102 protein-coding genes, 1 tRNA gene and 1 other RNA gene (2 of these 104 only partly in view) are annotated in these 114,177 nt (G+C 59.3%); 51 read left to right on the forward strand and 53 right to left on the reverse strand.

Features of this window, described 5'->3' with window-relative positions:
• Positions 1-418: the final stretch of an MgtC/SapB family protein gene (locus AC22G1_RS02400; RefSeq protein WP_487315357.1), read on the forward strand. Its footprint begins 833 nt before the window's first position; the window shows 418 of its 1,251 coding nt (coding positions 834-1,251); the start codon falls outside the window, past its left edge; its stop codon occupies positions 416-418.
• A 1-nt stretch (position 419) separates the two neighbouring features.
• Here AC22G1_RS02400 and poxB read toward each other — a convergent pair whose 3' ends face one another.
• The 6 genes from poxB to AC22G1_RS02430 form a co-directional block, all read right to left on the reverse strand.
• Positions 420-2,144 (reverse strand): ubiquinone-dependent pyruvate dehydrogenase, encoded by a 1,725-nt coding sequence (gene poxB, locus AC22G1_RS02405; protein ID WP_487315358.1) that lies wholly within the window; start codon positions 2,142-2,144, stop codon positions 420-422.
• Between the two features lie 213 nt (positions 2,145-2,357).
• A complete protein-coding gene (locus AC22G1_RS02410; RefSeq protein WP_487315359.1) occupies positions 2,358-3,191 on the reverse strand; it encodes a pirin family protein in 834 nt (277 codons plus the stop codon).
• Between the two features lie 95 nt (positions 3,192-3,286).
• On the reverse strand, positions 3,287-4,219 hold the full coding sequence (locus AC22G1_RS02415; RefSeq protein ID WP_487315360.1) for a pirin family protein: 933 nt from the start codon (positions 4,217-4,219) through the stop codon (positions 3,287-3,289).
• A 41-nt stretch (positions 4,220-4,260) separates the two neighbouring features.
• The gene (locus AC22G1_RS02420; RefSeq protein WP_487315361.1) at positions 4,261-4,671 is read right to left on the reverse strand and encodes a DUF4399 domain-containing protein; all 411 of its coding nucleotides are present in this window, start codon (positions 4,669-4,671) and stop codon (positions 4,261-4,263) included.
• 74 nt (positions 4,672-4,745) lie between these two features.
• A complete protein-coding gene (locus AC22G1_RS02425; protein ID WP_487315362.1) occupies positions 4,746-5,354 on the reverse strand; it encodes a DUF924 family protein in 609 nt (202 codons plus the stop codon).
• A 354-nt stretch (positions 5,355-5,708) separates the two neighbouring features.
• A complete protein-coding gene (locus tag AC22G1_RS02430; protein WP_487315363.1) occupies positions 5,709-7,154 on the reverse strand; it encodes a catalase in 1,446 nt (481 codons plus the stop codon).
• Positions 7,155-7,296: 142 nt separating this feature from the next.
• Here AC22G1_RS02430 and AC22G1_RS02435 point away from each other — a divergent pair, with 142 nt between their 5' ends.
• Positions 7,297-7,494: a DUF3185 family protein gene (locus tag AC22G1_RS02435; protein WP_487315364.1), complete on the forward strand. Its 198-nt coding sequence runs from the start codon at positions 7,297-7,299 to the stop codon at positions 7,492-7,494.
• A 26-nt stretch (positions 7,495-7,520) separates the two neighbouring features.
• Here the strand turns inward: AC22G1_RS02435 and AC22G1_RS02440 are convergent, their stop codons facing one another.
• Positions 7,521-7,937 carry a hypothetical protein gene (locus AC22G1_RS02440; RefSeq protein ID WP_487315365.1) on the reverse strand — a complete coding sequence of 139 codons (417 nt, stop codon included), beginning with the start codon at positions 7,935-7,937 and terminating at the stop codon, positions 7,521-7,523.
• Positions 7,938-8,095: 158 nt separating this feature from the next.
• Between AC22G1_RS02440 and AC22G1_RS02445 the strand changes: the two genes are divergently transcribed.
• A complete protein-coding gene (locus AC22G1_RS02445; protein WP_487315366.1) occupies positions 8,096-9,700 on the forward strand; it encodes an acyl-CoA dehydrogenase family protein in 1,605 nt (534 codons plus the stop codon).
• Positions 9,701-9,725: 25 nt separating this feature from the next.
• Here the strand turns inward: AC22G1_RS02445 and AC22G1_RS02450 are convergent, their stop codons facing one another.
• Both AC22G1_RS02450 and asnB read right to left on the reverse strand, forming a co-directional pair.
• Positions 9,726-10,451: a dienelactone hydrolase family protein gene (locus AC22G1_RS02450; protein WP_487315367.1), complete on the reverse strand. Its 726-nt coding sequence runs from the start codon at positions 10,449-10,451 to the stop codon at positions 9,726-9,728.
• An 18-nt stretch (positions 10,452-10,469) separates the two neighbouring features.
• Positions 10,470-12,137, reverse strand: a complete 1,668-nt coding sequence (gene asnB, locus AC22G1_RS02455; protein WP_487315368.1) for an asparagine synthase B — start codon at positions 12,135-12,137, stop codon at positions 10,470-10,472.
• A gap of 267 nt (positions 12,138-12,404) precedes the next feature.
• On the opposite strand from asnB, the gene AC22G1_RS02460 reads away from it, so the two are divergent.
• A complete protein-coding gene (locus tag AC22G1_RS02460; protein WP_050659334.1) occupies positions 12,405-12,785 on the forward strand; it encodes a hypothetical protein in 381 nt (126 codons plus the stop codon).
• Here the strand turns inward: AC22G1_RS02460 and AC22G1_RS02465 are convergent.
• Entirely contained in the window at positions 12,744-13,235 is a 492-nt protein-coding gene (locus AC22G1_RS02465; protein ID WP_050659335.1) for a SprT family zinc-dependent metalloprotease, read from the reverse strand. The two genes, AC22G1_RS02460 and AC22G1_RS02465, sit on opposite strands and share 42 nt — an antisense overlap.
• Positions 13,236-13,314: 79 nt before the next feature.
• On the opposite strand from AC22G1_RS02465, the gene AC22G1_RS02470 reads away from it, so the two are divergent.
• Together AC22G1_RS02470 and AC22G1_RS02475 are read left to right on the forward strand one after the other, a co-directional pair.
• Complete coding sequence (locus tag AC22G1_RS02470) at positions 13,315-13,803, forward strand: hypothetical protein (protein WP_487315369.1); 489 nt, start codon at positions 13,315-13,317, stop codon at positions 13,801-13,803.
• Positions 13,804-13,868: 65 nt separating this feature from the next.
• Complete coding sequence (locus AC22G1_RS02475) at positions 13,869-14,375, forward strand: DUF4405 domain-containing protein (protein WP_487315370.1); 507 nt, start codon at positions 13,869-13,871, stop codon at positions 14,373-14,375.
• 48 nt (positions 14,376-14,423) lie between these two features.
• Here AC22G1_RS02475 and metK read toward each other — a convergent pair whose 3' ends face one another.
• Positions 14,424-15,578, reverse strand: a complete 1,155-nt coding sequence (metK, locus tag AC22G1_RS02480) for a methionine adenosyltransferase (protein WP_050659338.1) — start codon at positions 15,576-15,578, stop codon at positions 14,424-14,426.
• A gap of 267 nt (positions 15,579-15,845) precedes the next feature.
• Here metK and tkt point away from each other — a divergent pair, with 267 nt between their 5' ends.
• From tkt to AC22G1_RS02545, 13 genes are all read left to right on the forward strand, one after another.
• A complete protein-coding gene (gene tkt / locus AC22G1_RS02485; protein WP_487315371.1) occupies positions 15,846-17,837 on the forward strand; it encodes a transketolase in 1,992 nt (663 codons plus the stop codon).
• A gap of 45 nt (positions 17,838-17,882) precedes the next feature.
• Positions 17,883-18,896 carry a glyceraldehyde 3-phosphate dehydrogenase NAD-binding domain-containing protein gene (locus AC22G1_RS02490; protein ID WP_487315372.1) on the forward strand — a complete coding sequence of 338 codons (1,014 nt, stop codon included), beginning with the start codon at positions 17,883-17,885 and terminating at the stop codon, positions 18,894-18,896.
• 23 nt (positions 18,897-18,919) lie between these two features.
• Positions 18,920-20,077, forward strand: coding sequence for a phosphoglycerate kinase (locus AC22G1_RS02495; protein ID WP_487315373.1), 1,158 nt, complete (start codon positions 18,920-18,922; stop codon positions 20,075-20,077).
• Between the two features lie 120 nt (positions 20,078-20,197).
• Positions 20,198-21,262, forward strand: a complete 1,065-nt coding sequence (fba, locus tag AC22G1_RS02500) for a class II fructose-bisphosphate aldolase (RefSeq protein ID WP_050659342.1) — start codon at positions 20,198-20,200, stop codon at positions 21,260-21,262.
• A gap of 305 nt (positions 21,263-21,567) precedes the next feature.
• Positions 21,568-22,329 carry a DUF481 domain-containing protein gene (locus AC22G1_RS02505; RefSeq protein ID WP_487315374.1) on the forward strand — a complete coding sequence of 254 codons (762 nt, stop codon included), beginning with the start codon at positions 21,568-21,570 and terminating at the stop codon, positions 22,327-22,329.
• A 171-nt stretch (positions 22,330-22,500) separates the two neighbouring features.
• Complete coding sequence (locus tag AC22G1_RS02510) at positions 22,501-31,734, forward strand: retention module-containing protein (RefSeq protein WP_487315375.1); 9,234 nt, start codon at positions 22,501-22,503, stop codon at positions 31,732-31,734.
• A gap of 11 nt (positions 31,735-31,745) precedes the next feature.
• Positions 31,746-33,884, forward strand: coding sequence for a type I secretion system permease/ATPase (locus AC22G1_RS02515; RefSeq protein WP_487315376.1), 2,139 nt, complete (start codon positions 31,746-31,748; stop codon positions 33,882-33,884).
• A complete protein-coding gene (locus AC22G1_RS02520) occupies positions 33,877-35,229 on the forward strand; it encodes an HlyD family type I secretion periplasmic adaptor subunit (RefSeq protein ID WP_487315377.1) in 1,353 nt (450 codons plus the stop codon). Before AC22G1_RS02515 ends, AC22G1_RS02520 begins: the two co-directional genes overlap by 8 nt.
• Positions 35,230-35,314: 85 nt before the next feature.
• Positions 35,315-36,574: a TolC family outer membrane protein gene (locus AC22G1_RS02525; protein WP_487315378.1), complete on the forward strand. Its 1,260-nt coding sequence runs from the start codon at positions 35,315-35,317 to the stop codon at positions 36,572-36,574.
• Positions 36,575-36,583: 9 nt separating this feature from the next.
• Positions 36,584-37,183 carry an OmpA family protein gene (locus AC22G1_RS02530; protein WP_487315379.1) on the forward strand — a complete coding sequence of 200 codons (600 nt, stop codon included), beginning with the start codon at positions 36,584-36,586 and terminating at the stop codon, positions 37,181-37,183.
• A gap of 16 nt (positions 37,184-37,199) precedes the next feature.
• Positions 37,200-37,862 carry a transglutaminase-like cysteine peptidase gene (locus AC22G1_RS02535; RefSeq protein ID WP_487315380.1) on the forward strand — a complete coding sequence of 221 codons (663 nt, stop codon included), beginning with the start codon at positions 37,200-37,202 and terminating at the stop codon, positions 37,860-37,862.
• A gap of 9 nt (positions 37,863-37,871) precedes the next feature.
• A complete protein-coding gene (locus AC22G1_RS02540) occupies positions 37,872-39,779 on the forward strand; it encodes a bifunctional diguanylate cyclase/phosphodiesterase (RefSeq protein ID WP_487315381.1) in 1,908 nt (635 codons plus the stop codon).
• Positions 39,780-39,876: 97 nt separating this feature from the next.
• Positions 39,877-40,845 (forward strand): LpxL/LpxP family acyltransferase, encoded by a 969-nt coding sequence (locus tag AC22G1_RS02545; RefSeq protein WP_487315382.1) that lies wholly within the window; start codon positions 39,877-39,879, stop codon positions 40,843-40,845.
• Positions 40,846-40,942: 97 nt separating this feature from the next.
• Here the strand turns inward: AC22G1_RS02545 and serA are convergent, their stop codons facing one another.
• The 5 genes from serA to AC22G1_RS02570 form a co-directional block, all read right to left on the reverse strand.
• Positions 40,943-42,169, reverse strand: a complete 1,227-nt coding sequence (gene serA / locus AC22G1_RS02550; RefSeq protein WP_487315383.1) for a phosphoglycerate dehydrogenase — start codon at positions 42,167-42,169, stop codon at positions 40,943-40,945.
• Positions 42,170-42,273: 104 nt separating this feature from the next.
• Complete coding sequence (gene rpiA, locus AC22G1_RS02555) at positions 42,274-42,927, reverse strand: ribose-5-phosphate isomerase RpiA (RefSeq protein WP_487315384.1); 654 nt, start codon at positions 42,925-42,927, stop codon at positions 42,274-42,276.
• 36 nt (positions 42,928-42,963) lie between these two features.
• Positions 42,964-43,536, reverse strand: coding sequence for a 5-formyltetrahydrofolate cyclo-ligase (locus AC22G1_RS02560; RefSeq protein WP_487315385.1), 573 nt, complete (start codon positions 43,534-43,536; stop codon positions 42,964-42,966).
• 7 nt (positions 43,537-43,543) lie between these two features.
• Positions 43,544-43,726, reverse strand: a non-coding RNA gene (gene ssrS / locus AC22G1_RS02565) — 6S RNA.
• The gene (locus AC22G1_RS02570) at positions 43,725-44,039 is read right to left on the reverse strand and encodes a cell division protein ZapA (RefSeq protein WP_083446022.1); all 315 of its coding nucleotides are present in this window, start codon (positions 44,037-44,039) and stop codon (positions 43,725-43,727) included. The genes ssrS and AC22G1_RS02570 overlap by 2 nt, the downstream gene beginning before the upstream one ends.
• Before the next feature lie 152 nt (positions 44,040-44,191).
• Between AC22G1_RS02570 and AC22G1_RS02575 the strand changes: the two genes are divergently transcribed.
• The 6 genes from AC22G1_RS02575 (at position 44,192) to gcvP (ending at position 51,733) form a co-directional block, all read left to right on the forward strand.
• Positions 44,192-44,764 carry a UPF0149 family protein gene (locus AC22G1_RS02575; RefSeq protein ID WP_487315386.1) on the forward strand — a complete coding sequence of 191 codons (573 nt, stop codon included), beginning with the start codon at positions 44,192-44,194 and terminating at the stop codon, positions 44,762-44,764.
• Positions 44,765-44,768: 4 nt separating this feature from the next.
• Positions 44,769-45,920 carry a 2-octaprenyl-6-methoxyphenyl hydroxylase gene (gene ubiH / locus AC22G1_RS02580; RefSeq protein ID WP_487315387.1) on the forward strand — a complete coding sequence of 384 codons (1,152 nt, stop codon included), beginning with the start codon at positions 44,769-44,771 and terminating at the stop codon, positions 45,918-45,920.
• Positions 45,908-47,149 carry an FAD-dependent monooxygenase gene (locus tag AC22G1_RS02585; protein WP_487315388.1) on the forward strand — a complete coding sequence of 414 codons (1,242 nt, stop codon included), beginning with the start codon at positions 45,908-45,910 and terminating at the stop codon, positions 47,147-47,149. Before ubiH ends, AC22G1_RS02585 begins: the two co-directional genes overlap by 13 nt.
• Positions 47,150-47,260: 111 nt before the next feature.
• Entirely contained in the window at positions 47,261-48,340 is a 1,080-nt protein-coding gene (gene gcvT, locus AC22G1_RS02590) for a glycine cleavage system aminomethyltransferase GcvT (protein WP_487315389.1), read from the forward strand.
• Between the two features lie 46 nt (positions 48,341-48,386).
• On the forward strand, positions 48,387-48,776 hold the full coding sequence (gcvH, locus tag AC22G1_RS02595; protein ID WP_050660786.1) for a glycine cleavage system protein GcvH: 390 nt from the start codon (positions 48,387-48,389) through the stop codon (positions 48,774-48,776).
• A gap of 65 nt (positions 48,777-48,841) precedes the next feature.
• Positions 48,842-51,733: an aminomethyl-transferring glycine dehydrogenase gene (gcvP, locus tag AC22G1_RS02600; protein ID WP_487315390.1), complete on the forward strand. Its 2,892-nt coding sequence runs from the start codon at positions 48,842-48,844 to the stop codon at positions 51,731-51,733.
• 39 nt (positions 51,734-51,772) lie between these two features.
• On the opposite strand, the gene AC22G1_RS02605 is transcribed toward gcvP, so the two are convergent.
• Entirely contained in the window at positions 51,773-52,285 is a 513-nt protein-coding gene (locus AC22G1_RS02605; RefSeq protein WP_487315391.1) for a TlpA disulfide reductase family protein, read from the reverse strand.
• 67 nt (positions 52,286-52,352) lie between these two features.
• Between AC22G1_RS02605 and relB the strand changes: the two genes are divergently transcribed.
• Positions 52,353-52,583, forward strand: a complete 231-nt coding sequence (gene relB, locus AC22G1_RS02610) for a type II toxin-antitoxin system RelB family anti-toxin transcriptional regulator (RefSeq protein ID WP_417355554.1) — start codon at positions 52,353-52,355, stop codon at positions 52,581-52,583.
• Between the two features lie 3 nt (positions 52,584-52,586).
• Here the strand turns inward: relB and AC22G1_RS02615 are convergent, their stop codons facing one another.
• The 3 genes from AC22G1_RS02615 to AC22G1_RS02625 form a co-directional block, all read right to left on the reverse strand.
• Complete coding sequence (locus AC22G1_RS02615; protein ID WP_487315392.1) at positions 52,587-53,498, reverse strand: alpha/beta hydrolase; 912 nt, start codon at positions 53,496-53,498, stop codon at positions 52,587-52,589.
• Between the two features lie 41 nt (positions 53,499-53,539).
• The gene (locus tag AC22G1_RS02620) at positions 53,540-55,771 is read right to left on the reverse strand and encodes a FepA family TonB-dependent siderophore receptor (protein WP_487315393.1); all 2,232 of its coding nucleotides are present in this window, start codon (positions 55,769-55,771) and stop codon (positions 53,540-53,542) included.
• Positions 55,772-55,900: 129 nt separating this feature from the next.
• Positions 55,901-56,374, reverse strand: a complete 474-nt coding sequence (locus AC22G1_RS02625; protein WP_487315394.1) for a L,D-transpeptidase family protein — start codon at positions 56,372-56,374, stop codon at positions 55,901-55,903.
• A 339-nt stretch (positions 56,375-56,713) separates the two neighbouring features.
• Between AC22G1_RS02625 and AC22G1_RS02630 the strand changes: the two genes are divergently transcribed.
• On the forward strand, positions 56,714-57,028 hold the full coding sequence (locus AC22G1_RS02630; protein WP_487315395.1) for a hypothetical protein: 315 nt from the start codon (positions 56,714-56,716) through the stop codon (positions 57,026-57,028).
• A 24-nt stretch (positions 57,029-57,052) separates the two neighbouring features.
• Here AC22G1_RS02630 and AC22G1_RS02635 read toward each other — a convergent pair whose 3' ends face one another.
• Positions 57,053-59,365 carry a TonB-dependent receptor gene (locus tag AC22G1_RS02635; protein WP_487315396.1) on the reverse strand — a complete coding sequence of 771 codons (2,313 nt, stop codon included), beginning with the start codon at positions 59,363-59,365 and terminating at the stop codon, positions 57,053-57,055.
• 287 nt (positions 59,366-59,652) lie between these two features.
• Between AC22G1_RS02635 and AC22G1_RS02640 the strand changes: the two genes are divergently transcribed.
• Together AC22G1_RS02640 and AC22G1_RS02645 are read left to right on the forward strand one after the other, a co-directional pair.
• Positions 59,653-60,855: an AraC family transcriptional regulator gene (locus tag AC22G1_RS02640; protein ID WP_487315397.1), complete on the forward strand. Its 1,203-nt coding sequence runs from the start codon at positions 59,653-59,655 to the stop codon at positions 60,853-60,855.
• A gap of 103 nt (positions 60,856-60,958) precedes the next feature.
• Positions 60,959-62,425: a M20 family peptidase gene (locus AC22G1_RS02645; RefSeq protein WP_487315398.1), complete on the forward strand. Its 1,467-nt coding sequence runs from the start codon at positions 60,959-60,961 to the stop codon at positions 62,423-62,425.
• 9 nt (positions 62,426-62,434) lie between these two features.
• Here the strand turns inward: AC22G1_RS02645 and AC22G1_RS02650 are convergent, their stop codons facing one another.
• Positions 62,435-63,037 carry a LysE family translocator gene (locus AC22G1_RS02650; RefSeq protein ID WP_487315399.1) on the reverse strand — a complete coding sequence of 201 codons (603 nt, stop codon included), beginning with the start codon at positions 63,035-63,037 and terminating at the stop codon, positions 62,435-62,437.
• Entirely contained in the window at positions 63,034-63,495 is a 462-nt protein-coding gene (locus AC22G1_RS02655; protein ID WP_487315400.1) for a GNAT family N-acetyltransferase, read from the reverse strand. Before AC22G1_RS02655 ends, AC22G1_RS02650 begins: the two co-directional genes overlap by 4 nt.
• An 83-nt stretch (positions 63,496-63,578) precedes the next feature.
• Between AC22G1_RS02655 and AC22G1_RS02660 the strand changes: the two genes are divergently transcribed.
• Complete coding sequence (locus AC22G1_RS02660) at positions 63,579-64,958, forward strand: aminotransferase-like domain-containing protein (protein WP_487315401.1); 1,380 nt, start codon at positions 63,579-63,581, stop codon at positions 64,956-64,958.
• On the opposite strand, the gene zapE is transcribed toward AC22G1_RS02660, so the two are convergent.
• The gene (gene zapE, locus AC22G1_RS02665; RefSeq protein WP_487315402.1) at positions 64,938-66,047 is read right to left on the reverse strand and encodes a cell division protein ZapE; all 1,110 of its coding nucleotides are present in this window, start codon (positions 66,045-66,047) and stop codon (positions 64,938-64,940) included. The genes AC22G1_RS02660 and zapE overlap by 21 nt on opposite strands.
• 94 nt (positions 66,048-66,141) lie before the next feature.
• Here zapE and AC22G1_RS02670 point away from each other — a divergent pair, with 94 nt between their 5' ends.
• The gene (locus AC22G1_RS02670; protein ID WP_487315403.1) at positions 66,142-66,573 is read left to right on the forward strand and encodes a hypothetical protein; all 432 of its coding nucleotides are present in this window, start codon (positions 66,142-66,144) and stop codon (positions 66,571-66,573) included.
• A 28-nt stretch (positions 66,574-66,601) separates the two neighbouring features.
• Here AC22G1_RS02670 and AC22G1_RS02675 read toward each other — a convergent pair whose 3' ends face one another.
• From AC22G1_RS02675 to AC22G1_RS02695, 5 genes are all read right to left on the reverse strand, one after another.
• Positions 66,602-69,022: a methyl-accepting chemotaxis protein gene (locus tag AC22G1_RS02675; protein ID WP_487315404.1), complete on the reverse strand. Its 2,421-nt coding sequence runs from the start codon at positions 69,020-69,022 to the stop codon at positions 66,602-66,604.
• A 197-nt stretch (positions 69,023-69,219) separates the two neighbouring features.
• Entirely contained in the window at positions 69,220-70,761 is a 1,542-nt protein-coding gene (ahpF, locus tag AC22G1_RS02680; protein ID WP_487315405.1) for an alkyl hydroperoxide reductase subunit F, read from the reverse strand.
• Between the two features lie 99 nt (positions 70,762-70,860).
• Positions 70,861-71,427: an alkyl hydroperoxide reductase subunit C gene (ahpC, locus tag AC22G1_RS02685; protein ID WP_050660804.1), complete on the reverse strand. Its 567-nt coding sequence runs from the start codon at positions 71,425-71,427 to the stop codon at positions 70,861-70,863.
• 230 nt (positions 71,428-71,657) lie between these two features.
• Positions 71,658-72,626, reverse strand: coding sequence for a 2-hydroxyacid dehydrogenase (locus AC22G1_RS02690; RefSeq protein ID WP_487315406.1), 969 nt, complete (start codon positions 72,624-72,626; stop codon positions 71,658-71,660).
• A gap of 79 nt (positions 72,627-72,705) precedes the next feature.
• The gene (locus AC22G1_RS02695; protein WP_487315407.1) at positions 72,706-74,223 is read right to left on the reverse strand and encodes a methyl-accepting chemotaxis protein; all 1,518 of its coding nucleotides are present in this window, start codon (positions 74,221-74,223) and stop codon (positions 72,706-72,708) included.
• Between the two features lie 419 nt (positions 74,224-74,642).
• Here AC22G1_RS02695 and AC22G1_RS02700 point away from each other — a divergent pair, with 419 nt between their 5' ends.
• A complete protein-coding gene (locus AC22G1_RS02700) occupies positions 74,643-75,656 on the forward strand; it encodes an isopenicillin N synthase family dioxygenase (RefSeq protein WP_487315408.1) in 1,014 nt (337 codons plus the stop codon).
• A gap of 15 nt (positions 75,657-75,671) precedes the next feature.
• Positions 75,672-76,829 (forward strand): trans-sulfuration enzyme family protein, encoded by a 1,158-nt coding sequence (locus AC22G1_RS02705; RefSeq protein ID WP_487315409.1) that lies wholly within the window; start codon positions 75,672-75,674, stop codon positions 76,827-76,829.
• A gap of 56 nt (positions 76,830-76,885) precedes the next feature.
• Here AC22G1_RS02705 and AC22G1_RS02710 read toward each other — a convergent pair whose 3' ends face one another.
• The 3 genes from AC22G1_RS02710 to AC22G1_RS02720 form a co-directional block, all read right to left on the reverse strand.
• On the reverse strand, positions 76,886-77,686 hold the full coding sequence (locus AC22G1_RS02710; protein WP_487315410.1) for a 5'-nucleotidase, lipoprotein e(P4) family: 801 nt from the start codon (positions 77,684-77,686) through the stop codon (positions 76,886-76,888).
• 136 nt (positions 77,687-77,822) lie between these two features.
• Entirely contained in the window at positions 77,823-78,242 is a 420-nt protein-coding gene (locus AC22G1_RS02715; RefSeq protein ID WP_050659920.1) for an organic hydroperoxide resistance protein, read from the reverse strand.
• Between the two features lie 191 nt (positions 78,243-78,433).
• Positions 78,434-78,880: a MarR family winged helix-turn-helix transcriptional regulator gene (locus AC22G1_RS02720; RefSeq protein ID WP_487315411.1), complete on the reverse strand. Its 447-nt coding sequence runs from the start codon at positions 78,878-78,880 to the stop codon at positions 78,434-78,436.
• A gap of 246 nt (positions 78,881-79,126) precedes the next feature.
• Here AC22G1_RS02720 and AC22G1_RS02725 point away from each other — a divergent pair, with 246 nt between their 5' ends.
• Together AC22G1_RS02725 and AC22G1_RS02730 are read left to right on the forward strand one after the other, a co-directional pair.
• Entirely contained in the window at positions 79,127-79,483 is a 357-nt protein-coding gene (locus AC22G1_RS02725) for a DUF3192 domain-containing protein (RefSeq protein WP_487315412.1), read from the forward strand.
• Positions 79,484-79,498: 15 nt separating this feature from the next.
• Positions 79,499-79,759, forward strand: coding sequence for a hypothetical protein (locus AC22G1_RS02730; protein WP_487315413.1), 261 nt, complete (start codon positions 79,499-79,501; stop codon positions 79,757-79,759).
• Positions 79,760-79,784: 25 nt separating this feature from the next.
• On the opposite strand, the gene AC22G1_RS02735 is transcribed toward AC22G1_RS02730, so the two are convergent.
• A complete protein-coding gene (locus AC22G1_RS02735) occupies positions 79,785-80,585 on the reverse strand; it encodes an SDR family oxidoreductase (RefSeq protein WP_487315414.1) in 801 nt (266 codons plus the stop codon).
• A gap of 115 nt (positions 80,586-80,700) precedes the next feature.
• Between AC22G1_RS02735 and AC22G1_RS02740 the strand changes: the two genes are divergently transcribed.
• Positions 80,701-80,774: transfer RNA gene (locus AC22G1_RS02740), tRNA-Gly, on the forward strand.
• 13 nt (positions 80,775-80,787) lie between these two features.
• Here the strand turns inward: AC22G1_RS02740 and AC22G1_RS02745 are convergent.
• Both AC22G1_RS02745 and AC22G1_RS02750 read right to left on the reverse strand, forming a co-directional pair.
• Entirely contained in the window at positions 80,788-81,039 is a 252-nt protein-coding gene (locus AC22G1_RS02745) for a hypothetical protein (RefSeq protein ID WP_487315415.1), read from the reverse strand.
• 206 nt (positions 81,040-81,245) lie between these two features.
• A complete protein-coding gene (locus AC22G1_RS02750; RefSeq protein ID WP_050659914.1) occupies positions 81,246-81,536 on the reverse strand; it encodes a PAAR domain-containing contractile injection system baseplate protein in 291 nt (96 codons plus the stop codon).
• 201 nt (positions 81,537-81,737) lie between these two features.
• Here AC22G1_RS02750 and zntR point away from each other — a divergent pair, with 201 nt between their 5' ends.
• Together zntR and AC22G1_RS02760 are read left to right on the forward strand one after the other, a co-directional pair.
• Entirely contained in the window at positions 81,738-82,145 is a 408-nt protein-coding gene (gene zntR, locus AC22G1_RS02755; protein WP_487315416.1) for a Zn(2+)-responsive transcriptional regulator, read from the forward strand.
• A 330-nt stretch (positions 82,146-82,475) separates the two neighbouring features.
• The gene (locus AC22G1_RS02760; RefSeq protein ID WP_487315417.1) at positions 82,476-83,300 is read left to right on the forward strand and encodes an HDOD domain-containing protein; all 825 of its coding nucleotides are present in this window, start codon (positions 82,476-82,478) and stop codon (positions 83,298-83,300) included.
• 43 nt (positions 83,301-83,343) lie between these two features.
• Here the strand turns inward: AC22G1_RS02760 and AC22G1_RS02765 are convergent, their stop codons facing one another.
• On the reverse strand, positions 83,344-85,104 hold the full coding sequence (locus AC22G1_RS02765; RefSeq protein WP_487315418.1) for a protein-disulfide reductase DsbD: 1,761 nt from the start codon (positions 85,102-85,104) through the stop codon (positions 83,344-83,346).
• Positions 85,097-85,417 carry a divalent-cation tolerance protein CutA gene (gene cutA, locus AC22G1_RS02770; protein WP_487315419.1) on the reverse strand — a complete coding sequence of 107 codons (321 nt, stop codon included), beginning with the start codon at positions 85,415-85,417 and terminating at the stop codon, positions 85,097-85,099. Before cutA ends, AC22G1_RS02765 begins: the two co-directional genes overlap by 8 nt.
• A 135-nt stretch (positions 85,418-85,552) precedes the next feature.
• Here cutA and AC22G1_RS02775 point away from each other — a divergent pair, with 135 nt between their 5' ends.
• The 9 genes from AC22G1_RS02775 to AC22G1_RS02815 all read left to right on the forward strand — a co-directional run bounded on the left by AC22G1_RS02775 (position 85,553) and on the right by AC22G1_RS02815 (position 93,179).
• The gene (locus tag AC22G1_RS02775) at positions 85,553-86,008 is read left to right on the forward strand and encodes an FxsA family protein (RefSeq protein WP_487315420.1); all 456 of its coding nucleotides are present in this window, start codon (positions 85,553-85,555) and stop codon (positions 86,006-86,008) included.
• Positions 86,009-86,131: 123 nt separating this feature from the next.
• Entirely contained in the window at positions 86,132-86,425 is a 294-nt protein-coding gene (locus AC22G1_RS02780; protein WP_487315421.1) for a co-chaperone GroES, read from the forward strand.
• A 28-nt stretch (positions 86,426-86,453) separates the two neighbouring features.
• Positions 86,454-88,091, forward strand: a complete 1,638-nt coding sequence (gene groL / locus AC22G1_RS02785) for a chaperonin GroEL (protein WP_487315422.1) — start codon at positions 86,454-86,456, stop codon at positions 88,089-88,091.
• 84 nt (positions 88,092-88,175) lie between these two features.
• The gene (locus AC22G1_RS02790; protein WP_487315423.1) at positions 88,176-89,693 is read left to right on the forward strand and encodes a hypothetical protein; all 1,518 of its coding nucleotides are present in this window, start codon (positions 88,176-88,178) and stop codon (positions 89,691-89,693) included.
• Between the two features lie 226 nt (positions 89,694-89,919).
• Positions 89,920-90,297 (forward strand): glutaredoxin family protein, encoded by a 378-nt coding sequence (locus AC22G1_RS02795; RefSeq protein ID WP_487315424.1) that lies wholly within the window; start codon positions 89,920-89,922, stop codon positions 90,295-90,297.
• An 84-nt stretch (positions 90,298-90,381) separates the two neighbouring features.
• A complete protein-coding gene (locus tag AC22G1_RS02800; protein ID WP_487315425.1) occupies positions 90,382-90,681 on the forward strand; it encodes a hypothetical protein in 300 nt (99 codons plus the stop codon).
• Positions 90,682-90,755: 74 nt separating this feature from the next.
• Positions 90,756-92,204, forward strand: coding sequence for a dGTPase (gene dgt / locus AC22G1_RS02805; protein WP_487315426.1), 1,449 nt, complete (start codon positions 90,756-90,758; stop codon positions 92,202-92,204).
• 30 nt (positions 92,205-92,234) lie between these two features.
• Positions 92,235-92,522: a YciI family protein gene (locus AC22G1_RS02810; RefSeq protein WP_487316679.1), complete on the forward strand. Its 288-nt coding sequence runs from the start codon at positions 92,235-92,237 to the stop codon at positions 92,520-92,522.
• Positions 92,523-92,642: 120 nt separating this feature from the next.
• Positions 92,643-93,179 (forward strand): YaeQ family protein, encoded by a 537-nt coding sequence (locus AC22G1_RS02815; protein WP_050659903.1) that lies wholly within the window; start codon positions 92,643-92,645, stop codon positions 93,177-93,179.
• 40 nt (positions 93,180-93,219) lie between these two features.
• On the opposite strand, the gene AC22G1_RS02820 is transcribed toward AC22G1_RS02815, so the two are convergent.
• The 4 genes from AC22G1_RS02820 to AC22G1_RS02835 all read right to left on the reverse strand — a co-directional run bounded on the left by AC22G1_RS02820 (position 93,220) and on the right by AC22G1_RS02835 (position 97,064).
• Positions 93,220-95,358 carry a TonB-dependent hemoglobin/transferrin/lactoferrin family receptor gene (locus AC22G1_RS02820; RefSeq protein ID WP_487315427.1) on the reverse strand — a complete coding sequence of 713 codons (2,139 nt, stop codon included), beginning with the start codon at positions 95,356-95,358 and terminating at the stop codon, positions 93,220-93,222.
• Positions 95,359-95,529: 171 nt separating this feature from the next.
• Entirely contained in the window at positions 95,530-95,721 is a 192-nt protein-coding gene (locus AC22G1_RS02825) for a hypothetical protein (RefSeq protein WP_487315428.1), read from the reverse strand.
• Positions 95,721-96,065 carry a DUF2750 domain-containing protein gene (locus AC22G1_RS02830; RefSeq protein ID WP_487315429.1) on the reverse strand — a complete coding sequence of 115 codons (345 nt, stop codon included), beginning with the start codon at positions 96,063-96,065 and terminating at the stop codon, positions 95,721-95,723. The genes AC22G1_RS02825 and AC22G1_RS02830 overlap by 1 nt, the downstream gene beginning before the upstream one ends.
• A gap of 93 nt (positions 96,066-96,158) precedes the next feature.
• Entirely contained in the window at positions 96,159-97,064 is a 906-nt protein-coding gene (locus AC22G1_RS02835; RefSeq protein WP_487315430.1) for a LysR family transcriptional regulator, read from the reverse strand.
• A 99-nt stretch (positions 97,065-97,163) separates the two neighbouring features.
• Here AC22G1_RS02835 and AC22G1_RS02840 point away from each other — a divergent pair, with 99 nt between their 5' ends.
• Both AC22G1_RS02840 and AC22G1_RS02845 read left to right on the forward strand, forming a co-directional pair.
• On the forward strand, positions 97,164-98,153 hold the full coding sequence (locus tag AC22G1_RS02840) for an aldo/keto reductase (RefSeq protein WP_487315431.1): 990 nt from the start codon (positions 97,164-97,166) through the stop codon (positions 98,151-98,153).
• Between the two features lie 64 nt (positions 98,154-98,217).
• The gene (locus AC22G1_RS02845) at positions 98,218-98,688 is read left to right on the forward strand and encodes a VOC family protein (protein ID WP_487315432.1); all 471 of its coding nucleotides are present in this window, start codon (positions 98,218-98,220) and stop codon (positions 98,686-98,688) included.
• Between the two features lie 44 nt (positions 98,689-98,732).
• Here AC22G1_RS02845 and AC22G1_RS02850 read toward each other — a convergent pair whose 3' ends face one another.
• The 6 genes from AC22G1_RS02850 to AC22G1_RS02875 all read right to left on the reverse strand — a co-directional run bounded on the left by AC22G1_RS02850 (position 98,733) and on the right by AC22G1_RS02875 (position 106,206).
• Positions 98,733-99,056: a carboxymuconolactone decarboxylase family protein gene (locus tag AC22G1_RS02850; RefSeq protein ID WP_487315433.1), complete on the reverse strand. Its 324-nt coding sequence runs from the start codon at positions 99,054-99,056 to the stop codon at positions 98,733-98,735.
• Between the two features lie 254 nt (positions 99,057-99,310).
• A complete protein-coding gene (locus tag AC22G1_RS02855; protein WP_487315434.1) occupies positions 99,311-100,801 on the reverse strand; it encodes a GGDEF domain-containing protein in 1,491 nt (496 codons plus the stop codon).
• Positions 100,802-100,878: 77 nt separating this feature from the next.
• The gene (locus AC22G1_RS02860) at positions 100,879-101,853 is read right to left on the reverse strand and encodes a Gfo/Idh/MocA family protein (RefSeq protein WP_487315435.1); all 975 of its coding nucleotides are present in this window, start codon (positions 101,851-101,853) and stop codon (positions 100,879-100,881) included.
• Positions 101,850-104,213 carry a GH36-type glycosyl hydrolase domain-containing protein gene (locus tag AC22G1_RS02865; protein WP_487315436.1) on the reverse strand — a complete coding sequence of 788 codons (2,364 nt, stop codon included), beginning with the start codon at positions 104,211-104,213 and terminating at the stop codon, positions 101,850-101,852. Before AC22G1_RS02865 ends, AC22G1_RS02860 begins: the two co-directional genes overlap by 4 nt.
• A 37-nt stretch (positions 104,214-104,250) precedes the next feature.
• Positions 104,251-105,657, reverse strand: a complete 1,407-nt coding sequence (locus tag AC22G1_RS02870; RefSeq protein WP_487315437.1) for an MFS transporter — start codon at positions 105,655-105,657, stop codon at positions 104,251-104,253.
• Between the two features lie 30 nt (positions 105,658-105,687).
• Positions 105,688-106,206, reverse strand: a complete 519-nt coding sequence (locus tag AC22G1_RS02875) for a gluconokinase (protein ID WP_487315438.1) — start codon at positions 106,204-106,206, stop codon at positions 105,688-105,690.
• Positions 106,207-106,597: 391 nt separating this feature from the next.
• On the opposite strand from AC22G1_RS02875, the gene AC22G1_RS02880 reads away from it, so the two are divergent.
• On the forward strand, positions 106,598-109,045 hold the full coding sequence (locus AC22G1_RS02880) for a TonB-dependent receptor (protein ID WP_487315439.1): 2,448 nt from the start codon (positions 106,598-106,600) through the stop codon (positions 109,043-109,045).
• Between the two features lie 63 nt (positions 109,046-109,108).
• Here AC22G1_RS02880 and gntR read toward each other — a convergent pair whose 3' ends face one another.
• The 3 genes from gntR to epmB form a co-directional block, all read right to left on the reverse strand.
• Positions 109,109-110,104, reverse strand: coding sequence for an HTH-type transcriptional regulator GntR (gene gntR, locus AC22G1_RS02885; RefSeq protein ID WP_487315440.1), 996 nt, complete (start codon positions 110,102-110,104; stop codon positions 109,109-109,111).
• Positions 110,105-110,165: 61 nt separating this feature from the next.
• A complete protein-coding gene (locus AC22G1_RS02890; RefSeq protein ID WP_487315441.1) occupies positions 110,166-110,483 on the reverse strand; it encodes a hypothetical protein in 318 nt (105 codons plus the stop codon).
• Positions 110,480-111,499, reverse strand: coding sequence for an EF-P beta-lysylation protein EpmB (gene epmB / locus AC22G1_RS02895; RefSeq protein WP_487315442.1), 1,020 nt, complete (start codon positions 111,497-111,499; stop codon positions 110,480-110,482). The genes AC22G1_RS02890 and epmB overlap by 4 nt, the downstream gene beginning before the upstream one ends.
• Positions 111,500-111,534: 35 nt before the next feature.
• Here epmB and efp point away from each other — a divergent pair, with 35 nt between their 5' ends.
• Positions 111,535-112,101: an elongation factor P gene (gene efp / locus AC22G1_RS02900; protein WP_050659887.1), complete on the forward strand. Its 567-nt coding sequence runs from the start codon at positions 111,535-111,537 to the stop codon at positions 112,099-112,101.
• 38 nt (positions 112,102-112,139) lie between these two features.
• On the opposite strand, the gene AC22G1_RS02905 is transcribed toward efp, so the two are convergent.
• The 3 genes in view from AC22G1_RS02905 to AC22G1_RS02915 are tightly spaced (each overlapping or abutting the next) and all read right to left on the reverse strand, a layout consistent with a single transcriptional unit that may run on beyond the window.
• Positions 112,140-112,871 (reverse strand): HugZ family pyridoxamine 5'-phosphate oxidase, encoded by a 732-nt coding sequence (locus AC22G1_RS02905; protein ID WP_487315443.1) that lies wholly within the window; start codon positions 112,869-112,871, stop codon positions 112,140-112,142.
• Positions 112,864-113,640, reverse strand: a complete 777-nt coding sequence (locus tag AC22G1_RS02910; protein ID WP_487315444.1) for an ATP-binding cassette domain-containing protein — start codon at positions 113,638-113,640, stop codon at positions 112,864-112,866. The genes AC22G1_RS02905 and AC22G1_RS02910 overlap by 8 nt, the downstream gene beginning before the upstream one ends.
• Positions 113,633-114,177, reverse strand: the 3' portion of a protein-coding gene (locus tag AC22G1_RS02915; protein ID WP_487315445.1) for a FecCD family ABC transporter permease. It continues 460 nt past the right edge of the window; the window shows 545 of its 1,005 coding nt (coding positions 461-1,005); the start codon falls outside the window, past its right edge; its stop codon occupies positions 113,633-113,635. Before AC22G1_RS02915 ends, AC22G1_RS02910 begins: the two co-directional genes overlap by 8 nt.

Below are 114,177 nucleotides of genomic sequence, written 5' to 3' on the forward strand. Positions count from 1 at the left end.
GGTGAGCGCTGTGGTGGCGATTTTATTGTGGCGGCGCAGCAGCGCCGTCAGCCAGGGCGCGGCCAGCCCGCAACCCTTTCAGCTGTGGCCGGCCGTGCAATTTGGTTTATTGATCGCCGGGATCTTGCTGCTCTCAAACGCCATCACCCATTGGTTTGGCGAAGACAAGCTGTGGCTGGTGGCGGTGGCGGCCGGCCTTGCCGATGTGGACGCCATCACCCTCAGCCTGGCGCGCATGGCCCATGGCGCCATCAGCGGTGATACCGCCGTGTTTGGCATTGTGCTGGCCGGTATCACCAACACCTTGGTTAAAGGATGCTTGGCGCTGTATGCCGGCGGCGTGGTGCTGGGGCGCTATGTGTGGCTGGGGTTGGGCGGCGCGGTAGCGGTTGCCGCCCTTGTTCTGATGCTCTTCTGAGTCAGCGCAGCCAGTTGGTTTTGCCCAGCTCTACCAGCTGGCTGGCATCGCCGTTCAGCACCGCTTTTAGCATGTACAGGCCAAAGCCCTTGGCGTGTTCGAGTTTCACCTTGGGCGGCATGGCCAGTTCTTGCTTGGCGGTGCGCACGCTCAAAAGATAAGGGCCGCTGCTGGCCAGCATCCTGGCGATGGCATCGGGCAGGGCCTTGGGGGCGGTAACCGATTCGGCATCGATATGGATGGCACGGGCCACCTCGGCAAAATCGGGATTCTCAAGATCTGTATGGTGAGAGAAGAACCCCGAGGCCTTCATCTCCATGGCCACAAAGCCTAAGGAACGGTTGTCAAAGACCACGATTTTGGCCGGCAGCTGCAACTGCTTGAGGCTTAGCAGATCCCCCATCAGCATGCTCAGCCCGCCGTCGCCGCACATCGCGATCACCTGGCGGCCACTGTCCAACGACTGGGCACCAATGGCCTGGGCCAGGGCGTTGGCCATGGAGCCGTGGTTAAAGGAGCCCAGCAGGCGCCGCTTGCCGTTCATCTTAAGGTAGCGGGCGGCCCACACCGTTGGCGTACCCACATCGCAGCTGAAAATGGCGTCTTCGCTGGCCATGTCGCTCAGGAGCCTTGCCAGGTATTGGGGGTGAATAATGCCCTGGCGCGACTCGCCCGATGCCAACTCGTCCAGCTCGCTGCGCGCTTGGTGGTAATGGCTCAGGGCCTGGTCCAGAAACTGGCGGTCCTGGTGGGGCGTTAGCAGCGGCAGCAGCGCTTCCAGGCTTTCCTTAACGTTGCCCACCAGGCCCATGTCCAGTTGGGTATGGGCTCCTAGGGCGCCGGGGTTTTGGTCCAGTTGGATAACGGTGGCGCCCTTGGGGTAAAAGGGCCGGTAGGGAAAGCTGCTCCCCAAAATGACCAGAGTGGAGGCGTTTTCCATGGCGTGGTAGCCGGAGGAAAAGCCGATAAGCCCGGTCATGCCCACGTCAAAGGGGTTGTCGTATTCCAGGTATTCCTTGCCGCGAAGGGCATGAACGATGGGCGCCTTGAGGGTATCGGCCAATGCCACCACCTGCTCATGGGCGCCTTTACAGCCGGCGCCGCACAGCAAAGTGATGCGCGAGGCACTGTTGAGGATACCAGCCAGTTTTTCCAGCTCTGGCTGCGCCGGGGTAATACGCGGCAGCTGCGGGGTTTGCCATTTGGCCTTGGCGCCTTCTGGCATGGCTTTAAGGGCAATGTCGCCGGGCAGCACGATCACCGCCACATCACGCTCCAAAATGGCCTTGCGCATGGCCAGCTCCAGCACATAGGGCATTTGCTCTGGGTTGCTGACCAGCTCGCAATAGACGCTGCATTCCTTGAACAGCTCTTGGGGATGGGTTTCTTGGAAGTAATTGGCGCCGATTTCGTTTGATGGAATATGGGCGGCAATGGCCAGGGTGGATACCCGGCTGCGATGGCAATCGAACAGGCCATTGATAAGGTGCATGTTGCCGGGGCCGCAGGAGCCGGCGCAGACGGTCAATTGCTGGCTTATCTGGCCCTCGGCGCCGCTGGCAAAGGCCGCGACTTCTTCATGGCGGGTGGCCATCCACTGAATATCGCCCCGCTGCTGCATGCTGTCGCTCAGGCCGTTCAGGGAATCACCGGTGACCCCCCAAATGCGTTTAACCCCGGCAAGGGACAGCACTTCGATGATGTAGTCGGCAATGGTCTGTGACATGGCGTCCCTCGTCAGTTTCAGCAAGCCAAGGGCCGGTCACGCGGCCTTGGTGAAAAAGTGGCTAGGCCCAGCATACTCCTTGCAACCGAGGCCGGGAGTTGGTGTAGCCGGCAACTGCCAGCCGGTTCAGAGGTTATTTAATAACTGACTGTTTTTGATGATGATTACTATTTCCAGACGACCATAAAAAACGCCGCATCAGCGGCGTTTTTGTTAGAAGAGACCGGCCTGGTAGTCCTGAACGGCTTGGGCGATTTCTTCGGAGCTGTTCATCACGAAGGGCCCGTAACGGACCACCGGCTCCAGCAGCGGCTGGCCGGCGATAAGCAAAAAGCGCCCCGGCTCGCTGCCACCTTCGAAGGTCACGGCGTCGCCGTCTTTAAGGACCGCCATATTGCCTTTGGCAATGGCGCTGCCGCCAATGCTGACTGCCCCTTCAAAGACGTTAACCAGGGCGTTGTGGCCCTTGGGTACCGGCACCGTCAACGGCTGGCCGGGAGCCAGGGTGATATCCAGATACAAAGGGTCCAGGGTCACGCCGTCTACCGGGCCTGTGGCTTCGCCATAACGGCCGGCAATCACCTTGACGCTGTTGCCGTTACTATCGCTGACCACCGGAATGTTGGCGCTGGCAATGTCCTGGTAGCGAGGAGCTTTCATCTTCTCGCGCCGGGGCAGGTTCACCCACAGCTGAAAACCGCGCATCAGCCCTTGCTCTTGCTCGGGCATTTCCGAGTGGATAAGGCCGGAGCCGGCGGTCATCCACTGCACGTCGCCGCTTTCCAACAGGCCTTCGTTGCCCTTGTTGTCGCGGTGGCGCATGCGGCCATTGAGCATGTAGGTCACGGTTTCAAAGCCGCGGTGCGGGTGGTTGGGAAAGCCGGCCAGGTAATCGTCAGGGCTGTCGGAGCTGAACTCGTCCAGCAGCAGGAACGGGTCCAGGTCCGGCAGCATTTGGGTGCCGATCAGCCTTTTCAGTTTTACACCGGCGCCGTCGCTGGTGTTTTGGCCCGGTACCAGGCCTTTGATGGTGCGTGGCTGAGTCATATTCAATCCTCCGAACAGGGTATGAGCTAAGGATAATGTTCGGATTTGCGGATTTAAATGGCGAAATTTAGGTTTAAATTGTCGTTTTTTTCGGATTAATGCCCCGCCTTGAGGTTGCCTTGCAACTCCGGCGCCGGGGTGGGGGAGCCCGGGTACTGGGGAATGTCGCCAAAGCCGCCGGCCTGCCAGCGGGCGCGGGCGTCGGCTATTTCTTGGGTGCTGCGACCCACGAAGTTCCACCACATCACGATGTCTTCGCCAAAAGGTTTGCCGCCCAGGCAGATGATCACCGCGTCGGTGAGTTCAAGGCGGGTCTGGTGGTGGCCGGTACCCAGGTAATAAAGCTGGTCGGTGCTCATCGCCTGGCCGTCGAGGCGGGCCTCGCCCTTGACCAGCAAAAAGCCGTATTCAAAGCCAGGCTCCAGCACCTGCTCGAACTCGCCACTGCCCTTGAGCTCGGCGCCAAACAGTGGCGTAAAGTACTTGGCCGGGGCGCTCTGGCTGGCGTAATCGCCAGCAAAAAGGGTCAGGGTGACCTTGCCTTCGGTATAGCGGGGCAGATCGGTAAAGTGCTCAAAAGCCGGGGGACAATTGGCCTGCTCCTTGGGCAGTGCCACCCAAAACTGCACCCCGAACAGCTGCTGGCCGATGGGGGTGAGCCCCTCTTCGCTGTGGGCAATGCCGGTGCCGGCGGTCATCAGGTTGAGCTGGCCCGGCTCAATAACCTGGTTGATGCCCAGGGTGTCGCGGTGGCGGATGGCGCCACTGATAAGCCAGGTCACGGTTTGCAAACCGATGTGGGGATGCGGGGCAACGTTAAGGCGATGGTCTTCGGTGACATCCAGCGGCCCCATGCGATCCAAAAAGCACCAGGCGCCAATCAGGCGGCGTTGGCGCTGGGGCAGGGCCCGCGCCACCATCAGCCCCGGGTTGAGCTCGCGCCCTTTCATGGGGTAGGCCTCGTGCTCGGGGCGGGCAGCCCCTGCCGGGCAAGGTTGCAACTCGGGGTGCTGGCTGAGATCGCTCATAAAAACTCCACTAAAAAAGGCGCCCGCTTGGCGCCTTTGCCTTATTTGACGGTAACGGTGATTTTCTTGGACTCCACCACCGGCTGGAACGGCACATGGGCGTAGTCTCCCAGTACCAGTTGCAGGGTGTGTTTGCCGGGGGGCAGGGTCATTTGGGTTTCGGTCTGGCCGCCGCCGTAGTGTTTGATGTGGTCGGTTGCCGGCAGGGGCAGGGCCATGTCGGGCAGTTTATCCACATCGATCAGCAGGTGATGGTGGCCAGTATTGGGCACATTGGTGCCGGCCGGGGCAACACCCATGCCTTTGAGGCCAAATTTCACGGTAAAGGTGGTGCCAACAGTGGCGCCATCTTTGGGAGAAATAATGTATTCCTTGGCCCCTTGCGGTGCGCTGGTGGCAAAAGCGCCGGTGCTGGCGGCCAGGAGGGTGGCAAAGGCAATCAGGTTTTTCATGGGCGGGTCCCTGTGCGTGGTTGTCAAATCACCTTACTCCCCCTGTTTACGCCGGGCAAGGCAGGGGCGGGCGCTCAGCCCTGGCCGAATCCGCCGGGGTTATCAGCCAGCCATTGTTGCTCTTCTGGCGACGAAGCTCTACCTAACACTTTGTTTCTATATGGGAAACGGCCGAACTGGTAAATGATGTCCCGGTGCAGGCAGGCAAAGCGCAGGTTGTCCTCAATACTGGGCTTGATGGCCGCGGGTACCAGGCGCAGCAGACGCGCAAAACACTCTACCCCCAAAGCCTGCCGGGCCCGGTCTTCGGCGTGCATCAGTGGCATGTAGAAGAAGATACGCTGGGCCGGAGCCAGGGCCTGGTCATGGCCGATGGCAAGGCCCTCTTCCACCAGTTGCTGGGCTTTGTGGTCCTGGGCGAAGGCCTGAGCGGTACCGCGGTGGATGTTGCGGCTGAACTGGTCCAACAGCAGTATTAGGGCCAACCGGCCTTCGGGAGTTTCCCGCCAGTCGAGATGGTGGCCTTTGGCCGCGGCGCTGAGATCGGCGCCAAACAGCTGGCGCAGCTCGTTATCAAGGCCGGGGTCGGTGGCAAACCAGCGCTTTTGATACAGCGGCGCCGACATGCCGTTGTCATCCAGCAGGCCAAACCAAAATGTGAGGATGTCGTCGTATTCTTCCATTGGCAGGGCGATCCGGTGGCGGTGGATTGAGCTTTGCAGGGGCTTTTATTAGCATGAAGCGGTCAACACAAACAGGATATGCCAGTGTTCACACTACTGCTGGTGTCGGCCTTGGCCGGTGGTACTTGTACCCCGGTTAACCATTTTGGCGAGCGCCCAGAAACCCGGCAATGCCAGCCCAAGGTTGAAAAGGCCGCGCCCCCTGCACCTAAGAACCCTGATAAGAAAACACAAAAATCCACGCAAAAAAAAGCCTCCTGACGGAGGCTTTTTCTTTTAGCCGTTGAAGGCCATGTCAGCCAGATAATCCCAAAGTGCACTCATATTGGTCTCCCCTCGACACGAGTTTTGAGCTTAGGCCAGTTTTGCCAGGGCAGCCTCTACCCGGGCCCGATAATCAGGATCGGCTTTTTCGAACTGGGCCAGCATCAGCGTCTGGATGTCGGGGCTGGCCTGGCTCAGGCCCCCGGCGATGTTGGCGGCCAGGCGGTCTTTGTGGGCGTCGTCAAAGAGCCGGAACAGGTCACCGGCCTGGCTGAAGTTGTCGCTGTCCTGGTCGTCGAACTGGCCAAGCCAGGCGTCGCTTTCCAGGGGCATGGGCGGCTCGGCGAGGGCCGGGGCGGCAACCGGCGCGTCGCTGCGATGGTTGGGCGAGAAGTTCACCCCAGCACCTTGATGCACCGGGCAACCCATGCCGGCCATTGCCCCGTCACGTTGGAAGTGGTTAACCGGGCAGCGCGGGCTGTTGACCGGCAACTGGTTGTGGTTGGTCCCCACCCGGTAGCGGTGAGCATCGGCGTAGGCAAAGAGGCGGCCTTGCAGCACTTTGTCGGGTGACACTCCGGTACCGGGCACCAGGTTGGCGGGGCTGAAGGTCACCTGTTCGGTCTCGGCAAAGTAGTTGTCCACGTTGCGGTTGAGCTCTAGGGTGCCGATGGTACGGAGCGGGAAGTCCTGGTGCGGCCAGACCTTGGTCAAGTCGAAGGGGTTGATGCGGTACTGGCGGGCTTCGGCCTCGCTCATCACTTGGATCTTCACGGTCCAGGACGGGAAATCGCCGTTATCGATGCTGCTGACCAAGTCCTGCTGGGCAGCGAAAGGCGCCTGGCGGGCCGCTTCTTCGCCGCTGAGGTTGGCAATGCCCTGGTTGGTTTTGAAATGCCATTTTACCCAGACGCGTTCGCCCTTGGCGTTGTAAAGGCTCAGGGTATGGGAGCCGTAGCCGTTGAGGTGGCGGTAGCTTTTGGGGATGCCCCGGTCAGACATCAAGATGGTGACTTGATGCAAGGACTGGGGGTGGTGCGCCCAGAACTCGAAATGGTGCGCCGGGTTGGGCAGGTTGGTACGGGGATCTTTTTTCTGGGAGTGGATGAAGTCCGGGAATTTGAGCGGGTCGCGGATAAAAAACACCGGGGTGTTGTTGCCGACGATGTCGTAGTTGCCCTGTTGGGTGTAAAAGCGCAGGGCAAAGCCGCGCACGTCTCGTACATGGTCGGCCGAATCCTGGCCGCCGGCGACGGTGGAAAAGCGCAGGAAGACCTGGGTTTGCTGGCCTTCTTGTTGCAGGAAATCAGCAATGGACAGATCCGACAGGCTCTGGGTCAGGGTAAAAGTGCCATGGGCGGCGCTGCCACGAGCGTGCACGACCCGTTCTGGGATCCGCTCGCGGTTAAAATGCGCTAGTTTTTCAAAGAGATGAATATTGTCGAATGTCAGCGGGCCACGGCGGCCGGCGGTGGTGGAGATCTCATCCTGGGTAACGGGTGCACCATTTTGTAATGTGTAGACGGGCTTGGTCATTGCTGTTCCTCCGAATTGACCAGGCCAGTCTACGGAAGGTATTCCATTGTTAAAAATGGGTGTTTCAGTTCGGTTTAATAGAATATTTAGATTAGGTGTGGGAAGCTGTCACCAGCAGCACCCTGATGAAAAGGAGATCGAAATGAATAAGCGGATCATAGGTTTGGTGTTACTGGTGGTGGGCGTGGCCTTGGCCTGGTGGGGTTACCAGGAAAGTCAGACCTTAAGTAAAACCCTGGAGTCGCAGCTCACCGGTGAGCTTGATAGCCGTACCATGACCTTCTACATCGCCGGGGCGGTGTGCATTGTGCTGGGATTGGTGGGAGTGTTGCGGCGCTGAGGCCAAGGCGCGGCTTGGCCGCGCCGTTATTCGCTCAGGAAGGCCATCAGCAGTAACCGGCCTTCCCTGCTGGACAGCAACTCGGCAGGCACCGAGTTCAGTTCCATCTGGTATTGGGTTAGCCACAGGTAGCGGTCCAGCTCGTTATCAAGGCGCTGATTGATAAGGGATATCAGCTTGGGCATTTCCTCAAATACCTCGCCGCCGGCCACCATAAACGCCGGGTAGCGCAGCTCGTCACCCCAAATCAGCTCCAATAAAAAGCCCTGCTCAGCCAGTTGCTGGCAGAGGGTGTCGGCGGCCATGGTCGGCACGCCTTTTAGGTGATCTACCACTTCGTTGGCATCCCAAAGCGGGAAGGTTCCCAACCTTTCCTTGAGGGCATCCCGCCACAGATGTTGCGTGCGAATACGCAAGGTACGCAGACGATCCCGATGTTCCATAGCACCTCCTGAGCACATGTTTATAGTCTAGTCCCCAAGGCCGGGGCTGGCGGTGGCAAAGGGCGGCCAATGGCAATTTTGCAAGGCTTCCTTCAGCAAGGTTTTTTTGACCTGCTGCCGGGGCGGTGCCATGGTGGTTGGACCATAAGGAGGTGATCATGTTTTCCACCCATGACGTCCAAAACCAGACGCCGCCTTTAGAGGATGTGGATGGTTTTGCCCTGGATACCGCCCTGGTCGAGGGGGTGCGCCGCGAAGGGGCGGCTGCCAGCATCGACGATCTGCACCGTTACGGCCGCCTGTTGACCCAGCCCGACATGCTGGCTCTGGGCTTTGCCGCTAACGCCCATCCCCCTGTCTTTGAAAGCCACGACCGCACTGGCCATCGTATCGATGTGGTGGAGTATCACCCCAGTTACCATCAGCTGATGGCCCTGGCGGTGGGGGAAGGGCTGCACGCCTCGCCCTGGCAAAGCCCAGTACCAGGCATGCATGTGACCCGCGCCGCCAAATATTACCTGCACTGCCAGTTGGAAGCGGGCCATGGTTGCCCCATCACCATGACCTTTGCCGCCGCCCCGGTACTCAAACGCTTCAAGCCCGATTGGCATCAAAAGCTGATGTCGCGCCAATACGACGGCACCAACCAGCCCTGGCAACAAAAGCCTGGCCTGACCCTTGGCATGGGCATGACCGAAAAACAGGGCGGCTCGGATGTACGGACCAACGAGACCCGCGCCCTGCCGTTGGGGGACGGCAGTTATGAGCTGGTGGGCCACAAATGGTTCTTATCGGCCCCCATGTCTGACGGTTTTTTGATGCTGGCCCAGGCGCCAGCGGGGCTGTCGTGCTTTTTGGTGCCGCGCTGGTGGCAGGGCCAAAAAAACGCCATCGAGGTACAACGCCTCAAAGACAAGCTCGGTAACCGCTCCAACGCCTCCAGCGAAGTGGAGCTCAAGGGTGCCTGCGGCTGGTTGCTGGGAGAAGAAGGTAAAGGCGTGCAGACCATTATCGAGATGGTGTCTTTGACCCGTTTTGACTGCATGCTGGGCTCCAGCGGTGGACAGCGCCAGGCGCTGTTGCAGGCGGTGCATCACGCTCGCCACCGCCAGGCCTTTGGCAAGCGCCTTGTCGAGCAACCGGTGATGGCGGCGGTGCTGGCCGATCTGCAACTGGAGGTAGAAGGGAGCCTGGCCATGAGCTTGCGTATGGCAAGGGCTTTGGATAACGCCAGTCACCCCTATGAGCAATTGCTGCTGCGCCTGGGCACGGCTGCGGGCAAGTATTGGATCTGTAAACGCACCCCCCAGCATGCCTATGAGGCCATGGAATGCCTGGGCGGCAATGGCGTGATGGAAAGCTTTATTACCGCCAGGCTTTACCGCGAGGCACCTATCAATGCCATTTGGGAGGGCTCTGGCAATATCCAGGCGCTGGATGTGCTGCGGGCCCTGCAAAAGGCGCCAGAGTGCCTGGATGCCTGGCAGCGCGAGCTGGACGGCACCTTTGGCGAGCATCCGCTGCTGGCCATGGCCTGGCGCCAGCTGCAGCATCTTTTAAAGGGCGACCCGTTAAGCCAGGCGCGGCGTATCACCGAGTTGTTGGCGCTGACCCTGCAAGGGGCGCTGCTGGCCAAGGGCGCGCCGGGGCCGGTGGCCGACGCCTTTATTCGCTCAAGATTGGGGGAAGGGGGGCACAGCTTTGGCACCCTGGCGGGCGGTACGGATTTGGAGCTGCTGTTAAGGCGGGCTTACGGGGAATAAAAAAGCGGCCAAAAGGCCGCTTTTTTTACGCCAGCACCTCGTCGAAGAGGTCGTGCATCATGGCAAAGGCCCGGCGGCTGACCTTGGCGTTGTATTGGTTTTCGCCCGGGCGGTCGGCCCCTTCGTCGGTGAAGGAGTGCACCGCGCCGCCGAAGTTAACCAGCTGCCAGTCGGCCTTGACGCTGTTCATCTCCTGCTCGAAACCGGCGATAGCCTCGCTGGGTACCAGCGGATCGGCGGCGCCGTTTAGCACCAGTACCGCCCCTTGCGGGGTTTTGGTGCTGGCTGGGTCTGGGGTTTGCAGCAGGCCGTGGAAAGAGGCCACTGCCTTGACCGGAGCGGCCTGGCGGGCCAGCTCCAGCACACAGGCACCGCCAAAGCAAAAGCCGAAGGCAGCCAGGTTATCGGCGGCCACACCCAGTTTGCCGGCTTCATCCTTGAGCACATCCAGGGCGGCGTTCATGCGCCGACGCAGCATGGCGTTGTCGGCACGTACCGGGCCCATAGCGGCCATGGCCTCTTCCGGGGTTTGAGGACGGGTGTCCACGCCGAAAGGGTCGGCCACGAAGATCACGCTGTTTTCACGCACCTGCCGTTTGGCCTGGGCAATGGCGGCGTCGCTGATACCGAAGAAATTCGGTGCCATCAGCAGGCCCCGGCTGGGGGCGCTGCCAGCTTGGTAGACAAGGTGGCCTTCAAAGGTGATGCCGTCTACTTGGTAGCGGACGGCTTTGACGCTGATTTGTGCCATGACGAATACGACTCCTGGTCAATAGGCGCTTTGGTGAACCCCTTTGGCCGCCCGCCCGGAGGGATCGGCGTTGTTCTGGAAACTGGCGTCCCAGGCCAACGCGGCCGGAGTGGAGCAGGCCACGGACTTGCCGTGGGGCACGGTGGTTACCACCGAATCGAGGTTACCGAAATGCTCCTCGAAGATCTGGCGGTAGTAATAGGCTTCTTTGGTGTCAGGGGTGTTGACCGGGAAACGGTACTGGGCCGTTTTCAGCTGGTGATCGCTCACCTCGGCTGCGGTCACCTCCTTGAGACTGTCTATCCAGCTGTAGCCGACCCCGTCTGAGAACTGCTCCTTCTGGCGCCAGGCCACTTTTTCGGGCAGCAGATCGGCGAAGGCTTCACGGACAATGTGCTTCTCAATCTTGCCGTTGCCGCACATTTTGTCCTGGGGGTTGAGGCGCATGGCCACATCCATGAATTCTTTATCCAAAAACGGCACCCGTGCTTCGACGCCCCAGGCCGCCATGGCCTTGTTGGCGCGCAGGCAGTCGAACAGGTAGAGCTTGTCGAGTTTGCGCAGGGTCTCTTCGTGGAACTCCTGGGCGTTGGGGGCCTTGTGGAAGTAGAGATAGCCGCCGAACAGTTCGTCAGAGCCTTCCCCTGAGAGCACCATCTTGATACCCATAGCCTTGATTTTACGGGCCATCAGATACATGGGGGTGGAGGCGCGGATGGTGGTTACATCGTAGGTTTCAAGGTGGTAGATAACGTCGCGCACCGCATCCAGACCTTCTTGCACCGTAAAGTGGATTTCATGGTGCACGGTGCCGATATGCTTGGCCACGTCTTGGGCTGCCAGCAAGTCTGGCGAGCCTTTGAGGCCAACGGCAAAGGAGTGCAGCCGGGGCCACCAGGCCTGGCTTTGGTCGTCGTCTTCGATGCGCCGCTCGGCGTGGCGCTGGGCCAGGGCCGAGATAACGGACGAGTCCAGGCCGCCTGAGAGCAGCACGCCGTAGGGCACGTCGGACATCAACTGGCGTTTGACGGCGGCGTCCAGGGCGTCGCGCAGCTCGGTGACGCTGCTCTGGTTACTCTCGACCGCCTCAAAGCTTTGCCAGTCGCGCTGGTAGTAGCGTTTTATCTCGCCGTCCTTGGACGACAGGTAATGGCCGGGAGGGAAGGTCTCCACCCGGTTGCACACCGGGGTCAGGGCCTTGAGCTCGGAGGCCACATAGAAGTTGCCGTCTTTGTCCCAGCCGATGTAAAGCGGGATGATGCCCATGTGGTCGCGGCCGATAAGATAGCTGTTGTCGGTGGCGTCATAGAGCACGAAGGCAAAGATGCCGTTGAGCTCATCCAGGAAGGCTTCGCCCTTTTCCTGATACAGTGCCAGGATCACTTCGCAGTCAGACTCGGTCTGGAACGGGTATTTGTCCTGGTACTGCTTGCGGATGGCCTTGTGGTTGTAAATCTCACCATTTACGGCCAACACATTATTCTTCTCGGCATTCAACAGCGGCTGGGCACCATTATTCATGTCGACAATGGCCAGGCGCTCGTGGGCAATGATGGCGTTATTGTCTGCATAGATACCGGACCAGTCGGGGCCACGGTGGCGCATGCGCTTGGACATCTCAAGGGCGGTTTTACGCAGCTCTTGAGGGTCGGTCTTAAGATCCAGAATACCGAAGATAGAACACATGTTAATTCCTGCTAGAAAAGAGTTATCTCATAGGGGGGTTGTGTACACCGTTGTTGATGACCTCTCGACCTTGCCATTGCCCATCAACCTTGGCAAGCGGGGAAAGTGGCCAAATGGCAATATTCCTTACCAAGAGCTGGGATCCGGTCGACTTTTACGGCGCAGAAAGGATGACAAGCGGCTGATATTCGGGTAATGATGAGCCTCGGCCAGTTCAGGCCTTTTGGTTCGGAGCAAACCGTGATCAATGCACCAGGACTCAAGCTAATGCTTATCGCTTCCAGCCCCTTGTGGTTGGCGTCCTGCAGTGACAAAAACGTCACCGCTACCGTAACCTCCCCCAATCAATTCTATAAAGCCGTGGTGATGGTGCGAACCTGTGGTGAGCAACCGGTCACCGAGGTGATGCTCGAGCCTCAGTCATTCTGGCATTTTGCCAACCACCAGCTGGTGTGGGCCGCCAAGGTGCCGCCGTCCGAGATCTCGGTCAGCTGGAAGGGTGATAAGCAGCTCAATGTCAGCTACCCCCAAGCCACCACCGTAACCCAGTCCAAGGCTTTGTCCATGGGGGTTGCCCTGGAATTCAATTCCCTTAACGGCGAAGGCTCAGGCCAGACCGCCGTCGCCACCGGCGCTGCCGGGGTTTAACGGTTCGCCGCAGCGCCGGCACAGATACCGCTCGCCTCTTAATACCTTGTTATGCCGCCTGATGGTCAGCTGATGCTGGCGACAGCCACAGTGGTAGCTAAAGGTTTGTTCCTGCACGTCAAAATCATGGGTGCGCTTAGCTGGCAGGCCAAAGAGCCCGGTCATTAGCCCCTGCCATTGGGGGCCGTGGGGTTGGATGCGGGGTCCATGGAGTTGCCAGGCCAGCCAGTGGGCTACTTCATGGGGCACCACTTCGTCGATAAAGGCCTGATGGTTGGCAAGGTACATGGCGCGGTTAAAACGCAGCAGGCCCTTACCCATATGGGCCTGGCCAGCGGCCCGGCCACGCAGATCCAAGGTGACCCGTGGGCGGCTAAAACGGCGGCCAAATTGCGCTTCGGCTTTTTGAAAACAGGCCTCTACGGCCCGGTCCAACACTTCTTTGCTCACCCTTTACCTTTCTTTGCGCTTTAGTTGCATCCTTGTGAGGTCAGATGGGGACAACCACTCCACCTGATAAGGAATTCCCATGCGACACCTGCTGCTCTCCTTTGCCGGCGTCATGGCGCTGACGGCCTGTTGCAGTTGCGACCGCCAGGGGCGCAACGACGGCCCCGATGATAATGGCCCCAGCACCTACTTTTCCACTTACATCACCAGTGATGGCTCCAAACGCTTTGTGTTCAGCCAGGAAATGGCCGGCGGCCATGGCCGTCAGGGTGGGCCTGGAGGCGGTATGGGAGGCCCTGGTGGTGGCCGTGGTGGCCCGCAAGACGGGGCGGGAGGCGGCGGTAAAAGAGGCGGCGATGACAGCGATCAGAGCGTGGATCTTAGTGACCAGGTGAACCAGAAATTGCTGGATACCGGTTATTGCCGCTCCGGCTATATGGAGTTGGATAACGCCCGGGCCGGGCGCTTTCAACGCCTGACCGGTGAATGCAACGAAACAGCCACCGACGCGGACCGCAAACAGTTCCCCAATGTGGGTAACAGCCGCCTCGAAGATCTGGGGCGTTAACACTATTTAACAATTGTTGGTGAAGGCTCAGGGCAAAATGGTTTTTATTTGCCTTTGAGTTAGTTATGTCTTTGAAAGCATGGGCGACTCCCCTGACTATCGGGGGTTTTGTCATTTCAGCGGTCACCGGTGTGGTGATCTTTTTCCACATCAATATCGGTTTGGTACGCCCGGCCCACGAGTGGCTGAGCTGGCTGATGATCCTGGGGGTGGTGTTCCACCTGGCGCTGCACTGGAAGGGCTTTAAAGGCTACTTCAGGAAGGGGCTGGCGCTGGGCATCATCCTGTTGTGCCTGGTACTGACCGGCGCCTCCATGGTGCCCATGGCCAAGCCGCAGGGCGGTGGCGGCCGCGGCGCCATATTCCAGGCCGTTGGGCTGCTGACCCAGGCGCCCCTTAGCACCCTGGCGCCGGTGTTGGGCCAATCGCTGGATGATGTCACTGCCACCTTGAAAAAGAGTGGTTTTGAGGTCGTAAGCCCGGCCCAGAATCTTGAGGGGCTGGCTCGCCAGCAGGGGAAGCGGGGGACCGATCTCTTGGTGCTGTTGATGCCTAAGGGCAAGGGCCGATAAGGCCAATAAAAAAGGCGCCCATCGGGCGCCTTTTTTGATGCTTGCAGCTTACTTGAGGCCGGCAGCCTGACGCAGGGCGTCGGCTTTGTCGGTGCGCTCCCAGGGGAACTCGTCGCGGCCAAAGTGGCCATAGGCGGCGGTCGGCTGGTAGATAGGCTTGTTGAGATCCAGCATCTGGATAAGGCCGTAAGGGCGCAGATCGAAGTGCTCGCGAACCAGGGCGTCGATCTTTTCCTCGGCAATTTTGCCGGTGCCGAAGGTTTCCACGGAGATGGAAGTGGGTTCGGCCACGCCGATGGCGTAGGAAACCTGGATCTCACAGCGGTCAGCCAGGCCGGCAGCCACGATGTTTTTGGCAACGTAGCGGGCAGCGTAGGCAGCGGAGCGGTCAACCTTGGACGGATCTTTACCGGAGAAGGCGCCGCCACCATGACGGGCCATGCCGCCGTAGGTATCAACGATGATCTTACGGCCGGTCAGGCCGCAGTCGCCCATGGGGCCGCCAATCACGAAGTTACCGGTGGGGTTGATGAAGTATTTGGTCTTGTCGGTCAGCCACTCTTCTGGCAGAACCGGCTTGATGATGTGCTCCATCACCGCTTCGCGCAGGGTAGGCTGGTCGATGTCGGGGCTGTGCTGGGTAGACAGTACCACGGCGTCGATGGCCACCGGCTTGCCGTCTTCGTAGACGAAGGTCACCTGAGACTTGGCGTCGGGGCGCAGCCAGGACAGTTCCTTGGACTTACGCACGTGGGCCTGGCGCTTAACCAGACGGTGGGCGTAAGTGATAGGGGCAGGCATCAGCACGTCGGTTTCGTTGGACGCGTAGCCGAACATCAGGCCTTGGTCGCCAGCACCCTGCTCGTAAGGGTCTTTGCGGTCAACGCCCATGGCGATGTCGGGGGATTGCTTGCCGATGGCATTCAGTACGGCACAGCTGTCACCGTCAAAGCCCATGTCTGAACTGGTGTAGCCGATCTCGCGAACGGTCTTACGGGCCAGGGCTTCGATGTCTACCCAGGCGGAGGTGGTGATCTCACCACCGACGATAACCATACCGGTTTTGACGTAGGTCTCACAGGCAACCCGGGCTTTCGGGTCCTGGGCCAGGATAGCGTCAAGGACGGCGTCGGAGATTTGGTCGGCGATCTTATCAGGATGGCCTTCAGAAACGGACTCGGAAGTAAACAGACGTCTGGTCATTTCCCACTCAACTCATTGAATGTCGGTAAGAAAAGCGCGGCCTCACGGTTAGTGGCGCCACGCCCCAAAATTAAGGCGGCGATATTACACAGATGGCCGTCTAGACTCCAGTACTTCTGTGCAAAAATTCCCCGGCCTGTGACCCTCACCATTAAAGCCCATCGCGCCGCAACATGAAAGGCGCAACTGATTTGCCCCCGGGGCTACAAATGGGCGAAACTAAGGCCGATTTTTTACCCTGTGTACGGACCCATCCAGGAGACATTGATGCCCTCCCGTCGCCAGCTCGCCAATGCCATCCGCGCCCTCTCTATGGACGCGGTCCAGAAAGCCAAATCCGGTCACCCCGGCGCCCCTATGGGGATGGCTGATATTGCTGAAGTGCTGTGGAACGATTACCTGAGCCACAACCCCCAGAACCCCCAGTGGTTTGACCGTGACCGCTTCGTGCTGTCCAACGGCCATGGCTCCATGCTTATCTATTCCCTGCTGCACCTCTCTGGCTACGATCTGGGTATCGACGACCTCAAACAGTTCCGCCAACTGCACAGCCGCACCCCGGGCCACCCCGAGTACGGCTACGCCCCCGGTGTAGAAACCACCACCGGCCCCCTGGGCCAGGGCATCACCAATGCCGTGGGCATGGCCATCGCCGAGAAGAGCCTGGCGGCCCAGTTCAACCGCCCCGGCCACGACATCGTCAACCACTTCACCTACGCCTTCTTGGGCGACGGCTGCTTGATGGAAGGTATCTCCCACGAAGCCTGCTCCCTGGCCGGCACCCTGGGCCTTGGCAAGCTGATTGCCTTCTATGACGACAACGGCATCTCCATCGACGGCCACGTTGAAGGCTGGTTTACCGACGACACCGCCAAGCGTTTTGAAGCCTACGGCTGGCAAGTGGTGCGGGACGTGGACGGCCACTCCTCTGACGCCATCAAGGCTGCTATTGAAGAAGCGCGCAGCGACTTGACCCGCCCAACCCTTATCATCACCAAAACCATCATCGGTTTCGGTAGCCCCAATAAGGCCGGCAGCCACGACTGCCACGGCGCCCCCCTGGGTGACGACGAAATTAAAGCCGCGCGCGAATTCCTCAAGTGGGACTATGCGCCTTTTGAAATTCCGGCCGACATCTACGCCGGTTGGGACGCCAAAGAAAAAGGCACCAAGGTCGAGAGCGACTGGAACGCCAAGTTCGACGCCTATGAAGCCGCCTTCCCTGAGCTGGCTGCTGAATTTGTTCGCCGCCAAAACGGTGAGTTGCCGGCCGATTTTGCCGCCAAGGCCGAGGCCTACATCCAGGCCTGCCAGGAAAAAGGCGAGAAGATTGCTACCCGTAAGGCGTCCCAGAACGCCATCGAAGCCTATGCCGCTTTGTTGCCAGAATTCATGGGCGGCTCTGCCGACTTGGCCGGTTCCAACCTGACCCTGTGGTCTGGCTCCAAACCGCTGACCAAAGACGATGCCTCCGGCAACTACATTTGGTACGGGGTGCGCGAGTTCGGCATGAGCGCCATCATGAACGGTATCGCCCTGCACGGCGGTTTCATTCCTTACGGCGCCACCTTCCTAATGTTTATGGAATACGCCCGTAACGCCGTGCGCATGGCTGCGCTAATGAAGCAGCGCAGCATCTTCGTTTACACCCACGATTCTATCGGCCTGGGTGAAGACGGCCCCACCCACCAGCCGGTGGAGCAAGTGGCCAGCCTGCGCCTGACCCCCAACATGAGCACCTGGCGCCCGGCCGACACCGTCGAAAGCGCCGTGGCTTGGTTGCACGCCGTTGAGCGCGCCGATGGCCCCACCGCCCTTATCTTCAGCCGCCAAAACCTGCCTTGCCTGCCCCGCAGCGCCCAGCAGATAGCCGATGTGCGTAAAGGCGGTTACATCATCAAGGACAGCGAAGGCACCCCGGAGATCATCCTCATTGCCACCGGCTCCGAAGTGGAGCTGGCACTGAACGCTGCCGAGGTATTGGCCGGTAAAGGCCGCGCCGTGCGCGTGGTGTCCATGCCTGCTACCGATGTCTTCGATGCCCAGAGCAAAGAATACAAAGAGTCGGTGCTGCCGGCGGCCGTTACCAAGCGGGTGGCTATCGAAGCCCTTATCGCCGACTACTGGTACAAGTACGTGGGCCTGAACGGCGCTGTGGTGGGCATGACCACCTTCGGTGAATCGGCCCCGGCCGGTGAGCTGTTCAAGCTGTTCGGCTTTACCGTCGAGAACGTCGTCAGCGTTGCTGAGGGCCTGTAAGGTAGCAAAGGCAGGCCGGTGGCCTGCCTTTTTTCAAGGAAGCACATGAGCTATTCGGTTGCCATCAATGGCTTTGGGCGCATCGGCCGTGCCGTGCTGCGCGCTCTTTTTGAACGCAACCTGCTGGGCGAGCTGAAGGTAGTGGCGGTGAACGACCTTGCCGAACCTGCTGCTATGGCCCACCTGTTCAAATACGACTCCACCCATGGCCGCCTGGATGCGCCCATGCGCCTGGAAGGTTCCACCTTTTATCTTGGCGAGCATGCCATCGAGTTGCTGAGCGAACCTGATCCGGAAAAACTGCCTCTGGCGGATGTGGACTTGGTTATCGATTGCACCGGTATGATTCGCCACCATCTCGACGCCGAGGCTTACTTGCTGGCTGGCGCCAAGAAGGTGCTGCTGTCAAACCCCGCTGACGAGGGCGTGGACGCCACCGTGGTGATGGGGGTTAACGACGGCGAGCTTAAAGCCAGCCATCGTATCGTCTCCAACGCCTCTTGCACCACCAACTGCCTGGTGCCGGTGGTACAGCTGCTGGATGAGGCCTTTGGCATAGAGCGGGGCCTGATCACCTCCATCCATGCCGCCATGAACGACCAGCAGGTGCTGGACAGCTACCAGCCCAACCTGCGCCTGAGCCGGGCCATGAGCCAGTCGATGGTGCCGGTGGATACCCAACTGGGCCGAGGTGTTGGCCGGGTACTGCCCAAGTTCAAAGACAAGTTCGAGGCGATCTCGGTGCGGGTGCCCACCATTAACGTGTCGGCCCTGGACTTGAGCCTGCAGATGGCTGGCGAAGTGACGGTGGACGCCGTCAACGCCCTGTTGCAGCAGGCCGCCCTTGGTCGCTTTAAGGGCATTTTGGAATTCACCACGGCGCCGCTGGTGTCGGTGGACCACAACCATAACCCCCATTCGGTGATCGTCGACGGCACCCAAACCCGGGTGACCGATGGCAGCCTGCTGAAGTTGCTGCTGTGGTTCGACAATGAATGGGGCTTTGCCAACCGGTTGGTGGACACCGCCCACTGCTGGCTCTCAAAACCTGTTAACTGATTATTCTCTGCGAGGATGCACTGATGGCCGTCATCAAGATGACAGACCTGGATCTGGCCGGTAAAAAGGTCCTGATCCGCGAAGATCTCAACGTGCCCGTCAAGGACGGCAAAGTCACTTCCGACGCCCGTATCCAGGCGGCGCTGCCCACCATTCAACTGGCCCTGGACCAAGGCGCCAAGGTGCTGGTGATGAGCCACCTGGGCCGCCCGGAAGAAGGCGTCTTTGACGAAGAAAGCTCTTTGCAGCCGGTGGCCGACTACCTGCAGGATCTGTTGGGTGTGCCGGTGCGCCTGGTGCGCGACTATCTCGGTGGCGTTGATGCCAAAGCCGGGGAAGTGGTGCTGCTGGAGAACGTGCGCTTTAACAAGGGCGAGAAGAAAGACGACGAGACCCTGGCCAAGCAATACGCTGCCCTTTGCGACGTATTCGTGATGGACGCCTTTGGCACCGCTCACCGCGCTCAGGCCTCCACCCACGGCGTGGGTAAGTTTGCCGCTGTGGCCTGCGCCGGTCCTTTGCTGGCTGCCGAACTGGACGCCCTTGGCAAGGCCCTGAAAGCCCCTCAGCGCCCGCTGGTGGCTATCGTTGCTGGCTCCAAGGTCTCAACCAAGCTGGATGTGCTGAACAGCCTTTCGACCATCTGCGACCAGATCATCGTCGGCGGCGGCATCGCCAATACCTTCCTGGCGGCAGCCGGCAAGCCCATGGGTAAATCCCTTTATGAGGCCGACCTGCTCGATACCGCCCGCGCCCTGATGGACAAAGTGGCCATTCCGCTGCCCACCGATGTGGTGGTGGCCAAGGCCTTTAGTGAGGACGCCGAAGCCACCATCAAGGCGGCTGAGGACGTTAGCGATGACGACATGATCCTCGACATTGGCCCCGACAGCGCCAAGGCCCTGGCTGAGCTTTTGAAATCTGCCAAAACCATCCTCTGGAATGGCCCGGTAGGGGTATTCGAGTTCGACCAGTTCGGTAAAGGCACCGAGGTGCTGGCCAAGGCCATTGCCGAGTCTGACGCCTTTTCCATTGCCGGTGGTGGCGACACCCTGGCCGCCATCGACAAGTACGGCATCAAGAGCCAGGTATCCTACATTTCTACCGGCGGCGGCGCCTTCCTCGAGTTTGTCGAGGGCAAGGTACTGCCGGCAGTGGCCATGCTGGAAAGTCGCGGCTGAGTAAAGGCTGACACAGCAGGATAAGGCGGCGCCTGGCGTCGCCTTGTTTTGTTAGACTCATTCAAACGATTACATAAGAGGGGAGCAGGCAGCTTCCCACACCATAAGGAGATTAGAAACATGGCCCTGATTTCACTACGTCAACTACTGGACCATGCAGCCGAGCACAGCTATGGCCTGCCTGCTTTCAACGTCAACAACCTCGAACAGATGCGCGCCATCATGGAAGCGGCCGATAAAATGGACGCCCCGGTGATCGTGCAGGCCTCTGCCGGTGCCCGCAAATACGCCGGCGCCCCCTTCCTGCGCCACCTCATTCTGGCGGCCATTGAAGAATTCCCGCATATCCCGGTGTGTATGCACCAGGACCACGGCACCAGCCCGGCTGTGTGCCAGCGCTCCATCCAACTGGGTTTCAGCTCGGTGATGATGGACGGCTCTTTGAAAGACGACGGTAAAACCCCGGCCGACTGGGATTACAACGTTGATGTCACCAAGCGCACCGTAGATATGGCCCACGCTTGCGGCGTGTCTGTGGAAGGTGAGCTGGGTGTGCTGGGCAGCCTGGAAACCGGCACCGCCGGTGAAGAAGACGGCATCGGCGCCGAAGGCGTGCTGGACCACAGCCAACTGCTGACCGACCCGGAAGAAGCGGCCCAGTTCGTGAAACTGACCCACGTTGATGCCTTGGCCATCGCCATCGGTACCAGCCACGGCGCCTACAAGTTCAGCCGCCCGCCGTCAGGAGATATCCTGGCCATCGAGCGCATCAAGGAAATTCACCGCCGCATCCCCAACACCCACCTGGTGATGCACGGCTCTTCCTCTGTGCCTCAAGAGTGGCTGAAGGTGATCAACGAGTTTGGCGGCGCCATCCCCGAAACCTACGGTGTGCCGGTTGAAGAAATCGTTGAAGGCATCAAGCACGGTGTGCGCAAGGTGAACATCGATACCGATCTGCGCCTGGCGTCCACCGGTGCCATGCGCCGCGCCATGGCTCAAAAGCCCAGCGAATTCGACCCCCGTAAATTCCTCAAAGCCAGCACCGATGCCATGCGCGATATCTGTATCGCCCGCTACGAGGCGTTCGGCGCGGCCGGCCAAGCCAGCAAGATTAAAGCGCTGTCTCTGGACGCCATGTCCGAGCGCTACGCCAAAGGCGAGCTGGACCCCAAGGTCAACTAAGTACGCAAAAGGCGGCCCAGGCCGCCTTTTTTAATGTCTGCTCTTCACCGCTTGCTCATGGGTTGGATTACGCCATCAAATACCGATAAAAAGCGGGTTTGAGGCCTCAATTTACCCAAAGACTCCTTAAATACCCCCATCAGCCTTGTTAAGCTGGCCGGCATGCTGCTTGATGCCTTGGTTTTGCTCATTCTTATCTTGTTGATCGAGCCGATAAATAACAGGGTTTTCGAATGTACACTCAGTTTTTGAGTTTTAAGGGTAGCTAAGGCACACTTTACCCGCTTTTGCAGAGGAGAGGTTTTATGAAGTTGAAGTACAGCCTGCCTGTGTTGGCGATGCTTGTCGCCCAGGCTGCCCACGCCGATGACGCGGCCACCGCCCCAGGTGAAAAAAAGACTTGGAAAGGGTCGATGGAGCTGGGGGTGCTGGTAACCTCCGGGAACAGCAAATCCACCAATATCAACGGTAAGCTCAACGTTACCCAAGATATGGAGCATTGGCGTAATACCTACAACCTGGAATCTCTCTATACCGATTCTGACGAGGAAACCACCGCCGAGCGTTACCGTGGCGCTGTGCAGGGTGACTATAAATTCAACGACAAAGAATTTTGGTACGTTCGCGGCGCTTACGAGAAGGACCGCTTCTCCGGTTACGATTACCAGAGCAGCGTCTCTACCGGTTACGGTAACCGCTTCTGGCAGGTCGAAGATGGTTCCTTTTTTGAAGCGTCCGCCGGTATCGGTTATCGCAGCAACGAAATTGACCGCGACAGCAGCGATTACCAAGAAGGGGACGAGTCTGACCGTGGCGCCATTGGCCGCCTGGCGGCTAAATTTGAGTATCACCTCACCGACACCTCGCTGTTCCGCCAGGAGCTGAACACCGAGATTGGCCTGGAAGACGGTAACTCCATTACCGAGTCCGTGACCTCGCTGCAGGCCAACGTGATGGGCAACCTGGCCATGAAGGTGTCCTACCGCATCAAGTACACCTCGGATGTGCCGGCAGATACCGAAAAGACAGATACTGAGACGTCGTTCACACTGCTGTATAGTTTTTAGGCAAAAGCGGCGAAAGCCGCTTTTTTTGTGCCTATGACTGTCAATATTTTGACTATGCTTGTTTAACTGGTGTTACACCAGGGGCAAGACGACGAGCATAATCAATTACTTACCAATTCATCTCGCCGTCCAAATTCAAGGATATGAATCCGCGATAGTGCGAGGTGGGTTATGCAACGCTTTACTGTTCAGGCTGATGGGCTGCTGACCAATGTGAAAGGTCAGGTATGGGTTGAACAGGCCGACGGGTCAAGGGTGCAGCTGTTCGAGGGCGACCGGGTCGTCAAGGGCACCGAACTTTTCATCACCGACGGTGCCAGTTTTGAGCTGCAGCAGGATAACGGCGGCCAAGCCGAATATGCTGCCTCACCCGACATTAATGTGGAGATGCCCGGCCAGCAGGAGTTCAGTGCTGCCAGCAATGCCTCGGAGCAGGCCAAGCTGCAACAGGCGATCCTCGAAGGGTTAGACCCCACCCAATTGTTTGAAGCCTCCGCTGCTGGCGCTGCACCGGCCGCCGGGGCTGGTGGTGGCGGTGGGGATTCCGGTTTCGTGACCGTGTCACGGACTGGCAGCGAATTATTGGCAGACGCGGGCTACGCGACTGCTGGAAATCCAGGGGAAGGTGGGCCGGTTCCGGCCGAAGCCGATCAGCTGATATTAGAAGCGGACAACACAGCACCCGTCGCTCAGCCTGATCAAGCCTTGTTACAAGAAGACCTGATAACCAACGTAACAGGCTCCTTGCTTGCAAACGACAGCGATGCCGATGGCGATACTCTTGCCGTTACCCTGGTCAACGGCTCTGCTGTCACTACTGTCAGCGGCCAGTTCGGTACCTTGAGCTGGACCGCTGACGGCAATTTTTCCTACCAGCTCAATAACGAGCAAGTCCAATCTCTGGCTCAGGGTGAAACCCTGACCGAAACCTTTACCTACCAGATCAGTGACGGCAACGGCGGCACCTCTACTTCGACCCTGACTGTTGTTATTCAAGGCACCAACGATGCCCCTGTAGCCACCGCCAACCTCAATGGGGTCAGTGAAGACGGCCCCTTGAGTGCCCAAGGCAACATGATCACCGACGACGACGGTGCCGGGGTGGACAGCGATATCGATAACGGCGCCCAGCTCAGTATTCAATCGGTCAGCGGCGATACCAGCGGCTCGGTCCAGGGGCAATTTGGCACTCTGGTGTGGAACAGCGACGGTACCTACAGCTACAACCTCGATAACTCCTTGGCGGCGGTGCAGGGCCTGAGCGAAGGCGAGTCCCTGACTGATACCTTCAGCTACACTCTGACCGACGAGTTCGGTGCCACTTCCATTGCCACCCTGACCATTACCATCAACGGCACCGACGATGGCGTTACTCTCACTGGCCTGGATGTAGAAGGTGGCGAGCAGGTGGTGAGTGAGGCCAACCTTAGTGATGGTTCCAACCCCGACGCAGCCAGCCTCACCCAGAACGGCAGTTTTGGCGTCAATGCTCCTGATGGCCTGGCAAACATCACCATCAATGGTATCAACGTGGTGGTCAATGGCCAGTACCTGGGCGGCACTATTCAGGTGGTTGGCCAATATGGGGTGTTGACCATCACCGGTTTTGACGGCACTAACGTGCAGTACAGCTACCAGCTGACCGGCGCCGCTGATCACAGCGGTGGCGATGTGCTTGACCAATTCGCAGTGGTGGTGACCGACGTCGACGGCTCCACTGCCAATGGCAGCCTGGATGTGGCGATCAAGGACGACGTGCCGAGCGCGGTGAACGACGTCAACAGCGTCACCGAAGATGGCCCGCTGAGTGCCACCGGCAACGTACTGACCAGCAATGACACCCAAGGGGCGGATGGCGCCAGCGTCAGCACCGTCGGCACCTTCACCGGCCTGTACGGCACCTTGGTCTTGAATAGCGACGGTAGCTACACCTACACCCTCAACAACAACCTGGCGGCAGTGCAAGGGCTGAGTGAAGGGGAGACCCTCACTGATACCTTCAACTACAGCCTGGTGGATGGCGACGGCGACACCAGCGGTGCCACCCTGACCATCACCATCAACGGTGCCAATGACGGGGTAACACTGAGCGACCTGGATGTCGAAGGTGGCGAGCAAGTGGTGTTCGAAGCCAACCTGGCCACGGGCTCAGCGCCGGACAGCGGCGCGCTGGCCCAAAGCGGTAGCTTTAGCTTCGAGAGCGTGGATGGCCTGCAAAGCATCAGTATCGGTGGCCAGAGCTTCACCCTGGCCGAGCTGCAAGCGTTGGCGGGCAGCAACGCCGTGCTGACCACCGCCTATGGCACCTTGACCCTGACCAGCTTCAGTGGCGACGCCAGCGGCGGCACCATCAGCTACACCTACACCCTGACCGGGCAGGTGGATAACGATACCCAAAACGGCGCCACCGGCGATGGCTACACCGACAGCTTCGCGGTGGTGGTGACCGACGTTGACGGCTCCACTGCCAATGGCAGCCTGGATATGGCGATCAACGACGACGTACCGCAAGCGGTAGATGATATTGCCAGCCAAGGCGCGGAAGATGCGGCAGTTATCTACAACGTCCTGAGTAACGACACCCTCGGCGCCGATGGTGCGAGCCTGACCGGCGCGGTGCTGACCCAAGGCAGCGGCAGCGTCGCCTTCAACAGCGACGGCACCGTCACCTACACCCCGGCGGCCGGTGAAGAAGGGACAGTGATCATCACCTACACCCTGACCGACGGCGACGGTGATACCGACCAGGCCACACTGACCATCACCCTCGGTGACGATTCCACCCCGACCTTGAGCGTGGACGATGCCCAGCTGGATGAAACCGGCGGGCTGGACAGCAACACCTATAACTTCAGTGCCAGCTACGGCAACGACAGTGCCGGTACCCTGAGCCTGAGCGCCGCCAATGCCACCTGGGACAGCACCACCCAAACCCTGACCGCCAACAACGGCGACTGGCAGATCGTGGTCAACAACGACGGCACCTACACCGTGACCCAGTTGCAGGCCATGAGCCACCCGGACAACACCAACCCGAATGACCCTATCGTGGTCAACGTGACCATGGTGGTGACCGACAACGAAGGCGATCCGGCCCAAGACACCTTCAGCGTCACCTTCTTGGACGATGGCCCGGTGGCCGTGAATGACGTGACCAGCCAAGGCGCGGAAGATGCGGCAGTTATCTACAACGTCCTGAGTAACGACACCCTCGGCGCCGACGGTGCGAGCCTGACCGGCGCGGTGCTGACCCAAGGCAGCGGCAGCGTCGCCTTCAACAGCGACGGCACCGTCACCTACACCCCGGCGGCTGGCGAAGAAGGGACAGTGATCATCACCTACACCCTGACCGACGGCGACGGTGATACCGACCAGGCCACACTGACCATCACCCTCGGTGACGACTCCACCCCGACCTTGAGCGTGGAAGATGCCCAGCTGGATGAAACCGGCGGGCTGGACAGTAACACCTATAACTTCAGCGCCAGTTACGGCAACGACAGTGCCGGTACCCTGAGCCTGAGCGCCGCCAATGCCACCTGGGACAGCACCACCCAAACCCTGACCGCCAACAACGGCGACTGGCAGATCGTGGTCAACAACGACGGCACCTACACCGTGACCCAGTTGCAGGCCATGAGCCACCCGGACAACACCAACCCGAATGACCCTATCGTGGTCAACGTGACCATGGTGGTGACCGACAACGAAGGTGATCCGGCCCAAGACACCTTCAGCGTCACCTTCTTGGACGATGGCCCGGTGGCCGTGAATGACGTGACCAGCCAAGGCGCGGAAGATGCGGCAGTTATTTACAACGTCCTGAGTAACGACACCCTCGGCGCCGATGGTGCGAGCCTGACCGGCGCGGTGCTGACCCAAGGCAGCGGCAGCGTCGCCTTCAACAGCGACGGCACCGTCACCTACACCCCGGCGGCTGGCGAAGAAGGGACAGTGATCATCACCTACACCCTGACCGACGGCGACGGTGATACCGACCAGGCCACACTGACCATCACCCTCGGTGACGATTCCACCCCGACCTTGAGCGTGGACGATGCCCAGCTGGATGAAACCGGCGGGCTGGACAGCAACACCTATAACTTCAGTGCCAGCTACGGCAACGACAGTGCCGGCACCCTGAGCCTGAGCGCCGCCAATGCCACCTGGGACAGCACCACCCAAACCCTGACCGCCAACAACGGCGACTGGCAGATCGTGGTCAACAACGACGGCACCTACACCGTGACCCAGTTGCAGGCCATGAGCCACCCGGACAACACCAACCCGAACGACTCAATCGTGGTCAACGTGACCATGGTGGTGACCGACAACGAAGGCGATCCGGCCCAAGACACCTTCAGCGTCACTTTCTTGGATGATGGCCCGGTGGCCGTGAATGACGTGACCAGCCAAGGCGCGGAAGATGCGGCAGTTATTTACAACGTCCTGAGTAACGACACCCTCGGCGCCGACGGTGCGAGCCTGACCGGCGCGGTGCTGACCCAAGGCAGCGGCAGCGTCGCCTTCAACAGCAATGGCACCGTCACCTACACCCCGGCGGCTGGCGAAGAAGGGACAGTGATCATCACCTACACCCTGACCGACGGCGACGGTGATACCGACCAGGCCACACTGACCATCACCCTCGGTGACGACTCCACCCCGACCTTGAGCGTGGACGATGCCCAGCTGGATGAAACCGGCGGGCTGGACAGTAACACCTATAACTTCAGCGCCAGCTACGGCAACGACAGTGCCGGCACCCTGAGCCTGAGCGCCGCCAATGCCACCTGGGACAGCACCACCCAAACCCTGACCGCCAACAACGGCGACTGGCAGATCGTGGTCAACAACGACGGCACCTACACCGTGACCCAGTTGCAGGCCATGAGCCACCCGGACAACACCAACCCGAATGACCCTATCGTGGTCAACGTGACCATGGTGGTGACCGACAACGAAGGCGATCCGGCCCAAGACACCTTCAGCGTCACCTTCTTGGATGATGGCCCGGTGGCCGTGAATGACGTGACCAGCCAAGGCGCGGAAGATGCGGCAGTTATCTACAACGTCCTGAGTAACGACACCCTCGGCGCCGACGGTGCGAGCCTGACCGGCGCGGTGCTGACCCAAGGCAGCGGCAGCGTCGCCTTCAACAGCGACGGCACCGTCACCTACACCCCGGCGGCTGGCGAAGAAGGGACAGTGATCATCACCTACACCCTGACCGACGGCGACGGTGATACCGACCAGGCCACACTGACCATCACCCTCGGTGATGACTCCACCCCGACCTTGAGCGTGGACGATGCCCAGCTGGATGAAACCGGCGGGCTGGACAGCAACACCTATAACTTCAGTGCCAGCTACGGCAACGACAGTGCCGGCACCCTGAGCCTGAGCGCCGCCAATGCCACCTGGGACAGCACCACCCAAACCCTGACCGCCAACAACGGCGACTGGCAGATCGTGGTCAACAACGACGGCACCTACACCGTGACCCAGTTGCAGGCCATGAGCCACCCGGACAACACCAACCCGAATGACCCTATCGTGGTCAACGTGACCATGGTGGTGACCGACAACGAAGGCGATCCGGCCCAAGACACCTTCAGCGTCACTTTCTTGGATGATGGCCCGGTGGCCGTGAATGACGTGACCAGCCAAGGCGCGGAAGATGCGGCAGTTATCTACAACGTCCTGAGTAACGACACCCTCGGCGCCGACGGTGCGAGCCTGACCGGCGCGGTGCTGACCCAAGGCAGCGGCAGCGTCGCCTTCAACAGCGACGGCACCGTCACCTACACCCCGGCGGCTGGCGAAGAAGGGACAGTGATCATCACCTACACCCTGACCGACGGCGACGGTGATACCGACCAGGCCACACTGACCATCACCCTCGGTGATGACTCCACCCCGACCTTGAGCGTGGACGATGCCCAGTTGGATGAAACCGGCGGGCTGGACAGTAACACCTATAACTTCAGTGCCAGCTACGGCAACGACAGTGCCGGCACCCTGAGCCTGAGCGCCGCCAATGCCACCTGGGACAGCACCACCCAAACCCTGACCGCCAACAACGGCGACTGGCAGATTGTGGTCAACAACGACGGCACCTACACCGTGACCCAGTTGCAGGCCATGAGCCACCCGGACAACACCAACCCGAATGACCCTATCGTGGTCAACGTGACCATGGTGGTGACCGACAACGAAGGCGATCCGGCCCAAGACACCTTCAGCGTCACCTTCCTGGACGATGGCCCGGTGGCCGTGAATGACGTGACCAGCCAAGGCGCGGAAGATGCGGCGGTTATCTACAACGTCCTGAGTAACGACACCCTCGGCGCCGACGGTGCGAGCCTGACCGGCGCGGTGCTGACCCAAGGCAGCGGCAGCGTCGCCTTCAACAGCGACGGCACCGTCACCTACACCCCGGCAGCCGGTGAAGAAGGCACGGTGATCATCACCTACACCCTGACCGACGGCGACGGTGATACCGACCAGGCCACACTGACCATCACCCTCGGTGACGATTCCACCCCGACCTTGAGCGTGGACGATGCCCAGCTGGATGAAACCGGCGGGCTGGACAGCAACACCTATAACTTCAGCGCCAGCTACGGCAACGACAGTGCCGGCACCCTGAGCCTGAGCGCCGCCAATGCCACCTGGGACAGCACCACCCAAACCCTGACCGCCAACAACGGCGACTGGCAGATCGTGGTCAACAACGACGGCACCTACACCGTGACCCAGTTGCAGGCCATGAGCCACCCGGACAACACCAACCCGAACGACCCAATCGTGGTCAACGTGACCATGGTGGTGACCGACAACGAAGGCGATCCGGCCCAAGATAATTTCACTGTGACCTTCCTGGACGATGGCCCCACCGTGGACATGGACAGTTTCTCCGTGGATAACCAGGCTGGCCTTTATACCGGAACTTGGACAGTGGACAGCGGCACCGATGGCTTTAGCAGTGATCCGCTCCACCTGCTCAATTCTGCCCAGGGGATCAACGTCAACCTGCTTAGCGACCTGGGGGAAAATGCCGATGTCAGCCGGGTAGATATCTACAATGGCAGCGACTACGTCGGCGAGCAGTTGACCGTTCAATACGACGGTCAAACCTTCTTCACCTTGCTGATGAAGGCTGATGGCACGTACGAATTCAATCTGGTTACACCCAACCCCAGTAGTACCGAGCAGGTCACCTTCAACCAAAACATAGGTGCTCACCGCGCCGTGTTGTGGGCCGAAGAAATTCTGCTGAAAAGCTCTCCGACCGCAACCTTGGATACCGACATCCGCTTTACTTCGGAGTCCGGATACATCAACACCAGTACTGTTGGCTTGGGGGTGGGAAGCAACTGGCTTGACCCAGGGGAGAGCCTGACAGCCAACTTCTTTAACGGGGACGGCGATGCCGACGCTACCAGCCATTCGACAGTGCAAAAGGCGGTGGATGAGGTGAGCTTGACCTTTAAGGTCAACGGTAGCTCCGCCACCTTGAGCTTTGAACTGCTGGATGCCAATGGCAACGTGCTGGCGACAGTCAGCCATGTCAGCGTATCGGACAGCGGCATTGTGACCATCAATGCTGCTGACGTGGGGATCAGCGACTTCTACGGTGTCAATGTCATCCATGAGAGTGGCAGCGATGTTCGGCTGCTGGGCATGAGTACATCGGTCGAAATATTGCCAGATAGCCAAACCTTGAATTTTGACGTTGAAGTGGTTGATGGTGATGGCGACAGCACCCACAGCCCATTCAACGTGACCATCGACGCTGGGGCTACGCCAGACAGCATCATTATTGTTGGCGACAACAGCTCCGATAATAACGGCAGCTCCACGCCCTTTATCATCGGCTCAGGCTCTGGGCAGGTAACCGGTGGCGACGGTAATGACATTCTGGTTGGGGATGTCGGTGGCACTTCCATCATTACCGTGCCGGGGGCCAACTACAACATCACCCTGCTGGTGGATACCTCTGGCAGCATGAATGACCAGTCCGGCAGTAACATGAGCCGTATGGCTTTGGCGAAAAACGCCCTAGCCAACCTGGCCCATGAGTTGGAAGGCCATTCCGGCACCGTGAATGTGCGCCTGATCCCCTTCTCTTCGACTTTGGGCACCGCCACTACCGTTATGGGTCTTAACAGCAGCAATGTGCAGCTGCTGCTCAATGCCATCGACAACCTTCACGCCAATGGCTCTACCAACTATGAAGCGGCATTCAACGACGCCGTCGCCTGGTTCAACAGCGTCACCGGCGGACAAAGCAGCACAGAAGACTTCATCAACCTGTCGTTCTTCCTGACAGACGGCAACCCCACCGCCTATGGCAATAACCAGGGGCCTGGCGACAGAACCGACTATGAAGTGATGGATCACTCCGTCAATGCTGTCTCTTCCATGCTCAATGGCAATGGTGCAAACCCCATTATCTTCAACGCCATTGGTATCGGTGACGGCGTCAACAGCGATTATCTGCGGTTCTTCGACAATACCGACACCACCGGCCAGGACACTATCCACTTCGGCTGGGGCAACAATGCCAGGGAGGTAACCGGAACCGTTGGGGAGCCTACCATCATCAATACGGCCGAAGATCTTGATGCCGCCTTGCAAGACGGCTTTGACCAGGCCAACCCCAATGCCGTGGGCAGCGACACCCTAATTGGCGGTGAGGGTAACGACATCATCTTCGGTGACGTGCTCAATACCGATTTCCTGTCCTGGGACGGCCACGCAGCCGGTAGCCATGACGGGCAGGGCCTGCAAGCCTTGGTGGACTACCTGCAAAGCGTTAACGGCAGCGCACCAACCGACGAGCAGCTGCGTGACTTTATCCGCTACAACGCCTCAGCCCTGAACGCTGCCGGTGACGAGCGGGGAGGGGATGACGTTATCCAAGGCGGCGCCGGTAACGACCTTATCTTCGGCCAAGGTGGGGATGACCAAATCTCCGGTGGCCAGGGTAATGACCTGATGTTCGGCGGCACCGGTGCTGACCGTTTCAGCTGGCACGCCGGTGAGCAGGGCATTGACCATATCGGGGACTTCAGTGTCGGCGAAGACGCTCTTGATCTGTCACAGCTATTGCAGGGTGAAGAGAGCGGTCAGCTCGACAATTACCTGAGTTTCACGCTGGTTGATGGCAGTACCCATATCAGCATCAATGCCGACGGCGTCGGTGCTGATGTGGACCAAACCATCGTGCTCGACGGGGTGGACCTGACTGCGCTGGGTAACAGCAACAGCGAGATCATTCAGTCCCTGCTGGGCAGTGGCTCACTGATTGTTGATACCACTTCCTCTTCCAGTTCGGCCGTATTGGTACCCGAGACAACTCCCGGTGATACCGACGATCAATTGCACGTTTACATGTAACGGAGCTGGGTATGGGTGTTCATGCTCCACAGTGGAAGGTCTCGCAAGCGCAGCACGTCGATGCCTTGTTGGATGCGTTGCAATGGTTGTTGGCTAAAGAAGGCCGGGCCTTATCGGGCCAGGCCTTGTTGGCCGGGTTGCCACTTGAGCAAGGTTGCCTAACCACCGACAGCTTTCCTCGGGCCGCTGCCCGGGGCGGTTTTGACAGCCAACTGCTGAGCCTGGGCATTGACGATTTGGCGCAGGTGTCGACGCCGGTATTGTTGCTGCTGAACGACAAAGAATGCGTTGTCATTACTGAACTTAAGGGGGACACCGCCACTTGGATGCGTTTCCCCCAGCGTCAGTCCACCACCGCTCCGATACAAGAACTCAAAGCCAACTACATGGGCTACTGCTTTACTCTGCATGCCCTTGATGAGCCGCAGCAGGACCAGCACAAACCTCAGGCTGATAAAAAGCTGTTCTGGCGGACCCTCTGGCAGCGCCGTGGCTTGTATCGGGATGCGTTGCTGGCCTCATGCCTTATTAACTTCTTTGCCCTCGTGGTGCCGCTGTTCATCATGAACGTCTACGACAAAGTGGTGCCCAACCTCGCCTTTGATTCGCTGTGGGTGTTGGCAGCAGGGGCCTTGCTGGCCTTTGCCTTTGACTGCTCATTGCGGCTTATTCGCTCAAAGCTGCTGGACTTGGCCGGGCGCCAGGCCGAGCAGCAACTGTCGCAAGTGTTGATGGAACGAAGCCTCGGCATGCCCCTTGCCAACAAGGCCAGCAGCCTTGGCCAGGCCATGCGGCGCTTTCAAGACTTTGATTATCTGAGGGAGTTTATTTCCTCATCGACCATCGCCCTGGTTGCCGACCTGCCTTTTGCCCTGCTGTTTCTCTTGGTGATCGGCTTTATCGGCGGCGAACTGGTGGTAGTGCCATTGGTGGCGGCACTGTCCCTCATCCTGGGGGCCTTGGTGCTGGCCAGGAGCCTGCATAAAACGGTGGCGCTCAATGCCCAGATAGCCGGTCTTCGCCAGACACAGCTGGCCGAGATGCTGGCCATGCCGGAATACATCAAGGCCTGCGGGGCAGAGCACCGCTGCCAGCACGGCTGGGAGCAGCTGGTTGCCGCCCAGTCACAGGTGCAAAACCGGATGCGCGACCTGCAACAAAGGCTGGCCACCATCTCCAACCTGATGGTGCAGCTGACCATGGTCGGTGTGGTGGTACTGGGGGTTTGGAACCTGTCAGGCGGTAACAGTAGCCTGGGGGCCATCGTCGCGGTGGTGATGCTGTCGAGCCGCACCATTGGCCCCTTCGCCCAGATAGCCAACCTGATTGGCCGGTATCAGCAGGCAAAAGTGGGCATGAAGGCGTTGTCTGATTCTCTGGAAGAACCTGACGAGTTTGCCGAAGCGTCCGAGACCTTAAGAAGGCCGGTGGGGCGCGGCGCCTTTCATTTCGACTCCGTGTCCTTTTGCTACCCGCAAAGTAACCTGCCGGCTATCGATAACCTCAGCCTCACCGTTCGCCCCGGCGAACGCATCGGCATTATTGGTCGCACCGGTTGTGGCAAAACCACCCTGGCCAGGTTGCTGCTGGGGCTTTATAAGCCCGATAAAGGGCACCTGCTGGTCGATGGTGTGGATATCCGCCAACGCCACCCCATGGATCTGCGCCGAGGTATCGGTTATCTCGCCCAAGATGCCCGGCTGGTGGCCGGCACCATCCGTGACAACATCGTTTTTGGGTTGGGTCCAGTACCTGAAGGGCAAATCCTCGACGCGGCCGAGCAGGCCGGGCTAAGTGCCTTTACCGATATCGACGAAAGCGGCCTTTCCCGCAAAGTAGGAGAAGGTGGTGCCCAGCTCTCCCTTGGTCAGCGCCATCTGGTGGCGCTGGCTCGGGCGCTGGTGCTCAAACCCAAGGTGCTTATTCTTGATGAGCCTACCGCCAGTCTTGACCCTGCCACCGAACATCAGGTGATGGAAAAGCTGGCCGCCATCGGCAGAGACTGCACCTTGCTACTGGTCACCCACAAACAAAGCATGCTGCAGCTGGTTGACCGCCTGGTGGTGCTGGACCACGGCCATCTGGTGGTGGATGGTCCCAAAGAAAAGGTCCTTGCCTGGCTGAAGGAACAAGGGGGCCGCCATGAATAGCTGGTCACTGGACTATCACAGCCAATTGATGAAGACCCAACTGCGCTATCACCGGGTACTGCTGTGGATACTGGCGCTGCTGATGATGTGCTTTCTGCTCTGGGCCACCTTTTCCAAGCTTGATGAGGTAACCAGAGGGCAAGGCAAAATCATCCCATCCCAGCAGTTGCAAGTGGTGCAAAGTGTTGATGGTGGCGTTGTAGAAGCTATTTACGTGCAAGAGGGGCAGGTGGTGAATGCAGGCCAGCCGCTGCTGCGGATCAACGACGTCCGCTTCCAATCCGACTACCGCCAGAATGCCCGCGAACTGGTGGGGCTTAAGAGCGCGGCGGTAAGGTTGGATGCCGAACTGGCCAGCGTGCAAATTCATCAGGATGCCGATTGGCAACAGCAAATAAGCATTGCCGCTCAACCCTTGACCTTCCCTGAGGAGCTCACCCGCAACTATGGCGACCTGGTGGCCAGGCAAACCTCCGAATACAAGGACCGACTGAACAACCTCACCAACCAGGTGGCGATGCTGGCCGAGCAGATCACCCAGCGCCAGCAAGAACTCTCGGAACTGGATGCCAAAGTCACGCACCAGCAGCAGAGCTTGGAGCTGGCGCTCAAAGAGCTGCAACTGACCGAGCCCCTGGCCTCTCAGGGAGTGGTGTCGGAAGTTGAGATCCTCAAATTACGCCGCCAGGTTAACGACATGCGCGGCGATGTCGCCATGGCAAGGGCGAATAAACCCAAAATTGTTGCCGCGAGGGACGAAGCCATTCTCAAGCGCCGCGACGCCGTGCTGGCCTATCGCACCCAGGTGCAAGAAGAGCTGCGCCGCACTGAGTTGCAGCTCAATTCCCAACAGGAAACCACTGCTGGCCTTGAGGACCGGGTAGCTCGCACTCAACTGGTGTCGCCGGTTAGAGGCACCATCAAGACACTGCACGTCAATACCGTTGGCGCCGTGGTGCAAGCGGCCACGCCGGTAGTGGAAATCGTACCGATGGAAGGACAACTGCTGGTCGAGGCCAAAGTCAGCCCGCGCGATATTGCCTTTTTAAGGCCGGGCCAGGATGCGGTGGTACGGCTCAGTGCCTACGACTTCACTATTTACGGCGGCCTCAAAGGCATCCTTGACCACATCAGTGCCGATTCACTGGTAGATGACGATGGCAACGCCTATTACTTGATCAGGGTTCGCACCGACAAACCCTATCTGGTCAGAAACAACAAGGAGTTACCCATCATTCCGGGGATGCTCACCGAAGTGGATGTCATCACCGGGGAACACACCATACTCGATTACTTGCTTAAACCAATCAAAAGGGCGCAAAGCACTGCGCTACGTGAAAGATAATTAAAGGGAAGAGGGGGTTTGTATGAAAGACAAGCTAAGGTTGTTTTCGCTTGCCGTCCTTGTCAGCAGTTTATCGGCACAGGGAATGGCGGCGTCACTGGAACAAACGGTGGCCGATACACTGGAATCACACCCGGATCTGCGGGTGGTTTTTTCACGTTTCAAAGCTTATGAGGAGCAGGTCAATCAGGCTCGGGGCGGATATTATCCGCAAGTGGATATTGGCCTTGGATACGGCTATGAAGACACCGACAGCCCCTCCAGCCGGGCGGTAACCGGGCGGCATCGCCAGGAGCTTGACCGGGGTGAAGCCTCCATCTCCCTGCGCCAGTTATTGTTCGACGGCTTTCGGGTATCTTCTGAAGTGGATCGCCTGACTAACGAGGCGAGGGCGGAGCAGTATTCCCTTTTTTCCAGTGCTGAAAACACCGCGCTGAAAGTCTCCAAGGTGTACCTCGATGTGATCCGGCAAAAATCCGTTCTGGAACTAGCCAAACGCAACCTCGATGCTCACCAGAAGATCTTTGAAAGCATTCGCCAGCGCACCGAATCTGGGGTTGGCTCCAGCTCTGACTTATCCCAAATCACCGGCCGTTTGGCCCGGGCCCAGGCCAATGTGATGGCAGCCGAGAACAACTACGAAGACGCTGTGGCCAGCTATATCCGCGAGGTCAATGTCGAACCACAAAACCTGGTGGTGCCGGTGCCCGACGCCGACATGCTGCCAGGCACTTTGGCCAAAGGGTTGGAACTGGCCAAGGAAAACCACCCCATTTTGAAATCCAGCGGCTTTGATGTGGCGGCGGCCGAAGCCGAAAAACGTGGTGCCAAGTCAGCTTACTATCCGAACTTCTATATCGAGGTTGAGCAGACCGCCAACAACGATCTGGATGGTTTCGAGGGTCACTATAACGATCTGACCGCTATGGTTCGGATGCGCTACAACCTCTTTGCCGGCGGCAGCGATTCAGCGCGGGTGCGCGAAACCATCTACAAGATTGGCGAAGCCAAGGAGATCCAGCAGCGCGCATGGCGAGAAGTGTCCGAAGGTATGCGCCTTTCCTGGAATGCGCTGCAAAGCCTGGGATTACAAAAAACCTATATCCGTCGTCATGTCGAGGCCAGCAAGGAAACCCAGGTGGCTTACGGCAAGCAATTCAATCTGGGCAAGCGCACCTTGCTTGACCTTCTGGATACCGAAAACGAGCTGTTTGAGGCCCGCCGGGATTATCTCAACGCCCAATACGATGAGATTTATGCCCGTTACCGGGTGCTCAATGCCGAAGGTAAATTGCTCGATTCGTTGCGGGTAACCCGCCCGGCCATCTGGAAAGGTGAAGAATAAGGAGGCGTTATGAAAACCCTGATCCTCATGCTGGCCTCTGTCATTAGCCTGGCTGGCTGCGCCGTGCACGATACGGTGGATTACGACCAACACACCGCACAGGTCAACGATCTCAACGATCCCGACAGTGACGGTGTCATCAATGCCCGTGACAAGTGCGCCGACACCTTGACGGGCGCCGAAATAGACAACTACGGTTGCGGCGACCGTGCCGACAACATCCAGCGCTTCGATCTCAAAGTGCTGTTCGCCAACGACTCCGACTACATAGACCCACGCTATTACAGCGAAATTGGCAAAGTGGCCGACTTCATGAAGAAATACCCCGAGGCCAAACTGACCCTCGAAGGCCATTGCTCGAAAGTGGGCTCGGCCGACTACAACGTTGCCTTGTCGCAGCGGCGGGTCGACGCCGTGGCCAAGGTGCTGGAACAGCAATTTTCCATCGCCAAGGACAGGGTCAAAACGGTGGGCTATGGCTTTAACCGGCCATTGGATACGTCCATGACCGAAGAGGCCCACCGCAAGAACCGCCGGGTGGTTGCCGAACTGTCCGGTGCCAAGAATCTGCCTGTCATGCAGTGGACCATCTACACAGTGGACCAATGATCCGGCGATGGCGTGAATGAAAAAGTGGCTCTGGTTGCTGCCATTGTTGCCCGGCCTGTTATGGGCCGGGCTTTCCCAATTGGATTTGAGCCAGGCCAGGCTCAAGGTGGTGCAGGTCTATGGTGAGCGGGCCGGGAAAAGGTTGGATAGCTGGCAGGCGCTGATGGCCGAGAACCAAGGCCGCCCCGAGGCCATGCAGATGGAGCTGGTGAACAACTTTTTCAACCAGTTCCACTTCATAGATGACGACAAGCTCTGGCACCTGAACGACTACTGGGCAACACCGCTGGAGTTTATTGGCGCTAACGGCGGCGACTGTGAAGACTTTGCCATCGCCAAGTTTTTTACCTTGCTGTCCATGGGGGTGCCAGAACAGAAGATGCGCATTACCTACGTCAAGGCGTTGTCCGTTAACCAATACCACATGGTGCTGGCCTTTTATCCCAGCCCCAACGCCGTGCCCTTTATCCTCGACAATCTGGTGCCAGATATCCGCCGTGCCGACCAACGCCCGGATCTGCTCCCCATTTATTCGTTCAATGGTCAGCAGTTGTGGCTCAGTAAAGAAAAAGGCAGCGGCCAACTGGTGGGAGGAAGCTCTCGCCTGAAACGCTGGCAGGACCTGCAAAGTCGCTTCGGCATCAATCACCTCAATAAACCGCAGCTTACCTTGGAATAGAGGACGCCTATGACCCTACAAAAACAAATCCTGTGGTTGCTCAACATCAGTTTTCTAGTGGTGGTGCTGGTGGTGTATGCGGTGGAATTCAATACCTCAAGGGATGCCATCAACAAGCAGATGGAGACCGATGTTCAGAACGCTTCTACCGCCTTGGGGCTGACCTTGACCGCGTTTTTGGATAGCGAAGACAGAGGCGGTGTGGATACCGTTATGCAGGCGGTGTTCGACGCCGGCTTTTACAGCGAGATCCGGCTCGACTGGTACGCCAAGGGCGAAGTGATAAACAAGCGGCAGCAGCCCCGGGCCGTGGATGTGCCGCAATGGTTTATGGGGTTGCCGCTTTTTGCCGCCGTGGCCCAAGAGCAGGTGATTACGTCCGGCTGGTTGCAGGTCGCCAACCTGAAAGTGGTGGGGAACCCGGCGGTGGCCTACCAGGCGCTTTGGCGCACCGGCGTGCAGCTGTTGGCAACCTTGTTCGTGATTTACCTCATCTTGCTGCTGGTGATTTGGCGAGGCCTGCGGGTACTGATGCGGCCTTTGCATGCCGTTGCTCGCCAGGCAAGGCGGATCACCAAGCGCCAGTTTGGCGAGCCTATCGCCGAGCCGAAAACCCGCGAGCTCAGAACCCTGGTCATGGCCATTAACGAAATGGCCGAACGGGTCAAATTGATGTTCGAGGGGCAGGATGAACAAATAGGGCGGCTGCGCCTGGCTACCCAAACCGATCCGGTGTCTGGGCTCTCAAACCGTACCCATCTGATGGCTCACCTCAACGCCTGGCTGTCGGAGCCCGGTACCGGTGGCCTGATGCTGATGGACATCAAGTGGCTAGACGGCCTGCGCCTGCAGCAGGGCTACAAGGCGCGGGACGACCTGATAAAAGCCCTGGCCGAGCGGTTCAAGGGGCTTTGCGTGAAAGGCAGTCGCTGTATTTTCGCCCGTATCAGCCACACCGAGTTTGCGGCGCTTTGCGCCAGCGCTGACGAGCAGCAGTTAAAAGCCTGGCTTGAACAGGTACACCAAGAGCTGCTGGCCTTTTCCATGCAGCAGGGCCAAAGCGGAGGCGACTTTGCCATGGCCTTAGTGCCAAGAGGCAACCATTCCAGCCCCTCCAGCCTAATGAGCAGTGCTGACAGTGCCCTGCACCAAGCCTGGCAAAACCACCCACAGCTTTATTTTGCCCATCTGGCAGAAGACAGTGCGCCAAGCCAGGAGAAATGGCGCTTGGCGGTGGCCGATGCCATCGACCGTCAGGATTTCGGCTTGTTGCAACAATCGGCGATGAATTTGGAAGGTAACGAACCTCTGCACCTGGAGTGGTTTGCTTCCCTGTCGATTGGGGCTCAGCGGTATCCGGCCAGCGCCTTCCTGGCTTTTGTGGAACAGTTCAACCAGGGCCAGTCTATGGATATGGCGGTGCTCAGCAAACTGCTGGGCAGCGAAGTGCTGGATAAATCGGTACTCAATGTCGTTAACCTCACCTTGGCCACCATGCGTGACCCCGACCCGCTGCTACTACTGCTAGATCGCCACCCCCATACTTACCCGTTGGCGTTTGAGGTCAGTGAAGATGCGGTGTTGGCCGATTTACCGGCCGCCCGCGCTTTTGCCGAACAGCTGCGGCTGCGCGGATTGGGGCTGGGTTTTGACCATGTGGGGCGCCATATTAATTCCCTTCGCTATCTTCATGACTTGGCACCGGATCACATCAAGCTGGACCAAAGCCTGGCTTGCTATGAGCAGAGCGAAGACGTGGGCCAGGAAGTGGTCAGGGCCCTTGCCCGAGTAGGAAAAAGCATGAAGATCCAAGTTATCGCCACCCGGGTGGAAAGGAGCGAGCAACTGGAGCTGCTCAAAGAGTTGGGGCTGACCGGTTACCAGGGCTACATCATGCCGCCCAAATCGCTGCATTAATTTGGGCGAATTATCACGACAAAGCGCAGCAGCCCTGGCCTCTGGCGTGATACTAGGGTGTAATATTCGGTTCAGTATTTCTGATTAGCTGACTCTGATGTCTGACCAAGGCCCTTACCATTCTTCTTTTCATCTGCGCCTGCTGCGCCCCCGATATTGGGGGCACTGGTTGATTGTGCTGGCCATGCTGTTTATGGCGTTTATTCCCCTGTTAGTGAGAGACCGTCTGGCTGATGTTATTGCCAGTTGGATGATTAACCGTGACTTTCTGAAAAAGCGTCGCTTGGTGATCCGCTGTAATCTTGAGCGCTGTTTCCCAGACCTGCCCGACAGCGCTTACGAGCAAATGGCACGGGAAAACGTCAGGGCCTTTTGCCAAACGGTGTTGAGCCTTGGCGAACTGATGTGGCGTTCCAAGAAAGCTCAGCAACGGCGTATCCGCATCGAGGATGATGGTCGTTTGGCCAAGCTCAAAGCCAATGGCAAGCCGCTGCTTTTTCTGACTCCCCATACCTTTGGCCTGGATTGGACTGCCCGAGCCCTGATCCTGGCCGGTTTCCCTATGTCCAACATCTTTAAGCCTACCGGTAAACCGGTCTTTGACTACCTGATGTTCAAGTACCGCACCTCCCAAGGAGGTGTGCAATTTAGCCGGGGCGAAGGGATGCGTACCCTGGTCAAGAGTATCCGTAGCGGCTATTCCTGCCTGTACGTGGCTGACCAGGACCACGGCATGGCGTCGTCGGTGTTTGCGCCCTTTTTTGGCACTCCCAAATGCACCTTGCCAACCATGGGGCGGCTGGCTCAGGCAGCCCGAGCCCAGGTGGTGCCGGTGATAGTGGGTTACGACCCTTACACCCACCAGTTCGTGCTGCATGTAGAGGAGCCCTTGGCGGCGCTTGAAACCGACGACCTAGCCTCTGCCACCCAGATGAACCAAACCTACGAGAAGCTCATCAGCCGTTTCCCGGCCGACTTCATGTGGTCTTTGAAGATCTTTCGCAATCTGGACGGCACTCGCCCTTACCCCAGCCCCAATAGCGAGTGGCGGAGCAACCCCGGTTGAGGGCGGCTTCCTGCTGGAGACGGAGTTGTTGGTAAATGCGCTGTCTTCGCCCATAAAAAAGGCCTCCCGAGGGAGGCCTTTTTGCATGCAAGAGAACTCAGTGCAGTACCCGTGCTTTGACGGTGCCTTTCACTGCCTTGAGCTTTTCAAGCACGTCGTCGGCGTAGGCGGCATCCACATCCATCACCACATAACCGATTTGCTGGGTGGTTTGCAGGTACTGGGCGGCGATGTTCACGCCGGTCTCTGCAAAGATTTGGTTGATGCTGTTAATTACACCTGGCTGGTTGCGGTGAATGTGCAGCAGGCGGGAACGGCCGTCATGCTGGGGCAAGGACACCTCGGGGAAGTTGACCGCCGACAAGGTGGAGCCGTTGTCTGAGTACTTGGCCAGCTTGTTGGCCACTTCCACACCGATATTGGCCTGGGCTTCCACGGTGGAGCCGCCGATATGGGGAGTGAGGATGACGTTGTCAAAAGCCTGCAGCGGGCTGACGAACGCTTCGTCGTTACCTTTGGGCTCTACCGGGAACACGTCGATGGCGGCGCCGGCCAAGTGTTTGCTTTCCAGGGCGCCAGCCAGAGCGTCGATATCCACCACGGTGCCGCGCGACGCGTTAATGAGGATGGCGCCGGCCTTCATCTGGTTGATTTGCTCGGCCCCGAACATGTTCTTGGTGGAGGGCGTTTCCGGCACGTGCAGGCTGACCACATCGGCCTGGGCCAGCAACTCTGCCTGGCTGACCTGCCGGGCGTTACCCAAGGGCAGCTTGCTCTCGATATCGTAGAAAATCACGTTCATGCCCAGAGTCTCGGCCAGTACCCCAAGCTGGGTGCCGATATGGCCGTAACCGATAATGCCAAGGGTTTTGCCCCGGGCTTCAAAGCTGCCGTTGGCGCTCTTGTCCCAGCCGCCCACTTTGGCAGCGGCTGCTTTGGCTGGAATGTTGCGAAGCAGCATGATGGTTTCGCCAATCACCAGCTCGGCAACAGAACGGGTATTGGAGAACGGGGCGTTGAAGACCGGCACGCCCAGCGATTCCGCTTCGCCAAGATCCACCTGGTTGGTACCGATGCAAAAACAGCCGATGGCGCAGAGTTTCTCGGCGTGGGCCAGCACATCCTTGGTGATCTGGGTACGGGAGCGCAGGCCAATAAAGTGGGCGTCTTTGACCTTCTCGGCCAGCTCGGCGCCGGAGAGGGAAGTCTTGATGTACTCGATATTGGTGTAACCCTGGGCCTTGAGGGTGTCCAGGGCGCTTTGGTGAACACCTTCAAGGAGCAGGAAGCGGATCTTGTCTTTGTCGAGGGAGTACTGGGCCATGTTTCACCTGGTGTTGCTAGCTTGGAGAATCGGTGTACCTGGTGGGGCGCGTCAGGCGCATTTTTCGCCAGGGGTGTATAGACGGCCAGATGGCCGTCTAAAAGTCAACGGATTTTTACCCCGTCACTGGTGCCAACCAGCACCACATCGGCGCCGCGGGCGGCAAAGAGGCCGTTGGTAACCACGCCGACGATGGCGTTGATCTTGGCTTCAACATCAACCGCATCGACGATCTGCAGGTTATGCACATCGAGGATCACATTGCCGTTGTCGGTCACCACTCCTTCGCGGTAGACCGGGTCGCCGCCCAGTTTGACCATCTCGCGAGCCACATAGGAGCGAGCCATGGGGATCACTTCCACCGGCAGCGGGAAGGCGCCCAGCACCTCAACGGTTTTGCTGGCGTCGACGATGCACACGAACTTGTCGGCCACGGCGGCGACGATTTTCTCGCGGGTAAGGGCCGCGCCGCCGCCTTTGATCATATGGTTCTGGCCGTTTATTTCATCGGCGCCGTCTACATAGACAGACAACTCCGGCACGCTGTTGAGATCAAAAATCTCGATGCCCATGGCCTTGAGCTTGGCGGTGGAGGCTTCAGAGGAAGAAACGGCACCTTTGATTTGGTGCTTGATGGTGCCCAGAGCGTCGATGAAGTGGTTGACGGTAGAGCCGGTGCCCACGCCCACTATGCTGTCTTTGACCACATAATCCAGCGCTTTCCAACCAACGGCTTTTTTCAGTTCATCTTGCGTCATTACCAGGGCTCCAAGGGGAATGGGGCTGGCATTATATCAGCTACGAAAACGTTTTATCCCCTTTGGCGTGACGATAAGGCTCAAGGGTTTGTCCCAACTGGCCACCGGCAGCGCCGGGTGCAGCTGGCAATCATGGGCAAGACCTACCACCAACCCCTGGTAAGAGGCGAGGCTACGGTCGTAAAAGCCGCCGCCCATGCCCAAACGGTGGCCAGCATCGTCAAAAGCCACCAAGGGGGTAAAAACCACATCGATGTCTCCAACCGGCACCACTTTGCCGACATCCAGCTGCGGTTCGGGAATGCCAAAACGGTTGAGGGTCATGGCTTCACCGCGCTGGTATTGCATAAACAGCAGGTGTCCTTGCACAAAGGGATGTAGCACCGGCAGCAACACTGTTTTTCCGGCGCCGGCCAGCGCATCGAGCAGCGGCTGAGGGTTCAGCTCGCCATCGTTGGCAAGATAAAGGGCGAGGGTGGTGGCGCCGGCCAGTTCCGTCAGGCCCAGCGCTTGCTGGGCGGCGGCCTTGGCGGCGTGGTCTTGCTCAGTAGGGGAGAGGGCGCTTCGTTGCTGGCGTGCCCAGCGGCGAATGCCGTTTCGGTCAGTCATTCAATAAGAGGGCCCCGGAATGCCGCTGCAGATGTTAGCCCTTGAACCCAATGGTTCAAGGCGGGTACTTGGTTGCCGCCGTAGGCGTCTCAGTACGGGCTGAGCTTGCGCAATAGCAGCAGAGAAAGCACCCTTAGACGTAGATATCGGCTCAGGGACATAGATCCGCTGGCAAACATCCCAGGGACTTATTCTTTCGCCTGGTGGATCAAGGCCTGCTCAATGGTTTGCTGCAGTGTCTTGATCTTGGAGTCCATGGCATCAGCATACTCACGGCTGCGGGCCTCAGCAAGGCGCAGTTCATGGGTGAGGTTCAGAGCTGCCATGGTCAGCAATTGTTCGCGGTTGCCTAATTCGGACTGATTACGCAGGGTTTTCAAGCGGTCGTCTAGGTCACGGGCGGCTTCTTTCAAAGATTGCTCGTGTCCACGAGGGCAGGCTACGCGAAAGCGTCTGCCCAGTACGACAATTTCCAACGTCTCTTGCAACGATTGCTCTGCCATGCAGTGTCCTTGGGTAATCAGTCTGCATCCGTAGGCGCGCGTTAAGGTGGCGCACTATAGCGATGCCATTGCGATGGATCAAGGGATGCGCTGGCTGATGAGCGCATCCTTCGTGTTAGGATAACGTCCATGCCCCTTGCTGGAAGATGAATATGAGCCCTAACGGCCAGAATCCCAATGCCTACGAAAGCCTGGCCCGCTTGCTGGCCAGCAACCAGGTTACCGCTTCCCCGGCCGAGATCCACGGCATTCTTACCGGCCTGGTAGCGGCCGGCCATGAGATGGATGGCACAAACTACCTGGTTCCCCTCTATGACCTGACCAACAACGGCCTGGCTTATACCCAGGCGGTTAAAGACGTGCTGGAGCCGCTGTTCCAGCAGCTTTGCCAGCAACTGGTCGAAGCCAATTTTGAATTTGAAGTGCTGCTGCCTGACGAAGAAGAAGCCCTGCCGGACCGTATCCAAGGGCTTTGCGACTGGGCCCAGGGCTTTTTGGCCGGTTACGGCGTGCAGGCCGGTAAGGTGAAGGTCAGCGAAGACATCAGCGAAGCCCTTGAAGACTTGGCTGAAATTGCCAACCTCTCCACCGAAGTGGAAGAAGACGACAGCGCCGCCGAGTCGGCTTTTGTCGAAGTGGAAGAATACCTGCGGGTTGTCGCCATGCTGGTGTTCAGCAATTTTGCCAAGGCTCCTAAACCCAGCGCCGCCAAGACCCTGCATTGATGTCATGAAGCTCGATATTCTCATTGTCGGCGGCGGTATGGTCGGGGCTACCCTGGCCTGGGGTTTGGCCCGCCGCTTCGGGCATTGGCAGGTCGGCATTGTCGAGCCGGCCCGGTTTGACCAGAGCCAGCAGCCAAGCTTTGATGATCGCGTTATTGCCCTGTCGGCCGGCTCTGTCGAAGGCCTGGAGATGATGGGGCTGTGGCCCCATCTAAAGGCCGATGCTGAGGCTATCCGCCATATTCATGTGGCCGAGCGCGGCGGCTTTGGCCGCGCTCAAATTCACGCCGCCGACCACAAGGTCGAGGCTTTAGGGCAAGTGATCCCGGTGCGGGCCTTTGGCCAGGTGCTGCGTGAAAAGCTGCCTTGCCAGTGGTTTTGCCCAGACCGCATTGCCCATATCGAATCGTTGGATGACGGCTATCAGGTCACCCTGGCCTCTGGCCTGCAACTGCAGTGCAAGTTGCTGGTGGTGGCCGACGGCGGCCAGTCGCAAACCCGCAAGCTGCTGGGTATCGCCGCCAGCGACAAGCCCTATGGCCAAAGCGCCATCATCGCCAATATCAAAACCGACAAGCCCCACCAGGGCTGGGCCTATGAGCGTTTCACCGGCACCGGCCCCCTGGCGCTGCTGCCCATGACTGAGGGGCGAATGAACTTGGTGCTGTGCGTGCGCCCCGAAGAGGTGGCGCAGACCATGGCGCTTTGCAACCAAGGCTTTGCCGCCTTGTTGCAGCAGCGTTTTGGCTGGCGCCTGGGGGCTTTTGTCGATATCGGTGAGCGCTATTGTTACCCGCTGCACCTAATCGAGGCGGCCAGTTTGCGCGCCCACAGGGCGGTGGTGCTGGGTAACGCCGCCCACAGCCTGCACCCCATTGCTGGCCAGGGCTTTAACCTCGGCCTTCGTGATGTGTTGGTGCTGCTTGAAAGTCTTGCCCCTGGCGACCCCGGCCATTGGCAGGGCCTGGCCCGTTGGGAGGCGAAGCGCCAGGGCGACCTTGGCCGCACCATCGCCACTACCGATCTGCTGGCCCGCCTCTTTACCTGGGATCTGACCCCGCTCTATCTCGGGCGCAATGCAGGCCTGGGTCTTTTGAATCACCTGCCGATGGCCAAGCGTAAGCTGGCCTGGCAAATGCTTGGATGGGAAAACTGATGGCCTTTATGGAAGCGCAGGTCACCGTGGTGGGTGGCGGTATGGTTGGCGCCGCCCTAGCGCTGATGCTGGGCCGCGGTGGCATCAAGGTGGTGTTGGTGGACGGCCATGAGCCCAGCCAGGACTTTGGCCCGGTGGCTGACACACGGGTCAGCGCCATTTCCGAGGGTTCGCGGCAAATCCTGGCCGGCCTTGGCGCCTGGCAGCACATTGCCCGTAAAGGCCCCTATCAGGCCATGGAAGTCTGGGAAAAAGACAGCTTCGGTAAGCTGGCCTTTTCCGCCCAAGACGTCAAAGCCGAAGTACTTGGCCACATTGTCGAGAACCGGCAAATTCAGTTGGCGCTGTGGCAGGAAATTCGCCAGTGCCCGGCCATCACCTTCAAGACCCCGGCCAAGCTTGCCGCCATCAACGAAGGCGAGCAAAACCTGATGCTGAGCCTGGATAACGGCGACATGGTGGCGACCCGCCTGCTGGTAGGGGCCGACGGTGCCAATTCCCAGGTGCGGGCCCTGGCCGACATTCCCATCGTGTTTCACGACTACGGCCACCACGCCTTGGTGGCAACGGTAAAAACCGAGCTGCCCCACCAGGGCGCTGCCCGGCAAATCTTCCGCCCCCAGGGGCCACTGGCTTTCTTGCCGCTTTGGGACGCTAACCAGTGTTCCATTGTCTGGTCGACGGTGCCGCAAGAGGCCGATGCCCTGATGGCCCTTGAGAGCACCGATTTTGCCAACCAGCTGCGCCTGGCTTTTGATAATCGCCTGGGCGCCATAGAGCTGTTGAGCGGGGTGCAAAGGCTGCCGCTGATGGCCCGTTACGCCCGGGATTTTGTCAAACCCCGTATTGCCCTGGTGGGAGACGCCGCCCACACCATCCACCCTCTGGCTGGCCAAGGGGTCAACCTGGGCCTGGCCGATGCCCTGGCGCTGGCCCAAATGCTGCTGGACGCCGCCATGGATGAGCGCGATTTTGGCTGCCTCAAGGTGCTGGCCCCTTATGGCCGGGCCCGTAAAGCGGCCGCTATTAAGATGCTGGCGGCCATGAATGGCCTGAAAACCTTGTTCGGTGTTGCCAATCCATTACTTAAAGTAATGCGTAACCTGGGGCTGAATGGGGTGTCTTTGGTGGCACCGGTTAAACGGGTTTTTATTGAAGAAGCTAGGGGTGTGGCGGTGCTTGAGCAGCTTTCATCTGTGCAAGAAAAGCATCAAATATTCTCACATTAAATTGTTGTCATCGCGGCGTTATAATGCCCTGCCATGATGGGCAGGTAATCGTTTTCTTTTGCTGCTCATCCCTGGACCTTACCGCCAGAATGAACAGATAAGGGAAACGCCATGACCCAACAAACCGTGCTTTTTGATTCCCACAACGCCTGTGGCGCCAAGATGGTCGACTTCCACGGCTGGGATATGCCGCTGCACTACGGCTCGCAGATTGAAGAGCACAAAGCGGTGCGCAGCGATGCCGGCATGTTCGACGTTTCCCACATGACGGTGGTGGATCTCACCGGCGCCAAAACCCGTGACTTCCTGCGCTACCTGCTGGCCAACGATGTGGCCAAGCTCACCGTGCCGGGCAAGGCCCTCTACACCGGTATGCTCGATGACAACGCTGGTGTGATTGACGACCTTATCGTCTACTTCCTGTCTGAAGATTTCTTCCGCCTGGTGGTGAACTCCGCCACCCGCGAAAAAGACCTGGCTTGGATCACCAAGCAGGCCGCCGCTTTTGAGGTGACTGTCACCGAGCGCCCGGAACTGGCCATGATCGCCGTGCAAGGCCCCAATGCCAAAGCCAAGGCCGCTACCGTATTCAGCGCCGAGCAAAACGCCGCCGTTGAAGGCATGAAGCCCTTCTTTGGTGTGCAGGCCGGTGACCTTTTCATCGCCACCACCGGTTACACCGGCGAAGCCGGCTACGAAATCGTCGTCCCCCAAGACCAGGCCGTGGCCCTGTGGAACGCCCTGCTGGCCGCCGGCGTCAAGCCCGCTGGCCTGGGTGCCCGCGACACCCTGCGCCTGGAAGCTGGCATGAACCTCTACGGCCAGGACATGGACGAGACCGTTTCTCCGCTGGCCGCCAACATGGGCTGGACCATCGCCTGGGAACCCCAGGACCGCGACTTTATCGGCCGCAGCGCCCTTGAAGCCCAAAAAGCCGCCGGCACCATGCAACTGGTTGGCCTGGTAATGGAGCAAAAAGGCGTGCTGCGTCACGGCCAGAAGGTGGTGACCGCCAATGGCGAAGGTGAGATCACCTCCGGCACCTTCTCTCCGACCCTGGGTTTTGCCATCGCCATGGCCCGGGTTCCGGCCGGTGACTTCACCGATGCCCAGGTAGAAATTCGTAATAAGTTGGTGGATGTGAAGGTCGTCAAGCCAGCATTCGTGCGTAACGGCAAGAAGGTTTGCTAACCTAATTCAGTTCACCAAACTCAGGCATTAAAGGAACGGAATAACAATGAGCAATATCCCTGCAGATCTGAAATACACCGCCTCCCACGAGTGGATCCGCAAAGAGTCCGACGGCAGCTACACCATCGGCATCACCGAGCACGCCCAAGAGCTGCTGGGTGACATGGTTTTCGTTGAACTGCCGGAAGTGGGCAGCACCGTGAACAGCGGTGACGACGTGGCTGTGGTGGAGTCTGTAAAAGCCGCCTCCGACGTGTACAGCCCGCTGACCGGCGAGATCGTTGCCGTTAACGAGGCCCTGGAAGACGCCCCCGAGACCGTGAACAACGAGCCCTACACCGACGGCTGGCTGTTCCGTGTCAAAGCCACCGACGATGCCGAGCTCGCCGAGCTGCTGGATGCCGAAGGCTACCAGAACGTCATCGACGAAGAATAAGCTAACGTATTGTTGTTCAAAGCCCCGGCGTATCGCCGGGGCTTTGCTTACCATCAGAGGTGAACATGTCTGATACCCGCCGTTCCTTGACCGAACTCGAATACAAAGACGCCTTCATCGACCGCCATATCGGCCCGGATGCCGCTGAAACTGCTGCCATGCTGGCCACCATTGGCGCCGCGTCCGTTGAAGCCCTGATTGAAGAAACCGTGCCCGGCTCCATCCGCCTGGATAAAGAGCTGACCATCGGCGCGCCCAAGACCGAAGAAGAAGCCCTGGCTCAATTAAAAGCCCTGGCCGATAAGAACAAGGTCTTTAAATCCTACATCGGCATGGGTTACCACCCGACCCTGACCCCCAACGTTATCCTGCGTAACGTGCTGGAAAACCCGGGTTGGTACACCGCCTACACCCCTTACCAGCCGGAGATCGCCCAAGGCCGCCTGGAAGCCATTTTGAACTTCCAGCAACTGTCCATGGATCTCACCGGCATGGACCTGGCCTCTGCCTCCTTGCTGGACGAAGGCACCGCCGCCGCCGAAGCCATGGCGCTCGCCAAGCGTGTGGCCAAGAGCAAGTCCAACACCTTCTTTGTGGACCAAGAGTGCCACCCGCAAACCATCGGTGTGGTGAAAACCCGCGCCAGCGCTTTTGGTTTTGAGGTGGTGGTTGGCCCTGCTGCCAGCGCCCAAGGCATGGACATCTTCGGTGCCCTGCTGCAATACCCCGGCACCCAGGGTGACGTGGTTGACCATAGCGATCTCATTGCCGCCATCCAGGCCCAGAAGGGTATCGTGGCCGTGGCCGCCGACATCATGGCGCTGCTGCTCCTGAAATCCCCCGGCACCCTGGGCGCCGACGTGGTGCTGGGTTCTGCCCAACGCTTCGGTGTGCCCATGGCCTATGGTGGCCCCCACGCCGCCTTCTTTGCCACCCGCGACGCCTACAAGCGTTCCATGCCTGGCCGCATCATCGGTGTCTCCAAAGACGCCCGTGGCAAGCCGGCGCTGCGTATGGCCATGCAGACTCGCGAGCAGCATATCCGCCGCGAAAAGGCCAACTCCAACATCTGTACCGCCCAGGTGTTGCTGGCCAACATGGCCTCCTTCTACGCCGTTTACCATGGCCCCGAAGGCCTCAAACGCATTGCCCAGCGCATTCACCGCCTGACCGACATCCTGGCTCTGGGCCTCAAAGACAAGGGCCTGGCCATTGCCAACGGCCACTGGTTTGACACCCTGACCATCCATGTCAAAGACAAGGCCGCCACCCTGGCCGCCGCTGAAGCTAAAGGCGTTAACCTGCGCCGTGACCTCGACGGCGCCGTGGGCGTGACCCTTTCCGAAGCTACCACCCGTGAAGACGTGGCGGAGCTCTTTGACATCCTGCTGGGCGCCGGCCACGGCATGGACGTAGCGGCCCTGGATGGGCGTATTCAAGACGGCGAAATCGAGTCCATTCCGGCTTCCCTCAAGCGTGCAGACGCGGTGCTCAAGCATGAGGTGTTCAACCAGTACCACTCCGAAACCGAGATGCTGCGTTACATCAAGCGCCTCGAGAACAAGGACCTGGCCCTGAACCACTCCATGATCAGCCTCGGTTCTTGCACCATGAAGCTGAACGCCACCGCCGAGATGATCCCCATCACCTGGCCCGAGTTCGCTGCCCTGCACCCCTTCTGCCCGGACAACCAGGCCCAGGGTTACCACGGCATGATTAACCTGTTGGCCGACTGGCTGGTGAACATCACCGGTTACGACCAAATCGCCATGCAGCCCAACTCCGGCGCCCAGGGCGAGTACGCGGGCCTCTTGGCCATTCGCGGCTACCACGAGTCTCGCGGCGAAGCGCACCGTAACGTCTGCCTTATCCCCAGCTCCGCCCACGGCACCAACCCGGCTACCGCCCAGATGGTGTCTTACAAGGTGGTGGTGGTGGCCTGCGACAAGCAGGGCAACATCGATTTGGCTGACCTTCGCGCCAAGGCCGAGGAAGTGTCCGACAACCTGGCCTGTATCATGGTGACCTACCCATCCACCCACGGCGTCTACGAAGAGACCATCCGTGAGGTGTGTGACATCATCCACCAGCACGGTGGCCAGGTGTACATGGACGGTGCCAACATGAACGCCCAGGTGGGCCTGACCGCGCCGGGCTTTATCGGCTCTGACGTGTCGCATCTCAACCTGCACAAGACCTTCTGTATCCCCCACGGTGGCGGCGGCCCCGGCATGGGCCCCATCGGTGTCAAAAGCCACCTGGCGCCCTTCGTGCCCAACCACGCGGTGATGCAGCTTGAAGGCCCCAACGCCGACAGCGGCGCCGTGTCTGCCGCCCAGTTCGGCTCGGCCGGCATCCTGCCCATCTCCTGGATGTACATCGCCATGATGGGTTCGGTTGGCCTGAAAAAAGCCACCGAGTACGCCATCCTCAACGCCAACTACGTGGCCAAGTGCCTGGGCGACAAGTTCCCGGTACTCTACAGCGGCCGTAACGGCCGGGTAGCCCACGAGTGCATCCTGGACCTGCGCCCCCTCAAAGAGGAAAGCGGCATCAGCGAGATGGACGTGGCCAAGCGCCTGATGGACTTCGGTTTCCACAGCCCCACCATGTCCTTCCCGGTGGCCGGCACCCTGATGGTGGAACCCACCGAGTCAGAGTCCAAGGCCGAGCTGGACCGCTTCATCAATGCCATGACTGCGATCTTTGAAGAAATTCAAAAGGTTGGCCGTGGTGAGTGGACCTTGGAAGACAACCCGCTGGTGAACGCGCCCCACACCCAGGACGACGTCATGGACCCCAACTGGAACCGTGCCTACGAGCGCGCCCTGGCGGTGTTCCCCAATGACGACGTGCGCCTCAACAAGTTCTGGCCCACCGTTAACCGCATCGACGATGTGTACGGTGACCGCAACCTGTTCTGCGCCTGTGTGCCCACCGACGCTTACGCCGAGTAAGCAAGGTGCTTGAAAAAACCCGCCAGATGGCGGGTTTTTTTATGTCTGCGGCGCCGGATCGCTCATCAGCTTGTTGAGTTCGTCGACTAACTCACCGGTGCCGTCCGGGTTGTAGCCCAGGTGATGCTCGACCACCAAGCCGTTCTTGTTGACGATAAACATGTTGGGCAGGGCCTTCACCCCGTACCTGTCGCTGATGGCGCCGTGGGCGTCATGGGTAAAGGTCACTTGAAAGTCTTTGAGCTTGCGCACTATGGCCCGGTAGCGCCGTGGCGGTTCGTGAAAATTGATGGCGACGATCTCCAATTGATCCTTACCTACCTGGCGCTGAATACCTTCCAGCACTTTCATTTCTTGCAGGCAGGGCCCGCACCAGCTGGCCCAGAAGGTGGCCACCACCACTTTGCCCTTGCGCTGGCTAAGCTCCACCGGCTTGCCGTCCGGGGTGTTGCCTAAAAACGAAGGGGGAAGTTCGCCGGGTTCAACAGCCGCCAAAGCCTGGCTGGAAATCATCAGAAAAACCAAGCCGTACAAGTGTTTAACTATGGACATATCCCTGTCTCCCAAAGGTCGATGTTGATATAACATGGGCACTTATCAATGCCATAATGCTCGGGCAATGCCAAGGAGATGCTGTATGCAGGATGAGCAGGAATTCGATGCCGAGCGCATCAAGGCCATCAGGGCCAAGACAGGTTTAACCCAAAAAGCCTTTGCCGAACTGATTGAAGTGAATATGGGCACCCTGCGCCATTGGGAGCAGGGGCGAAGGGTACCCACAGGGCCAGCCAAGGCTCTGCTGCGGGCCTTGGAAAAGGACGTGGCGGCGGTACTGGCCGCGTTGCAATAAGCCTTAGTCCGCCAGGTGCCCCTGAGCCAGGCGTAGCGCCGGCATCAAGGCGGCGCCAAACAACGGGCCGTGGGAGAGGGCCGGAAACTCCCGGTAATGGCTGGTGACGCCGGCCTTACCCGCCAAACGGCGCGCGGCCTCCAGAGCGGCGTCCTTGGGCACGGCGCCCATCATCTGTTGGCGGGCCTTGAGCCTGGCCTGCTGGGCGCCATCCAAGACCCGCTCGGGAGCCTTGGCGCCGCCATGCATGATAAGCACCTGGTTCTTGCCCCCTTCCTTGCCAGCAAAAGCCGCCAGGCGCGCGAGCATATCGCCCCCTTGCCACCACAGCGCCGGATCGGCGGCGGCATAGCCGCTAAATTCCCCTTCTGTCTGGGTCAGGGCGTAGAGCACAAAGAGCCCGCCAAAGGAGTGGCCCCAGAGGGTTTGCCGCGCCGGGTCGGTTTTTACCAAGGCCCTGACATGGGCCTTGATGGGGCCGGTCAGCAGCGCCAAAAAGGCATCGCTGCCGCCACCGGGGCGAGCTTCATTGATGGCTTTGCCATCGAGCCTGGGCTCGGTGTAATCAAAGGCCCTGGCTCTGACATCAAAGCGCAGCTTGGTCTGGTAGCCAACGGTGACAATCACCGGCGGGTCGTCCTGCAAGGTGGCCAGCATGGCGTCGTTAAGGCTTGCCAGGGCGCTGTTGCCATCCAGCAGGTAAATCACCGGGTAGCCACTGGCCGGTGGCGCCTTGTTGGGCAGGGCTGTCACCACCCGGTAATGGCGCTGGCCGTCGGCCGAGGTAAAGGCATGGGTGTCAAAGTGGTAATAGGCCGAACCGGTATCGGCGATGGTGGGGCCGAGGGGGTTGCTGAGATCCGGGGCGGCGAAGGCGGCCATTGGCAGGCACAGCAGCCAAAACAGCAGTTTCATGGCGATTCCTTGAAAAAAGCCCGCACGGCGGCGGGCTGGCGTTAGAACGAGTAGGTAGCTGAGGCGTAGTAGGCCCGGCCCGGTTCGTTGTAGGTATTGGCCCCGGCGCTGGAGCCGGTGGACTGGCGGAACAGCTGGCGGTCAGTGAGGTTGGACACCCCAAAGCCCAGGCGCAGGCTGGGGCTGAACCGGTAGTTGCCGCCCAGGCTAAAGAGGCTGTAGGGGCTTCGGGTTTCCAGGGCGTCGCCTTCGGCTTCACTGCCGTTGAAGTTGATGGTCTGGGGCTTTTGCTTGCCGTAGCGGGTGGCGGTAAAAGACAACGACAACGCCTCGCTCAGCTGCCAATCGATAAAGGAATTGACGGTGTAGCGGGGGATCACCGACAGCGGCTGGTCGGTATCGAGGTTCTTGTTTTTGTCCATGTAGGTGACGTTGGTATTCCAGCTCAGTACCTCGCCACCCCGGCCCAGCAGCGGCACCCGCAGGCTGCCCTCAACCCCTTCGATACGGGCCTTGGACGCATTGGTCCACTGCATTATCCAGGCGCCAGAGGCGTTCTGGCCCACCGGCACCATGCCCGAGACAATCTTGTTTTTGTAATCGTTGCGAAAGTAGGCCACCGAGGCGTTCCAGCCATGGTGCTGGTATTGCAGCCCCAGCTCCTTGTTGACGCTGGTCTCCTGCTCCAGGCTGTCGTTGCCGAGGATATAGCAGCCCTTGCCCTGGCTGGGGTAATCCTGGGGGCAGCCGTTGCCACGGGTGTAGTAGAGGTAGTTGGGGTCAGCCTGGTAAAGGTTGGGCGCCTTGAAGGCTTTGGCTACCCCGGCCCGCACCGTGATGTCGTCGGTCAGCTGGTAGGAGGTACTGATGTAGGGGCTCCAGTTACCGCCAAACTGGCTGTAATGGTCAAAGCGCACCCCGGGGGTGACTATCCAATCGAGGCTGAGCTCAATGTTGTCTTCCAAATAGAGGGCGTAATAACGGCTGTCGTTTTTGCCGTCCCGCTGGTCGCTCAGGCCGTCAATGTCGCCGCCGCCAAGGCTTTGGGACATGGAGTAAGGGTCGTCCAGCTGGTCGCGGCCGAGCTCAAAACCCAGGGTGCCGGTTTGGGCGACTTTACCGAGACTGAAGGGAATAACGGTGTTACCGCTCAGCAGGTAGCTGTCGTAGGTGGAGGTGGACCAACTGGCATCACTGGTGATGCTGCCTTCCACGCCGCCGGCCAGGCCTTCGTTGAGGCGGTGGTTGCGGGTTCGCTCAACGGAGAGCGACAACTGGGTACTGCCCCAATCCCAGTTGCCACGGTGGCTGACCGCGCCGCTGCTGCGATAGAGGATATTGGTTTCGGCGCCGTCGCCGGCGAGGCTGCTTAACAGCTCCGAGCCGCCGCTGCTCACTGCGCGGTCACCGCTGTAGATATTGCCTTGGCGACTAAAGGCACTTTCAAATTCAATGACCTGCTGCTTTGATAAATCCCAGCGCAATAAGCCGTTAATGTCTTTGTTGCGTACCCCTTCGCGGCCAGCCGGGGCGGTGGCGGTATCGCTGCTGGCGTAGGCGCCGTTGAGCTCAGGGCTATCGGCGTCGGTTTTATTGACGTTGCCGTAGAGGCGGAAAGACAAGGTGTCGGTGAGGCCGCTTGAGAGGTTAAAACCGGCCCGGCGCGAGGCGCCTTCGCGGCTGTCTTCGGGCTCGTTGGCATAGAGGCTGACCGAGCCTTTAAAGTCTTTGGCCGGCTTTTTGGTGATGATGTTCACCACGCCGCCAGCGGCCCCCGAGCCGTAACGGGCGGCGGCCGGGCCCCGCAGCACTTCGATGCGTTCTACCGCTTCAACCGGTACCCAGTTGGAGTCGCCCCGGGTGTTGCGCTCGCCGGATTTCCCCATGCGGATGGCATCGCGGGAGCTGACCGGTTTGCCGTCAATCAAGATCAAGGTGTTCTCCGGGCCCATGCCGCGGATATCGATTTGCCGGCTGTTGCCGTATTGGCCGGAGGCGCTGTTGCCAGTGAGGTTGACCCCCGGCATTTTGCGGATGATCTCCGACAGATCGTTAGCCGGTGGCCGGCGAATAAGATCTTCGGCGGAGATGATGGACACCCCCAGCGACTGCTTGATTTGCTCCTCGGCGCTGCCCAGCACCGTGATCTTTTCATCCACCTGGGTCTTTTTAAGGTGCTCGGAGTCTTGGTCTTTGGCTTGGGCCAGGCAGGTGCAAAGGGCCAGGGTCAGGGCACTGACCGCGGATACAGTGGCCGGTATGGGGCGCGCCATCTCTATCTCCTTTAGAGTTAATGAGTTTGCAAATGATAGTTATTATCAATGGCGCAGGAAGGTACACCTGTACCGCAGCAATGTAAAGCGAGGGGAGCAGCGCCGGGCCGTACTGCCGGTTTTAAGCGCTCAAGGGTAAATAACGATGGGGGTGCCGGGGGCGATGGCGCGCCACAACCTGTCCATGTCGGCGTTGAGCAGGGCGATGCAGCCGTTGGTCCAGTTGGAGGGCTGTACCTTGGGGTTAAAGCCGTTGCGCTGGCCGTGGATCATAATCCGCCCGCCTGGGCTAAAACCACGGGAGCGGGCCTTGGCGAGGTCGGTGTCGTTGGGGTAACTGATGTGAATGGCTTTGTAAAAGGCCGAGTCGGCTTTCTTGTAATCCAGCAGGTAGCGGCCTTCGGGGGTGCGCTGGTCCCCTTCACGGAGCTTTGGGCCATAGGGCGCCGGCCCCAGGGCTATCCAAAACCGCTGCAACACCTTGCCGTCTTTCATCAGTGCCAGGCTGTAGCTGGACTTGTGCACCACCACCATGTCGGCCATGGGCGAAGCCAGGCACAACCAGGGGCAAAGCAGCAGCAGTAGGGGCAACAGGGTTTTCACGGTGCAGGCAAGGTCGCTGTTTAAGTTTTGTTCATCATAAACCTTTTGCGGTGAGGGAAAAGGAACAGGATCACGTTTTTAAAAGCCGGCTGGGGAAGTGGTTGTTCACTTTTCAAGAAACAATGCGCTAACCGCTTGGCAATATTGTGGTTTTCATGGCCTTGGCAAGGGTGGCTTCGAGGCGCTTTAAGGGACTATGGCGTGGCTGAAAAGCCACTCCTGCACATAAATTGTGACGCAGCTGTGAATTCTTAGTCCCGGTTGATGTCCATCAGGGACCATAACGCTATGTTGCGTTTAAACCCCCGTTCAGGACGCCGGTACGCCAAGGAATCAGTCATGCTAAGACCCCTGCTCATCACCTGTTCTTTAACCCTGCTGGCGGGCTGCTCTGGCCTGTGGGCCGGGGACGGCGAAACCCCCTACGGCAAGGTGAGCTTCTCCGAAGATGGCCGCACTTACCTGAGTGTTAACAGCACCAACGGCGGGCGCTGCAACAGGGTGGTGCTGGACGGGCACTACGCGCACCGCAGCTTTGGCGAGCAGATGGAAATAAGCCCCGGCACTCATACCCTGTCCTGCGGGGTGGAGGTGACCTTCAAAGTGCCCAAGGGCACGCTTTACAGCCTCAATCGATGGCAGGCCTGGCAATAAAAAAGCGGGCTGTTGCCCGCTTTTTTAATAGTAGCTATAGGTAAAACTCACCCCAAAGGTACGGGGCGGGGCGTACAGGTCGGTACTGATGGACAGATCCGAGGTTGCCACATCCTGCAGGTAGGCTTGGTCGTCTTGGTTGAACAGGTTCTTGGCCCACAGCATCACTTCCAAATTGCCACTGGCGCTCACCAGGCCGAGACGGGCATCCACCCGGTTGCTGGCGTTGAGGCGGGTGGCCTCCAGATTACGAGCGTCTTGGTACATGCGGCTATGGTAGCTGTAATCGGCGCCGGCCAGCAGATCCCAGTCTTTTATCACAGTGCGGGTGTAGCTCAGGCCCAGCGTAGCGGTCCATTTGGAGGCGCCGGGCAGTTGGTTGCCGGTGCAATCGCTGTTGCTGGCGCAGTTATGGAAGCTGTCGAAGGTAGCATCGGCATAACCGCCTGAGGCCTTGATGGACAGGCCCTCTGTAGCCCTGAAGGTCAGCTCGGCTTCCAGGCCCTTGCTGGTGGCCGCCGGGCCGTTAACCACCCGGTTGACACCGCTGTCGTCCACCACCCGGGTTTGAATGTCTTCATAATCGAGGTAGAAGGCCGCCAGGTTCAGGCGCATGCGCCGGTCCAGCAGGTCGCTTTTGAGGCCAATCTCATAGCTGGTGACGGTTTCCTTGCCAAAGCTCATGTCCGGGTGGCTGGCGTCGCCGCCGATGGCCTCAAGGGACTGGGGCCTGAAGTTATACCCCCCTTCCTTGTAACCGCGCGATACCTTGGCGTAGCCGTGCATGGGCAGCTCGGTCAGGCCGCTGATGCTGGCGTTAAGGCCGGTGGTCCAAGACACGAAGTTGTCGTTCTGCTTCTGGTGCGTCTCGGGAATGTCCACGTAGTTGTTGAGATAAAGCCCGGGCAGGGAGGTGGCAAAACCTTGCTGGAAGAAGGCCATCTTTTTCTCCACCTCGGAGTAACGCAGCCCCACAAAGCCGCTGTAACGGTCGGTGAAGTCATAGGTGAGGTTACCGAAGGCGGCGGCGCTTTCGGTTTTCACGTCACCGCCGAGGGTGACTCCGTTACCGGCATCGGCGTTGAAGCTGGTGGGGTAGGGGGCGCTAAGGCCGGTGGGGATGCCGTAAATGCCGGTGCCGGTGCCAAAGAACTGGTCGTTGTCCGAGTCGTTATGGAGGTAAAAGAGACCGGCCACGTAACGCAGCGCCTTATCGGCCGGGGATATCAGCTGGAACTCCTGGGTGAACTGGTCGTCGTTTTCCTGCTCGACGCTGTAGTAGATGTCGAGGCTGGTGCCGTCAAGATCGGTACCGGCGGTGGAGTCGTATTGCTTGCGGGCGGTGATGGACTTGAACTGGTAGCCGTTATCGAAAAGGTAACTCAGGGTGGCGTCCAGGCCCCAGTTGTCGCGCTTGCCGAACAGGCGGTTGCTGTTGGCGTAGAGATCGCGCTTGTCGCTGGTGGTGAAATCGCTGGCGGTGGCGCTGGCGTTGTAAAAAGCCACGGCGGCTAGGCCATAGGGGCTGATGGCGGTCAGCCGGTTGCCCGGCGGGGTGCTGTCTTCCTTGAGGCGGTCGGCGCTGATATCAATGGTGAGTTTGTCGCTTGGGGTCAGCCGGAACTGGGCGCGGCCGCCGTAGCGGTCTTCGTCCTGCAATTTGCTGCCGTCGGCAAGGTTGGTTTGAAAGCCGTCCCGCTTAACGCTAAAGCCGGTGAGGCTGGCGGCCAGCAGGTTTTCCACCAGGGGGCCTGAGACATAACCGTTGACGCGGCGAAGGTCATAGTTGCCCAAATCCAGCTTCAGTTTGCCTTCGAGGAGATCGGAAGGTTTGCGGGTGGTGATGTTGACCACCCCCAGGTTGGTGTTCTGGCCAAAGAGGGTGCCTTGAGGGCCGCGCAGCACTTCCACCCGCTCGATATTACTCAGTTCTTGGTTAAAGCCGGTAGCCCGGCCGTACACCACACCGTCGACATAAATGCCCAGGCCTGGGCTGGTGCCGGAGTTGAACACGCCGTTGGGGTTGGAGGGCACGCCGCGCATGTTGACGGTGGTGGCAAAGGGGGAATAGGTGGCCATGGTGAGGTTGGGCACCGAGTACTGGATGTCCTGGAAGGTCTGGATATTGCCCCGCTCCAAATCCTTGTTGGTCAGTACCGACACCGCCAGGGGCACTTCCTGAAGGTTCTCGCCCCGCTTCTGGGCGGTGACGGTGATTTGTTCAATCGCTAGGCCCTCGTCCTTGGTGTCGGCCTGTTCCTGGGCCAGGGCGCTTGCCAGTGGCAGCATCAGCAGCAGGCCGGGCAGGGCCTTGCGGGTCGGGTTGCTGGTGTTCAATGTCCATCTCCTCACAATGTCGGTGTTGTTCTGGGTAGCCCGCTCTGACGGCGGCTGACCTTAAGGGATGCCCTGTTACAACCAAGGACAGCTTGTTCTCTTATAGCCCGGCCCCGCTGGCCGCTCTTCCGACTTTGCAAATCAGCACAAAATGGCTTTTTTAGGAGTCTTTGTCGGTCATTTCGTCATGATTTGGCGCCGGAACTGTTAAGTCGCTAACACTCTGGGCCTCCCCCACAGGCGGCGGATTTTGTAAGGTAGGGAAAAAAGCGCCAAAGGAAGCACAGATGAAAGCGCTACTGGATCAACCCGTTACCTTGCAGCTCAACAGCCTTATCATTTTGCTCGGTCTTTGCCTGGGGGCAGGGCTGGGATTTTTCATGTGGTGCAGCGCCAAAACCAGCAAACCGGCCCGCAATTACCTGGGGGCTTTGTTGGTGTTGACGGCGGTGCTGGCCCTGGCTCACGTTTGGCAACGTGAAAGCCTCTACTACACCAACCTGGCGCTCACCGTCACCTCATTGCAGATGGCCCTCGGCCCCTTGCTCTACCTCTATACCTGCAGCCAAACCCAAAGCGATTTTCGCTGGCACCCCAGCCAGCTTTGGCACCTGCTGCCGGCGGCATTGCTGGCCCTGTTATGGCAATGGCAGCTACCCCTTAAACCCGGCGACTGGCTGAGCCTCGGCTGCGTTGGCGCCGAGCCTTGCGATCTGCTCAATCAAAGCCGCTTTGTACACCGCGCCGCTACTTGGGTGTCGCTGCTGGGTTACGGGGCGCTGTCCCTTGGCCTGCTCAAGCCTTATGAAGCGCAGATCCGCGCCTGTTACTCGGATATCGACGGCATCAACCTTGCCTGGCTTCGCAACATGATCTTCGGCTTTATCGGCCTGACCCTCTTTGCGGTGGTGCTGGAAGTGGCCCATTGGCTGGGCTGGCTGCTGCCCCTTAACGGCGGCAATCTCCAGGCCTGGGGGCCCATTGTCTGGTCGCTGATGATTGCCCGCTACGGCTTTCGCCAGCGGGTTTTGGCCGAGCAGGGGGAAGCCTACGCCGCGCCCTCACCGGCAGTGGCGGCCGAGCCGGCGCCGCCCCTTCACAGCAGCAAATACCAGACCAGCAGCCTTACCCGAGCCGACGCCAAAGCCCTTTGGGTGCGGCTGCAAGGGCTGATGAGCAGCGACAGCCCCTATCTGGAGCACGGCCTTAAAATCTCGGAGCTGGCCACGCGGCTCAAGGTACCGGTGCATCACCTGTCCGAAACCATCAACGGCTATGCCGAGCAGAGCTTTTACGACTTCATCAACCGCTACCGCCTGGACGAAGCGCTGCGGCTGCTGGCCGACCCGGCCATGGCCCATTTGTCGGTAACCGACATCGGCTTCCAGGCCGGTTTCAACTCCAACTCCACCTTCTTTGCCCACTTTAAAAAACGCTTCGACCAAACCCCAAGGGAGTACCGCCGGCAACTGGCCCTGACCCCGGCCTGAGCTTTTTGATGGCGATTTGCAAAGTCGGAGGCAGCGCCTTTGGCTTTGCGATACAGCTACAGGCAACCGGCCCCACGGGGCCTTTTGCTTGAGAGGTCAAGGCATGACATTTCGAAAACCCCTGGCGGTGGCGTCCCTGGCGCTGTTGGTATTGGCGGCGGTAGTGGTGGTACGGACCCTTCTATTTACGCCCAAGCCCCAGCCGCATCTGGCCAAAGCCGAGTTGGCGGTGGACTCGCAGCGTATTGCCGGCCACCTGAGTGAGGCCATCGCTTTTGCCACCGTTTCGTATGACGACCCGGCCCAGATTGACCGCGCCCCTTTCGAGGGCTTTCTGGCCTGGCTGGCTGCTACCTACCCCAAGGTGCACGCCAATCTGAAGGTCGAGGCCATCAACCACTACGGCCGGCTCTTTACCTGGCCGGGATCTGACCCAAGCCTTGCCCCCATCTTGCTGTCGGCGCACTACGACGTGGTGCCGGTCCAGCAAAGCACCGCCGGGCTCTGGCAACAGCCGCCTTTTAGCGGCCTTATTAAAGACGGATACATCTGGGGCCGGGGCGCCCTGGACGATAAAAGCGCGGCAGTGGCGCTGATGGAGAGCTTAAGCGGCCTGGTTAACGCTGGCTTTTCGCCCCGGCGCACCCTGATGGTGGCCCTTAATTTCGACGAAGAAGTGGGCTCCGAGCAGGGCGCCAAAGCCATTGCCGCCATGCTCAAGGCCCGGCACATCGAGCCGCTCTGGTCGCTGGATGAAGGCTCTTTTGTGCTAGACGGGGTCGTGCCAGGGGTAGCGCTGCCGGTGGCCAGCATCAACGTGGCCGAGAAGGGCTATCTCACCATCGATGTCACCGCCCATGGCCAGGGCGGCCACAGCTCCATGCCGCCTCATCAGACGGCGGTGGGCATTTTGGCCCAGGCCCTGGTGCGGCTGCAAAACGCGCCGGTACCGGGGGGCCTGGACGGCCTTAGCGCCGAGATGTTCGACAACCTGGCCCGCTACATGCCGTTTGATAAACGGCTGTTGTTTGCCAACCGCTGGCTGTTCGGCGCTTTGCTCAATGCAGAGCTCTCCAAAAGTGCCACCACCAACGCCACCCTGCGTACCACCACGGCCCCAACCATGCTCTCTGGCAGCGTTAAATCCAACGTGCTGCCGGTAACTGCCGAGGCGGTGATCAACTTCAGGCTGCACCCCAGGGACAACGTCGACTCGGTGCTACGTTACGTGCAAAAGACCATCGACGACAACAGGGTCAGCATCGCGGTGCGGGATGGGCGCAATGCCTCCAGTGTCTCCGACAGCCAAGGCCCCGGCTTCCTGGCCCTGGCCAAGGCCAGCCGCGAAGTCTATGGCGACGTGGTGGTAACGCCGGGATTGACGGTAGGCGCCACCGACAGCAGCTATTACGACAGCGCCGTCCAGAACGCCTATCGCTTTAACCCCATGGTTCTTAAAAAGGACGAGCTTGGCATGTTCCACGGCATCAATGAGCGGATAACGGTGGCTAACATGGCGGCCGCCACCCGCTTTTACACCTTGCTGATGAAGGACGCCGCCAGCCACTGACCAGGCTGCTTACCAGAAGATCAATAACACCGTGGCGGCGGTCAGGCCGCCCATGGTGCGGGCAAACCAGCGCTGGCGCCGAGCGCTGTGCAGCAGCTGCTTGATGCCGACCCCAAACACTATCCACATCAGGTTCATGGCCGAGCCGGTGAGGTTCCAGGCCAGGATCAATAACAGGATGGACGGCCAGTAGCTGTCACCGGGCAGGCTAAAAGCGCTCACCGACGCCAGGCTGGTGGCCCAGATCTTGGGGTTGATGAATTGAAACACCGCCGCGCCTGCAACTCCCAGCGGCTTTTGCTGCTCGCGGGCGTTACTGAGCTGGCTTTGGCTTATCTTCCAGGCCAGATACAAAAGGTAACAGGCGGCCAGCACTTGCAAGGCCAGGTGCACCTTGGGGTAGCGGGCCAGCAGATCGCCAAGGCCGGCAGCTACCCCCAGCAGCATCACCGTGGTGCCGATGCGGATCCCGAGCCAGAACGGCAGGCTGCGCCAGAGCCCAAACTGGGCGCCGCTGGCGGTCAGCAACATGTTGTTGGGGCCCGGGGTGCCGGTGGCGGCCAGGGTAAAGAGCAGGGCTGCCCCAAAAGTGGCGATCAGGTCGTGGCTCACAAGGATTCCTCAATTGTATGGGTGCAATGTTGGTAGATACCGGGGCGGTGCACCTCCATCAGGTTTTGGGGCGCGGCGGGGGCAGTAAAGCCCAGTTGCCGGTACAGCGGGTGGGCGTCGCGGGTGGCCAGTAAGATGCGCCGTAATGCCTGAGCCCAGGGCTGGGCAAAGACTTCACTCAGCATCCATTTGGCCAGGCCCAAGCCCCGGTATTCGGGCAGCACAAACACATCGGCCAGGTAGGCAAAGGTGGCCTTGTCGGTTATCAGGCGGCCAAAGGCGATTTGCTGGTTGCCCTTAAATAGCCCGAAGCAGTAGGAGCCGGCCAGGGCTTTACCGACCTGGGCGCGGCTGATCCCCGCCGCCCAATAGCTCTGGCTAAGAAAACCGTGGATCACGTCCAGCTGCATCATGGCGTTGTCGTCGCTGAGCAGCACATCACCCTGGTGGCACCACATGGGAACTCCTGACTGGCATAGTGGGGTTGGCTCTGTCAGAATGATGCAATTGCGTTATTTTGTATGGCAACAATTTTATTGTTATGGTGACAATCTGGACTCCCGACCTTAGCCCCTTTAGCGGGCCCAAGTACCTGATGCTGGCCGATGCCATTGCCGCCGCCATTGCCCGTGGCGAGCTGGAAGCCGGTGCCCGGCTGCCGCCACAGCGGCAATTGGCCGACAAACTGGGGGTAACGGTAGGCACCGTCACTCGGGCCTATGACGAAGGGCGCCGCCGCGGCCAGTTGGAGGCGCGGGTGGGCAGCGGCACCTATGTGCGGGGGAATGAGCGGCCGATGCCGGTGGTGCCCATGGGCGGCCCCCTGGCCATGGACGGCGCCATGGCGCCGCTTGGGCCACAAGGGCAGATGATGAGCGAGGCGCTGCAGGCCCTGGCCGCTGACGCCAACTGCCTGTATCAGTGCCTGCCATACCCTCAGGAAAACGGCCTTGCCCACCAGCGCCAGCGTTTTATCGATTGGCTGGCGGCCATGTCCTTGCCGGTTACCGACCAGCAGCTGTTGCTGACTTGTGGCGGCCAGCATGGCCTGAGCCTGGCGCTGGAGGCCTTGTGCCAAAGCGGCGATACGGTGCTGGCCGAAGGCATGTCCTTTCCCGGGATCCGCATGGCCTGCGAGCGCCAGGGCCTCAAAGCCGTAGGCCTGGCCATGGACGAGCAGGGCCTGCTGCCCGACGCTCTGGAAGCGGCCTGCCGCCAGTACCGGCCACGGGTGCTGTACCTGACCGCCAACCTGCAAAACCCCAGCTGCGCCACTCTGCCGCTGGCGCGGCGCCAGCGCATCCTGGCCCTTTGCCGCCAGTTTGATGTGCGCATCATCGAAGACGACGTGCAGTTTGTGGACCCTGCCATCAAGCCCCCTGCCTTTTTCACCCTGGCGCCGGATATCACGGTGTTTGTCTCAAGCTTTTCAAAGCGTTACAGCGGGTCAATGCGAGTGGGATTCATGCTGTTCGACAGCGCCCTCTACCAGCGGCTGCTGTTTTGCCTGCGCGCCTCGGTGTGGACCGTCTCGCCCTTGCAATTGGAGCTGGTCAGCCGCTGGCTGGCCGACGGCCAGATGCAGCGCCTGGAAGCCTGGCTTGGCGAGGAAATGCGGGCCCGGCGGCGCCTAGCCGACAGCATTCTCGGCGAAGATTTACTGCAAGGGGACCCCAGCAGCTTTAACTGCTGGCTGATGTTGCCCGAACCCTGGCGGGCCGCTGATTTTGCCAGAGCCGCCCTGGAGCAGGGGGTGAAGGTGCGCACCGGTGAAGACTACGCGGTGGGGCGTTTTGCGGTGCCCCAAGGGGTGCGCCTTAGCATCAGCCAACCGGCGGGCCATGCCCAGTTGGCCGAGGCGCTGGGGGTGCTGAAAAAGCTGCTGGACCAGGGGCCGGGGCTAACCCAGGCCATTGTCTAGGTACTCGGCAGACTGCATCTCGGTCAGGCGGCTCAAGGTGCGGCGGAATTCGAAGTTAAGGGTTTCGCCCTGGTAGAGATTGGCCAGCGGCAAAGGGACTTCCAAATAAAGAGCGACGTGGCGGTCGTAAAGTTCGTCCACCAGGCTGATAAAACGCCGCGCCGGGTCGTCGCCCTCGGCGTAGAACACCTGGCGTTCACCGGTCTGGGTGGCTTCGGCGCCATCTTCGGTGCCACGGGCTTTGATCCATTCATGGGCCTTACCCCCAAGCACCGGCACCTGGCTGACCAACACCTGGCGAAACTGCCCGGCAAGGTCGATGTAATCCAAGGCCGAGCGCGGCCCACCACAAAGGGTGGCAAAGTCCATCCAGACGCTGCGGCTGCCGGCGGCCCGCACCCCAAGCTCGCGCCCGCAAAGACGGATATGGCGGCGGTTATCTGGAGCTGGCTCCAAAGCGGCAAATAACGCGGCAAAGTCGGCTTGCCCCGGCGCAAAGCAGGTTTGTACCCGGCGCAAGTGGCGAAGGCGGTGATCGTCGCCGCCATCGAGATGCAGCTCCTGGCAGTGGCGGGTCAGCAGGGCAATGCCTGGCGCGAAACGTTCGCGCTGCAAGGCTTGTTGAAAGAGGCCGCCAATGGCGATGTTGGAGGTAGCCACCAGTACCAGGCCTTTGGCAAAAAGGGCCTGGAACAGCCGCTGGATCAGCATGGCATCGCCGATGTCGGCCACAAAAAACTCGTCAAAGCACAATACCTTGCAGCTTTTTCCCAGCTCGTTGGCAATGGCCACCAGCGGATCGGCCTGCCCAGCATGGTCATTCAAGGCCTTGTGCAGCCATTTCATAAAGTGGTGAAAGTGCTGGCGCACCGCCATGCCTTCGGGCAGCGCCGCAAAGAACAAGTCCATCAGCATGGTTTTGCCGCGCCCCACATCCCCCCAAAGGTAAAGCCCGCGAGGATTGCCCGGCTGTTGCAGGGCCTGGTAGAGGGCTTCTAAGGCATCGATGGCCTGCTGCTGATTGGGGTCGGCCACAAAGCCAGGCTCTGCCAGCCGGGCCTGATAGCGCGCTTTAGGTGACAACTTCATGATCTGGATAAGGATTGGCGCCGGGAAATGCTGGCATTATGGCGTTATCTCGAGCCTCGGTGCAAAGCACCGGCCCTGTCGTTGGGAGACGCACATGTCCATTGATAACAACAACAAGCCCTTGTGGTTTACCGTTTTTGCCTGGGTGATGGTGATGTGGAACCTGCTGGGGGTAGCCACCTTTGCCCTGCATGCGCTTTCCAAGCCCGAGCTTGGCCGCTTGCCGCCGGAGCATCAGGCCCTTTATGCCAGCGAGCCCTGGTGGTCGGTGCTGGCGTTTGCCGTGGCAGTGGTAGCGGGGCTGGCCGGGGCCGGCGCCCTGATGCTGGGGCGGCGCCAGGCTTTTGGCTGTTATCTGGTGTCCCTGGCCGGGGTGTTGGTGCAGCAGTTTTACAGCTTTGGGGTGGTTGACAGCCTCAAGGTGCTGGGTACCGGCTCCCTTGCCATGCCGCTTTTTGTGCTGGTGCTGACCCTGGCCCAGTTGCTGGTGGCAAAGCTGGCCGATAAGCGCGGCTGGGTGGGGTAAAGAAAAAGCCGCCTGTTGGCGGCTTTTTTCAGGCCCGGCGCCGCAGCGCCAGCTCGTCTTTGATTTGCCGCTCGGTCTCTTCGCCCACCCGGGTTTTACTGCGCCGTTTGGTCGACCAATTGGCCTCGGTCACCTTGAAGCGCTGAATAAGGCCGGTGAGTTTATCCCCCAGGTTACGGATGTCCTGGCCCAGGGTATTGGCCAGCTCGGAGGTTTGCTGAGCCTGGGCAAAGCTGGCGTTCATTTCGTCGTAATGCCCCGACACCTTGCCAAAAATCGCCTGTTGGGTCTGGATAGCCTCGTTGATGTTGTCCACCCGCTGGCTGATGGCGCCCATGGCCTGGGTTACCGAGCTCAGCTGCTCGGTGGCCTCGCTCATCCGCTCGGACGAATTGTCCAGGTTGTGTTTGCCTTCTTCCATCAGCCGCACCACCTTCATGGTGCTGGTTTGGATGGTGTGAACCATGTCGGTTACCTCACCGGTGGACTCCCGAGTCTTGGCCGCCAGATTGCGCACTTCGTCGGCCACCACCGCAAAGCCGCGGCCGGCTTCCCCGGCACGGGCTGCCTCGATGGCGGCGTTAAGGGCCAACAAGTTGGTCTGTTCGGAGATGCTGTTGATAACGTCAATCACCTTGGCGATGCGGTCGGTATCACCTTTTAAGAGATCGATGGCCGAAACCATCTCCGCCATGCTGCCGGAGAGTTGGTGCATGGTACCGGCGGCCGACTCCACCACCCGGTGGCTGTCGTCCACGGTTTTATTGCCCTGGAAGGTGGCGTCGGTAATGGCCACCAGCTCGCTGTCTACCACCTTGCTGGCTTCGTCGGTGCGCTCAAGGTAAAGGGCCACCGAGTCGGCCTCGCGTTTTTGCACCGCGATGGCATCGGAGAGCGAGCCGTTGATGTCGGCCTGCTCGCTGGAGATGGGCACCAAGCGCATCACCGAGCCAATCAGTTCGGCAAAGGTGGTGTCGAGCTTGTCGATAAAGGTGTTCACCTTGCCGGCCAGTTGGGCCAGCTCGTCCTTGCCTTTGACATTGAGCCGCTGGCTGAGGTCCCCCTCGCCACTGGCCAGGTTGTCCAGGGTGTAAATCAGGGTATGGATGGGGCGCACGATAAGGTTTGCCACCAGCCAGCCCAAAAGGCCCCCCACCAGCAGCGCCACGGCGGAGGCGACCAGGGTTTTGGTGATGGCGTGCTGGCGAAGTAGCGCCACCGGTGCAAAGGCTTCTTGCTGGCTCATCGCGCTAATAAGGGCCCAGCGCTGCTGGCCAATTTTTAGCGGCCGGTAGGCCAGCAATTGCGGGTTGTCACCTTGGGTGGTGGTAAAGCCGGTTTGGCCATCAAGGGCGGCGGTCACCGCCGGATTATCCACCTTCAAAAGGCCCATAGTGCTGTCGTTTCGGCCAATGCTGTCAATCAGGCTTGGGCTCTGGCCCTCGGCTTTTAGGGTATCGAGGAAGGCGCTTTTATTCTCCAGCAGGGCGCGGCTGTCGCTGCGCATGGTGCCATCCTGGCCGACCAGGTAAGTCTCGCCGCTGCTGCCAAGGCCGTTACTTTGCCATTGCTGGTCGTGGGTCATTACCGCGTTGAGGCGGTCGACCGGCATCTGGAAGATAAGCACGCCAATCTTTTTGCCGTCATCGACTATCGGCGCCGAGACAAAGGCGGCGGCCGCGTTGTAGGACGGTACATAAGGGGCGAAGTCGGTGAACTGGGCGCTGCTGCTGGTCATGCCCATGCGGTAGGCCTCGGCCAGGCCCGACTTGGCAAAGGGGCCGTCCTTTAGCGAGGTGGCAAAATCCAGCTCCTTAAAGACGGTGTACACCACATCGCCGCTGGCAGCGTCTACCAAAAACACGTCATAAAAGCCGAAGGTCTGCTGGAACTGCTTGAAACTGGGGTGAAAGCGGGCGTGCAGGCGGTTGTAGTTGTTGTCGGCCGGCGCGCGCAGCAGGCTGTCTTTTTCTCCCAGCGGCGCGCTGTTGGCGCTGATGTAATCGTGCTGCAGGGCAATGGCGTTTTCCGAGAGCGCTGCCATCAGCGTGCTGGGGTTGCTGCTGGCGCCGCCGTTCATGCTTTTGAATTTATTGTCGAACTGGCTTTGGTAATAGCCAGCAAGGCCGGTTTTGTCTTCGGCCAGCTCTGTGGCACTCAAGGTCTGGGGGTAGGCTTTGTAAGCCGTTGCCAACATCTTCATGGCGTCAATGGTGGTGGGCTCGGCGGCCATGGTGGCTGCCTGGTGCTCGATGGTCTCGAAGTAACTCTCGATGTGCTTGGCGGTGGCATTACGCACCGCCACCAGCTTGCCCTCGGCCTGGTGGCGCAGGGAGTTTTCGGCTTCGTCCATCAGCGCGTAACTCAATACGATGCTCACCAGCGCGGTGGGCACAAAGGTGAGCAGGGTACCTAATAGGATCAGCCTGGCTTTTATGGTCAGCGTCATGTTGGCCTCTCGTCAGGAACAAGGTGCAAGCAAGGAGCAAAACGTTACTCAGTGTAGATGGGTTATCGGGTTGTTAAATTTGAACTTTAGGCGAGAAAGGGCGTTTTGCAGGGGCTTTTGCGCTAGATCAAAGCCGGTAGATGGGGCGTTAAACAAAAAAGGCCGCCCTGAGGGCGGCCTTTTTACTCACCGGCAGCTTAGCTGCGAATGAGGTAGTCGAAGGCGGACAGGGCCGCAGTGGCACCGGCGCCCATGGAGATGATGATCTGCTTATAGGGCACGGTGGTGGCGTCGCCGGCGGCAAACACACCCGCCAGGGAGGTGGCGCCTTTGGCGTCGATGATCACTTCGCCAAAACGGGTCAGCTCAATCTCGCTTTCTTTCAAAAACTCGGTGTTGGGCACCAGACCGATTTGCACGAAGACACCGGCCAAATCGAGCTTTTTGGCTTCGCCGCTGACGCGGTCGGTGTAAGCCAAGCCGTTGACCTTGCTGCCGTCACCCAGCACCTCGGTGGTTTGGGCGTTGGTGATGATGTCCACGTTATCGAGGCTCTTGGCCTTTTTCACCAGCACGTCGTCGGCGCGCAGGGTGTCGGCAAATTCCAGCACGGTGACGTGCTCGACAATACCGGCCAAGTCGATGGCCGCTTCGATACCGGAGTTACCGCCGCCAATCACCGCCACTTTCTTGCCTTTGAAGAAGGGGCCGTCACAGTGCGGGCAGTAAGCCACGCCCTTGGTTTTGTACTCGGCTTCGCCGGGTACGCCGAGGGAGCGCCAGCGGGCGCCGGTAGCCAGCACCACGCTGCGGCTTTTCAGCGTTGCGCCGCTTTCCAGGGCCACTTGCACCTCGCCATCGCGGCTGACATTGGCAACGCGTTGGCCGGAGATGATGTCAACGCCGTATTCCTTAACGTGGGCTTCGAGGCTGGCGGCCAGTTTCGGGCCCTCGGTGTAAGGCACGGAGATAAAGTTCTCGATACCCATGGTGTCCATCACCTGGCCACCGAAGCGCTCGGCCACCAGGCCGGTGCGAATGCCTTTGCGGGCCGCGTAAATGGCGGCGGCGGCGCCAGCCGGGCCACCCCCTACAACCAGTACGTCGTAGGTGTCTTTGTCGTTAAGGGCGGCGGCTTTTTCTTCGGCAGCGCCGGTATCGATTTTGGCGACAATTTCTTCGAGGGTCATGCGGCCCTGGCCGAAGTGTTCACCGTTCAGATAAACGGACGGCACGGCCATCACTTGGCGCTCGTCCACTTCTTGTTGGAACAGGCCGCCGTCAATCATCACGTGGGTGATGTTGGGGTTGAGGTTGGCCATCAGGTTCAGAGCCTGCACCACGTCCGGGCAGTTATGGCAGGACAGGGAGATGTAGGTCTCGAAATGGAACTCGCCCTTGATGTTCTTGATCTGTTCAAGAAGGGCCGGGTCTGCCTTGGAAGGGTGACCGCCGGCCTGCAACAGGGCCAGTACCAGGGAAGTGAATTCGTGCCCCATGGGGATGCCGGCAAAGTGCACGCGAGGTGCCTGGCCTTTGGGGGCAACGCTCATGCTGGGGGTACGGGCATTGGCGGCTTCCACCAGATCTATCTGGCTGGACAGCTCGGCAATTTCGGTAACCAGTTCTTTCAGTTCTTGGCCTTTGGGGCTGCTATCGGCGGACACGCTGACTTCGATCGGCTGCTTGATATTTTGCAGGTAGGTGTCCAATTGCTTCTTCAAATTGACGTCTAACATGTGCGTGTCCTATGCAAATTACGGAATTTTGGGCGTAAAAAACCCGGCCCGCCAACCGGGTGCGCAAGCACCGCAGCGGGCCGGGTTTCAAAAAGGGACTTAGATCTTGCCGACCAGGTCCAGAGAAGGAGCCAGAGTGGCTTCGCCTTCTTTCCATTTGGCAGGGCAAACTTCGCCCGGGTGAGCAGCAACGTACTGGGCAGCTTTGATTTTGCGCAGCAGGTCAGAAGCGTCACGGCCGATGCCTTCAGCAGTGATTTCAACAGCTTGGATCACACCTTCAGGGTCGATAACGAAGGTGGCGCGGTCAGCCAGGCCTTGGCCTTCACGCATTACGCCGAAGTTGTTGGTGATGGTGCCGGTTTGGTCGCCAACCATGAAGTAGTTGATTTTGCCGATGGTGTCGGAGCTGTCATGCCAGGCTTTGTGGGTGAAGTGGGTGTCGGTGGACACGGAGAACACTTCTACGCCCAGCTTTTGCAGCTCTTCGTAGTGGTCAGCCACGTCGCCCAGTTCGGTGGGGCATACGAAAGTGAAGTCGGCAGGGTAGAAGAAGAATACAGACCACTTGCCTTTAACGTCGGCTTCGGTGATGTCTACGAATTTGCCTTGTTTGAAAGCGGTGGCTTTAAACGGCTTGATTTCGGTGTTGATGGATACGGACATGTCGACTCCTCGATTAAATGTCTTGAATGAAAGATTCCCTAAAACAGTGTCTATCCTAAGCGGTTTTATAAATCGATTAAAATTGCTAAATCAAATCGTTTCATTCGGCTTAGTCGATTGTCTGGTTCAGGCAATTCCTTGTGATTGAGTAACTTGCTGCAAATACTGACACAGCCATGGGCCGGTGTCGCGGCAAGGGTTTCTATCATCGCAATCGATAGATGACAACCTTATGACCCAATCTCGCCATTAACCAGGTTGGCGGGGCGCTGGCCAGCCATGGCCTGGTGGAAGTTGTCCAGCGCCAGGCGCGCCATGGCGTCGCGGGTTTGCACCGTGGCCGAGCCGATGTGAGGCAGAGTCACGGCGTTTGCCAAGCTAAAGAGCGGCGAATCATTGAGCGGCTCGCGCTCGTACACGTCAAGCCCTGCGCCGCGGATGGTGCCCTTTTCAAGGGCGGCTATCAGGGCGTTTTCGTCCACCACGGCGCCGCGGGCCACGTTGACCAAAATGGCGGTGGCTTTCATTTGCGCCAGTTGCTGCTCGCCAATCAAGTGCCGGGTCTGGGGCCCAAGGGGCACCACCAGCACCACAAAGTCGGCTTGTTGCAGCAGTTCGTCCAGCCCGCAGAAGCGGGCGTTAAGCTCGGCTTCAAGTGCTGGCTTGGGGCTATTAGCGGTGTAGAGCACCGGCATGTTGAAGCCGAAATGGCCCCGGCGGGCGATGGCGGCGCCAATGCGGCCCATGCCGACAATGCCGAGGGTCTTGTGGTGAATATCGACTCCAAACCGCTCCGTGCTCAGTGTGCGTTGCCAATGGCCGGCTTTGGTCCAGGCGTCCAGCTCCGGCACCCGGCGGGCGGCGCTCATCAGCAGGGTAAAGCCAAGGTCGGCGGTGGTTTCGGTGAGTACGTCGGGGGTGTTGGTGAGCATGATGCCGCGCTCGGTGAGGTAGGGCAGATCGTAGTTGTCATAGCCCACCGAGATGGAGCTGATCACCTTTAACTGCCCAGCCTGGGAAAGCTGTGCGGGGCCAAGCTTGCGGCCAACCCCTATCATGCCCTGGGCACTTGGCAGGGCGGCGGCGTACTGGGCGTCGATATCCCATTTGGGGTCCAGCACCGTTACCTGGTAGCGCTCCCTGAGTTCCGCCAAGTGGGCATCGCTCAGGCGGCTAAATACAAAGACATTGGGTTTCATGGCGTTTACTCCGTGGCCATAGAAAAACCCAGCCTACGCCCGGCTGCCCAGGCAGGGCAAGCCGGACTCGCCCAACGGCTCAGCGGCTGTGGTAGCCGATACGAAAGCCGCCCCAATGCCGGCCCCGCACGTAAATGGGCGCCGAGATGTCGTGCATCACTTCGCCGGTATCGCGCTTGTAGGTTTGCAGCAAAAAGGGCTCAGTATGGCTGCCGCAGCGCTTGCCGGTGCGGTCGTTAAAGAGGCGTTTGGTCCTGTTGCCTGCCACGTCTTTTTTCGGGTCGCCGGTGAGCGGCTGGCTGAACTTCTTATTGTGGGTGGGAAAGTAGCCGTTGATATCGACCGCTCCCGCAAACACTGCGCCATCAAGTCCCGCCAGCAGCGGCTCCTGAATGGGGGGGAAGAGCTGATCGGTGAGGCGGTCAAAGCCGGTGCTGAATTTTTGCGGCTGGGTGTTGGCGATGGGCTTGTAGTCGAAGCGAAACAGCTCTTGCTCGCTTATCTGCCCGCCGTTGATGGCCGCTTCCAGGGCACTGGCAATAGCGGCGGCGCCCTGGCGGGCGGCATTGGCCATACGGCTGTGCTGGTCGTCGATATCGCTGCCGGACAGGGCCACGAAAATGCCTTCGGTATGGGTGCTCAGCTCCAAAATGCGCTGAGAAGCCTCGCCGATGGCGTGTTCGATGGCGCCCATGGAGCTGTGCAGATGCTCCACATGGCCGCTGATGCCGGCGTTGTCTCGCTGAAAATCCTGTTGCAGCTGGGCCATGGTCTGGGAGCTGTCGCGGGCCTGGCCCATCATCCCCATGATCTGCCGCAGCTGGTGGCTGGTGTCTTCAATCAGCTCGGTCATGGTGGCATCCACCGCCTGCAGGGCATCCATGGCGGCGGTAACACCGTAGGTCTGCTCTACCATGGCGCCGAGCAGCTTCTCGATATTCTGGGTGGCTTCCCGGGTTTGCTGGGCAAGGTGGCGCACTTCATCGGCGACTACCGCAAAGCCGCGGCCCTGGTCACCGGCCCTGGCCGCCTCGATAGCGGCGTTGAGGGCCAGCATATTGGTTTGTTCGGCCAGCTGCTCGATGGATTGGGTAATGCCCTTGATGGAGTCAGACTGCTCCTTTAGCTGGCCCACTTGGCTTTGGGCTATGGTCAGCTTCTGGTGCTGCTCATGGCGGGCCTGGTTGAGCTTTTCCATCTGCCCCTGGCCCTGTTCGGTGGCAACGGCGGCGCTGTCCACTTGCTGGCGGGCGTCGCTGGCGCCTTGCTCCATGGCAAGGCCGGCTTGCTCCAGGCTTTCTACCCGCTCGAGAATTTTGGCCGAAAGTGCCTTTTGCTCCCCCAGGTGCCCCTTGATGCCGTCGACAAAATGGGAGGCATTGGCCGACTCCACCGCGATACGGGTTACCGCATCGCTGATGGGGGCTGGGTCCAGGCGCGGCTTGGGCGGCTCTGCCACCACCAGGGTGCGGGGCCAAAACAGCACCACCACTGCCGCCATGGCCAGCAGCACAGCCAGCCAGGGCCAGCCGGGCCACCACAGGCTGACGCCGAGAACCCCGCCCACGACGACACTTTTACCCAAGACTTGCCACATAACCTTCTCCTTGGATTTTTATTGTTTTGTCCTGCATCGGCCTTTTTGGCCATTGCTGTAGACATTAGACAAAAAAGGCAGCCTTGGGGCTGCCTGTCTATTCGACCTAAGTGGAGAGAGGCATGGTGCTTGGCCCTGGCAACAAGAGAGGCAAGCCTGACCGGTCAATTGCCGATACGGGCCTTGAGTTGCAGAGGCTTTAGTAAAAGCCAGTCCATACATTTTTTTAACGCGGTCATTAAAACGGTATCTTATTTTTAGACGTCTATCCATTTAAAAGGAAAGGCTTCCTTACATCCTCATATCTTTTTTCTCTCTAACTCAGAAGAAAAGGCTATTTATTGTTCTTTAATTAAAGGATCTAGGATGGCTGCCATTGATATTCCTCTCGGGCTATCCCCTGTTTTGTGGAGGCGATAATGAAAAATCCGACATTACCTGTGCTGGATTTGAGCCTGCTCGACGGCACTGCATCTGAACGGGTAAACTTCCTCAAGGCCTTGCGCAGCGCGGCTCGCGACTATGGCTTCTTTTATCTGGTTGGCCATGGCCTTTCTGTGTCTGAACAAAAAGGCATACTGGATTTGGCCCGTCGCTTTTTTGGGTTAACCGAAAAAGAAAAGATGGAAGTACAGATGGCCAACTCACCGCATTTTCGTGGCTATACAAAAATGCAGGGTGAAATTACCCGGGGCAAACCGGACATGCGCGAGCAGTTTGATATCATGAACGAACAGCCGGCATTACCCCCTTCTTTAATTAACGAGCCCTGGCAACGGCTTTATGGCCCTAACCAGTGGCCGGCGGCGTTACCGAGCATGAAAGCGGCGCTACTGGACTGGCAGCAGCGGCTGAGCGATATCACGGTGCGCCTGTTGGACGCCTTTGCCGAGGCGCTGGAGCAAGACCCAGCTATTTTTGCCGAAAACGTAGCCGCTGGCCCCTATCAGCACATGAAGCTGATTCGCTACCCGGGCCGGGCGACGGGAGCGTCCAGCCAGGGGGTTGGCGCCCATAAGGACCCGGGCTACCTCACTCTGGTGATGCAGGATGGCCAGTCTGGCCTTGAGGTTGAGACCGATAAGGGCTGGGTAAGCGCCGAGCCCATTGAAGGGGCCTTTGTGGTCAATATCGGTGAGCTGCTGGAGCTTGCCTCCAACGGCTACCTGCGGGCCACCTTGCACCGGGTGGTGAGCCCGCCCGAAGGTGTGGAGCGGTTGTCTTGCGCCTTTTTCATGGCGGCCAGGCTCGATTCGCGGGTACCGCTGCTCTCGTTGCCGCCGCATCTTGCCCGTGAGGCCAAAGGGCCCCAGAGCGACCCGGCCAACCCCTTGTTTTTCGAGGTGGGGGAAAACGTCCTCAAAGGGCGGCTTCGTTCCCACACCGACGTGGCGACGCGCCACTATGGCGACCTGATACGTGCGTCAGCCTGATATTTGGAGATGTTGATGAAGTTCAAAACCCTGAGTGTGCATGCCGGGCAGGCGCTGGATCCCCAGACCGGCGCCCTGACCACCCCTGTCTACCAAAGCAGCACCTTCAGCTACTTTACCGCCGAGGAAGGGCGGGCCCGTTTTAGCGGCCAGAACCCCGGCTTTATCTACAGCCGCTTTGGTAACCCCACGGTAACGCCGCTGGAGCAAAAGCTGGCGGCCCTGGAAGGAGCCGACGAGGCGCTGGTGGTGGCCTCGGGCATGGCCGCGGTGTCGGCCATCATGTACGCCCTGGTCGACAGCGGCCAGGAAGTGGCCTTTGTCGACCCGCTTTACGGCGGTACCGATGCCTTTTTAAAGCAGACTCTGGTGCGGGCCGGTATTACCGTTACCCGTTATGGCTCCGACCAGGAACTGCTGGACAACATCAGCCCCAATACCCGGCTGGTGCTGTTTGAAACCGTCACCAACCCCAACCTCAAGGTGATAGACCCCCGTAAGGTGGTGGCGGCGGCCCGCAAAGTAGGCGCCATCACGGTGTGCGACAACACCTTTTTGACCCCTTACCTGATGCAGCCTTTGGCGCTGGGTGTGGATTTGGTGATGCACAGCGGCACCAAATATTTGGGTGGCCACGGCGATATTATCGCCGGCGTGGTGGCGGGCTCTCATGAGCTGATGGCCAAGGTGCGTACCGTGGCCTTAAAACACATCGGCTCGCCCATCGGCCCCCAAGAGGCTTACCTGCTGCAAAGAGGCCTTAAAACCCTGCCGCTGCGCATGGCCGCCCATTTGGAAAACGCCAGTCAGGTGGCCGAGTTTCTCAGCAGCCACCCCGGCGTTAAAAAGGTGGTGTACCCGGGCCTTGCCCAGCACCCTGGGCACCAGGCGCTAAAAGAGGTGAGCCGCGGCTTTGGCGGTATGGTGAGCATCGAGCTTGAAGGCGGCTTTGCCCGCTGCGCCGCGTTTTTGGACAAGCTGGCGCTCTTTACCCAGGCGGTGAGCCTGGGGGATCTCGAAAGCCTGGCTTGCCACCCGGCCAGCACCACCCATGCCGCCATGAGCGAAGAGGCGCGGCAAGCGGCCGGAGTCAGTGACGATTTGGTGCGGCTCAGTATCGGCGTGGAAGACGCCGAGGACTTGATTGCCGACCTTGCCCAGGCCCTGGCCTGAAAAAGCCCGCCGATTGGCGGGCTTTTTTGTCGGCGAAAGCGCAGCTTAAAGGCGGCTTATTTGCCGTCCCAGATTTTGAGGCTGTCGCTGCGCAGCTTGGCTTTGCCGGCATCGTCAAGCTGGTAGTAATCCTTGCCAAGGCCCGGCTCCCAATCGCCGTAAGAGGGATTGGGCAGCAGGATGAACTGGCTGCCAAAGGCGGCCTGGTTGGTGTCTACCGCGTCGTTACGTTCGGCGTTCAGCTGATGGTAGGTGCCAAGGTCGGGAAAATCGTTGAGGTTGTCCCCCATCATCAACACCACTTGGTAGCCTTCGCCCTGGATGGCCTCCAGGCGCGGCGCCTTGTCGGAGGTGGTGGTTTTTAGGCGCAGAGTGGTCTTGTTGACCTTGGGAAAGCCGTCTTTCTTGAGGTTGGCCGCGGTGGCATCAAAGGTACGGTCGGAGCGGTTGGACACGTAGAACATGGTGCCGCCGTGGCTGTCCACGTAGTTGGCAAAGTCTACGGCGCCGGGCAGGGCGGCGGTTTGAATGCTGTTGACCCATTGGTCCCAGGTGGTTTGGTTGTAACCCTGCTGGTGCTTGATTTGCCAGCCGGCGTAGGGGCTGTTGTCCAGCATGGTTTCGTCCAGGTCCACCATCACCGCCAGTTTGCCTTTGTTGGCGGCGCGGGCTTTGTCGAAGGCGAGCTTGGCCATGTTGAAGGCCTGGTAGCAAAGGGCCCGGTATTCGCCGGAGCGTTGCATCCACAGCACCGCCTGGGTGTTTTGTACGGCAAGGTCAACAGGAGCTGGGGCGGTTTTAGCAAAAACGGCAGTGCTTGCCAGCAAGGGCAGCAGGGCCAGGACACGCAGTTTCATAAAGCCTCTTTGTGCTTGTTATTTATCAATCGCCGGCCATTTTACGAAAGGCGGGGGCATTTAACAGGCAAAAGCGGTTATCGGGCCCTAAAAAACGAAAACCCCGCCAGTGGCGGGGTTTTTCAATGCGGGCGTGTTACACGGCGACGTGCAGGCGCACATCCACGTTGCCACGGGTGGCGTTGGAGTAGGGGCAGACCTGGTGGGCTTTGGCCACAATCTCTTCAGCCTTGGCCTGGTCCAAACCCGGCAGGGTCACGAACAGGTCGATATCCAGGCCGAAACCGCCGGGGATCTGGCCGATGCCGACTTCGGCGCGGATGTTGGTGTCAGCCGGAATGGCGATTTTTTCTTGGCCGCCGACAAACTTGATGGCACCGATAAAACAGGCGGAGTAACCGGCGGCAAAGAGTTGCTCAGGGTTGGTGCCGTCGCCACCGGCGCCGCCCAGGGATTTTGGGGTGCTCAGTTTCACTTCCAGTACGCCGTCGGAAGACTTGGAACGACCATCGCGGCCACCGGTAGAAGTTGCGATTGCTTTGTACAGTACTTGCATGATGTGTTCCTCGCGGTTGAGTAAGGTTGTTTTTTGCTACTGGAATGATGTTATCGCGATAACTGTAATTGCGATAATCAAATAACCCGATTGCGTCTAACGATTCTTTCTCTTAGCCATGAACAGATAGCAAACCGGCACAAAAAAAGCCCTTAAGAGGGCTCTTTGTCGTAACCAAGGCGGTAATGCGGTCACAGCTGCTTTTGCAAAGACTCACGCAGCTCATCAAGCCGGGCCTTGAGGGTTTTGAGGTCGTCAATGTTGAGTTCTGATGCGCACAAAATTTGCTCGGGCAGTGAGCCTGCCTGCTGTTGCATGGCCTTGCCAGCGGCGGTGAGGTGCAGCTCGACTTTCCGCTCGTCTTCCTGGCTGCGGCGGCGTTCCACCAGGCCTTGTACTTCCAGGCGTTTTATCACGGGGCTCAAAGCGCCCAGATCCTGCATCAGCTTTTTACCCAAGGTGGTGGCGGTAATGCCGTCTTCTTCCCACAGCACCAACATGATGAGGTATTGCGGGTAGGTAAGGTCCAGCCCTTGCAATAGCGGTTTGTATATCTTGTTCATCGCCAGGGACGCTGAGTACAGGGCGAAGCAAAGCTGGTTGTCCAGCTTGAGATTGTCGCGGATCTGTTTATCCATCACTCGTACCTCGGATGAAATCTGAAAGGCTGGCAGTCTATCGCAGTTGGTGGCAACGGTCCTGTTGTTATTCACAATAGCGATTATCGGATAAACCGCTGTGTGGTCGATTTCGCCACATGGTGGTGAGAATGCCGAAGACTAAATTGTCTCATGATGATTTTATCTAATAAATACAGTTGGTTATGATGTTGGTACGCCCCTTGCTTTAACCAGGGAAAGCCTTATTTCAGGAGAGAAATAACAATGAAAAAGTCTGTTGCCCGTCTCGCGTTAATGACCGTTTTCCTACTGCCTTTGTCTGCTTGTGTGGTGATCGCTGATGGCGATTCCGATAACGACCACAGTGACCACACTAAAATAGAACGGCACAACCGTGACGGCATCGCCGGGCTTTCTACTGGCATGAGCCGTGCCGATGTCACCAGTAAAATGGGCACACCGGACTTTGATGACCAGCTCACAGACGGGCACCGCGTATTGTTTTACCGTACTCAGCGTAAGCATGGTGACGGTATGACCACCCGCGACGAATGCACGCCACTGATCTTCAGCAACGACAAGCTGATCGGTTGGGGGCAACTGGCTTTGGACAAACTCTAACAAGGAGGCAAGCTGATGGATGGCTCGACTATGGTGGTGCTGATCGTCTTGGTCAGCGTTGGTTTCGGTACCTTGTACGACATGTACAACAAGCACCTCAAGCACAAGGAAAAAGAGCTGCAAGCCGGCAAATCAAGCCAGAGCAGTGGTGCCTTGGAGGCAAAGATTGCCCAGATGGAGGAGCGTATCCGGGTGCTTGAAGCCATCATCACCGACGAGGGCTATCAGCTGTCGCAAAAAATCAGCGCCTTGGAAAGTCAGTCCAAAGCCTCATGAAAAAGGCGCCTTACGGCGCCTTTTTTTACGGCTTATTACCGGTCAGCTGCCTGGCAATATTGTCCATGGCATAGCTGACCCCCGCCAAAGACCAGCCACCGTCTACCGGCAACACCACCCCACTGATGTAACTGGCCATGGGCGAGGCCAGGAATTGGGCGGCATTGGCCAAATCTTCCGGGGCGCCGTTGCGCTTTAGCGGCACAGAATCTTCCACCATGGCCAACAGCTGCGGCGTTGGCGCTAGGCGGGCCATGCCTTCGGTGCCGGCGATGGGGCCGGGTACCAGGGAGTTAACGCGAATGCCCTCGGGGCCCCATTCCATGGCCAGGGTGCGGGTGATCATGTCTACCCCGGCTTTGGCTGCGCAAACATGGGCTTGCAGGCCCATGGGTACATAAGCCTGAGGCGCCGAGATATTGATGATGCAACCGGGACGGGTCAGGTGCGGGTAAGCGCCTTTCATCACATTGAAGGTGCCTTGCAGGTCGATATCCACCACGGCTTTAAAGCCATTGGCCGACAAGTCCTTGGCCGGCGCCGGGAAGTTACCAGCGGCGCCGCTCACCAGCACATCAATGGGCTGGCCAAAAGCCGCTGCTGCCTTGGCAAAAACGTCGGCTACGGCTTCGCTGTCACGCACATCAACGCTGTAACCAAAGGCGCCGTCTCCGAGGCCCGCTACTGCTGCGTCGACTTTGTCCTGGCTGCGGCTGGCCACACAGACCCTGGCCCCCGCTTTGGCAAAGCCCTGGGCGATGCCCAGATTGATGCCGCTGGTGCCGCCCATCACAAAAACCGCTTTCCCGGTGAAATCAAAAGACATGGGTTTTTCCTCTCTCCCAACAAGTCGTACCAGTTTAACGGTCTGCGCGACTTCTAACCAGTTGCACGTGAAGGGCTTTTCTTGTGGAGGAATTTCCCTATAATCAGGCTCCGATGCGGGTGTAGTTCAATGGTAGAACGGCAGCTTCCCAAGCTGCATACGAGGGTTCGATTCCCTTCACCCGCTCCATCGTCCCCTTCTTTTAGTTCACCGGCAGCCTGCCAACCGTATTCCAACCCACCAGCAATTGACTCTGGCTTACCAATATTCGGTCGCCGTCCTTAACCAATTTGCGTAATTCGTCCAATAGCGGTGATGCAAGCTCCACAACGGCGGATTCCAGCAGCCAGGTTGTGCTGGTGAGTTTCTGGGCGTGCCAGCTGACCAAGGTATTGTGCAGGGGCATGTAGTCCATGCCTTTGGTGAGTTCGAGGGTAATAAGGTAGGTCGCCATAACGCCTCTTTACACAAAATACATCAGAGGCCTTACATGGCGTGGACGTGCTAATCACTGCACTGGGAGGCTTTTACCTCCGGGGATAGCTAATGCACTTAGGCATTTTGTATCAAGTTAACTTTTATTATGACAAGTTCCAATGCCAACAACAGGACCTTCGTCATTTTCAGGCCCGTTGTTGATGGCCGTCATCTTCTTCTGGGTTAGCCGCCAATCAGCACCGTGGGGTTACCCACCACGATAACGCCGCCGTGATCGGTACTGTCACCCATCCGCGCGGCCTTCTTACCGTTAATTAGCACCGTGCCCGAACCGCTTTTGACTTTATCCGGCGGCCCAACGCAGACCAGCATGTCCCCTACCCGGGCAGCAGGCAGGCAGCCAATCAACACATTGGGCGATCCCACCACGATAGGGCCGCCCACGTGAGGGACGGTACCGGTGGTTTTTGGGCAAACATGCATGTGGGTGATGGTAGCGGCGGGTTTTCCCATGATGGCATCCTTGTCTGGGTAATGCGGGCCTTGCTCCTGGCCAGCGGCGCTGTAATGGTACAGAGTGTTTGCGGTGCGAACCAAAACAGATCTGGTAGTCTGCAAAGACAGTCTAGGCGCTGTTGCTGGTGGCATAAAAAGCAGGGCTGTAATAAGCAATCTTATATATGCCTGATCGCCCAGGGCGAAACGAGGTGAGTAATGAAAATTGGTGAACTGGCACAGGCTACCGGCGTGACGGTAGATACCCTGCGTTTTTGGGAAAAGCAGGGGCTGCTTGAAGCCAAAAGGGGCGACAACGGTTATCGCTATTACGATGATGGTTCGTTAAGTACCCTGCATTTTATTCTTTCCATGAAATCACTGGGCTTTTCCCTTGAAGATATTCGCGAGCTGTTAGATATCCGGGTCGATATCGACAGCCATACCTGTGGTGAGGTTAAATCCGTCGTCGATGCTCACCTGCAACAGGTCGAATTACGTTTGGCCCAGCTGCAACAGATCCACCGTGCTCTCAGTGCCATGAGCAGCGCTTGCCAGGGTGGCCAGGAAGGGGCGAACAACTGCAGTATTTTGGAGGCGCTGGATAACCAGCCGCCGCTGTCTTAATAAGGCACCGCCAGCAGACTGTGAGCTGGCCTGAGATTTACCAAAGGCGCCTTGGCGCTGGGCTTTGAGAAGGCTATCATCCAAGCGTTAGGAACCTGGATAAAAGCGGGTAGCAATACCTGGCAGCAGTGCTAATTAAAAAGGTTAAGGCAGTCTTGCGCAGGCATCCTGTCATCTTTTTATGGTAAAAATGCCTTTTGCATTTACTGCAGCAAATATTAGGGTCATGCGGTTAGCCAAGTTTGCAGGATGCACCTGCTTTTGTTGAGAAACCGGCTCGTTTTAAAGCGTATCGCCCCAATGGGAGCACCCAAGGGAGTTGGAGCCTGAATGTCCAAGAAATCCTTAGAACAATTTTTTTCACGTCCGCAGAACCTGCCCCAGATCCCGCAGGTGGTGAAGGATCTTATCGCCACCTTCAATGATCCCGATACCGACGTGCGCACCGTTGCCGGCAAAATTGGCAAGGATGCGGTGATCACCGCCAAAACCCTGCGCCTGGCCAACTCGGCCCGCTATGGCCGTTCCCGCCAGGTTGCCACCGTCACCGAAGCGTCGGTGCGCCTGGGCCTGGATGTGCTGCGCAATATGGTGCTTGCCGCTGGCCTGGTGGATATCTACCCCAACGTGCCGCATTTCGATCTCAAAGGTTTTTGGCGCCAATCATTTAATGTCGGTGAGCTGTGCCGGCTGTTGGCCGCTAAATCTGGCTGCGACAGTGAGCTGAGCTTTACCTGCGGCATGTTGCACAACATCGGTGAGCTGATCATCCACGCAGCTGAGCCGGATCTGGCCGCCGAGCTGGACGAGCGGGTTTCAGCCGGTGAGGCCCGTGCCTACGCCGAACATGCGGTGCTGGGTTTTACCTACGCCGAAGTGGGCGCCGAGCTCTCCAGCCGCTGGTTGTTCCCCGACGTTATTCAACTGGCCATCCGCAACCAGCGGGTGCCGTTGCTGGCCGAGCCTTTCAGCCAATATGCGGCCCTGGTGTACATGGCCTCTTATCTTGAGCGTCTGGAAGATGCCGGTGAAGACACCCCGGTGGACTGGCCGCTGCAACTGGCCATCAAGCTCAATATCGACTGGGCCTTTGCGCTGGAAGCCAAGCTCAAGGTACGCGACGAAGGCTCTGCCTACTCCATGCTGCTCGAATAACGCCAGCATCATAAAAAAACCCGCCATCCGGCGGGTTTTTTGTTTACTGCAACTGGTCCAGGGTTTTTAGGAACTGCGCCGGTTTTTGAAAGCCGGTTACCCTTAGCGCCGTTATCTCGTTACCGTTTTTGTCGAAAAACAGCAGGGTCGGTAGGCCGAGAATATCGAAGTGGTTGAGCGTGGCCACTTGCTCGGTGGTGCTCTCGGTAACATCGGTTTGCAGCAGCACCATCTTGGCAAAGCGGGCCTTCACCTGGGGGTCGGAGAAGGTGTACTTCTCGAACTCCTTACAGGCCACGCACCAGTCGGCATAGAAATCCACCATGATGGGTTTACCTTCGCTGGCGGCGGCCTTGATGGCGGCCTGCATTTCGGCAAGGTTCCTGACCCGTTTAAAGTGGCCGTCTTGCGTAGTGCTAACAACCGGCGTGGCAACCTGCGGTGCAAAGAGGGTTTGATAACCCAGCATGGCGCCGGCAAAGAGCCCCAGGAAGGCCACCAGGGTACGGACCCCTTTCCAAAAGCCCGGCTGGCTAGTGCTGTTGGCCTGGGCCAGGAAGGCAAAGGTTACCAGCAGCCACAATGCCCAGGCGCTCAGCGCCCAGCTGTCCGGCACCAGCCGGCCCAGCAGCAGGATAGGCACTGCCAGCAGGATAAACCCAAAGAGGTGCTTGATGGTTTCCATCCAAGCGCCAGCTTTGGGCAGCCATTTGCTGCCGGTGGAGCCAATCAGCATCAGTGGCAGGCCCATGCCGAGGGAAAGCACATAAAGGGCCAGGGCGCCGGTCAGCAGGTTGCCGCTCTGGGCCACAAACAGCAGGGCGCCGGTTAAGGGGGCCGTGGTGCAAGGGCTGGCCACCAGGCCGGAGATAACCCCCATCACCAGCACTCCGGTTACCGAGCCGGCCCGTTGCTGGTTGGATACCCGGTTAAGCCGCTCTTGCAGCGCCGGCGGCAGTTGCGGGTTGGCGCCGCTGAACATCACCACCGCCAGCATCACAAACAGCAGCGACAGGCCAATCAGCACCACCGGGCTTTGAAAGAGGGCCTGTACCTGGGCACCGGCACTCGCCACCAGTAAGCCCAGCGCCGTGTAGGTAATGGCCATGCCCTGCACATAGATAAAGGACAACCACACCGCCCGGCCGGTGGTGAGTTTGTTGCCGGCGCCGGCGATGATGCCGGTCAAAATGGGGTACATGGGAAAAACGCAGGGGGTAAAGGCGATAAGCACCCCTGCGCCAAAGAAGGCCAGCAAGGTCAGCCCAAGGCCGCTACCGGCCAGCATGGCGGCCAGCTTATTTTGCTCGCTGACATAACCTTGGGCGGGCGCATGGGATGGAGCCGCCGTTGCCGCTACCGGGTCGACCGGCACCGTTTTGCGGGTGGGCGGGTAGCAAAGGCCCTTATCGGCACAGCCTTGGTAGCTCACCACCACGGTGGCGCCCTGGGTGATGGCGCTAAGGGGCACAGTAAAGGCCACTTGCTGGTGGTACACCTCGGTCTTGCCGAAGAACTCGTCTTCGTGATCTTGGCCCTGGGGCAGGGTGAGGGTACCGGTGCTGACCCCTTTGCCTTCAACCTTGAAGCGAATTTTGTATAGGTAATAGCCGTCGGCGATGTCCCAATTCAGTTTCAGCTGCTGGCCGTCTTGCTGGAAGTTAAAGGCAAAGGCTTGGTCTTCCGGCAAAAACTGCGGCTCCTGCTGGGCCAGCAATTTATCGGCCTTGGGCAGGGGAATGCCGCCCGCCTGGGCAAAGAGCGGTAGCGTCAGTGCCAGGAGCAGCCACAAGCGCTTAATCATGGGTGACCTCGCTCAGCCAGCCCAGGTAAGCCTTGGCGCCATCAGCTGCCGCTAGGGCCAGGATCTCGGGGTTCTCGTAGGGATGGGCGGCGCTCAAGGCCGCCTCCAGGGCAGGGTAGCGTTGCTGCGTGGTTTTAATGATCATCTGCACTTCTTGGTCGTCACAAAGTTGGCCTTGCCAAAGATAGAGGGAGCGCACTTTAGGGAGCAGATTAACGCAGGCTGCCAGCCGCTCTGTCAAAAGCTGCCTTGCCAACTGCTCTGCGCTGGCAAGGTCTGGGCAGGTGCACAGCACCACCAATGCCTCGGTCATGTTCATCTCCATTTCAGGCGGCTGCCTTACCTTAACCTGTCGCCGTGGTGGGCAAAAGCAGACAAATCCCCAAACCGGCTTGAAAACGGACCCGCCCGCCCCCAGCTTTCTTTCAAGCCCTTTTAAGGAGGCCTCATGTTCGGCCGACTCTTCCTGCTGTTTCTGATTGTTCCCTTTGTCGAGATCACCTTGCTGATCAAGCTGGGGGGCATTATCGGCGTGGTACCCACCATTGCCCTGATGATCATCACTGCCGTGATTGGTGCCCGGCTGGTCCGCCAGGCCGGTTTTTCCACCTGGATGGAAGCCCAGCGGCGCATGGCGGCCGGCGAAATGCCCGGCCAGCAAATTTGCGAAGGCCTGGTGCTGCTGATTGCCGGTGTCATGCTGGTCACCCCAGGCTTGTTGACCGATATCGCCGGTATTGCGCTGTTGCTGCCGGGTGTGCGCCGCAAACTGGCGGCGCAGCTGGGTAAGCGCATGGTGGTGCAAACCGTTGCTGGCGCCGGCCCTATGGGCGGCCAGCAAGGGCAACCAGGCCAATACCGTGAGCGCACCACCATCGACGGTGAGTTTGAGCGCAAGGATTAAAAATTTTTCGCCGCCCCTCTTGGAAAGCCTCTGATGGCTCCCCATATAGGGTGCAACACCGATTTGGGCCACGACGGCCCTTTATTAAAAACGTTCTGACTTAAACGTTTAGGAGACTTTCAGATGAAACTGCGTCCGTTGCATGACCGCGTCATCGTCAAGCGCATCGAAGTTGAAGCCAAATCTGCTGGCGGCATCGTGCTGACCGGCTCTGCCGCTGAAAAATCCACTCGCGGCGAAGTGCTGGCCGTAGGTCAGGGCCGTGTATTGGATAACGGCGACGTCAAACCCCTGGATGTGAAGGTGGGTGACAAGGTTATCTTCAACGACGGCTACGGTGTCAAAACCGAGAAGCTCGACGGCCAAGAAGTGCTGATCATGAGCGAGTCCGACATCCTGGCGATTGTCGAAGGTTAATTGACCGTTTTTTAGAGGATTTAGAAAAATGGCAGCAAAAGAAGTCAAATTCGGTAACGATGCCCGCGTTAAAATGCTCAAGGGTGTGAACATCCTGGCTGACGCAGTAAAAGTCACCCTGGGCCCCAAAGGCCGTAACGTGGTACTGGACAAGTCCTTCGGCGCGCCGCTGATCACCAAAGACGGTGTGTCCGTGGCCAAAGAAATCGAACTGGAAGACAAGTTCGAGAACATGGGCGCCCAGATGGTCAAGGAAGTCGCTTCCAAGGCCAACGACGAAGCCGGTGACGGCACCACCACCGCCACCGTACTGGCCCAAGCCATCGTTAACGAAGGCCTTAAAGCCGTTGCCGCCGGCATGAACCCGATGGATCTCAAGCGCGGCATCGACAAAGCCGTTATCAAGGCCGTGGAAGAGCTCAAAGCCCTGTCCGTACCTTGCTCCGATTCCAAAGCCATTGCCCAGGTTGGCACCATCTCCGCCAACTCCGATGAAACCATCGGCAATATCCTGGCCGAAGCCATGGACAAAGTGGGCAAAGAAGGCGTTATCACCGTTGAAGAAGGCCAAGGCCTGCAAGACGAGCTGGACGTGGTTGAAGGTATGCAGTTTGACCGCGGCTACCTGTCTCCCTACTTCATCAACAACCCTGACAACGGCAGCGTTGAGCTGGACAGCCCCTTCATCCTGCTGGTTGACAAAAAAATCTCCAACATCCGCGAGATGCTGCCGACCCTCGAAGGCGTGGCCAAGTCTGGCAAGCCGCTGCTGGTGATCGCTGAAGACGTAGAAGGCGAAGCCCTGGCTACCCTGGTGGTGAACACCATGCGCGGTATCGTCAAGGTTGCTGCCGTTAAAGCCCCTGGCTTTGGCGACCGTCGTAAAGCCATGCTGCAAGATATCGCCATCCTCACCGGCGGTACCGTGATCTCCGAAGAGATTGGCATGGAGCTGGAAAAGGCTGGCCTGGAAGAGTTGGGTCAAGCCAAGCGCGTGGTTATCACCAAAGACGAAACCACCATCATCGACGGTATCGGTGAAGCTGCTGCCATCGAAGCGCGCGTTAAACAAATCCGCGCCCAAATCGAAGAGTCCACTTCCGACTACGACAAAGAAAAACTGCAAGAGCGCGTGGCCAAGCTGGCTGGCGGTGTTGCCGTTATCAAAGTCGGCGCCGCTACCGAAGTGGAAATGAAAGAGAAGAAAGCCCGCGTTGAAGACGCCCTGCACGCTACCCGCGCCGCAGTGGAAGAAGGCGTGGTCCCTGGCGGTGGTGTTGCCCTGGTACGCGTTGCCTCCAAACTGGGCGAGCTGACCGCTGACAACGAAGACCAGAACCACGGCATCAAGATCGCCCTGCGCGCCATGGAAGCGCCGCTGCGCCAGATCGTCTCCAACGCCGGTGGTGAAGCCTCCGTTATCGCCGCCAAAATCAAAGACGGCAGCGCTAACTTCGGTTACAACGCCGGTAACGACACCTTTGGCGACATGCTGGAAATGGGCATCCTGGACCCAACCAAGGTCACCCGCAGCGCCCTGCAGTTCGCCTCTTCTGTGGCCGGTCTGATGATCACCACCGAAGCCATGGTCACCGAACTGCCTAAGTCCGATGCTCCTTCAGCCCCCGATATGGGCGGTATGGGTGGCATGGGCGGCATGATGTAATGCCAGCTCATTGAGCCCCAAAAAAGCCCCGCATTGCGGGGCTTTTTTATTGCCTGTTGCAAACTGCTTTTTGCCTAAAAAACCTTGCCCTGCCTGTGGAAATACGAAAAAGCGGCGCTAAAAGCGCGCCTTTATCTTAAGCATATTCAACTCTGGACGAAGCTTTTATGCCCTGATACATTGCCATCGCCATTAAAAAAGGAATTAAAAATGAAAAAGTTAGGAATTTTTCCTGTTGCACTTCTACTCACCGCTTGTGGCGGCGGCGGTGGTTCTTCAGAGACTCCCCAAGACACAACCCCAAGCCAACCTCCTGTTACTACGCCTACCCAACGTATCAGCCTGACGGCTATGAGCTACAACGCCTGTAACGTGGAAAGCCCGCTGGCCGGCGTGGATGCGGTGCTGCAAGACAGCGCAGGTCAAGTGGTGGCTCATTACCAGACCGACAGCCAAGGCCATATCGATGGTGCCTGGCCCTCTACTGCCAAACACCTGACCGTCGTCAACGCCCACGGTGGCTTAGATGCCAGCACCACCCTGGATGCGACGCCTGGCGAGCAGGGCACCGTTTACTTCAGTGATTTGAGTAACGAGGACGGGTGCAGCTGCCGGGATATCACGGTAGATGTCAGCGCCTTCGCCTTTTCCAACAGTGGCGCAAAACTGTTGCTGGGGTCGTCGTCTTACTCCCTTAATGGTCAAACAGACGTTATTTTCAACAGCTGTTCCAGTCTGGCTAGTTCGAGTGACCAGCCTTTGGATATTCAGCTGATTGATACCGACGGCACTGCCAAAGGCGGCAAACTGGATTTAAGCGCGGTAACCAATGCGCTAACCCTGAGGCAAGATGACTTTACTGCCCCGGGTGTCGCGGTGGCCGGCAGCCAGTACTTCAACGCTTACCAGGTCACTGCCCGAGGCAAACGAGGTGACTATTGGGGCTGGACTAACAACGCCGATATGGGCAATACCGCGGCGCTGATCTACCCTGCGGTCAGTCAGAACAACTTCGTCACGCTCTATCAGATTGGCGATCAAATCCCCGCCGATGGCGTTGTGGCGTCCAGCTATGCCTCTATTCGGGCTCGGGTCGCAGCCGACGGTAGTGTCGATGAACCTACGGTGCCTGTTGTCGGCCAGGCATTTTGGGGCAGTACCCTGGCGTTGCTGCAAGATATGGAAGGGGATGCACCGTACTATTACGATTTCAGCAGCGAAGCGGACGGCATGAGCAGTTTCAGTGTCGTTGTTGCGGGCATTGACACCAGTGGTAATAACGTCTCCTGGCTTATCTCTGGGCCGGTAAAAGGTGAGATCCCAGATCTCAATTTACCCACGGCATTGGCCAATCAACTTGGCGATATTAATCTCCAGAGCATGGATGTTTACCTGAGAGGGTACGGCGATGGTATCAGCTGGGCTGATTTCCAGAAGCTGCAACGGGAAGGAACCATTGGAATAGATACCCAACTGGATAACTACCGTATCAAGGACGTCTATTTCCAAATCACCGATTCGGTGACGGCTGCTAAAAAGCTTAGCCAGTCCCAGCGTCAACCAACAGTGCAATGGTTTGGCCCTGGCCGGGATGCCAAATAACCCATCACCCCATTTAAAAGACCCCGCTAATGCGGGGTTTTTTATCGGTGCGACTGGCAATTCATCACCGTTTTTAGCCTGTTGAGGGAAAGCCAGAAAAACCAGTAAAAGGCATTTAAATACCTCTAATTTCGGCTAACGCCTGAGTTTTTTGCTGTTAAGCAAGGGTTTAGGCGAAATGGGTTCAATTGCGCATGTTTTAATCGCTTACAAGGATGATAAAAAGATGCGTCGTTGGATGTGGTTGGCGCTGCTGGTACTGCTTGTCCAGCAGAGCGACAGCCTTAAAGCCGTGGCCAAGGCACACGATATCTGGCCCTTTGGGCAAGCAAAAGCTGAGCTTTACACCAACGACTGGTGCGTTGCCTGCGTGCGCACCGAAGCGCTGGTTAAGACCCTGAATATGCCGGTGCAGCGGGTTAACCTTGATTACTCGGCGCAAGCCGACGACATTAAAAAGCGTTTTGGTGAAGGGCCGCTGCCCATTTTGGTGATGGGGGATGAGGTTATTCGCGGTTACGAGCCCAAGCGCACCGAAGCCCTTTGGAAAAAGCTGCAAAGCCAGTCGGTTATGGCCACTTTGCTTACCCCGTCTTCCTTGTAAAAAATGCCCTGTTGTCGTCACTCCTTAACCAACACACCTTAGCCTTTGGGCTTTGTTATGCTGGAAGTCACTAAGGAGTGCGGTATGACTCAATCCGAATTTGAAACGGCGCTGGCCAATGGCTTTCGGCCACCCTTGGAAATCGTCGCCACCGAGATGGTGATTTTCCTGCTGCGGGTGCGCATCGGTGATGAGCTGCTGTGGGTAAAAAATGCAAAGGGAGAGCTGCTGCGTTTTAGCGCTTCCCAAGAAGCGTGCCGCTGGCTCTGGGACCGAGGCGTTACCGAAGCCACCCTGGTTACCGAGGGCTATTGGGACGCCGAAGTGGGCGGCGGCTCAGACCCTGGCATTCGCCATCAGCTGTATTTTCATGAGCGCCCCTGACGGCATTTTTGACAGGCTGCCCTAAAAAAGGATAAGCAGTAAGCTGGTGCAAAAGATTGCTAAAAGGTGCGGCGGTGGATTTTCGCAACAAGATCTCTTCTTCTCGTTATTACCAACGCAGTACAAAACCTCTTGAGCTTTCCGTTTTTGAAAGCGACCGGGGCCGTATTATCAATTCGGCCGCCGTCCGGCGCCTGCAGCAAAAGACCCAGGTTTTTCCCCTTGAGCGCAACTCGGCGGTGCGCAGCCGGCTGACCCATTCCATGGAAGTGCAGCAAGTCGGCCGCTTTATCGTGCAGACCATTTTTTCCCGGCTTGAAAAACAGGGGCTGCTGGCTAAAACCGGCCTGGCTGGCCTTGAGCGCCACGTAGAAAGCCTGGTGGAGATGGCCTGCCTGATGCACGACATCGGCAATCCGCCCTTTGGCCATTTTGGCGAGCAAGCCATCAACGATTGGTTTGGCCGTAACCTGGCGAGCTGTTACCCGGTGGTGGCCGGTGAAGCGCTGCAACTGCCTGATGATTTGGTCCGGGATATTTGTGGTTTTGAAGGTAACGCCCAAGCCATTCGCCTGGTGCATAGCCTGCTCAATCTCAACCTCACCTTTACCCAGGTGGCGGGCATTTTGAAATACACCCGCTGCGGCATAGAGCCTAAACCGGCCAAGGGGGCGCCCGGCCATTATCTGAAAAAGAAAGTGGGCTTTTATTTTAGCGAGCAAGAATATGTTGGCCAGTTGCGGGAGCAGCTGCATATGGCGCCGGGTTGTCGCCACCCTATTAGTTACATCATGGAAGCGGCTGACGATATTTCTTATTGCATCGCCGATCTGGAAGATGCGGTAGAAAAAGACATTCTCGACCTGAATAAATTAAGCGGGGCATTAAAAAGCGAGTTTGCTGACATCGTTAAAGGTTTCTCGCACCTGGCTACCCAGCCCCCCGAGACCTTTGATTTACCGGCCATGCTTGATAAAGCAAAGGCCAAGGCTGCCCAGTTTGATGCCACCGCCGTTAGCCAATTTTTTATCGAGTTCAGGCTGAAGATCCTCCATCCCCTGGTGCAATATGCCGCCGAGCGCTTTATCAACAATATTGACGCCATCTACCATGGCCATTTAAACGAAGCCTTGCTGGAAGATAACAGCTACGCCCACGCTATCACCCAAGCGCTCAAAAACGTCGCCTTTAAATACGCCTTTTGCGATAAGGAAGTCGAAGCCAGGGAATTGCAGGGCTACAAGGTGATCACCGGGCTTTTGGATATTTACCGGCCGCTGCTGCAATGCCCGCGAGCCCAGTTCAACCTGGTGATGGCTCAGGAGCCCAAGGCGCCGCTGCTGGAAAAACGACTCTTTAAAAAACTCTCCGGCAAGCATGTCCATGCTTACCAGCAGGCGGTAAAGGACCAGGATGATGCCACCGAGTTTTATTACCGCTGCCGGCTGCTTCAGGACTACGTCAGTGGCATGACCGACCAATTTGCCTACGACGAATACCGGGCCCTGATGGTGATAGACTGAACGCCCCTTTCCCCCATAAGGCTTGCCGTGATGTTTATTTTGTCCCTTAGCTATATCAAACCCTTGGATGAGGTTGACCAGCACCTTGAGGCTCACCGCGCCTGGTTAAAGAGCGCCTATCAGGCCGGGTTGGTGCTGGTATCTGGTCCCAAAAACCCTCGCAGCGGTGGCGTTATCCTCTGCCGTTTGGCTGACCGTGAGCTGGTCTCGGCTTTTATCGAGCAAGACCCTTTCCACCAGGCCGGGGTGGCGAGTTACGAGGTAATCGAGTTCACAGCGACCATGGCTGCCGAAGGCTTAGAGAGGCTACTGGATTAAGCCCCTGGCTCCATGGCTTGGCTCGCTGTTAGCCGCTCTACGCCACACAGCCGTTACAAGGCTGGACAGCACGGCGCCATTACCGGAAACTGCCCCCTTTTGCGGGCTCGGAGAACCACCATGGCGTTGGGTGCCACTATCTATAAGGCGCAGCTGAATATCAGCGATCTGGAACGGCACTACTATGGTGAGCATCAGCTGACCCTGGCCTGCCACCCATCGGAAACCGAAACCCGGCTGATGGTGCGGCTGCTGGCCTTTATCGCCCACGCCGATGACGACCTGACCTTTACCAAGGGTCTGAGCAGCGACGACGAGCCCGACCTGTGGCTCAAGGCGCCCGATGGCCGCATCCTGCTGTGGATAGAGCTGGGCGAGCCAACGGTCAAACGCATCAAGCAGGGCTTGTCTCGGGCCGAGAAGGTGCTGGTGTATTCCTACGGCGCCCGCGGCGCCGAGCAGTGGTGGAAGCAGTTCGGTGACGAAATAAAGGCCCTTAAACGCCTGGAAGTGCTGAACATCGGCTTTGAGCAGCTGCCAGCCCTGGCGGCCTTTGCCAAAAAGAACATGGCCCTTAGCGCTACCTTGATGGAAGGCCAGTGGCTGCTCACCGACGGCGAGCGCTCCGAAGAATTCAGCTTCGAGCGCTGGCTGTAAGCGCCACGAAAAAGCCCGCCAATCGGCGGGCTTTTTTACCTCAGAAGCTGTACTTGATGCCAACGCCGACATTGCGGCCCGGCTGGCTGTAGCGCTCGATGTTCTGGCTTTGGGTGCTCAAGGTGCGCACCTGGCTCCACACCCAATACTTTTTATCCAAGAGGTTAAAAAGGCCGGCCGAGAGTTGCAGTTGTTCAACAGGCCGGTAGTAGGCGGTCATGTCCACCACGGTAAAACTCGGGGTGGCCAGCCACTGGTTGGCGGTGGTGATGTCGCTGGGCTTTTTACGCGCTGTCCAGGTGACATTGAGGCTGCTGCCCCAATTGCCGGCCGGGGCGTCGTAGTCGAGGCCAGTGTAGAGTTGCAGCGGCGAGACCGAGTCCAGCGGCTCATCGTCGCCGGTGTTTTTACCGTCGGCATAGGCTGCTGCGCCTTTGAGGCGCAGGCCTTCGGCGCTCCCCCAAAAAGTGCCAATGTCCAGGGCGCCTTTGAATTCCACCCCTTTGATGCGCACCTTGTCGAGGTTCTGGGAGGTAAATTCTCCCAGGCTGTACTCGGCCGAGGCGCCTAGGGGCACCTGGCTTTCGATGAAGTCGCGGTAGTGGTTTTCAAAGAAAGTCAGCTCGGCGTCGCCATGGCTGGTGCTCAGGCGCAGCCCCAGCTCACTAAAGGTGCTTTGCTCGGATTTGAGGTTGGGGTTGGGCCTGATGATGTACGAGTAGTTGTTGCCGCCAAAGCTGACGTTGTTCTCGTAGTAGTAGTAGAGATCGTTGATGCTGGGGGCGCGAAAGCCGCTGCCGTAGCGGCCAAAGAGCGCCACGGGGCCGGCCACTTGCCAGTTGAACCCCAGCTGGCCGGTCAGCTTGTGGTTTTTGCTGTCGCCCCAGTCTGCCACATAGCTGTCGGCCTGGGTGCTGTAGTGGTAGTTGTCATAACGCACCGCCGGCAGCAATGCCAAATTGGGGCTCAGTTGCCAGTTGTCTTCAAGGTAGAGGCCGTAAATGTTGCCGTCGGCCTTGGGGGAGAAGCGGCTGGTGTCGGTCACTCCGTCCACGGTGTTGTGGTTGAGGTTTTCGTAGTCCTGGTGCTGGTAGTTGGCGCCGTAGCGAAGGCTGTGGCTGCCCAGCTGCTTGGCCAGGCTAATGCGCCCCTGGTAGCCCTTTTGGTCGTAAAAGCGATTGACGAAGCGATGGTTGGTGTCGCTGTCAATCAAGGTGCCGTTCTCGGTGCGGGTTTTCTGGTAATCGAGCTGCCAGTGCAACTGATCAAACAGCGCATAATCGCCCCCCAGGGTTTGGAACAGCCCCAGGCGGTTGCGGGTGATGTCGTCGTCGGAGCGGTTAAGGGCGGTGGCGCTACTTTCTGAATAGAGCTTGATGGCCGACTGGCCGTTGAAGTGCTCACCGACGACCCCAAGCTGGTTGTCGCTACTGATGTGCCAAATGGCCTTGCCCAGGACGTTGTCAGACTGGTTGTCCCCCGGGTTGACGGCGCCCCGGCCTGGGCCGCGAATATCGCTGCCGCCGCCGTGGTTTTCGGTTTCCTGGCCGTCGCGGCGGGTATACACCAGCAGGGATTCCACCGCGCCATGGCGGTTGGCGAGGGTAGCGGTTTCGCTGTAACGCTCGGCGTCGCTGCGGTAACCGGCTTGCAGCGACAGGTAGCTGTCGTTGCCGTTGGCGCTCAGGAAATCAGCCGGATCTTTGGTGCGAAACTGCACCACACCGCCAAGAGCGCCGGAGCCGGCGCTGACATCACCGCCTTTGATGATGTCCATGCGGGCCAGGGCGTCCATGTCCACGGTGTTGCGGCCCGATTGCAGGTAGGTGGTGGTTGGGCCGTAGCTGTCGGCAAGCTCCACGCCGTCTACCAGGATCTTCACCCTGTTGCCGTCCATGCCCCGGATATTAATGCTGCCAATGCCAAAACGCTCGTCACGGGTGACCGACACCCCGGGCTCATAACGCAGCACGTCGCTCAGATCGGCGCTGAGGTTGCGGCTGATTTGCTGCGCATCAATGGAGACGATGGCGGTGTCGGGCTTGGCCTGCTGGGCCCGCTGGCCTTGCACCACGATACGTTCCATGTCCTTGTTGGTGGCGTCCGGCGTCTGTTGGTCTGCCACGGCCTGGCCGGCGCAGCACAGCGCCAGCAATGCCCATTGGGGGGACGGTTTCATTGCGTGTGATTCCCTTGGTTCAGCAAAGATGGCCAGAGGTTATCATCTCGCAAATGAGAATCAATATCAAATAAGTATTATTCTTATTTATTTTCTTATGAACTGCCAGGTTGGCGGGATGAACAGAAAAAGCAGATACAAAAAAGCCCTGCTGGGCAGGGCTTTTGGGGCTTAGACCTGAAGGTCTATGTTCTGGCCCTTTGGGCCATCGGCAGGGGGCGCTGACATCTGGGCGTCGTCAACGCTGCCGGCGCTCTCAATCAGGTTGAGTGCCATGGCGCCCTGCTGGCGGATCTGGGAGTTGGTGTAGTTTGCGGCAATGGCTTCGTATTGGCCGCCAACCTGTACGCTATTTACGTTCATCACGCCTCCATCAAAGACTCGGCGATATCGCCGGGTTCTACTTCCAGCCCTTCCAGATCGTCGTTCCAGTCGGGGCCTACCAGGATGTCGTCCTCGGCCAGATTGGGCAGCCACAGTTCGACAAAATCGGCCAGGCTGATGCGCTCGGCCTGGTAATCCGCCCATTGGTCAACGCAATGACGCTGGGCTTCTTCCTTGCTGGACCAAAAAGGCATGACTTCGGTGTCTTCGAACTCGGCGGAGTCGCAGATCACCCAGCCTTCTTCACAGCTCAGGCTCCACAGTTCGCCGGTGCGCTGAATGTTTGCAAGGAAGGTATCGTAGCTTTTTTGCCATTGGGTCATGGGCGGATCCTTAAAGATGGGTCGGCGACATTATCGCCTTAAATGGGCTGGGGCGTGCGACTATTTTAGGGCAATGTTCACAGCTTGCTGGATTTAAGGGCTGGTGATACCCAGCTGCGTCACCAGTTGCCCCAGCCAATCGGCAAAGAGCCTGAGCTGCTGGCTCTGGTGGCGTTGTTGCGGGTAGAGGATGGCAAGGGGCATGGGCGGCGGCGGGTAGTCGGCCAGCACTTCCACTAAGAGGCCTTTGTCCACTTGCTCCTTGAGATCGTAGCGGGGGCCCTGGATCAGGCCAAAGCCAGCCAGGCCTGCCGCCACATAGGTGTCGGCGCCGTTGGTACTTAAATCAAAGGCCAGCATCTGTGGCTGATAGCTCCCCTCTACCTTGAACTCCAGCGGCTCGATGCGGCCATTGGAGGGCAGGGCAAAGGCCACCATCCGGTGCCGGGTAAGCTCTGCCGGGTGCTCGGGAGTGCCATGGCGGGCCAGGTATGAAGGGGAAGCCAGCGTTGCCTGAGGCATCTGCCCTAAAGGTTTGGCGATAAGGCTGCTGTCTTTTAAAGGGCCGGCCCGCAGCACCGCATCTACCCCATCTTTGACCAAGTCGATGGGCTGGTCGGCAATGCTCAGCTGCAAGGTGATGCCGGGATAGCGCTGCTGAAATTGGGCGAGCTTTGGCACCACCACCAGCCGAGCCAGGCGGGTGGGCAGGTTCAGGTGCAAAGTGCCGCTTGCGGGGCGGCCGGGCAAAAAGAGGGTCTCCAACTCGTCCCAGTCGGCCACCAGTTGCCTTGCCTTGTGGCTAAACGCTTCCCCCTCTTGCGTCAAGCTGACTTGGCGGGTGGTGCGCACCAGCAGCTGCACCTTAAGTTGGTTCTCCAGGCGCTGCACGGCCTGAGTGACAGTGGAGCGGGGCAGGTTCAAACTGCTGGCGGCCCGGGTAAAGCTGCGGGCATCGCAAACCCGCAAAAAGATGGCCAGGGTACGAAGGCGGTCCATAAATTGTTCGTGATTTACAAACAGTAAAACCCTTATACCCCGGTTTATCGCAAACACCCAAAAGGCGCATGCTGGAGCCCTGCATTGATGGAGGTAGTGATGAAACAACGTCAATTGGGCGCCAAGGGCCCGCTGGTATCGGCTCTGGCCCTGGGCTGCATGGGCATGAGCGAGTTTTATGGCAAAGGCGATGACGCCGAATCCTTAGCGACATTGGATCTCGCTTTGGAAAAAGGCGTCAGCTTTTGGGATACCGCCGATATCTATGGCCCCTACAGCAATGAGGCGTTACTGGCCAAAGCCCTCAAGGGCCGGCGCAGCCAGGTCTTTTTGGCCAGCAAGTTTGGCATAGTGCGAGACCCTGGCGACCCGGCCAAAAGAGGCGTCAACGGCCGCCCCGATTACGTGCGCCGCTCGGTCGAAGGCAGCCTGAAACGGCTGGGTACGGACCATCTCGATCTCTACTACCAGCACCGCCCTGACCCCATGGTGCCGGTAGAAGAAACGGTCGGCGCCATGGGCGAGCTGGTCAAGGAAGGCAAGGTGCGTTTTTTGGGCCTAAGCGAAGTGGACGCCGCCACCTTGCGGCGAGCCCACAAGGAGCACCCCATCAGCGCCGTGCAAAGCGAATATTCCCTCTGGACCCGCGACCCCGAGCGCGAGGTGCTGGATTGCTGCAGCGAATTGGGGGTGAGCTTTGTGGCCTACAGCCCCCTGGGGCGAGGCTTTTTAAGCGGTGCCATTCGCTCGGTAGAGGATTTTGACGCCGATGATTTTCGCCGCAACAACCCGCGTTTTATGGGGGAGAACTTTCAAAAGAACCTGGCGCTGGTGGATGCGATAACCGCCCTTGCCAGGGATAAGGGCGTCAGTGCCAGCCAGTTGGCCTTGGCCTGGCTGCTGGCCAAGGGCGAGCATGTTGTGCCGCTTTTTGGCACCAAGCGCCGCCCTTATCTGCTGGATAACTTGGGCGCCTTGGAGGTTAAGCTGAGCACGCAGCAGCTGGCCGAGATTGACGCCATCTTCCCGCCCGAAGTGGCCGCCGGCACGCGCTACAGCAGCGAGGTGATGAAGCTGCTGCCAGGTTAAGCCAAGGGGCAGGCCTGGCCTGCCCTTCTATACTCCTTGTGCCTATCACTGCAAGGAGCAACCCATGTCCGTCAAACCCATCCCCGACGGTTACCACAGCCTCACTCCCTATCTTGTTGTCAACAACGCTGCTGACGCCATTGCCTTTTACCAGCGTGCCTTTGGCGCTGAACTGATGATGCGCTTGGACATTCCGGGCACCCAGCAAGTGGCCCATGCCGAGCTTAAATTGGGCAGCAGCCATCTGATGCTGAGTGAGGAGAACCCTCAGTGGAACAGCGTCAGCCCCACCACCCTCGGCGGTTCACCGTTGTCGCTGATGTTTTATGTGCCGGATGTGGACACCGCCTTTGCCCGCGCCCTTGAAGCCGGAGCGGTAGAGGTAATGCCGGTGCAAAACCAGTTTTATGGCGACCGCTCCGGCACCTTGAAAGATCCTTTCGGCCATATCTGGACTCTGGGCACCCATGTGGAAGATGTGGGCCTGGAGCAGCTTGGCCAGCGCATGGCGGCCATGTTCAGCGAAGGGCAGTGACGCAGCTCATCGCCGTTGCCACCTCGCGGCAACGGCGATGAGTGTCATGCGTCAAGGGCTCCCAGGGTTTCCTTGGCAACCACCGACGCGCTGATCGCCGCCGGAAAACCGCCATAAAACGCCAGGTGGGTGATCACTTCACTGAGTTCTTGCTTCGATACCCCATTTTCCACGGCCCTGCGCAGATGGGCGGCCAGCTCCTGTGGGCGGTTGAGGATCACCAGCGCCGCTACCGTGATAAGGCTGCGGTCGCGCTTGGCCAGGCCTTCACTGGCCCACACTTTCGAGAACAAGGGGTCGTCAACAAAATCGGCCAGCGCCGGGGTAAAGGCTCTGGCCATGTCGCGGGGGCGAATGGTGTCAGTCATGGTGCGTTACCTGGGTAGAAGGGGTTCTGACACACTAGCGGCTGGCACCTTGTCAGGGCCAGCGCCTTGCGAAGAGGTGGCAATGTCCGAATATCGTCTGCCAAGAGAGTCTTGGTAAAAGGATAAGTGGCGGGTGTGAGTAGCCCAAACCTTTGTTGGCGGCGGCTTTCATCACATTAAACTGGCCAGAGCCCTGTCCTTTTTACGGCGGCAGGCAAAGGCTGGGCAACGCAGCGTTTCCAGCAGGGCGCCAGCTAATCGGCGCCGGCTTTGAGTGCATACATGCTGCTGTCGGCGGCGGCCAGCAGTTCTTCAAGGCTACAAGGGCCTTGCTGGTAGTGAACGCCGACTGTGGCACTGACCTTGAAGTTGGGGTGGCCCGGCACCATCACCGCTGCCAGCTGGCGGCGCAGCCTCTGGGTCAGCTCGGTCAGTTGCTCGCGCTGGCCGCGGCTGTACACCACAAATTCGTCACCGGCGTAACGGCCCAAGGTGGCCTCGCGCCCCAGCAGGCGCTGGGTGACATTGGCAACGGTGACCAGCGCCTTATCGCCTCCCAGGTGGCCGTGTTGGTCATTCACCGCCTTAAAGGCGTTGAGGTCGATAAAATACACCGCTTGCCACTGCTCTGGGGCAATGCAGGATTGGCCGGCTACCGCCTTTTGCCAGCCCTGGCGGTTAAGAATGCCGGTTAGTGGATCGGTCAGCGCCATATGCAGGGCCTGGCGGTGTTCTTGTTTTATAACCCTCAGGCGCCGTGCCACCATGTAAGCGAGCAGCATGGCCTCCAGCAGGGCGGCGATGATAAGGCCGTAATAGGCGATAAAGTCGCCGCCATTTTCGGTCTGGCGGCGGGTCAGTATCCCCACCAGCAGCAGCGCCAGGGCCACTGTCGTCCATACCCCGTCACGGTCCCCCTTTACGGCCCGCAGCAGCGCCAGCCCCATCAGGCACACCAGCAACCAGATGGTTAACAGGCCCATCAGGGTGTCGAGCAACTGGTGGGCACTGTTGAATGCCAGGGTGGCCAACGAAAAGAGCAGGACCAGCAGCGCCGGCAGCTGCACCAGCCAGCGGCAAAAGCGCGGGTGATGCCTTGGCAGCGCCAGGAACTGGGCAAAAAAGAGGGTGCCGGTAAATACCGTTAACCCCGCCAGGGGCAGGGAAGGCACCAACCAGTAACTTTGCCCGGCCAGCAGCAGAGGGATGCCCTCCTGGGTTGCGAAGAACCAGGCCGTGGCCAGGGTGTAGGCGCCGTAGAGCCCAAACTGCCACTCCCCCATGCGCAGCCACAGCAGCAGGTTATAAAACGACAAAGCCAACGCGACCCCAAGGTAGCCGAACATCATGGCGTTATGGAGGATATTGGCCTGGCGGTAATGGCGCCGGTCGCTGAGCTGAAAACTCAGTGGCCGTGGCAGGTCGCTTTCAACGGTAAAGACGGCGCTGCTACTCCCTTTGGGAATGGGATAGGCCAGGCGATGATTGGGCTCGGCCTCAATGGCAATGCCCGCTCGCTGTAGCTTTGGTTGATGCAGGGCCAGGGCGCGAAATTGCAACACTGCCTTAGTGGCAAGGTCTTGGCAGCGAATGGTGATGGCAACCTTGCCGCCCGCTATGGCAATGGCCCGTTGCGGGCCGTTAAGGGCTGCGTCCTGGCTGTCTGAGTCGGTGCTCAACTGGCATTGCCCGGCAAGGGCGGGCAGGCAGCACAGCATCAGAATAAGCACCGCCAATAGCCGCATGGCACCCTCGTATCGTGGCAGGGAGAATGCTCAAGAGTGTAGGCGTTTTAGTGTGGCTTGCCTATGGCAACGCCTGGCTAGCGTGCACGGCTAAGGGCCTTTATGCGGTCAATGACCGCCATGTTGGCGACGGCGTCCTGGCCGCCGGTAAGGGGCTTCTGGCCGTCTTCAAGGCAGGCCTTTAGGTGCATAAGCTGGTAGTAAAAGGTGCTTTGGCTGGCGTCGATGCTGTATTGGCGGCAGCCCTCGGCGCTGTGGATGCGAAAAAGGTGGTGGCGCTGGGGGCTGATGGGGTTAATGGCCTCGATAAGGCCGCGCTCCCCTTCGATGCTGATGTGGCTGTCGCCGCCTTTTTTGAGGTGCTCGCCCATGGCGCAGCCGATATAGCCGGTTACGCCGCCGGCAAAAGCGAGTGTGGCCTGGGTCGCCACATCCACCTGGCCGTTAGAAATGGCCTGGGCCAGGGTAACCTCTGGCTCGCCGCCCATCAGGGTGCGCAGCCAATGCACCGGGTAGCAGCCAAGGTCCATCAGGGCGCCGCCACCAAGGGCCGGGTTGTGGCGCAGCGAATCGGCCCGGTAGGGGATCTGCGCCTCGAAATTGGCCCGCAAGGTATGCACCCGGCCAACAACGCCCTCGGCCAACAGCCGTTCCAGTTCAATAAAAAAGGGGTGGAAGCGGTAGTGAAATGCTTCCATCAGCAGCAGCCCTTTGGCCTTGGCCGCCGCCACCATGGCGGCGGCTTCGGTGGCGTTCATGGCAAAGGGCTTTTCGCACAGCACCGCCTTGCCGGCGTCCAGCGCCTTTAAGGTCCAGGGCCCGTGCAGGCTGGGTGGGAGGGCGTTGTAGATAAGGTCGATGTCATCCCGCTCCACCAACGCCTGGTAGCTGGGGCTGACGTTTTTGATGCCGTGCTGGCGGGCATAGGCCTCGGCTTTGGCTTCATTTGAGGTCGCCACCGCCTGGATGGTCACCCCTAGCAGCCGGGCCGGCTCGATAATGGCCTGGGGGGCGATGGCGGCCGCCCCCAAAATGCCGATGCGAAGGCTCATGCCGATGCCTCAGGGAGCCTTACCCGCAATTGGTATCGGCGGCCGGGTTCTAAGCCGGTTAGGCGCTGGCCGGCCACGGTTTTGCCGTCCAGCTCCAGGGTAATGGCGCTCACCCCAGGTTCTCGCCGCATCTCAACTTCAAGCTCGGCGCCGCGAAAACGGCGGGTCACTTTGGCGTTTTGCCAATGGGCGGGGAGTTTGGGGTTTACCTGCAATGCGTCGCCGTCCCCTTTGAGGCCAAACAGGCCATCGACCAGGCAGCGGTAAAACCAATGGATGGTGCCGGTGTTAAATAGCTGGCTGGAACGGCCGGCAGTGCGGGGGAACTGGTGGTAGGCGCCCCGGTAGTAGTTGGGGATAAACACCGGCAGCTGGCCACGGGCGAGGGCGGTGTCATCGCAGGGCAGCATCTGGCGCAGCAGGGTATAGCCCTTGTCGGCAAGGCCCGCTTCATAAAGGGCGTACACGTAAAAGGCGCTGGCGTGGTTATACACCGAGCCGTTTTCGGCAGAGCCGGGGTGCTTTTGGGTCACCCGGCCTATGTGCTCGTGCATGCGGGTGTAGGCCGGGGCCAGCATCGCCACCCCATAAGGGGTTTCAAGCTGCTCGGTGACCGCTGCCATCAGCCGCTGCTGCTGCTCGGGGCTGGCGGCGCCGCTCAGCATGGCCCAACTCTGGGGGTTTAAGAAGATGCGCCCTTCCTCGTCACTGGCGACCCCAAAGGCCTGGCCGTTGTCGCTGATGCCGCGGCCATACCAGTGGCCGTCCCAGCCGTGGCGGTTGGCCGCGTCGTTAAAGCGCTCGGCTACCGCCCTGTGGTGGGCGGCTAATGCAGGCTCGCCGTTGCCCTCGCAGATGTCGGCCCACAGCTTCATGGCGTAGGCGCTGGCCAGGGTCAGCCAGATAGACACCCCCTTGCCTTGGTAACCCACCATGTTCATGGGGTCACACCAGTCGCCCTGGGCAATGTAAGACAGGCCGCGCTCATCGACGTTTTGCTCAAGCCAGGCCATGGCCTGGTTGATTTTGGCCAGTACCGTGGCCTGCTCGCCGCTGTCGCCATAAGGCAGCCGCTCATCGAGGATGGCGCGGTCGCCGGTTTCGTCGAGGTAAGCGCTCAGGCACACCGGCAGCCAGACATTCTGGTCGTAGTGGGGGATCTGGTTGATGTATTTGAGCTCGGCCCCCGGGTGCAACAGGATGCCGTCGGGCATTTCCCCGGCCCGGTGCTGCTGGCTCAGGGCCTTTAGAAAAGCGGCCCTGGCCTTTTGCGGCTGCAGGTAGACCATGCCCATGTTGTCTTGCAAATAGTTGCGGGTCTGGGGGTCGGTGGACAGGCGGTTCACGTCGCCGTGGTAGAACACCTGGCGGTCCAGCCAGTGGTTAACGAAGTTATCCAGGGCCGCATCCGGGGTCTCGATGCGCAGGCTGCCACGGCCACTTGCCACATAGCGCCGGTAGGCATCTTTGGCCTGGGTAAAGCCGTCTTGGCTGAAATAGCGTTCACGCAGGGCGGCCACTTCGGCTTCGTCAAAGGCCGGGCCGAACAAGAAGCGGTAGCTGCGCTCTTCCCCCGGGGCCAGGGTCAGGCGGTATTGCATGGCGCACACAGGGGTCTCGTAGCGGGCATCGTTGCAGCCAAGGTGTTCCTCGCGAAGGGCATCCGGGTGCATCAGCCCCCCTTCGCCTTCAAAGGCTTCCTGGCGCACTTCAAAGGCGTCGGGCGCGGTTTGCGCCATCAGGAAGGTTTTGTCTTTAAAGTCTTTGTTTTTAAAGTAATCCTCGACCTTCTGATAAGGGGTGACCGAGGAGCAGATAATGGCGGCGAGGGCAGGATGATATTGCCCAGACTGGTTCATCCAAGACATGTACCCCACCGGGAAGTAGGGATAAAGGCTCAGGGCGCGGGCCTCGGTGCCGGTGTTGCGCACCTTGAGGGTCCAAAGCTCCACCAAGTCGTCTTCGCTCAGGCTCAGCACCCACTCAAAGGCCAGCCCCGGCTGGCCAAGAGCCCAGCGCACCTCGCTTTGGCCAGCGATAAAGGCAAAATCCTCCCAGGGGCGGCGCACCGGCTCATGAGGAATCGAGTAAACGTCGCCTGCCGCATCGTCCCTTACGTAGACAAAACGCCCCGGGTGGTGGGCGTAGTAGGGGTTTTCCGGCTGCATGAAGGTTTTGGCTTCAAGGTTGGGGGCGTGGGCGTATTTGGCCGGCTCCGGCTGCATAAACTGGGCGGTGGCAAAGCCGCGGCAGGTCAGGCTTATCATCATCCGCCGGTTCCACAAAAAGGCCGAGGCCTTGGGCATGGCGGTGGGGCTAGTCAGGCGGTAGTTGGCGCCTTGGTCTGTGGGTCCCATCATGGGCTTACTCCAGGCCGCCGCAGCGGCGCTTAATCATTCAGGCCGAGGCGGTGCGTAGCGCCTTGGCAGGTGTGTCCGGGTGGCCTTGAGGCTCGCGCTGGCGCTGGGCTAACTCGCGGTGCACCTTGGCCAGGGTTTGGTTGTCCAGGGGATAAAAGCGCATCACCAGGGCCGCCAGCAGGGCAAAGGCCCCAGGGATCACCGACATCAGCAGCACGATACCCAGCTGAGCGCCGCCGCTTTGGGCGCCGTTGGCCACATAACCGATGGACGCCAGCACCCAGCCAATCAGGGCCGAGGCCATGGCGCCACCCAGTTTTTGCGAGAAGGTGGCGGCGGAGAAGGTCATGGCGGTGGCGCGGCGGCCGGTGCGCCATTCGTTGTAATCGGCGGTGTCGGCATACATGGAAAAGGCCAGGGGCGATTTGGGCCCCAGGGTCAGGCCGATGGCGATATTGAGGGCAAACATCCAGCCCACCGCATCCTTGGGCAGGAAGAAAAACGCGATGGACAGCGCCCCGGCCAGGCTCATCAGCAGCACCATCAGCTTTTTCTTGTCCATCAGCCGGGTTAGCAGCGGCGTGGCGGCGGAGCCCAGGGCCAGGGCCAGCATGTAGCTTGATAAAAACTCGCCGGTTAAATCGGGCTGGCCCACGTAGTACTTGAGGTAATAGACCAGGGTGCTGGCGCGCATGGTGATGGTGATCATGATGATCAGCGCCAGACTAAACAGCACCAGCCAGGGCTTGTTGCCCTTGAGATCGTTAAGATCGCCAAGCACCGAATTGGCCTCGCGGCGAATGGGCTGGATGCGCTCGCGGGTGCTGGCGAAGGTCACCAGAAACAGGAAAGCGGCGGCAATGCCGAACACCGCCATGGTCAGTTGCCAGCCAAGTTTGGGGTCACCGGCCCCCAGCCAGGCCACCAGTTTGGGAGTCAGATAGGTCACCAAAATGCCGCCGGAGAAGCCGCCGATAAAGCGAAAGCTAATCAGGGTAGTGCGGTCTTGGCTGTTGGCGGTCATCACCCCCGACAGCGCCGAGTAGGGGATGTTGATGATGGTGTAGACAAGCATCATCAGGGTATAGGTGCCATAGGCCCACACCAGCTTACCGGTGTCGCCAAGGTCGGGGGTGCTGTAGGTCAGTACCCCGGCGCCGGCCATGGGCAGCGCCAGCCACAGCAGATAAGGCCGGAATTTACCGAACCGGCTTTGGGTGCGATCGGCAATGGCGCCCATTACCGGATCGGTAAAGGCGTCGACGATTTTGGTGATGAGCATCATGGTGCCGGCGGCAGCGGCGGTAATGCCAAACACGTCGGTGTAGAAGATCATCAAGAAGGCGGAGATGTTGGCCCAGTAAAAGTTAAAGCCCATGTCCCCCAGGCCATAACCTACCTTTTCGCCAAAACCCATGGGGCGTGCTGCATTGTTATCTGCCATGGTGTTTTCCTGTTGGTTGTCCCGGCTACCCTATTGCCCCTGGCCCAGCTGAGCAAGCACCTGCATCAGCGCCTCGGCTGGCGGGCAATCGAGGGCCAGGGTCAGCACGTCGGCCTCGCCGGTGGGCGGCTCCATAGTGCTGAGCTGGTTGTCGAGCTGCGACGGCGGCATAAAGTGGCCCTGGCGCTGCTCAAGGCGGCGTAGCAGAAGGGCGCGGTCGCCACAAAGGTAAATAAAGAGCGGCCGGTTGCCGGCTTGGCGGATCTGCTGTCGGTGGCGGGCGATAAGGCCCGAATAGCTCAGCACCACCGGCTGGCCGGCACGCCGATGCTGGCCAAGCTGCTGGCATAAGGCTTCTACCCAGCGCTCGCGCAGGCTGCTGCTCAAGGGCTGGCCGCTGGCCATCAGCGCCTTGCCTTCGGGGCTGTGAAAATCGTCCCCTTCCAGATAGTGGTATCCCAGCGCCTGGCCAAGGTATTGGGCCAGGGTGGTTTTGCCGCTGCCGGCCACCCCCATCACCACCAGATCCCGTTTTTGCTGTTGCTCCATTGCCTGTCGCTGACTCCGGCTTGTCGAACTGTTTGAGAGCCTAGCATTGTCATTTGTGATTGCGCAATCATTAACGTTGACGCAATGGTTATGCTGCCAATCCGTTGCCATCCCTAATGCCGTCCAGTGATGGGCTTGGGCCTGATTTTATAGGCGCCGCGCCTGTTATTGCGGGCATGTTGCCCTTTGCATAGTACTGCCTTGATTGAAAAACCTTTGTTACTTTTCCTTGACATCGCTAACGGCTGGTAACTAGAGTCTTACGTCAACGTCAGCTTATGATTGCGCTAACATTTTGCAGTCAAACGCCAGGGGAGCGAAGCGGCGGAACGCACCGGCCCTGGGCCGGATATCAGCAGCAGCGAAGCGAATAACAATGAAGGAAAGGCGAGTGAACAGCATCAACGCGAAGAAGTTGGGTTTTCTGGCCGCCAGCGTCATGGCCGCCTTACAGGGGTTGACCCCGGCCATGGCCGCAGACGAGCAGCCCAAGGCCAAAGCCGCCAGCCAGGAAATTGAAACCATCGAAGTGACCGCCACCCGGCGGGTGACCAGCCTGCGCTCCACGCCGGTGGCGGTGTCGGCGTTCAGCCAGGACGCCCTGGATGACAACCACGTCCAGCAACTGTCCGATCTGCAAGGCATGGTGCCCAGCCTGCATATCTCCCAAAACGGCTCCCAGAACACCCCCATGGTGTATATCCGCGGTATTGGTTCGTCCGACCAAACCGAAAGCGGCGACCCGGCGGTGGCTTTTCACGTTGACGGTGTCTACTCGGCCCGCTCCCAGGGGGCGTCTACCCTGATGTTCGATTTGGAAAGCGCCGAGATCTTGCGCGGCCCCCAAGGCACCCTCTTTGGCCGCAACGCCACCGGCGGCGTGGTGAACCTTCATACTGTCAAACCGCGCCTTGATGGCTTTGATGCCTATGTGGAACTGGGCATTGGCAACTACAACAAACGCACCACCCGTGGCATGGTCAACATGCCCCTGGCCGACGACTGGGCGGTGCGGGTGGCGGTGGCCACCGACACCGCCGATGGCAACGTCAACCCCACTCCGGGCTCGGTTATCGGCGACAAATACGGCTCCACCGACATGAAAGCGGTGCGCTTGAGTTCCCTTTATGTGCCCAGCGACAAGCTGAGCTGGTTCCTCTCCTACGAGAACTTCATCGACCAAGGCAGCGGCCAAATTCCCACTCGCCAAGGCGGCTCTCACCCCAGCGCCTATATCCAGGTGCCCGGTTACAACGACTACAACGTCGACAGCTACCGCACCCGCCTCGACTACCACTTTGATGGCGGCATTACCGCCTCTTATATCGGCGGCTACACCAAGTCGTCCCGGGTCTCCACCTGGGACAGAAGCTGGCGCCCCGGCAATTTTGAATGGGGCGGCTGCGTCGATTGCGGCCACAAGGCGGTGCAGCACGAGCTGCAATTGCAAAACGCCGACGACTCACGGCTGCAATGGACGGTGGGCTACTTCTACTTCAAGGAAAACAACGACGTTATCTTCGATATCGTCCACCCTGACAACGACTGGGACGGCGGCACCGGCAACAACCCCAACCTCTACGGCACCTATCGCCAGCCGGACCGTGGCCTGGAGTCCAACAGCCTCTACGCCCAGGGCACCTACTCGCTGACCGACGACTGGCGGGTCACCCTTGGCGCCCGCTACACCGAGGACAAACGCTGGGATCGCGGCGGCCGCAACATCATGTGCCCGCAAGAAGTGCGCACCACCGCGCCGCTGGAGCCCAACACCGCGCCTTATGACGACGGCGGCCTGCTGGGGGGCCTTGCTCCCAACAAAAACACCACCGCCCCTGGCCAGTGCTGGGTCGACACCTACAACGACGCCAGCCCCAAATGGGACAAAACCACCGGCCTTGGCCGTATCGAGTGGGATTTTTCCAGCGACGTGATGTTCTACGCCTCGGTGGCCACCGGCTTTAAATCCGGCACCTTGCAGGACGGCGGCCATTACACCGGCACCGGGCCTTTTACCCAGCGCGATCTGGACGCCATCATCAAGGCCAACAACGACGAGCACAACCAGACCGCCGCCTACGTGGCCCCGGAGACCAACACCAGCTACGAGCTGGGCATGAAGGGGGATTTTCTCGACAGCCGCATGCAGCTGTTCGTGACCCTGTTCTCCACCCGCTACAAGGATTTGCAGGTCACTTCCAACGTCACCAGCCCCACCGGCGCCGACTTGCTGCGTAAAACCAACGCCGGTAAGGCCACCATCAATGGCATGGAAGTGGAGAGCAAATGGCTGGTAGGTGAGAACGGCAAGTTCACCGGCTCAATCTCGGTGCTGGACGCCACCTACGACGACTTTAAAACCACCGATTCCAAGTACGGGGCCGACGGCATTGCCTTTAACCCCTCTGCCGGTAACCCCAATCTCCCCAACCTGCTGGATTTCAGCGGCAACCACCTGGTCAATGCCCCGGACTTTGCCGCTACCTTGGAATACCAGCACTACTTCTACCTGAAGAACGGCGGCTCACTGCGCCCCAGAGTGCGCCTGACCTACAGCTCCGAGATCTGGTTTGATCCAGCCAACCGTGGCGACCGCCCCGCAGGCTTCAAGAACGAACCCTACTTTGCCGACATCGACCGCCAGGACGCCTACGCCAAGTGGGACACCAGCGTCATTTACGAGCCGGCCTCGGGTAACTGGAACCTGGAGTTCTACGTAGACAACCTGACCGACAAGAAGATCAAGAGCGATCAGGGCCGCAACTTCAACGACGATGTGCCCAATTTCATGTGGCAAAACCCCCGTCAGTTTGGCGCCAAGCTCAAGGTGCGATTCTAAGGCTGCCCCAGCAGGCTTGTTAACAGTGCGCTTCGGCGCACTTTTTTTTGGGGCAAGAAAGGCTCAGGCCGAGGCGCGGCCGACGATGTTAAAACCAAGGTCGATGATGCCGCCGCCTTGATGGCGATACTGCTCGGGTTTGAGCAGCATCTGCACCGCCGTTTTGCCCATCTCGAAGCGGGAGGCGGCAACGGAGGTGATGGCAGGCTCCACCAGGGCCGAGGCTTCCAGGTCGTTAAAGCCGCAGATGGCCAGTTGGCTGGGCACATTGATGTTCATGCGCCGCGCCTCAAAGAGGGCGCCAAGGGCTAAATCGTCGTTGCAGCAGAACACCGCATCGAGCTGGCCCTGGTTGCCCGACAGCGCCGAGCGCAGCAATTGCCCCCCCAGTTTGATGGACGATGCCTGAGGCGTGCTTTGTACCAGCGGCTCAAGGCCGGCATCGGCCATGGCCTGGGAAAAACCGGCCAGGCGCTGCTGGGTGCGCGGGTCCATGCGGGCCCCTAAAAAGGCGATGCGCCGGTAGCCCTTGGCCAGCAGGTAGCGGGTCATGTCAAAACCGGCCTGAAAGTGGGAGAACCCCACGTTCATGTCGATGGGGCTGTCGGTCAGCTCCATGATCTGCACTATGGGGATCTCGGCGTTTTGCAGCAGGCGCCGGGCATGGTCGGTCTGGTCGGTGCCGGTGAGGATAAGCCCTTCGGGAGACTGGCTGAGCAAGGTGGCCAGCAGCTTTTCTTCTTCCAGGGGCGAGTAGTGGCAATCCCCCAGCAGCACCTGCAACTTGCTCGGCTGGGCCATCTCGTAGATGCCGGCCAACACCTCGTTGAACACGATGTTGGATAAGGACGGGATAATCACCCCAATCACCCCGGAGCGGGAGGAGGCCAGGGCACTGGCGGCCTGGTTGCGGATATAACCGGTCTGCCTGACCGCCATCTCCACTTTGGCGCGCAGTTTTTCTGACACCTTGTCCGGGTCGGACAGCGCCCGGGACACCGTAATGGCGCTGACCCCGGCAACCTTGGCCACGTCCTTGAGGTTGGGTTTTCTGCTCATGTCTGCTGGTGATTGAGGGCCTGCCTTAGATATACCACAGCAGGCCCGAAGATAGGGGAGTTTACAGCTCTAAGTTTTTGAATCGAGAGAGGGTTTTTAAAAGCAGTTGCAGCTTGCGGGTGACCTTTTCCAGGTCGCTGCTAAAATCCGTGCTTTGCTCCAGGGCCAGCAGATCCTGGCCCAGCTCTTCAACATAAGGCTTAAAACGCACCGCTTCGACGGTAAAGCCGGTGCCGGGCTTTAACACCGACTCGAACTGGGCCAGGTTTTCGCTGGCCAGGGCCGCCAGTTTGGCGTCGGCATCCAGGGCCTGCTGATAGGCGGCCTTGAGGCTGTTTTTCAGGTGGCCGAGCAGGGCCTGGCGTTGGGTGTCGTTCATAGCTTTAAATCCATCAGGGTTTTGCCGGGCTTGCCGGCTTCTTCCCGGGCCAGGCGTGGCACCAGGTAACCGGAAAGGCGGGCGTTGAGCTGGCGCATGATAGCGCGGGCGCGCTCGTCGTCCACCAGAAAATGGGCCGCGCCCTGTACCTTGTCCAGCACATGCAGGTAATAGGGCAAGATACCGACGGCAAAAAGCCGGTGCGACAGCGCCACCAGCACCTCGGCGTCGTCGTTGATGCCGGCCAGCAGTACGCTTTGGTTAAGCAGCGTGACATTGGCGGCGCGAAGGGCAGCGCAGGCTTTTATCAGATCTTCGCCAATCTCGTTGCCGTGGTTGATGTGCAGCACCAGGGTCACCGGCAGCGCGCTTTGGGCCAAGGTATCGAGGAAGGACTGGTCGATACGGCTGGGGATCACCACCGGCAGCCGGCTGTGAATGCGCAGCAATTTGAGGTGTTTGATGCCGTTGAGCCGCTCAATCAGCCAGGCCAGCTCGTCGTCTTTGGCCATCAGCGGGTCGCCGCCGGAGAGGATCACCTCTTCTATTTCGGGGCGCGAAGCGATGTAGTCCAGGGCTTGCTGCCAACTGGCCTTGTTGCCGGGGTTGTCCTGGTAGGGAAAGTGGCGGCGAAAACAATAGCGGCAATTGACGGCGCAGCCGCCTTTTAAGATAAACAGCACCCGGCTTTGGTATTTGTGCAGCAGGCCCGGCACGGCGGCGTCTTGCTCGTCCAAGGGATCGGTAGAAAACCCCTGGGCGTCGGTAAACTCGGCCTGGTCTGTCATTACCTGCCTGAGCAGGGGATCTTGGGCGTTGCCTTTTTCCATCAAGGCCAGGAAGGGCCGGGGCACCCGCAGCGCAAAAAGGCGCCGGGCAGCCAGGTCGTACTCGCGGTTTTGCAGGGGCAAACCGAGGGCTTCGAGCAGCACTTTAGGGTCGGAAATGGCGGCTTTGAGTTCATCACGCCAGCAAAGCTCCCACATTGGGGCTTTTGCGGTTATTATTTGCGGCATTATGTTCGCGACAACAGATTGTACAAGAGGCAAAAATGGCGTCCTATAGTACCAACGAATTCAAGGCCGGTCTCAAAATCATGCAGGACGGTGAGCCCTGCAACATCATCGATAACGAGCTGGTCAAACCCGGTAAAGGCCAAGCCTTTAACCGCGTGCGCATCAAGAAGCTGATCTCCGGCAAGACCCTGGAAAAGACCTTCAAATCCGGTGAAACCGTTGAAGGCGCCGATGTCATGGACATGGAACTGGCCTACCTCTACAACGACGGCGAGTTCTACCACTTCATGAACAACGAGACCTTCGAGCAGCTGGCCGCCGACGCCAAAGCCGTCGGCGACAGCGCCAAGTGGCTGGTTGAGCAGAACGTCTGCACCCTGACCCTGTGGAACGGCGCCCCTATCGCCGTAACCCCGCCCAACTTCGTTGAGCTGGAAATCACCGAGACCGACCCCGGCCTCAAAGGTGACACCGCCGGTACCGGCGGCAAGCCTGCCACCCTGACCACCGGCGCCGTAGTTAAAGTGCCGCTGTTCGTACAGATTGGCGAAGTGGTTAAGGTCGATACCCGCTCTGGCGAGTACGTCTCTCGCGTCAAGTAATTGACCGAAAAGAAAAAGCCGGCTGATGCCGGCTTTTTTTATGCCTCGATGGCGGCCCGGCTTTGCTGGGTAAGGGCCACCAGTGCCTTTCGCACCGCCATGGCGTCCATGGCCGGTTCGGCAAAGGCCAGCAACCTTGCGCGCTCCTCACCGCTCAGGCGCAGCAGGCAACCCTCGGGGTGGATGGCCAGCAGCTCGCCGCCGCCGTCTTTACCAAAGAAATGCTGGCCCATGGCGCTGATGGCATCGAGGTGGTCGCGGTGCATGTGGCCAATCATGCCCGCTTCGGCCTCTTGGTCCCAATCGCCTGTGGCGCCCTGCCATTCGGCAAGTTCCAGCCAGAAAATCTTGCCAAAACCACCGATAAAACGGATGCGCTTGGGCAGCAGGCGCCACACCGCAAAATCGTGGGCTTGGCGATAGCCTAAGGATTCAGGGAACTGGCTGGCGTAGCGGGCAAAGGCCGCTTCGTCTTCTCCTTCGGCCAGCTTTTGCGCGTCTCCCAGCACCGTTACCCGGCCCTGGGTGTTTTGGTCGGTCTCGACGGTCTGCTCAAAGACGGTGACCGAGCACTTTGGGTCCATGGTGAGGTTGCGGCTGTGCTGGGCGATGTCGGAGATAAACAGCAAAAGGCTGCCGTCGCGGTCCAGCACAAAGGGCGTGACCGAGCCGAAAGGATAGCCCGGCAGGGCCTTGGAGTGGGTGGCCAGCACCCCTGACTGAATAGTCAAAAGCAGCTGGCGGGCTTGATGTACGGCACTGTTACGCATCGAGGGGTACTCCTGTCTTGGCTTGCCACAAAGGGGCGGCAAGGCCGGGAAGGGGGATGCTTTGCATCGGATGATTATAAAGGCGGCTGGCAAGGGCTGGGGTCAGCTCTGTTGGCGGCAGGTCGGCCAGCAACTTACCAGCTTTTAGCAGCAGCAGGCGGCTGGCGTATTGGCAGGCGAGGTTGAGGTCGTGCACCACCCACAGCACCAGGGCGCCTTGCTGGCAAAGGGCTTTGACTTCAGCCAGCAACTGGTGCTGGGCGGCAAGGTCAAGGGCGGCGGTGGGCTCGTCAAGCAGCAGCACCGGCCGCGACACGCCGTGCAGCTGGCAAAGCACCCGGGCCAGATGCAGCCGGGCCAGCTGGCCACCGGAAAGCTCGGCCAAGGGGCGTTCGGCAAGGCCCTGGCAGCGGCACCGCGACAGCCAATGGTGGCAGGCAGCAGCGCTTGCTTGCGCCGATTCTTCAAAAGGGGCGCGGCCGAGGGTTACCAGTTGGCGGCCGGTCATGGCGCCTGGGCTTGCCGGTTGCTGGCCCAAAAAAGCGCGGCGGCGGGCCAGCATCAAGGGTTGCCAGCCTGGCAGCGGCCGCTCATCGAGGCTAATGGCGTTTTGCCGGGCGTCCGCTACTTGGTGCAAGAGGGTAGACTTACCGGCGCCGTTTTCTCCCAGCACCGCAATCAACTCGCCGGGCTCGGCGGCAAAGGCGATATTGCTCAGCAGCGTTTTACCCCCGGCCAGGGTCAGGCTGAGCCCGCTTACCTCAAGCATGTTGCCTCCGCAGCAGATACAAAAATACCGGCGTTCCCATCAGCGCGGTGATGATGCCCACCGGCAGCTCCTGGGGAGACACCAGAGTACGGGCCAGCCAGTCTGACAACACCATCAGCAGCGCCCCGCCCCAAAGGCTTGCCGGCAGCAATTGGCGATAATCGCCACCAAACAGCATTCGGCAAAGGTGCGGCACCACCAGCCCCACAAAACCAATGACGCCGGTAAAGGCGGTGGCGATGGCCACCAGTACAGAGACCAGCACCAGCAGCCGTTGTTGCATCTTTTTGACGTCCACGCCGAGGGTTTGGGCGTCCCGTTCACCCAGCAGCCATAAGGTCAGCCCCAGCCGCCAGGGCCACAGCAGCGCCAGTGCCAGCACCAGCAATGGCGCGGCGAGAGCCAGTTGCGGCCAACTGGCGCCGGCAACGCTGCCGAGGGTCCAGTAGGTCATCAGTTTCAGGCTGGACTCGTCGGCAATGTGGCTAAGCAGCCCCATCAGGGCGCCAGCCAGGGCATTGATTCCGACCCCGGCGA

Source organism: Gallaecimonas zhanjiangensis (assembly GCF_057624825.1).

Bases quoted from the DNA above. Each gene is read 5' to 3' on its own strand.
- poxB (WP_487315358.1), bottom strand. From the start codon at position 2,144: ATGTCACAGACCATTGCCGACTACATCATCGAAGTGCTGTCCCTTGCC.
- AC22G1_RS02410 (WP_487315359.1), bottom strand. From the start codon at position 3,191: ATGACTCAGCCACGCACCATCAAAGGCCTGGTACCGGGCCAAAACACC.
- AC22G1_RS02415 (WP_487315360.1), bottom strand. From the start codon at position 4,219: ATGAGCGATCTCAGCCAGCACCCCGAGTTGCAACCTTGCCCGGCAGGG.
- AC22G1_RS02420 (WP_487315361.1), bottom strand. From the start codon at position 4,671: ATGAAAAACCTGATTGCCTTTGCCACCCTCCTGGCCGCCAGCACCGGC.
- AC22G1_RS02425 (WP_487315362.1), bottom strand. From the start codon at position 5,354: ATGGAAGAATACGACGACATCCTCACATTTTGGTTTGGCCTGCTGGAT.
- AC22G1_RS02430 (WP_487315363.1), bottom strand. From the start codon at position 7,154: ATGACCAAGCCCGTCTACACATTACAAAATGGTGCACCCGTTACCCAG.
- AC22G1_RS02435 (WP_487315364.1), top strand. From the start codon at position 7,297: ATGAATAAGCGGATCATAGGTTTGGTGTTACTGGTGGTGGGCGTGGCC.
- AC22G1_RS02440 (WP_487315365.1), bottom strand. From the start codon at position 7,937: ATGGAACATCGGGATCGTCTGCGTACCTTGCGTATTCGCACGCAACAT.
- AC22G1_RS02445 (WP_487315366.1), top strand. From the start codon at position 8,096: ATGTTTTCCACCCATGACGTCCAAAACCAGACGCCGCCTTTAGAGGAT.
- AC22G1_RS02450 (WP_487315367.1), bottom strand. From the start codon at position 10,451: ATGGCACAAATCAGCGTCAAAGCCGTCCGCTACCAAGTAGACGGCATC.
- asnB (WP_487315368.1), bottom strand. From the start codon at position 12,137: ATGTGTTCTATCTTCGGTATTCTGGATCTTAAGACCGACCCTCAAGAG.
- AC22G1_RS02460 (WP_050659334.1), top strand. From the start codon at position 12,405: ATGCTTATCGCTTCCAGCCCCTTGTGGTTGGCGTCCTGCAGTGACAAA.
- AC22G1_RS02470 (WP_487315369.1), top strand. From the start codon at position 13,315: ATGCGACACCTGCTGCTCTCCTTTGCCGGCGTCATGGCGCTGACGGCC.
- AC22G1_RS02475 (WP_487315370.1), top strand. From the start codon at position 13,869: ATGTCTTTGAAAGCATGGGCGACTCCCCTGACTATCGGGGGTTTTGTC.
- metK (WP_050659338.1), bottom strand. From the start codon at position 15,578: ATGACCAGACGTCTGTTTACTTCCGAGTCCGTTTCTGAAGGCCATCCT.
- tkt (WP_487315371.1), top strand. From the start codon at position 15,846: ATGCCCTCCCGTCGCCAGCTCGCCAATGCCATCCGCGCCCTCTCTATG.
- AC22G1_RS02490 (WP_487315372.1), top strand. From the start codon at position 17,883: ATGAGCTATTCGGTTGCCATCAATGGCTTTGGGCGCATCGGCCGTGCC.
- AC22G1_RS02495 (WP_487315373.1), top strand. From the start codon at position 18,920: ATGGCCGTCATCAAGATGACAGACCTGGATCTGGCCGGTAAAAAGGTC.
- fba (WP_050659342.1), top strand. From the start codon at position 20,198: ATGGCCCTGATTTCACTACGTCAACTACTGGACCATGCAGCCGAGCAC.
- AC22G1_RS02505 (WP_487315374.1), top strand. From the start codon at position 21,568: ATGAAGTTGAAGTACAGCCTGCCTGTGTTGGCGATGCTTGTCGCCCAG.
- AC22G1_RS02510 (WP_487315375.1), top strand. From the start codon at position 22,501: ATGCAACGCTTTACTGTTCAGGCTGATGGGCTGCTGACCAATGTGAAA.
- AC22G1_RS02515 (WP_487315376.1), top strand. From the start codon at position 31,746: ATGGGTGTTCATGCTCCACAGTGGAAGGTCTCGCAAGCGCAGCACGTC.
- AC22G1_RS02520 (WP_487315377.1), top strand. From the start codon at position 33,877: ATGAATAGCTGGTCACTGGACTATCACAGCCAATTGATGAAGACCCAA.
- AC22G1_RS02525 (WP_487315378.1), top strand. From the start codon at position 35,315: ATGGCGGCGTCACTGGAACAAACGGTGGCCGATACACTGGAATCACAC.
- AC22G1_RS02530 (WP_487315379.1), top strand. From the start codon at position 36,584: ATGAAAACCCTGATCCTCATGCTGGCCTCTGTCATTAGCCTGGCTGGC.
- AC22G1_RS02535 (WP_487315380.1), top strand. From the start codon at position 37,200: ATGAAAAAGTGGCTCTGGTTGCTGCCATTGTTGCCCGGCCTGTTATGG.
- AC22G1_RS02540 (WP_487315381.1), top strand. From the start codon at position 37,872: ATGACCCTACAAAAACAAATCCTGTGGTTGCTCAACATCAGTTTTCTA.
- AC22G1_RS02545 (WP_487315382.1), top strand. From the start codon at position 39,877: ATGTCTGACCAAGGCCCTTACCATTCTTCTTTTCATCTGCGCCTGCTG.
- serA (WP_487315383.1), bottom strand. From the start codon at position 42,169: ATGGCCCAGTACTCCCTCGACAAAGACAAGATCCGCTTCCTGCTCCTT.
- rpiA (WP_487315384.1), bottom strand. From the start codon at position 42,927: ATGACGCAAGATGAACTGAAAAAAGCCGTTGGTTGGAAAGCGCTGGAT.
- AC22G1_RS02560 (WP_487315385.1), bottom strand. From the start codon at position 43,536: ATGACTGACCGAAACGGCATTCGCCGCTGGGCACGCCAGCAACGAAGC.
- AC22G1_RS02570 (WP_083446022.1), bottom strand. From the start codon at position 44,039: ATGGCAGAGCAATCGTTGCAAGAGACGTTGGAAATTGTCGTACTGGGC.
- AC22G1_RS02575 (WP_487315386.1), top strand. From the start codon at position 44,192: ATGAGCCCTAACGGCCAGAATCCCAATGCCTACGAAAGCCTGGCCCGC.
- ubiH (WP_487315387.1), top strand. From the start codon at position 44,769: ATGAAGCTCGATATTCTCATTGTCGGCGGCGGTATGGTCGGGGCTACC.
- AC22G1_RS02585 (WP_487315388.1), top strand. From the start codon at position 45,908: ATGGGAAAACTGATGGCCTTTATGGAAGCGCAGGTCACCGTGGTGGGT.
- gcvT (WP_487315389.1), top strand. From the start codon at position 47,261: ATGACCCAACAAACCGTGCTTTTTGATTCCCACAACGCCTGTGGCGCC.
- gcvH (WP_050660786.1), top strand. From the start codon at position 48,387: ATGAGCAATATCCCTGCAGATCTGAAATACACCGCCTCCCACGAGTGG.
- gcvP (WP_487315390.1), top strand. From the start codon at position 48,842: ATGTCTGATACCCGCCGTTCCTTGACCGAACTCGAATACAAAGACGCC.
- AC22G1_RS02605 (WP_487315391.1), bottom strand. From the start codon at position 52,285: ATGTCCATAGTTAAACACTTGTACGGCTTGGTTTTTCTGATGATTTCC.
- relB (WP_417355554.1), top strand. From the start codon at position 52,353: ATGCCAAGGAGATGCTGTATGCAGGATGAGCAGGAATTCGATGCCGAG.
- AC22G1_RS02615 (WP_487315392.1), bottom strand. From the start codon at position 53,498: ATGAAACTGCTGTTTTGGCTGCTGTGCCTGCCAATGGCCGCCTTCGCC.
- AC22G1_RS02620 (WP_487315393.1), bottom strand. From the start codon at position 55,771: ATGGCGCGCCCCATACCGGCCACTGTATCCGCGGTCAGTGCCCTGACC.
- AC22G1_RS02630 (WP_487315395.1), top strand. From the start codon at position 56,714: ATGCTAAGACCCCTGCTCATCACCTGTTCTTTAACCCTGCTGGCGGGC.
- AC22G1_RS02640 (WP_487315397.1), top strand. From the start codon at position 59,653: ATGAAAGCGCTACTGGATCAACCCGTTACCTTGCAGCTCAACAGCCTT.
- AC22G1_RS02645 (WP_487315398.1), top strand. From the start codon at position 60,959: ATGACATTTCGAAAACCCCTGGCGGTGGCGTCCCTGGCGCTGTTGGTA.
- AC22G1_RS02655 (WP_487315400.1), bottom strand. From the start codon at position 63,495: ATGTGGTGCCACCAGGGTGATGTGCTGCTCAGCGACGACAACGCCATG.
- AC22G1_RS02660 (WP_487315401.1), top strand. From the start codon at position 63,579: ATGGTGACAATCTGGACTCCCGACCTTAGCCCCTTTAGCGGGCCCAAG.
- zapE (WP_487315402.1), bottom strand. From the start codon at position 66,047: ATGAAGTTGTCACCTAAAGCGCGCTATCAGGCCCGGCTGGCAGAGCCT.
- AC22G1_RS02670 (WP_487315403.1), top strand. From the start codon at position 66,142: ATGTCCATTGATAACAACAACAAGCCCTTGTGGTTTACCGTTTTTGCC.
- AC22G1_RS02675 (WP_487315404.1), bottom strand. From the start codon at position 69,022: ATGACGCTGACCATAAAAGCCAGGCTGATCCTATTAGGTACCCTGCTC.
- ahpF (WP_487315405.1), bottom strand. From the start codon at position 70,761: ATGTTAGACGTCAATTTGAAGAAGCAATTGGACACCTACCTGCAAAAT.
- ahpC (WP_050660804.1), bottom strand. From the start codon at position 71,427: ATGTCCGTATCCATCAACACCGAAATCAAGCCGTTTAAAGCCACCGCT.
- AC22G1_RS02690 (WP_487315406.1), bottom strand. From the start codon at position 72,626: ATGAAACCCAATGTCTTTGTATTTAGCCGCCTGAGCGATGCCCACTTG.
- AC22G1_RS02695 (WP_487315407.1), bottom strand. From the start codon at position 74,223: ATGTGGCAAGTCTTGGGTAAAAGTGTCGTCGTGGGCGGGGTTCTCGGC.
- AC22G1_RS02700 (WP_487315408.1), top strand. From the start codon at position 74,643: ATGAAAAATCCGACATTACCTGTGCTGGATTTGAGCCTGCTCGACGGC.
- AC22G1_RS02705 (WP_487315409.1), top strand. From the start codon at position 75,672: ATGAAGTTCAAAACCCTGAGTGTGCATGCCGGGCAGGCGCTGGATCCC.
- AC22G1_RS02710 (WP_487315410.1), bottom strand. From the start codon at position 77,686: ATGAAACTGCGTGTCCTGGCCCTGCTGCCCTTGCTGGCAAGCACTGCC.
- AC22G1_RS02715 (WP_050659920.1), bottom strand. From the start codon at position 78,242: ATGCAAGTACTGTACAAAGCAATCGCAACTTCTACCGGTGGCCGCGAT.
- AC22G1_RS02720 (WP_487315411.1), bottom strand. From the start codon at position 78,880: ATGGATAAACAGATCCGCGACAATCTCAAGCTGGACAACCAGCTTTGC.
- AC22G1_RS02725 (WP_487315412.1), top strand. From the start codon at position 79,127: ATGAAAAAGTCTGTTGCCCGTCTCGCGTTAATGACCGTTTTCCTACTG.
- AC22G1_RS02730 (WP_487315413.1), top strand. From the start codon at position 79,499: ATGGATGGCTCGACTATGGTGGTGCTGATCGTCTTGGTCAGCGTTGGT.
- AC22G1_RS02735 (WP_487315414.1), bottom strand. From the start codon at position 80,585: ATGTCTTTTGATTTCACCGGGAAAGCGGTTTTTGTGATGGGCGGCACC.
- AC22G1_RS02745 (WP_487315415.1), bottom strand. From the start codon at position 81,039: ATGGCGACCTACCTTATTACCCTCGAACTCACCAAAGGCATGGACTAC.
- AC22G1_RS02750 (WP_050659914.1), bottom strand. From the start codon at position 81,536: ATGGGAAAACCCGCCGCTACCATCACCCACATGCATGTTTGCCCAAAA.
- zntR (WP_487315416.1), top strand. From the start codon at position 81,738: ATGAAAATTGGTGAACTGGCACAGGCTACCGGCGTGACGGTAGATACC.
- AC22G1_RS02760 (WP_487315417.1), top strand. From the start codon at position 82,476: ATGTCCAAGAAATCCTTAGAACAATTTTTTTCACGTCCGCAGAACCTG.
- AC22G1_RS02765 (WP_487315418.1), bottom strand. From the start codon at position 85,104: ATGATTAAGCGCTTGTGGCTGCTCCTGGCACTGACGCTACCGCTCTTT.
- cutA (WP_487315419.1), bottom strand. From the start codon at position 85,417: ATGACCGAGGCATTGGTGGTGCTGTGCACCTGCCCAGACCTTGCCAGC.
- AC22G1_RS02775 (WP_487315420.1), top strand. From the start codon at position 85,553: ATGTTCGGCCGACTCTTCCTGCTGTTTCTGATTGTTCCCTTTGTCGAG.
- AC22G1_RS02780 (WP_487315421.1), top strand. From the start codon at position 86,132: ATGAAACTGCGTCCGTTGCATGACCGCGTCATCGTCAAGCGCATCGAA.
- groL (WP_487315422.1), top strand. From the start codon at position 86,454: ATGGCAGCAAAAGAAGTCAAATTCGGTAACGATGCCCGCGTTAAAATG.
- AC22G1_RS02795 (WP_487315424.1), top strand. From the start codon at position 89,920: ATGCGTCGTTGGATGTGGTTGGCGCTGCTGGTACTGCTTGTCCAGCAG.
- AC22G1_RS02800 (WP_487315425.1), top strand. From the start codon at position 90,382: ATGACTCAATCCGAATTTGAAACGGCGCTGGCCAATGGCTTTCGGCCA.
- AC22G1_RS02810 (WP_487316679.1), top strand. From the start codon at position 92,235: ATGTTTATTTTGTCCCTTAGCTATATCAAACCCTTGGATGAGGTTGAC.
- AC22G1_RS02815 (WP_050659903.1), top strand. From the start codon at position 92,643: ATGGCGTTGGGTGCCACTATCTATAAGGCGCAGCTGAATATCAGCGAT.
- AC22G1_RS02820 (WP_487315427.1), bottom strand. From the start codon at position 95,358: ATGAAACCGTCCCCCCAATGGGCATTGCTGGCGCTGTGCTGCGCCGGC.
- AC22G1_RS02825 (WP_487315428.1), bottom strand. From the start codon at position 95,721: ATGAACGTAAATAGCGTACAGGTTGGCGGCCAATACGAAGCCATTGCC.
- AC22G1_RS02830 (WP_487315429.1), bottom strand. From the start codon at position 96,065: ATGACCCAATGGCAAAAAAGCTACGATACCTTCCTTGCAAACATTCAG.
- AC22G1_RS02835 (WP_487315430.1), bottom strand. From the start codon at position 97,064: ATGGACCGCCTTCGTACCCTGGCCATCTTTTTGCGGGTTTGCGATGCC.
- AC22G1_RS02840 (WP_487315431.1), top strand. From the start codon at position 97,164: ATGAAACAACGTCAATTGGGCGCCAAGGGCCCGCTGGTATCGGCTCTG.
- AC22G1_RS02845 (WP_487315432.1), top strand. From the start codon at position 98,218: ATGTCCGTCAAACCCATCCCCGACGGTTACCACAGCCTCACTCCCTAT.
- AC22G1_RS02850 (WP_487315433.1), bottom strand. From the start codon at position 99,056: ATGACTGACACCATTCGCCCCCGCGACATGGCCAGAGCCTTTACCCCG.
- AC22G1_RS02855 (WP_487315434.1), bottom strand. From the start codon at position 100,801: ATGCGGCTATTGGCGGTGCTTATTCTGATGCTGTGCTGCCTGCCCGCC.
- AC22G1_RS02860 (WP_487315435.1), bottom strand. From the start codon at position 101,853: ATGAGCCTTCGCATCGGCATTTTGGGGGCGGCCGCCATCGCCCCCCAG.
- AC22G1_RS02865 (WP_487315436.1), bottom strand. From the start codon at position 104,213: ATGATGGGACCCACAGACCAAGGCGCCAACTACCGCCTGACTAGCCCC.
- AC22G1_RS02870 (WP_487315437.1), bottom strand. From the start codon at position 105,657: ATGGCAGATAACAATGCAGCACGCCCCATGGGTTTTGGCGAAAAGGTA.
- AC22G1_RS02875 (WP_487315438.1), bottom strand. From the start codon at position 106,206: ATGGAGCAACAGCAAAAACGGGATCTGGTGGTGATGGGGGTGGCCGGC.
- gntR (WP_487315440.1), bottom strand. From the start codon at position 110,104: ATGAGCAGAAAACCCAACCTCAAGGACGTGGCCAAGGTTGCCGGGGTC.
- AC22G1_RS02890 (WP_487315441.1), bottom strand. From the start codon at position 110,483: ATGAACGACACCCAACGCCAGGCCCTGCTCGGCCACCTGAAAAACAGC.
- epmB (WP_487315442.1), bottom strand. From the start codon at position 111,499: ATGCCGCAAATAATAACCGCAAAAGCCCCAATGTGGGAGCTTTGCTGG.
- efp (WP_050659887.1), top strand. From the start codon at position 111,535: ATGGCGTCCTATAGTACCAACGAATTCAAGGCCGGTCTCAAAATCATG.
- AC22G1_RS02905 (WP_487315443.1), bottom strand. From the start codon at position 112,871: ATGCGTAACAGTGCCGTACATCAAGCCCGCCAGCTGCTTTTGACTATT.
- AC22G1_RS02910 (WP_487315444.1), bottom strand. From the start codon at position 113,640: ATGCTTGAGGTAAGCGGGCTCAGCCTGACCCTGGCCGGGGGTAAAACG.